Raw genomic sequence first — 115,343 nt, 5'->3', positions numbered from 1 at the left:
GCGTGAGTGGCGCTAGAGTCTTGAATTGGCAGCGGATAGAAATTCCCTTCAGTGACTTCTTGCCCCAATGTCGGGGTAAACCGATTTCCCGAGTGGCAATGGATTTAAGCCAAGTTTGTAGTCTAGGGTTAGTGATTGGTGCCCAGCAGAGTGGTGATTTTTCTTTGAAAATCAAAGGAATTGGCTACTATTAGCGTTTATAGTTGGTTTCTTATCATGAGTTTGTTGCCCCTAATTGCTTGTCTCTTATTACTTGCTATTGATGGTGTGGGCATCTCTAGGCTTCATTTAAGAAAAGGATAAGGCCGAGGCACTTATCCTTATGGTGAACCCATCAAAATGATGAGTTTGGCGAAAGCCGCTGCTTAAGCGCCGACAATCCCTAAGGGTTTGGCCGTTTGCCATGCGCCGCGGGTAAAATCTGGGAAGGTGACTGAATTACTGCGGTCATTGACTGAATGTTCACTTAAGATATTCACCACCGACCAAGACGCGCCATCGTACACATCCTGATCTAAGGCCTCGCCATTGCGCAGGCAATAAATCATGCGCCATAACATCACAAAATCCATGCCGCCGTGGCCGCCGTTAATCTCAGCTTCTTTGCCTATTCGTTGCCACAGAGGGTGATCATATTTGTCATACCACTTTTGCATGTCCATATCCCACTCGTGGTAACTTTGACCAAAGCCACCATTTTCGACGGCGATACGATTCGGGAAACCCGCAAACACGCCATTTGTCCCTTGGATTAAATTGTGGCGACTGTAAGGTCTTGGGCTCGTAGTGTCATGCTGCACCATGATGGTCCGGCCCTTAACGGTCTTAATCAGACTGGTATTGATATCCCCATTGATGTACTTGAGCTGATTACGCTCATGATCGGCGGGGAATTCACGTTTAGCATAGAGCGCACGGCCAAGAGCGGGCGAACTCATCGAGGTTAGATAATCAAATCTATCACCGCGGTTGATGTTCATATACTGGGAAACTGGTCCTAAACCGTGGGTCGGGTACAAGTTACCGTTGCGCTTGGTATGCCAATAAGTTCGCCATGAGCCCGTCTTATGGTCTATTTCCTTCATCTGCCAGCGTAGCTCGTGGATATAAGCGGCTTCACCGTGGAGCAACTCACCAAACACACCTTGGCGTACCATGTTGAGAACCATAAGTTCTTCACGGCCGTAGTTGACGTTTTCCATCATCATGCAGTTTTTCTGAGTGCGTTCAGCGGTATCCACAATTTGCCAGCATTCTTCTACTGTGAGTGCTAACGGTACTTCGACAAAGGCATGTTTACCGCTTTCCATCGTCTCTATCGCCATAGGTGCGTGCCATTCCCATGGAGTAGAAATGATCACAATATCAATATCATCGCGGCTCAAGAGATCGCGATAGCTCAGGTCATTACCTGTATAGACAGCCGGTTTTGGCCGATTCTGTTTAACGATATGATCCACGGCTCTGTCCAGCACCGCTGGGTGAGTATCACAAATAGCTTTAAGTTCAACGCCTTCTAAATGACAGAATTGCTCGACATGGCTAAAGCCACGCTCGCCAACACCGATAAAGCCAACTCGAACCACGTCCATCTTGGGTGCTATGAGTCCGATAACGGATTTACCCGTTTGTGGTTTAGGGGCGACACTACTGGCGTAGGCGTTGAGGGCAATATTGGCTGTGACGAGTCCGGCGGTAGCTGCACCCGCTGCCTTAAGAAAGTGACGACGATGAATGTTATGCATAGCGCTTCCTGCTTTATTTTTGTTTTGTAGGGATATTGAAATATCACTTGGTCTTACTTGTGCGGTAATTCACTTATGGGTTATATCAGAAACCCTATTAAAATTGGCAATAAAAGATGTAACAAGCTCCTATAAGTCCATTTGATATATGAAATGCGTACGTTATGGGGTTGTGTAAAAATTTTAAAAAAAACAATTTCTTGAGTTATTTTTATTACGAGTTCATCAATATGATCAAACCAAACTAAAAAACGAAAGTGGGCAATATATGGAGCATATTCATACCAAAGGATTGAGTTCTAGATTTGTAGAAATAACGCTACAGCCCCCTTGTGCTTAACTCTTCATCAAGAGTCGTAGAAACTGGAAGAGATACAATCGTATCTAAATTGCTTGTTTGTGAGTACTTTCTGTCAATACACGTGCGTGTTATCTCAAACATCTAAATCTAAAAATATTTAAAATTAAACACTTACAGGTTACCGTTTTAGGATAATTGGTCTGGAAAACGCGCATGCGTGTCTTTCTGATGGATTCTTGTATATGAAAAGCGGTAGAAAGCTGATAACTTCTAGTTAATACAAATAGTTAAGTGTGTGCGTTTTTATTTTGCTATGGACGCCAACGCTACGCTGCATTGGCGCTTTTTAGCTCAGCATTAGGGCCTTTTATGGGTGCATTTGAATATTCACAAGCCACTCTTCGGATCTTCGGGGATGATTTGATACCTGAAGACGTATCAAATTTACTTGGTGGTACAGCAACTAAAAGTAAAAAGAAAGGTGATGAAGATGTCAGCAAAACCAGTGGAAAAGTGCGGATTGCCAAAACGGGTAGCTGGCATTTTCAGGCTAAAAAGAGAGAGCCAGAAGACCTAAACGCGCAGATTGGAGCAATTTTATCCCAGCTAACAAGTGACTTAGCGATATGGGAAAAGCTTTACCAAAGCTACAAAGTTGACATGTTCTGCGGCTTGTTTATGGGCAACTGGAATGATGGTTTGAGCTTGTCACCTGAAATCATGCTGGCACTTGGTCAACGTAGAATTGTTTTAAGTTTAGATGTTTATAGTGGGTCGGACGATTAAGATGGTTGTCGCCCCTAAAAACAAATGTTAAAGCCAGCAAAATTGCTGGCTGCGACCTCAACCCGCAGCACGACTTTGCGTGCTAAATTTGGGCGCTAGGCACTAAAACCTTACTTGTTTTTCATTAATTAAAGGAATAATAAATGACCCACCTAATTACTAAAGTGATGTTAACTGGACTCATAGTGGCATCAACTCATCTTCACGCTGAAAACTATGACTTCAAACCGGGTTTATGGGAAACCACTTGGAAATCCGAAATAGTAGAAATAGACGCACCTCCTGAAATGGAGAAAATGATGCGGAGCATGGCCAAAAGGCCTGATTACACGGAAACTGAATGCATAAATGACATCGCCTCTGCATTTGATTTAGAGCCTGAAGAAAATGAAGGCGAAGAATGCCAAACCAACAGCAATTGGATCAGTGCTAACAAGATGGTGTTTGAAACATCATGCACTAGCCCTGATGGTGCATCTAAAACAGTGGGTGAAATGCGTTTCAATGGGAAAACGTTCACTTCTAAGCTTGAAGTGACAATCTCTGAAGAGTCAATGAAAATCAAGTCGAAACTCGTTGGCAATGGAAAATATATTGGCGCTTGTGACTAAGTGCCATACAAACTCTTCAACTTGACGCATAACGGTTAGCAAGGATGTTATGAGGGCAGTTAGTAATATAGAGGGGATTTATTGGACTTTTGCTGACATTGCCAGTTGGTCTGTTTGGCTGCCGTTCTCATTTTATCGACGTCTATACAGCGCGGTGTTTTTATTCAGCTCGCTAGATAAGTCTTTTAGCTGCCTTTACTTTAGCGATAAGTAAATAGTGATAAAGATCGCGTTTTTATTTTTAGATTGAGCTACACTGCCGATTAATTAGTCAAAGGAATTTATCTTTTATATTTTAAATATTTAGCAGATTTAAATTAACCAAAAAGTTACATTTGACGGGCGATTTGAAGTAATTTGCTGCTGTGGGGAGTAAAGAGTTAAATGGGTTCTATGCTTAATGTACTACCACAACTGACATTCACTTTAGGTGATTGGGTATTGCATAAGGATATCAGGATGTCTGGGATTGAAAAACGCCGTCGCCTTCATTGGCGGGAGACAGATATGCAAAATCGTGAAATTATAGGTCGTTGGTTAGATGGGCGTCCTTTATTGGGGGACAAAATTACCCTCTATAAAGAAGACGATAAATATTTTTTAGAAACTTGGTTTAGCGATGGCTGCCATAGTTTAGATGAAGTCTATATGACGCAAACTCCTGAGGGCCATAAGCTAGAGGATGTTGGCGGCAATTTCTTTGGTGAATTTTTTATCGTTACATCGTCGCAGCAATTACAATTTTGTAATGAGCAGGGCTGTTATTTCCAAGCAGAAAAATTAGCGGCTGATGTCGATTTTGGTCAAGGTATACGCGTCGCTTAAACGACGACAGTCGAATCAGTAAATAACTAAGGTCGCACGATAGCTAAGAGCTAAGTCGCGACCTTTTGCTTTTATGGAATTGTAGCGAGTGGCTTAAGTTATTCAGTAAATGGATGTTTGCTGCTAAAAAACAGCGGTTTACCCGAATAGGGATGGGTCAAACTTAAGTTTTGTGCATGTAAACATAAACGCGGTCTGGCCTTTATAACCTCGGCATCACCGTAAAACTCATCACCCAAAATCGCATGGCCTAGGGCAAGCATATGCACACGCAATTGATGGGTGCGGCCTGTTTCTGGCGAAAGCTCGACTAAGGTGCTGTTTTCTCGGCGCTCTAATACACAGTAGTGAGTGAGGGCGCTTTTGCCGCCAGTCTCTCCCGCCTGTAGCGTTTTTTGATAGGGCGGATGTTCAGTGTCTGGCACTATCGCGAGGTCAATAATCCCCTGTTCTTGCAGCACATGTCCCATCACTTCGGCAATATAGACTTTCTTACTCTGTCTATCTTGAAACTGTGTTTTTAAATGCGACTCTGCTTTTTTATTACGGGCGAACACCATAATGCCCGAGGTCGCACAGTCGAGCCTATGCACTAAAATTGTTTCTGGATAAAGGGCTTGTAAGCGGGTTAACGCGCAATCGAAGGTGTGAGCCGCTCGACCCGGATTAGACAATAATCCCGAAGGTTTGTTGATGATAATCAGATCTCTATCTTTATAGCGTATGTCTAGCCAAGGAACTGCTGGGGGCTGGTAATCAAATATCTGCATCTTGTCCTCATTTTTGCGCTGCAATACTAGCAAAATTTACGCTGGCACACAGCATAATCTCATGCTTGCTTATTCTTAGAGGGGTGAGGGCAAATATTCTACAGGCGTCTTACGGCTCCAAATACGGGTATAAGCCATCAGCTGCGGATAAAAAGTGCGGAACGCGGTTTCGATTTCTATCTGCATTTTATTGACGACTTTATGGGCATCTTTGAACAGTGCGGCTTGCGGATGCTGTTTGGCCACTTGTGCTAAGGCTTGTTGTAATCCTTTTTCGGTGGTGTAGCTGCCTAGCCAATCGGCGCTGCGCATTGTGGGCAAGAGTGTAAATAATGCCTCTGGATGGTATGGATCAACGCCTTGCGTGGCGAAAGCATCTAACGCGTCATAGGCCTTGCTGCTGAATTCATCCAAGGGTTGGTGGTGATATTCTTCCCAATAGTAAGCTAAATAGTGATCGAAACTCACCGCCATGAGTTCTGCTGCTATGCTTCTTAAGGGCGCAGGGAAAGCTTCCATTAATTCAATCGTCAATTCATGGCTGGCGCAAAGGGCATTAATCTCTTGGTTTAGCCATAAAGCTTGGCGTAACTCAATTGGAGCTTGTGCAATTGGCGCTTGAATATAGTTACCTGCTACGTTGGCAGCAAGGTGGGTTTTACTGATGTCGGCGAGATGTAAGTGTGTAAGAAAGTTCATTATTTGTGCTTGGTTAACCACGTCGGTTCACGGTATCATGCACAAGCGCGCTTAGGAAAGCGCCGAAGCTAAAAATGCAGTATTTTTTCACTTTTTATTGATAATGACATTTGATTCGCCGTGAATAATTATGGCTGACTTAAATGTTGACATAGTAATCGATAAGGGAAAGTGAAATAAAATCAATAACTTTTTTAGGATCATGGATGATGTGGAACTGGTTCACCAAAATGCTTGGTAAAGACGAGCAGCAGAAGCGCAAAAAAGTGCTAATAGAAATCCCCTTTGAACAACACCGTTTCAGCATGGATGACTTTAGTCGCTCGCGGCTAAAATTCGATGCCGATGACAATCAGCCCCAAGATGGCATTAATCCAGTGGAACCCGAGCAAGAAGTGGACATTGGCAATAAGTAATCTTGATCTTATTGGCCTCTAACCATAGACTAGCCGCCGTTCTAAGCTATCTAGAGGCCAATATGCGCGTTGCAGACTTTTCTTTCGATCTCCCCGATGAGCTGATCGCTCGTTATCCTATGGCGCAGCGTAATGCATCCCGTCTGTTAACCTTAGACGGCAACTCTGGTGCGTTAGGCGACAAGCAGTTTACCGATCTGCTGGGGATGATTAATTCCGGCGATTTAATGGTGTTCAACAATACCCGAGTGATCCCCGCGCGCATGTTTGGTCAAAAGGCCAGTGGTGGCAAGTTAGAAATTTTAGTTGAGCGTATGCTCGATGATAAGCGCATCCTCGCCCATGTTCGCAGCTCTAAATCCCCTAAAGTGGATTCGTTAATCCATCTCGACGGTGGCTATCAAATGAAGATGGTCGCCCGCCACGATACTTTGTTTGAACTTGAGTTGTTATCCGAGTTAACCATCTTAGAAGTGCTTGAAGCAGTAGGGCACATGCCTTTGCCTCCTTATATCGATAGACCCGATGAAGATGCCGACAAAGAGCGCTATCAAACCGTGTATAACCAAAATCCTGGCGCAGTTGCCGCGCCAACGGCGGGTTTGCATTTTGACGATGCCATGCTCGATGCATTAAAAGCCAAGGGCGTGAATGTCGCGTTTGTGACCTTGCATGTGGGCGCGGGAACATTTCAGCCAGTGCGTGTCGATACTATTCTTGAACACAAGATGCATTCCGAGTGGGCGAATGTGCCGCAGGATGTGGTTGATTTAATCGCGCAAACCAAAGCTGCGGGTAAACGTGTGGTGGCCGTGGGGACGACGTCAGTGCGCTCCTTAGAAAGTGCGGCACGCGCAAGCCTTGGCGAACTCAAAGCTTTTAGCGGCGATACCGATATCTTTATTTACCCAGGTTATGAATTCCAAGTGGTCGATGCTATGGTGACAAATTTTCATCTACCTGAATCAACTTTGATCATGTTAGTGAGTGCTTTTGCCGGTTTTGATCATGTTATGGCGGCGTATCAACATGCTATCACGCAAAAATATCGCTTCTTTAGCTATGGCGATGCGATGTTTGTGACGAAAAAAGCCCACTAGACCAAGATTTTGTTTTAAAATAGCCGCCCAAAGTGAGATTGTGCGGCAATTTTTTTCGTTAAAAGATTGAACCTTTTAAGGCTGTCCCCATCTCTATTGTTAATCAAAATGGCATTAGCCATTAAAAATGTAGTCAGACTGTTTATCTGGCGAGGTGAATTATGAAATTTGAATTAGACACTACCGACGGGCGTGCGCGCCGTGGTCGGTTAATTTTTGATCGTGGCACAGTAGAAACCCCCGCTTTTATGCCGGTAGGAACCTACGGCACAGTGAAAGGCATGACACCGGAAGAAGTACGTGCCACTGGCGCGGATATTTTGCTCGGTAACACTTTCCATTTATGGTTGCGCCCAGGCGAAGAAATCATGCGTAAGCACGGTGACTTGCATGACTTTATGAACTGGCAGCGTCCTATTTTAACGGACTCGGGCGGTTTCCAAGTGTTTAGTCTTGGCGATATCCGTAAGATCACCGAAGAAGGTGTGCATTTCCGTTCGCCCATTAATGGTGAAAAAATATTCTTAGATCCTGAAAAATCAATGCAAATTCAAGATGCATTGGGCAGTGATGTGGTGATGATTTTTGACGAATGTACCCCGTATCCTGCCACTGAAGATGAAGCGCGCAAGTCAATGCAGATGTCTTTGCGTTGGGCAAGACGTTCGCGTGATGAATTTGACCGTTTAGAGAACCCTAACTCACTCTTCGGTATTATTCAGGGCGGTGTGTATGAAGATTTACGCGACGAAAGCTTAAAAGGCTTAGTCGATATTGGTTTCGACGGTTATGCCGTCGGTGGTTTGGCCGTAGGAGAGCCTAAAGCAGATATGCATCGCATTCTTGAGCATATTTGCCCGCAAATTCCTGCAGACAAACCTCGCTATCTGATGGGGGTCGGTAAACCAGAAGATTTAGTTGAAGGTGTACGTCGTGGTGTTGACATGTTTGACTGTGTGATGCCAACCCGTAATGCCCGCAACGGTCATCTGTTTACGAGTGAAGGTGTGATCAAAATACGCAATGCGCGTCATAGAGATGACACGTCACCACTTGATACTAAGTGTGATTGTTATACCTGTAAAAATTATTCACGGGCGTATCTTTACCACTTAGATCGTTGTAATGAGATTCTGGGTGCGCGTTTAAACACCATTCACAACTTGAGATACTATCAAATGTTAATGGAAGGTTTGCGCGGTGCGATTGAGACGGGTACATTAGACGCCTTTGTGGCGGACTTCTATACCAGTCAAGGTCGCGAAGTACCAGAGTTAGTCGATTGATTTTTTGCTAATAAGAAGAGAAAAACTATGTTTATTTCAAATGCATATGCAAGCGCTGCCGGCGCACCACAAGGTGGCGGCACGATGGAACTGATTTTCATGCTGGCGATTTTCGGCCTGATTTTCTATTTCATGATTTTCCGTCCGCAATCAAAACGCGTTAAAGAGCACAAAAATCTGATGTCTTCATTAGGCAAAGGCGATGAAGTGTTAACCAGTGGTGGGATTTTAGGCAAGATTGCAAAAATCAGCGACGAAAGCGATTACGTGTTACTGAGCTTGAACGACACAACACAAATCACGATCAAAAAAGACTATATTGCAGCTGTATTGCCTAAGGGCTCTATCCAGTCGTTGTAAGCCAAGAGGGCTCAGGCGTGTTAAATAAATACCCAATGTGGAAAAACATTATGGTGATGCTCGTCATCGCCATAGGTTGTTTCTATGCCGTACCTAACCTTTTTGGTGAAGATCATGCGGTGCAAGTGGTGGCGACTCGAGGTGCTGAAGTAACTGCATCTACCCAAGCCAGTGTGAACGAGCTGTTAGCCAGTAAGAGCATTGCGGTAAAGCGCTCTGAGCTTGAAAAAGGTCAGTTGTTGGTCCGTTTGCAAAATGCGGATCAACAGCTACTGGCGAAAGAAATCATTGCTGACAGTTTAGGTGACAAGTTTACTGTGGCACTTAACTTAGCGCCTGCGACGCCTAAGTGGCTCGAGTCCATGGGCGGCAGCCCAATGAAGCTCGGTCTTGACCTTCGCGGTGGTGTGCATTTCCTCATGGAAGTGGACATGGGCGAAGCGATTCGTAAGATGGAAGAAGCTAAAGTTGCTGATTTCCGTTCACAATTACGTGAAGAAACCATTCGTTATGCTGGTATTCGTGTTAATGCTACTGGAATTGAAATCAAGTTCCGTGATGCTGAAAACTTAGCGACTGCCGAGCGTTTCCTTAAGACTCGCAATAAAGATATGGTGTTCACCGACGCTAGCCGTGGCGAAGATTTCGCGCTGCAAGCTGTGATGAGTGAAGCTTATCTAAAGCAGATTAAAGAAGAAGCACTGCAACAAAACATTACTACCATTCGTAACCGTGTTAACGAGTTAGGTGTGGCTGAGCCTGTAGTACAACGTCAAGGCGCCGAGCGCATTATCGTTGAGCTGCCAGGTGTGCAAGATACGGCTCGTGCTAAGGAAATCTTAGGTGCAACCGCATCAATTGAATTCCACATGGTGGATGACAAAGCCGATCCGAATGCTGCGCAATCAGGCCGTGTACCTGCGGGTTCTGAAGTGTATCAGCGCCGCGAAGGTGGCACTGTGATATTGAAGAAAGAAGTGATGTTGACGGGTGACCATATCACTGGCGCACAACCTAGCTTTGACCAGTACAGTCGTCCTCAGGTCAGTATCAACCTCGACGCTAAAGGCGGTACCATTTTTTCTGACGTGACCAAAGACAACATAGGCAAGCCTATGGCGACTTTGTTCATCGAATATAAAGACAGTGGTGATCGCAATGCCGATGGCAGCGTTAAGATGCAGAAAATCCAAGAAGTGATTTCTGTCGCGACCATTCAAGCCCGTTTAGGCCGTAACTTTGTGATCACTGGCTTAAGTCATGGTGAAGCACAAAACCTTGCGCTATTACTGCGTGCGGGTGCCTTGATTGCTCCTGTATCAATTGTTGAAGAACGTACCATTGGTCCAAGCTTAGGTGCTGAAAACATTCAAAGCGGTGTACAAGCTATGGTATGGGGTATGGCAGTTGTCTTACTCTTTATGTTGGTTTACTACCGTAGCTTTGGGCTTATTGCTAACCTGGCTTTAACCGCAAACTTAGTCATGGTTGTGGGCGTTATGTCTATGATCCCTGGCGCTGTGTTAACCCTACCCGGTATTGCCGGTATGGTGTTGACGGTCGGTATGGCGGTTGACGGCAACGTGCTGATTTATGAGCGTATTCGTGAAGAGCTTCGTGCAGGACGTAGCGTACAGCAGGCAATCCATGAAGGTTATGGTAATGCTTTCTCAACTATCGCCGATGCGAACATCACCACCTTCATCACTGCGCTCATTTTGTTTGCCGTAGGTACTGGTGCGATTAAAGGCTTCGCTGTGACCTTAATGATAGGTATTGCGACTTCTATGTTTACCGCCATCGTGGGTACTCGCTCAATCGTTAACGCGATTTGGGGTGGTAAGCGCGTGAAGACTCTGTCTATCTAAGGGGAAGTGACAATGATTGAAGTTTTATCCTTAAAACATACAGTAAACTTCCTCCGCCATGCACTGCCTATTAGCGTTATGTCGGCAGTGTTAGTGCTGGGCTCGCTGGTATCACTCGCGACTAACGGTATTAACTGGGGTCTTGATTTCACTGGCGGTACTGTTGTTGAAATGGAGTTTACTCAGCCGGTTGATTTGAATGCGCTGCGTGTGCAACTGACGACGCCAGATTCCGAAGGTGCGATCGTGCAAAACTTCGGTTCTAGCCGTGACGTACTTGTACGTTTACAGGTGAAAGAAGGCGTTAAGAGCGATGTGCAGGTTAAGTCTGTCATGGAAGCCGCGCAGAAAGTTGACCCACAAGTGCAGCAGAAGCGTGTTGAGTTTGTTGGCCCACAAGTGGGTAAAGAACTGGCAGAGCAAGGCGCATTGGCGGTATTAGTCGCGCTGATTTGTATCATGATCTATGTGTCGTTTCGTTTCGAATGGCGCTTAGCGTTTGGTTCTGTAGCGGCATTGGCGCACGATGTCATCGTGACCTTAGGGGTGTTTTCGTTATTTCAATTGGAATTTGACTTGACCGTATTGGCGGGCTTGTTGACGGTGGTGGGTTACTCACTTAACGATACTATCGTGGTATTTGACCGTATCCGTGAGAACTTCCTTAAGCTGCGTAAGAGCGATCCTGAAGAAATAGTTAACATTTCAATCACTCAAACTATGAGCCGTACCATTATTACAACGGGCACGACTTTGGTGACTGTTGTGGCCTTGTTCCTTAAGGGCGGCACTATGATCCATGGCTTTGCGACTGCATTGCTGTTGGGGATTTTTGTGGGTACTTATTCCTCTATCTATGTGGCGAGCTTCTTGGCCGTTAAACTGGGTATCAATCGTGAACACATGATGCCAGTTGAGATTGAGAAAGAAGGCGCAGACCAACCTCCTATGATGCCTTAAAGGTTAATTTGGAGTTAAAAAGCCACCGACGAGGTGGCTTTTTTTTGCATCGATTTTGAGGCGTATCTGACATTCTGCTAGCAAACTCACAAAGTTATAGTCAGTTATGCTGTAAAAAGTGAATGTTAATTTATTTAACAACTGATGTAAAAATCAGCGCTCGACAGCCTCGGCTATTTAGCAGTAGGATGTCGGCAACCCATATTCCAGAGAGTTGTAGCCGTAGGATGTCGCATGGAAGAACGTAAAGTGTTAGTTGCTGGTGGTAATTTATTGCAGGCCCACACATGGAAAGGTTTATTGGAGGCCTGTGGCATTCATGTTGAACTCAGAGGTGAAGCGTTATTAGGCGGCATTGGTGAACTCCCTACTGGGATGCAAAACGTCGAGTTATGGGTAGGTGAGTCCCAATACGCGTCAGCACAAGTTCAATTGAATGCGTTGGATGTTGAAAGTCCGCAATGGCAGTGTGTGCAATGCCATGAGACTAATGAAGGCAGTTTTGAGCTTTGCTGGCAATGTAGCTCAGAGCGCAGCGAAAGCCACAACTAGCCTTTTCACTGGCAACCTTCTCAGCTTTGCGGTGAGGCTGAAAGATTGCGTCTGCAGGATGAGAAGATTACACTTGGCTGATAAGCTGACATTCATTATGTCATTCAATATCTTATCTAGGAGTTAGTGATGCAGCATCCCAATGCATTTTCCGCCCTTGTTGACGCTATTCTGCCTAATATCACTGAAGTGACAATCGAAGCATATCAGGCCGATGACCGCTGGCACCTTGTTGATGTGCGTGAGGATCGTGAGTGGCTGCAAGATCATTGACCCCAAGCGAAACATTTAAGCTGGGGTATTTTAGAGCGTGATATCGAAGCGCGTTTCCCCGATAAAAATACACCCATATTACTCTACTGCGCGGGTGGTGCGCGTTCCGCCTTGGCTGCCCATAATCTGCAACTTATGGGTTACGCCCACGTTGCCTCTATGATTGGTGGCTATAAGGGCTGGGTACAGCGTCAACTGCCAGTGGTGCAGGACTAAGCGTTCAGGATCTCATCTAATGCAATATTTTCCCTTGTTTGTCGATACGGTTAATTTGAATGTTCTACTGGTGGGCGCGGGCGATGTGGCGAGCCGTAAGTTAGCACTGCTGACACGTACTGAAGCCAATATCCACGTGGTAGCGCCAGAGGTGAACCTTGAAGTGCAACGTTATGCAGATGCTGGCCGCATTTTGTTATCCCAGCGTGAAGTCGTCCATGCCGACATTCAAAATTATGATTTGGTGTATTTAGCTACGGCAAACGACAGTCTTAATGCCGAGTTAGCGACCTTAGCTACCGCGCGTGGTATCTGGGTTAATGCCGTTGATAATCCCGCCTTTTGCCGCTTTATCACTCCTTCTATTGTGGATCGAGGTCGTTTAGTGGTCGCGATCAGCACTGCGGGCGCAGCGCCGGTATTTGCACGCACGATTCGCTCGCGTTTAGAATCTAGCCTACCGCAGTCACTCAAACCGTTATTCGATTTTGTCGCCGATAGACGCGTCGAAGTACAAGATAAGCTCGATTCAACCTCGAAACGCCGCTTATTTTGGGAGCGATTTTTCGATACCAATGGCGACCGTTTTGATAGTCGTACCACTGAGCATTACCATAATGCGTTTAATAACTTAGTCAGCCGCGGCGAAATCCTTTTGTTGGATGATACAACCTCTGTGGACTTACTGCCGCTCGCCGCCATGCCGCTATTGCAGCGCCTCGATTGTATATACAGCCAAGGTGATTTAAGCGTTGAACTCGCTGAACTTGTTCGCCGCGACGCAGATCGCGGTTTTTTACCCGCTTTCAGTGAGTTGAGTCAACAGTATGAGCTGGGTACGCGCATGCTACTGGTAGCGGATACGCAAAAAATCAGCTTGTTGAAAGCCCATTTCCCCATGGCTAAACATCTGCGACCCGGTGCGATTTAACCTTCTGTTCGATTGCACGTTTTGTTCGATTTCATGGGCGTACCTTATTGTTCGTTTGAGCTAATGCCGAGTCTCAGGTAGACTCGGCAGCCTTATTTTAGGATTTCGCTGTTTCAGGATTTCACTCTGCATTTAGGATGACTATGGCCCTCAAGGCGACCGTGTTTAAAGTCAATTTACAGATAGCCGATATGGATCGGAATTATTACCAAGACCATCAATTGACGCTTGCACAGCATCCTTCCGAAACCGATGGCCGCATGATGGTGCGTTTACTCGCGTTTATTGTGAATGCCAGCGAAACCTTAAGTTTTAGTAAAGGTCTGTGCGTTGATGATGAGCCAGAGCTATGGGACAAAACCCTATCCGGTGAAATTGATCTGTGGGTTGAGTTTGGTCAGGCCGATGAAAAATGGCTGCGAAAGGCCAGCGGCCGTGCCAAAGTCGTGCAGCTCTTTACCTATGGTGGTCGCAGTGTACCGATTTGGTGGAAACAGAATCAGCAAGCGTTAGAGCGTTATCAGAATTTAAAAGTGTGGAATATTGCCGAAGAGTACGTCACGGCGATGGAAGCCTTTGTTGGGCGTAATATGGCATTGCAAGTTTCGATTAGTGAAGGCCAAATTTGGTTATCGGATAATGAAACCAGCGTGTTGATTGAACCTGAAATCCTCAAAGATATTGAATAACATGTTTTGTAAAAAAAGAGCCTGCAATTGCAGGCTCTTTCCGTTTATCACTTTTAAGTATCAGTAAGAGTATCGATTTTGATTTATTTGAAGCTCAGTTCCCAGCTATCGATATAACCAGCATCACCACGGCCACTGTCTACGGCTTTTAACTTCCATACGCCGTTCGAATTCGCACCTGTCATATCTGCGGTATAGCTCTTATTGATATTGTCTGCACCAAGACCTGTGTTGTTATGCAGGGTAACCGTTTTTCCTGAAGGGCTGATCAGCTGCACTTTTAAGTCACCAATGTAAGGGTGGACTATGTTCACGACTGCAGTCACAGTACCTGAATCACCTGTGCGAGTAACCGTGATTGGGCTAGTGATCCCCGCCGCTTTGTTATCAGGAATATTATAGTTATCAGTATTGCTATAGCTCGTTGGCGTACCGCCGCCATTAGACGCTGTGTAGCTCGCCGTTAACGACACACCAGTGAAAGCCGAATCGCCTTTCACCATGGCATAGTAAGTGCCTGATTGTACGTTGGTGATTGGACAAGACTCACTATTGCCACTTTTATACGGACGGCAATCGTAATTAGTGGTGGTTGGCGCTGCGCCATATTGCACATACAAGTCCGCATCACCTGTGCCACCGTTCATCACAAAGCCTAGGTTAGTTGCACCTGCTGGAACTTCAAATGAAAAATGTAATTCTTCACCTGTTGCGCCTGCTAAACCTGTTTTCGCCACACCGTTCACGAGAACACTATCACCCGGTTCGGTTGGATCGACAGGACCCGTTGGACCAGTACAAGATGCGTCTAGGAAGGCTTTTGCTGCAACTGCATTAACTAAACCATAGCCATAGTAGTTGTCACGACCCGCAGTACCAAGATCTTCGGCTGTCATTTTCAATGCGTTACGGACTTGCGCCGCACTACATTCTGGGTGGTAGCTCCACACTAAGGTCGCAACACCTGACACATGCGGTGTCGCCATAGATGTACCGTTGTAGTACTCGTAATCTTTATTGCCTTGGTTGCTGACAGTGACTGTGGCGCCCAGTTGATTGCGCAGTGCTAAGCCTGTTGCACGATCAACAGATACAGAAACCATATTGATTTCGTTGTTAGCATCCACAAGGAAGGGGTTTTGTAAGCCGGGTAATGCCGCGTTACTGTAAACAATCGTCGCACTGGCACCCGCATTCTTGCAGGCTTTAGCTGCGTTAATTTCAGGGTAGCTAGTGCCTTGATTACCAACACGTTCCACTAAACAAATCTTATTGGTCATGTTGCCGCAGTTGAAGCTTGTGCCGCTAACGGTACATTCTGCCAAAGTTGCAGTGCTGGTACCGTTAAATGGTGCGGGGACATAGCTGCCACCAGAGGATATCAGGCGATTGTGCGGCACGACACCTGAGTCAAAGTAAGACTGACTGCCGATAGTGATATCGGCTAAACGGCCTTCGCCACGGGTAACAGTCGATAGAACGGCTTCACCAGGGCCTGATATTTCCACTTGGTTAGTGTATTGGGAGAATGCTGAGTGGTCTTTATGGTTATCCACAGAGGCGACAGACATGACGCCATCGTAGGATGCTGGGTAGCTGTGAGTGCTATTCCCCGCGTTCCCCGCAGCAGCAATCAGGAGAACACCATTATTATAGTGGGCGGCCAGAGCGTTACGCTCAGTGGTACTAGAACCTGAACCACCTAAACTCATAGTGACAACATTGGCGCCGTTGGTGACGCAAGTGTCTACGGCAGCGACTAAGGATGAAGAGTAGCCCCAGCCAGATTCATTAAACACTTTGATCACATGAATATTGGCATTTTGATTTGGCATAACGCCGATCACGCCATCATTGTTGGCAATCGCCGCAATCGTCCCCGCAACGTGCGTACCGTGGGCGTTATTATTGCCCGGCTCAAACCAGTTACCCGTGCCTGAGTTATTGGTCCCTGTGACATTGTTGCCACCTAAGTCGCTGTGACTACGGTCGTAGCCTGAGTCGATAATACAAATAGTGCGGTTGCCAGCTTGGCTGTCGCTTAGCTGGGTTGCTCCTACAAAAGTTTGGCCCCAAGGCGTACTTTCACTTAGAAAGCGGCGTGGCATATCTTCTTCGACATATTCCACATCAGCACGGGTTTTTAAGGCATTGATCCCTTTGGCATCGAGTTTCACCGAGTAACTGTTACTGCGGCCGATACGCTTCATTTCCTTCGCTTGTACTTTATTTAATGCGGTATGTTGGGCACTGATTTCAGCCATTTGTGGCTGATAATTCATTGTGGTTGGTAGCGTATCTGTTGTCGCGTCATTGAGTGACTGCAGATCACTCGTTGATTGCACACTATTGGCTGACATGATGGCCGCGGCATCAGTGTTTTTAAACTTCACAATGTAACGCTTTGGCAGTGGGGAGGTTTGTGCTTGTAATGCTGCGGCAAAACCTGGGGCTTGTGGTGCTGCTTGTACACCGGCTGAGATCGCAATAGCTAAGCTTGAAAGGCTTAACGCTATTTTAGTGGTTCTGTTGATTGTCATGTTCTTCTTCCATGGTCAATTTAGTGTTAATCATTATTATTTTATGTTTCATAAGAATAACTACGACTCAGATGCTACTCGGTTAGTGAATTTATCTGCGACCACGTAATTTGTAAATCAATTGTTAACAGTATGGCGGTTGGTAAGTATTTAGATTTAATAGGCATTTATAGTGCATATAAATTCAAGCTGTAACGATTTGTAACCAAATTTTATTAAAATATTTGTTTTTTTATGTGATAAACGTGAATAAGTGAATACGAATTTACGACTTCATATGAGGGCTTTTGATTGATTTTACCGTTATCAATGCATTGAAATTTATATATATATTTTTTTGTAATTAAAAATAACAAAAACAAACTTTAAGTTTTCATCATAATGATAATATTTTCTCAAGTGATTGATTATGCGAAATTGTTGCAAAAGGCTGTCAATAGGGTGGCAGTTGCCAATTGATTGACTTTACTTAGGCTGTTTGGGAATACGGGTGTTACTTATTTTATAGAACTACTAAAAAATCCTGTGCTCTTTCGTCCACAATAAATCTGGTAAGAACCTATTAATCCACCCCTGCTTAATTTCGATATTTTATTTAGATAATAAAAAAGCGCCCTAGGGCGCTTTTAGCCGTTAAACTTTGAATGACTAGAGCGAGGTGAGAGTACTAAAGTGATTTATTCTTACTTCCCCACACTAGAGCCAATTTGATGGTTGTGAATTACTTAGCGGGCGTTTTTTGCGCTTCAACTAAGGTGGAATAGCCGCCACCATTATAGGTTTGGGTGTATCCGGCAGCGACTAAGGCTTCGGTCGCAATACTGCTACGACGGCCGCTGCGGCAATACAAGACGACGGGAGCATCTTTGGCGATGCCACGCTTAGCAAACTCCTCTGTCACTTGCTCAAAGGGAATATTGACCGCATTCGCTAAATGACCTTCGGCAAATTCTTCAGGCGTTCTAACATCGAGCACCATAGCGCCTGAGGCAATTTTATCCCATGCGATTGCAGGATCTTGGTCGGCTGCGCTGGCTATCATGGACATTAGCAGCAGTGGCATGAGAACCAGTGATTGCAGGCTTAATAGGGCTAAGCGCATTAGGCTTTGGCCACGGGTTACGAGGTTGTGGGTCACTTTATCTCTCCTTGACGGCTTTTTGGCACGCTTGTATTAACCAAGCGTGTACTTGCTCACCTATCTCTTATCTTAACTCTTAAGTAGTGACTTTATGTGGCTTAGCTTTGTTTAGCAATTTCAGCCTCTGATTTTACACCCAATTTTCGTAAAACCATGGCGGCAGGACAAAAACCGGTAAAAGCACTTTGGAATAGGTTAGCGCCAACAAATGCGGTTAACCACAGAAAGTTGTGGTGCACATAGGCGGTTAACACCAGTGACAGTAACACCATAAATCCGGCAAAAGCCATAATACTGCGTTCTAATGACATACCTTACTCCTTGAAGCCATCTTGGTGATGGCCTTTGTTGTGGTTAATTTTGTGTTTGTATCTGAACAGTATTCATACGGTTTTTCATGGCCGTGTAGTACAGCACAGGGATGACAACTAAGGTCAGTATGGTCGAGATAAAAATACCAAAGATCAGACTGATCGCTAAGCCATTGAAAATCGGATCATCAAGAATAAACAATGCCCCTATCATGGCTGCAAATGCAGTCAGCATGATAGGTTTAGCTCGCACGGCGCCAGAGTGGATCACTGCCCGCTCAAAGGGCACGCCGGATGCGGTTTCTTGATTAATAAAATCGACCAATAATATCGAGTTACGCACAATAATCCCCGCCAGCGCTATCATGCCTATCATGGACGTCGCGGTGAATTGTGCTCCGAGCAGGGCATGTCCAGGCATTACGCCAATCACAGTCAGTGGAATTGGCGCCATGATGATAAGCGGCACCAGATACGATCTAAACTGCGCGACCACCAATAAATAAATCGCAATCATACCGACCGCATAGGCGATACCCATGTCTCTAAAGGTTTCGTAGGTGATCTTCCATTCGCCATCCCAGAGCACGGCGACTGAGTCTAACCCTGTGGGTTGGTGAATATAATGCTGATCAAACCCTAAGCCATCGGCGCCATCGATTTTGCCCGCCATATCGAACATGCCGTAGAGCGGGCTGTCCAGTGGTCCCGACATATCGGCGACGACCATGATCATAGGGATCATATTCTTATGGATAATCGGTGCATCGATTTTGCCACGTTTGATGGTTACCAGCTCAGAGACAGGCACAGATTGCCCCGTTTGGCTCAGTAACTTCATATTCAGCACTTGCTCTAAATCGACTTTCGCGCCTTCGTTTAATTGCAGGCGGATAGGTATCGGTTGTTTTTGCTGGGCTTGATGTAAATAGCTCACATCTTTGCCGCCAACTGAGGTGGCAATCAAGTCGACAATATTGCTGTAGGGCACGGCCATCAGGCTGGCTTTACTGCGGTCGATCATTACTTGCCATTTTTGCTGGGCGGCGGGCAAGAAAATATCGATATCGACCACATCTTTGGTTTCATGGAACAGCGCCTGCATCTCATATGCGGCTTGCTCGCGAATAGCGGGACTTGGGCCATACACTTCTGCAACCAGCGGCGACCACACTGGTGGTCCAGGTGGCACTTCAACCACTTTGATATTGGCTTGATATTGCTCGCCAATTTGCTGCAGTTCGTCTCGCACCGATACCGCTATGCTGTGGCTGTCGCGCTTGCGGTGTTTCTTATCCACTAGATTCACTTGGATGTCGCCAAGTTCTTGGCTGTGACGCAGGAAATAGTGGCGCACTAAGCCGTTAAAGTTCATTGGCGCGTTAGTGCCCGCATACAATTGCAGATGCTCGACCTCAGGGACGGTTGTTAGGTAGCGACTCAAATCCTGCAATACTCTTTGTGTTTGCTCTACGGGAGTGCCTTCTGGCATGTCCACCATTACTTGAAACTCGGACTTATTATCGAAGGGCAGCATTTTAAGCACCACGAGCTGACCCACGGGGAGCGCGACGGCGATGCCGATTAACACAAATACGCCGGCAGCCAGTCCCACTCTTGCCTTACGGGCATTTTTACCCAGTAGGAAAGGGCCAATTAAGTGAGTAAAGAGGCGCACCATTTTCGTTTCAGCTTCATCCTCGTGCGAGGCTTGGGCAGTATCGTGTTGGTCATTATGTTTCAGCAGTTTACGACTGAGCCAAGGAGTGACCACAAATGCCACTACGAGGGAAATTAACATGCCCATACTGGCGTTGATGGGGATCGGGCTCATGTAAGGCCCCATTAAGCCCGATACAAAAGCCATCGGCAGCAAGGCTGCGATAACAGTAAATGTCGCCAGAATCGTCGGGCCACCGACTTCATCGACCGCCACAGGAATAAGCTCGCTGAAGGAATTTTTGCCGAGCGCCATATGCCGGTGGATGTTTTCTACTACGACTATGGCATCGTCGACCAAGATGCCGATGGAGAAAATCAAGGCGAACAAGGACACGCGGTTTAAGGTAAATCCCCACGCCCAAGAGGCGAAAAGGGTGATCGCTAGCGTGATAATAATGGCTACGCCCACGACTAAGGATTCGCGTGCGCCCATGGTTAAAAAGACCAGCACGACTACGGCGCTGGTGGCAAAAATCAGTTTTAAAATAAGGGTGTTAGATTTATCCGCCGCGGTTTCGCCATAGTTACGTGACACTGTGACTTCGACATTTGCCGGGATCAACACATTGTCGACTTTAGCTATCCGCTCAATCACACTGTCGGCGATATCGACGGCATTTTGGCCTGCTTGTTTACCAATTGCGATTGTGACGGCGGGATAAATGTCGGTTTTATCTGCGTGCCAAACGCTCTGTTTAGGGATATCACGTTTTAAGCTGATTTCGGCAATATCCGCCAAATAAATCGGAATAGTCTTGCCTTGTTTATCTTGATAGACACTGACGACTAATTGCTTGAGATCGTCGATGGATTGTAAAAACTGCCCAGCTTGGACCTTTATCTCTTGATTGCCTTGCACTAAGGATGCAGGCATAGAGACCATATTATTGTCATTCAGGCTTTGTCTTAACTTGTCGTAGGTCAGATTAAAGCTGTTCATCTTGGCGGGATCGATACGTATGTTGGCCACCATATCGTGCTGGCCAACGGTATCTATTTCGCGAGTGCCGGGAATACGCTTAATTTCGGTTTCTAATCCAAGGGCGACATGGGTTAGCTGCTCAGCAGACACTTGCCTGTCCTTAGACCACAAGGTCAAACTGACAATGGGCACATCATCGATGCCGCGGGGTTTAATTAGCGGATCGCCCACGCCAGCGCCCCTTGGCAATTTATCCATATTGGAATAAATCTGGTTGTATAGGCTGACGATGGCATCATTGCGCCCGACGCCGACCTTAAAGATGACGATGATCAGCGCGCCATCGGGTTGGGAGAACGAATACAGAGTATCTATGCCTTTGATTTCGGAGATCACTTGTTCCGCTGGCAGAGTGACTAAGTTTTCAACTTCCGTGGGTGTCGCGCCGGGAAAAGGGATAAACACATCGGCAAAGGTGACATCAATTTGTGGCTCTTCTTCTTTTGGCGTGACCAAAATGGCGAATAAGCCAAGTAAGAGCCCGAGAAGTGCTAATAGCGGCGTGATGGCGCTATTTTGAAAGGCAGCGGCAATTCGTCCGGAAATCCCAAGTGTGGTTTGTGGTACTGGAGCATGTTTCATAAAACAACCTCGACAAAGCTTAAGTCGCTAGGGAATTTATTGCTTCTTGCTGAGCAACACTTGGTAGGCATCAACGGCCACCTTGTCACCCGACTTAAGGCCCGCAAGCACTTCTACCTCGCCATCTAAGGGCTCAGTGACACGGACTTGGGTCAGCACAAAGGCTTCGCCTTGTTTAAGGTAAACACTGCTCAGTTCGTTCATTGTGAGCAGTGCAGAGGCGGGCAGTTGGATTTTTTCCCGAGCGCCATTTTTAAAGGAAGCTTTTGCCCAAGTACCGGGTTGAAGATTGGCTTCATTTTCTGGCAGATTAATTCGCACTTGATAACTGTGGCTGACAGGATCGGCGAAACTGAAAATCGTGAGGTCGGTTGAGGTGAACTCGCGCCCATCACTTAAACGGACGAGAAATTCGGGGGAATTTTTAAGTTGGTTAATGTAACGCTGTGGTACTTGGGTAATGGCGCGCATTTGACTCGTGGAAAACCCTGAAAGTAGTGCTTGTCCTGGGCTTACGGTTTCGCCAAGTTCGACAAAACGCTCAGTGACTATGCCACTAAAAGGCGCTGAAACGACAGTGTATTTTAAGGATTCGTTGGCTTTGATGACACGGGCTTGTGCTGCACTGACGGCTTGTTCTGTTGCTTTAGCATTGGCGGTGGCTTCATCCATCGCGCCCTTAGAAATCGCGCCTTGGGGAAATAGCTCTTTATAACGTTTGTATTGTGCCTGAGCTTCGACATTTAAAGCCTTCGCTTTGGCTAGATCAGCCTCAAAGCTTGCCAGTTCAGCGCCTTGCTCTTTACTGGTAATTTCAAGTAGGGCGGCTCCTTCGGGGACGACATCGTTAACATCGTAGTTGAGTTTGACAATACGACCAGAGGTTTGCGCCGATACCGTCGCTGCTTTTACTGCTTCAATGGTGGCGTCTAAGGTGACCCAATTCGGATAGGGTTTATTTAAGACTTCGATGGTTTCGACTGAGGCAGCCTGAGCTTGAGTATTGGAAAGTGCCAGCAGTAAGAAAAAAGCACGAGAAATTGATGTCATAACTTATATCACCCCAGATGTAATTTATGAGAAAATTCTAATGGAGTTGTTTTCAATAGGCAATCAATATTTATTAGAAAAATTTAATGTAGTGTTTTTACCTAATTTAGGAATAAGGAATAAGGAATAAGGCCTATAGCGCCTTATTCCTCGTGCTTCAGAGTTTCAAATTAAGCCTAAAATTTAGTCATTTAAATAATAGGTTAGTGTGGAAACGATGCGAATTTGTTTAATGTAAGGCGTGCTGCTGTCGCGGTCTGAAATAGTGAACTGGCCTTGACTCGCACTTTTAATTTTTCCGAGGCGAGAATCCGAATCCTTAGCAAATTTTTCAGCCACTTCGCGGGCATTTTGAGTCGCTTCTTGCACCATGATAGGTTTGACTGAGTTGAGATCGGTAAACAGAAACTCAGTGCGATTATCATAATCTTGGCTAGCGATCGCTATACCTTCTTTTACTAAGTTAATCATTTGCTTACGGGTGTTCAGCATGAGATCAATCTGTGGGGTATAAACCGATAGGTTCACTTTTGCCGAGTAACGGTATCTGACGTTGGGATCGACATAACCTTGGGCTTGGCGATCTTCAATTGAAGGCAAAGAGACAGTAATTTCGCTGTCGCTAAAGCCTTGTTCCTTTAAAAACGCTACAACACGATCGGTTTTTTGCTGAACCGTCTCGTAGAGTTTAGGCAGATTGTTATCGACCTCAGTGAAATTGATTGGCCAAATTGCCACATTGGCTTTAACTTCTTTTTCCGCTAAGCCCTTTACCGTGACAGTGCGTTCCATGGCTTTCATTTGCAATAGTGCTGAGCTTGCTGTCTGGCCTACATAAACAAGTCCAGCGCAAAGGAAACCACCTAACAGCAGGGCAGGAAGGATGTTACTTTTTTCCATAAAAAGAATCTCTTGATTAGATGAACTCAGTCTACGATACCGAATAAACCTCAGTTATGCACTGGGTTTATTCGGAATAGATGCCGCTTAAGGCAGAGGAGATTATGTTGAGAGATGAGTTTTGAAATATCTGTTTAAAGCATTTATTTTTCAGGAGGGATGGCGCTTGGCTGCCATAATTCGACTTTATTGCCATCAGGGTCAATAAACCAGCCAAAGCGGCCAAATTCTGAATCTTCAATATCACCAATCGGTTGACCGCCACCTTGCTCTACTTGTACGAGGGCTTGCTCTAAATCGTCAACGACAAAGTTGAACATAAACCCTTTATCTGAGGGGGCGAAATAGTCCGTGCTATGGGCGAAAGGGGTCCAAACATGGTAGCCAAGAGTTGATTTATCTGTGTGATAAAACGCGGCGCCGCCCCAGTTTTCAATGGGGACTTGAAGATGGGTTTTGTACCAAGTTGCCAAGGCAACGGGATCGACACTTTTAAAGAAAATTCCACCGAGTCCAATGACTTTAGCCATAGCCGTAGCTGCATTTACAGGAGTATGAATTAACTTTAGGCAATAAATGCTTAAGATACAAAAAAGCCGCAAAAAATGCGGCTTTTGGTGTTAGTAATTTATCTTAGAACTGGTAGCTGTATTGAACTGAGTAGTACATACCACTCGATTCAGTAATCGCATTAACAGGGCCTGCGATTGCGCTGTTTTCGATCAGGTGAACTTCTTCACCTTTAATATAAGCGATACCAAAGTCAACCGTGTTTTGTGGGTTGATGTGGTAGCTCATACCCGCTGTATACCAGTTACGGTCAGAGTCTGGGAATGAAATAGAGCTGATTTCGTCCACAACGCCTTGGTCATGCATATAACCCGCGCGCACGGTGAATTGTTCGTTGATTGTGTAAGTGCCACCTAGGCTGAATAACCATGAATCTTTCCATTGGTATTCTTTCAGAGCAACGTCGCCAGCTTGCAGTTGAGTACCTGCACCCGCTTGACCTGGAATAATAGTGGCTACGCCATCTTTAGCCGTGATTTGTTCAAAGTTGCTCCACTGGGTGTACTGCGCAGTGTAGTGCACTGCAAACTTAGGTGTGAGCTGATGGAAACCAGCAACTTGGAAAATATCCGCAAGGGGTACGTCTAAGCTGTCAAAGCTTGTCGCTAGTGCTGTTTTTGAACCTAAACCAACGGCAGATAGATCTTTAGTGCTGATCGTGTTGATATCACCTTTAACATTCACTGTTGGGCTGAAACGGTAGCTGATACCGAAACGATTGTCTTTATCTAACTCAATTGTGGCACCCACAATACCACCAAACGCCCAACCGTCAGCGTCGACGTCAACCAGAGGTGTCGCGCCCATGTTACGGGTTAAACGACCTTCACCGTAAATGGCATCAATACCAGCACCGATACTGAACATGTCATTAATACGGTATGAAAGGCTGGTGTTAAAGTTAACCGTTGTTACTTCTGTTTCGCCAAGCAGATCATAAGGTGCTTGTGAGCCTGCTGGTAAACTCTTTGAAAGTGAGCTGGCATCGGTACCGGTACCAAAGTTAGAGAAAGCGGCAAAACCTACGGCGAACTTATCGTCGATTGGGTGAATGTAGAAAATATTAGGGATAATTTTAGAGCTACCCGCGTCATCGATGCTGCCTAAGTCTACGCTACCGGCCTTAAAGTTAACGTCTTTAACATCAACAGTAATATCGGCATAAGTTAAGCCGAAGGAGATCGCATCTTTATCGAATAATGCCATAGCAGCAGGGTTACGTGATAACACAGAAGCGTTATCGGCAATAACCGCATCACCCGCAAATGCACGGCCCATACCAGTTGCTGATTGGCTGTTTAGTTGAAAACCTGAAGCTAAGGTTTGTGTGCTTGCTAATGCAACAGAAACGGCAATGAGTGTCTTGTTGAATGTTTTCATTATTATTCTCTCTATTTTTTATAAGTATTGGATTTTTATTCGGTCCTAGTCCGCCGAAAGTATTTAAATCCATTTATTAGTCTCCGGCATCTTATGGATTCAATGTACCCTCAACAAGTCCGACCAGAAGTGAAATATGTTAACTTTCAGTTAATTAAAAGTCTTTAAAACAAGAGTGATACTTTAGTATGCTTGAATGGTCTGGCCAGATGCTTGATATGAAGGGCTTTGGGTGCCGCTATGGGTTTCAATTGAAGTTAATGGTTTGTAATGGTGTGTAGGGTATTTAAAAGGATACAAAATGTAAAAAGCGCACACTTGTGCGCTTTTAAACATATGGAAGCATATCTAGATTAGAGTGCAGACTTAAATTGTTCGAACTCTGTCGTTACTTTTTCACTTGGAGCAGAGAATTTACTGACTAAAATACCCGCAATAGTCGCGAATATAAACCCAGGAAGGATTTCGTATACTTCAAAAATGCCACCAGTGAGTTGCTTCCAAATCACCACGGTTAATGCACCGACAATAATAGTGGCGATAGCGCCATTACGGCTATATTGCTTCCAAAACAGGGATAACAAGACTACGGGACCAAAGGCCGCACCAAAGCCTGCCCAAGCATAACTCACTAGGCTGAGCACGCTACTTTCAGGATTGAGTGCTATCACACCTGCAATCACAGCGATAGCGAGTACACCTAAACGACCTACCATCATTAGCTCGCGATCATCGGCCTTTGGGCGCAACCATTTACGGTAGAAATCCTCGGTGATGACACTTGAGCAGACTAAGAGTTGCGAGTCGATAGTACTCATGATTGCCGATAAAATAGCGGCGATTAATAGCCCACCAATCCATGGGTTAAACGCTGCTTGAGCTAAATGGATAAACACTGTTTCAGAATTGGCTAATGGCTCTTTGGCGAAATAGAGCGAGCCTGCGATACCTGTGGCTAACGCGCCAATGAGAGATAACACCATCCAGCTCATGGCTATACGGCGTGACAAGGGCAGGGCATCGGCACTGCCTATCGCCATAAAACGCGACAAAATATGTGGCTGACCAAAATAACCTAGGCCCCATGCGAGCAAAGATAACATGCCGATGGCAGTGGTTTTGTCATTGACCAATGCCAACATCGCGGGATCGATCGTTTCAATACCTGCATGGCTTTCGGGGTGAGCGAAAACGGCGAAAGGGACAATCAATAGGGCGATGAGCATTAAACTGCCTTGGAAAAAGTCAGTCCAACACACGGCAAAGAAACCGCCAATAAAGGTGTAACCGACTATGATGGCCGAGCCAATCACGAGGGCTGCGGTGTAATCAAGCCCAAAGACTTTCTCAAACAAAATCGCGCCACCGACCATGCCAGAGGAGGCATAGAAAGTAAAAAATACCAGAATAGTGATTGCGGAAACAAGTTTGAGATAGCCTTGGGTATCGTGGAAACGTTTCTCGAAAAAATCCGGTAAAGTGAGGGCGTTATCGGCGAGTTGGGTATAAATGCGCAGTCGTTTGGCAACAAATAACCAGTTTAGCCAAGCACCAATAATTAATCCTACGCCAATCCAGGCTGCACCTAAGCCGCTTAAGTAAACTGCGCCGGGTAACCCCAGTAACAGCCAACCTGACATGTCAGATGCACCCACGCTGAGTGCGGTCACTGCGGGGCCCATTTTGCGGCCACCTAAAATATAATCATCAACAGTATCGGTAGCACGGTAAGCCCAAAAACCTATGCCCATCATCAATACTAAGTAACCAACAAATGTGATTAAAATCGGGGTTTCAATCGTCATCTTGCCTTTTCCCATCTTTTTATTATTAAAAGTGGCAAGCATGCTACCAGATGTTTGAACGTGCGCCCATTAGCAGATGTAAGTGTGATTGAAATCTAACCTCCAATAACATAAAAATATCGGAGATTGATTTTTAAATGCAATTTATAACAATGGCTTAAATAAATATATTCTTGATTTCGTCTTTTATATAGCTAAGGTCAGCTTGATCCTCACCTATGAGCAAAATAAATGCATCGGGCGTTTCAAAGCCCATTCCTTGATATTTACCGTCGGCGAAGGTTTTATCCAACACCATACGTTTCTCGAGTGGCACGATAAAGAGTGTCACCTTACTTTGTTCGCCCTGAAGTACTAAGTGCAGGCTTTTTACCCCTTGAAAATCGCAATAAGAGGTGTAATACACTTTGCCCGGTTGTTGGGTAAATTTGGCATTGCCAAAGTCTTTTATCGACGCAAGCTGGGCATTGACTTGACTAAAATTGACATTTTGATCGACATGCAAGGCAATATCTTCATCGTAGACATGGGCCAGTGCATGTTCAGCCAAATCAATAGGCCCTAAGCGTAATAGGCTGAAGCTGATCCCTACCACAAACGCAACCGAGGCTGCCATGGCCACTAAAAAAAACGTTTGCCGGCGCTGTTTATGGTGCTGTTGTAACTGCTGACGCAAAATGAGTTTGTCGGCGAGATCCTCAGCCACATCTACTTTCAATGCGTTGCTCAGTTTGGCATAAAGGTTTTTAAGCTCATTGATTAGGGCTTGGTTTTCTGGCTTGGCATTGATCTGCGCCAGAAAGTCAGCATCTTGATTATGAGGATCTTCATAAGCTTGACGTCTAAATTTAAGCTCATCCATTGGATTGACCTCTCACATCATTCTTCTCAAGTAATTCTTTCAATTGGCTCCTCGCCCGAAATAAACGCGTCATTACGGTGTTGCGATTGAGCTCCATCAGCTCGGCGATTTCATCGCCGCTAAAGCCACCAATGAGCTGGAGTAAGAGTGGTTCGCGGTATTCGATATCCAGCTTGCCAATTTGTCGACGGATCAGATATTGCTCGGTCTGCTCTTCACTGCTATTGGAGATATTGTCTTCCAATGTATCTTGCTCAACGTCGGAATAATCGAACTGTTTACGCTCGAAACGCCGCGCATTTTCACGCCTAAGAATCGTGATCAGCCAAGCTTTCGCCGCTTTATCATCCTTGAGGGAATCCAAAGAGCGCCACGCCCGCAAGAAGGTTTCTTGGGTAATGTCTTCAGCCACGTGCTTATCGCCGCATAACCAATAGGCGTAGCGGAAAATGTCTGCATGTAGCGCCTTGACTAGGCTGTTGTATCGTCGTTGTTTGCTTAGCATGTCAGAAGAGACCGCGGGCTCGACGGATTTCTTGCGCCAGTTAGCAAACATTTTTTATCTTTGGGCTTTTTGGCGGAATATTTAGCATGGTAGCACTCGCTTCTTTGTCATTAACCCCATCATTTATTTAGGATTCAGTGGGCTTAATGGCGCTGATTTTGGGTTTGAATGTTTATGCTCACAGGCCTTAACCGCGTTAAGTAAGGCGGTACATTCGGCGCTTAAGTGGCTATTTGTATTGTTAGAATTCGCACTGCTCGTATTAGCACTGTCAGTATGGTGGCTCTTATCGGCCTTCGCACTGTAGGCTTTGATTTGCAGTTGCTGTATCGCTGCTGCCAGTTGTGGTGACTGCTCAGCAATCTTATCTAATGTCATAGGCGTTTGCTGTAACTCACTGAAATATCGCTGCAATTGCAACATAATTCGGCTTACATCGCCACTGGCGCAGGCTTGCTCTAATCCTTTCAAGCCGGAGGCAGTCACTGATTGTGCTGAACTGATTGAAGAGTTTACTGCAATTGGGGCGGCCGTTTGATTTTTTAAGGCGCGGCGCCAAGCGACTAAGGTGATAATCCAAGCGACTAGAGTGACCAGCCATAGCGCAGCAAAAACAGTGGTTAGCCAAGACCAGCCCTTATCGGCCGCGGAGTTGGTTTCCCATGTTGGTTGAGCTGGCGTATCACTGACAGCACCACCTTCAACGATTATGGTACGTGCGGGCAGCGTTGCAGTTTCTTGACGTTTAAGGCGCGGATTCCACCAAGGCACTTTGATTTCGGGCAAGGTAAAGGTGCCCGCTTTGCTGGGAACGATTGCCGAAGTAATACTGTACTGCGAAACAATTTGTGCATCGCGCACAAAGGTCTGCCGCTGGGGTTTTTCTGGGTATGACTTGAGTTCATCGGGCAGAGTTTGCACTATATCAGGCAGACTATTTTCATCGGCATTGGAAGCCAACAGCGTAATAGTGCGGGTGATAGGGCTACCGACGGTAAACTTTTTAATATCCTCAGGGAAGTTTTCTTTTAGCGCTACTAAATCGGCAACCAGCCATTGGCCTTGGAAGCTTGTTGGTGCGGGATTCACTTGAACTGTCAGTGAGGGAGCGCCTGCTTGCATTGGGCGGCTTTCATTAAAGCCAAACATGCCGCCGCGGCGTTGGGATTCTACCAGCACATCGCCAGCAAAGGTTGCACCTTTGATATTCACTTGGCCGGGCAAATCGGGAATGATGCCATAGGTGCGTTCAATCACGCGGTAACGTCGGCCATCGACTATCTCTGAACCATCCCTATCTTCACCGATTTGTTTGATCTGTGCGCCTTCTATCACAGGTGCACTCAATACGCCCCTTTGTAATTCTACCGCCAGATAGAGTTTCACCTTGTAGGTAATGAGCTGCCCAACATAGGCTTCGTCGGTCGAGACTTTGGCGTCAATGAACAGATTGTTCATTTGCGCGGGCTGGCTACCGGTTTCGACCACTTTGAGTGGAATAGGTGATGAGCTGACGCCGTCAATACTAAAGGCTGGAATGGTTAACTGGCCTTGTTGTTTTGGCGCGAGCAGTACTTGCCAGCGGGTTTCTTTGACTGCATCGAAGTTCATGATTTGCGTGCTGCGACTCACGCTAGTACGGCCGACAATAAAATCTTTCAGTAGGGCGGACGTGTCTAGCTTACCGGTATCGACTTCGTCATCGACACTGATGTTGAGCACAAAGTATTCGCCCTCCATCACAGGGTTGCGATCGACCGAGGCCTCAATTTTGCTAAGTGCAAAGGCGGGATGGGCCACTCCGATGGCAAGGAGTAGCAGGATAAAAAATTGTCTCGTCACCACTGTTCGTTATCCTTTGATATTTGGCCATTTTGACGGCGTTTTTGATATTCCAACTGCATCTTGTTGCGCAGTAACACTTGCGGGTCTTCACTCACGCCCCTCAGTGCTCGCTGCATTTCTGCGGGCAGTGGCTCGCTATTGGTTGGCGGTGCCTCGACCGATTCACTCATAGCAGCCTCTTGTTTATCTCGCGTATTTTGCTCTGGAGCTTCTTTGGCGGCAACGCTTTGCTTTTCCTGTTCTGCTGACTTTTGCTCTTCAGCATCGGCTTTAGCCTGCGCTTGCATCTTAGCTTCATTGTCTGCAGGCTCATTTTCCTGCGCATCCTGCTCGCCATTTTGCTGCTTGGCTTCATCCTGCTGATCCTGAGCATTGCCATTTTGCTTATCTTGCTCAGACTGTTGCTCATCCGTTTTTTGCTGTTCAGGGCTTTGATCCGCGTCGGCATCGTCCTGTTGATCCTGAGACTTTTGTCCCGCTTGATCTTGCTTATCTTTCTGAGCGCTATCTTGGTCAGATTGCTGTTTATCCTGCGATTTTTGGTCACCGGATTGTTGGTCGCCAGACTGTTGAACACCTGATTTGGGATCACCGGACTGCTGATCGCCTTGTTGATCTTGGTTCTTATCCTGTTGCTCGTTTTTACCTTGCTGTTGTTGCTGTTCCTGCAATAACTTTTCAGCAAGTTCAAGGTTGGCCTTCGCCGCAGGGAAATCAGCTTGTTTCTCAAGCGCGGCTTGATAGCGCTCCTTGGCCTTATCGGGTTTACCGAGTTGCATCAACGCATTGCCTTGATTGTAGAGGCCTTGGGCTGAGCTATCTTGCTCGAAGGTTTTTAGTGCTTGCGCAAAATCACCGGCTTTGTATTGGGCGCTGCCACGCCATTGGGGCGACTCAAACTGCTTAGCGGCGTTTGCGTAATCTTGGGATTGATAGGCCTGCATCGCTTGTTGATCTGTTGTTTTCCACACATTGTCCCACACACTGGCATGGGCTGGCTGAGGCACAGCCGCGAGCAGTAAGCTGCCAGCAAGAGTGACAAATCCAACACTGGCCACGATTCCTTGTCTAAAGCTGAAAAGGGCGGGTAGCAGTAATAATAAGGCGAGGTAAGGACCGAGATCCTGCCAAGTTTCACCATCAAGATCTGTGGCTTTCGCATCGCCAGCATCGCTTAACCATTGCTGTAATTGGGCGAGATCATTACCGTCGGTGCGATTCTGGATCAGAACGCCTTTGTTATTCACGGCCAGTTTTTGTAGCAGAGCGAAATCAGTGCTGGCCACAACGACTTCGTTGCTGCTGTCGCGTTGTAATTGTCCATCGGGTAGACGGATTGGCGCGCCTTGGCTGGTGCCAAAAGCGACGACAGCGAGGCGATATTGGGTGCCACTTAATGCCGAGTTAGCCTCATCAAACTGGGCAGCAGTTATGCCATCTGTCATCAGGATAATATCACCGCGAATATGCCCACCTTGAGCCAGTAGCGTTTTGGCTTGGGTCAAGCCTGCCGCTAAGTTTGAGCCACGAACGGGCATGATCTCAGGACTTAAGGTCGGCAGTAAATTGAGTAATGTGCCGGTATCACGGGTTAATGGGCTGATAGTAAAGGCATCGCCGGCAAAGGCGACTAAACCTGTTTCACCTTCTTTAAGATTACGTAGGAGATCCGTTGCCCTAAATTTGGCTTGGGTTAACCGATTCGGCGCAAGATCGGTGGCGAACATAGATACGGACATGTCCATCACCAGTACGCGGCCTTGCTCGGCGGCAAACACAGGTAAGGATTGTTTATTAACGGCAGGTCCGGCGAGTGCCAAGGTCGCAATCAACCAAGTTAAGGCTAATAAATGCAACGGACGGCGGGATTTCTTATTGCCTTGGGTGACCAATATCTTGGCTAAGTGCGGCGCAATATAACGATTCCAAGCGCTGTGGCTCTCGTGTTGCCGCCATAAACTCAACAAGGCTAAGGCTAGCGGCACTAGGGCGAGTAGCCATTCGGGACGAATAAAATGTAGGCTCATTATTTGATGTTCCCCTGTGAAGTGGTTGCGACAGAGGGTTTAACGCGGCGCGCTGCAAAGAGTGGCAATTGACCTAAGGCAATCCACAGACTCGTCAGTAATGTCAGTGCCAGCGGCCAATAGAACAGATCTGCCTGCGGACGATAGCTTAACTGGTCGCGACTCACAGGTTCGAGTTTATCGATTTCTTGGTAAATCTGGTCTAGCTCTTGGCTGTTACGGGCGCGAAAATAACGGCCGTGGGTGACGTCGGCGATATGCTTAAGTTGGTTTTCATCCAGATCCATTGAGGGATTAACCCGCTCGCGGCCAAAGAGTGTACGGCGCTCCATTACATCTGCGCCCACACCAACCGTATAAATAGTAACTTTACGATTAGCGGCAATTTGCGCTGCTTGCTCTGGTTCTATATTGCCCGCGTTGTTAGAGCCGTCGGTCAATAAAATCAATACTCTATTACTCTCGTCCATTTTATCGAAGCGTTTTACCGCTAGAGCGATAGCTTCACCTATGGCGGTTTGCTTACCGACTAAGCCAATTTGTGCTTCTTTTAAAAATTGCGCCACTGAACGTCTGTCTTGGGTCAGCGGCGCCTGTAAATAGGCGTGATCGGCAAAGAGGATCAAGCCGATACGATCACCCTTGCGGCGCTCGATAAAGTCACTGACGACGTGCTGAATTAAAGTGAAACGATCAACGGTTTTGCCATTCACCACCATGTCTTCAATCTGCATACTGCCGGATAAATCCACCGCCATCATCAAATCACGGCCTTGGCTTGGCAGTTCGATAGGTTCACCAAGCCATTGAGGACGAGCAATAGCGAGCACTAACAGGCACCACATCAGCCAGTAGCGTTTGCGGCTCTGACGCGTATTGGCCGTTAAGCTTTGTTTACCCGTTTGGCTTATTCCGGGTAATTGCAGCCGGCCACCATCCACTTGTACTGTGTGTTGGCGCCAAAAAATCAAAGGTAAAGGCAATAATATCAATAGCCAAGGCCATGCAATTGTTAACATTGTGCCTCCGGTTGTTTGGTGTCAGCTGGCTGGATTGGCGCTTGGCTTTTAGCTTGAGCGTCGCCACTAGCTTGAACGTAGCCCTTAGCTAAAACAAGAGTCGACTCAGGCGCACTCAGTTTTGCTTTCGATGCCAACCAAGCCTGTGTGAGTTGATGCAATTCATTGGCTTCAGCTAAGGTCAATGGCGTTGCCTGATGGCGTTTGGCTAATAAGGGGCCGATATGTTGGCGTTTATGCTCGGGTAAATAGCTGTCTAACCAAGCCGCCCAAGCTTCGCCATCTAAGGAGGCTATTGCTTCTCTGCTGAGGTAACTCATGGCGGTGCGCTTTAATAGGCTGTTGACGTCAGAGGCATAGGACGTCGCTTGTCTATCGAGCTGATTGAGTAACTGTTTAGCGGCTTTTTTCGGCGCAAAGTCACGGGCGCGTTTTCTTAGCCAGATAACTAAGAGTGTGATGAGGGCAATCACAAGTGCTAAAACCAGCCAATAACCGATTGCCCAAGGCCAAGCGCCGATCGGATCGGGATGAATAATATCCTGCAGTTGTGCAAGGGCTGGGTTTGACGCCGTAGAAGGCATAGGTACTGTTGCCTGTGGATTGGCTATTTCTGAATTCACTGTTGCTGGATCCATAGTTAACGCAATAATTCCAATTGATGGGCTAGGGGAGCACCCGCATCGATGAGCTGGGTACGTACGCGCAGTTGCTGCATCATGGCGATAAAGTTGTTTTGTTGACGCAGCTGAATGTCGAGCCAAGCCTGATAACTGTGGCGGGTAAGCACTAAGTCCTCATCCCCATCCCGTACCGGCAAATTAAAGTTGTGCGGTAACGGCAGAGTGCCTTGACGCAGAGGATCGGTAATAAGATAGGCGCCCACATCGCAATGACGCTTAAGCTCGGTGAGAGGCGCGATACATTGGGGACTAAAATGGCTGCCATCTGTCACGATCCAAACTAAGGAGCCGGGTTTGGCGATACGTTGTAATCGCTGACAGGCACGCAGGATATGGTCAGGATCGCGCTGGCCACTGCCAACATGATTGAGCTGATTTTCGTGTACACGGCGCAGGCCTGAGATCAATTGCAATATGCCTTGACGACGGCTGCGGGGTTTGAGCTCTAAATGCTCAGACTCGCAGGCGATCAAGGCGCCGAGCCGATCGCCATGGTTAATTGCATTCCAACCTAAGGTGGTCGCAAGGTGTCCTGCTTGCACTGATTGCAGCAATAAACTCGAACCAAAATAGAGGCTTTGGCTCAAGTCGATTAACAATAAAATAGGGCGCTCACGTTCTTCGACAAATAACTTAGTGTGAGTTGTGCCTGTACGAGCGGTAACGCGCCAATCAATGGTGCGCACATCGTCGCCCTGTTGGTAGTGGCGCACCTCGGCAAACTCCATACCGCGGCCTTTGATTAAGCTGCTGCGATGGCCCGCTAAATTAGCGCGGGCACGGCTATAACGCTCAGGCATAGCTCGGGCGATATTTTGGCACGCCAGCAGCTCTTGCTCGGTTAAATGCAAGCCATCGGCAAAAAGCGGCAAGCCATCGACCGAGGCTGAGAGTCGCGCTGTGTCACTCATCTTATTTCACCTTTATCTTCACCGTTAAGGTACTGCAACTTGACTTAAGATGTGGTTGATCACGTGATCGCGGCTGACACCTTCGGCCTGTGCTTGGTAGCTAAGTAGCAATCTGTGTCTTAACACGTTCGGTGCGACGGCTTGAATGTCTTCTGGTGAAACAAAGTCTCGCTCGTGCAGCCAAGCACGGGCGCGGGCGCAGCGTTCTAATGAAATAGTTGCGCGCGGGCTGACGCCGTACTCAAGCCACTTAGCTAAGTCTTCGCTGTAACGTAAAGGCTCACGGGTCGCCATCACGATTTCGACTATGTACTTTTCGAGCGGTTCGGCGAGATAGATTTCCATGGCTTCGTCACGGGCGGCAAACACATCTGCTTGTGCAATCGGCTCAGTGGTTGGCAATTCGTGGGTCAGCGCTTCTTTGCGGGATTGACGCAGAATTTCGATTTCAGTCTCGCCGCTCGGGTAATCAAGGTTTAAGTGCATCAGAAAACGGTCAAGCTGTGCTTCGGGCAGCGGATAAGTGCCTTCGTTCTCTAATGGGTTTTGGGTGGCCATTACTAAAAACAGCGGTGGAAGTTTATAGCTGTGCTTACCAACGGTAACTTGACCTTCGGCCATGGCTTCTAATAAGGCTGACTGAACTTTGGCTGGGGCGCGGTTAATTTCGTCCGCCAAGATTAAATTGTGGAAAATCGGTCCGGCTTCAAATTCGAAGGTGCCGGTTTGCGAGCGATAGATATCTGTGCCAGTTAAGTCGGCAGGTAGCAGATCTGGGGTAAATTGAATGCGGTGAAAATCGCCCTCAACCCCGTCACATAAGGCTTTCACTGCACGGGTCTTTGCCAGTCCCGGAGGTCCTTCAACTAATAAGTGGCCATTGGCAATTAAGGCAATGAGCAGATTTTCGGTCAATACTGGCTGCCCTAAAACAACCTTATTTAGGTAAGTGCGTAATGCGTGGAAGCGACTCAAAGGCATGATGCTACTCGTTTTATTATGTTGAAAATACGTGTGTGGGCTATAGACAACAGCTATGGTAAAGAATTCCCTTAGGGTTTGGCTAGTGTTAAAAAAACAAACAGGTGTTTAAAACTTGCTGACAAGAAGTTAGAATCAGATCACACTTTAATGGTCAGACCTGTTATTGGGCGTTTTTCGCCGTAAAACAATGGGTCAAACACGGAAATAGCTAGCGCCGCCTGAAATCTCTCAGCGATTGCGCACATAAAGAGGGTGACAAATGAGTGATAGACAACAGGTAACGAACGCCAAGGGTGAACGTATCGCCATTGTAGCGGGTTTAAGAACGCCCTTTGCAAAGCAAGCCACGGCATTCCACGGCGTATCGGCGCTCGATATGGGCAAAATGGTGGTCAATGAATTATTGGCGCGCTCAGAACTCGATCCTAAGCTGATTGAGCAATTAGTCTATGGACAAGTCGTGCAAATGCCGGCTGCACCTAACATTGCCCGTGAAATCGTACTCGGTACTGGCATGAATGTGTCGACCGATGCCTATAGTGTCACTCGCGCCTGTGCAACTAGCTTTCAATCTGCCGTCAACGTGGCCGAATCTATCATGACAGGCAATATCGAAATCGGTATTGCGGGCGGCGCCGACTCTTCCTCTGTATTGCCTATCGGTGTATCGAAAAAATTAGCCCATGCGTTAGTCGATTTGAATAAAGCCCGTAGCTTTGGGCAAAAGTTACAAATTTTCCGCCGTTTAGGTTTAAAGGATTTATTACCTGTGCCGCCTGCGGTGGCAGAGTACTCAACGGGCTTGTCTATGGGACAAACCGCCGAGCAGATGGCAAAAACCTACAATATTAGCCGTGCCGATCAAGATGCCTTAGCGCACCGCTCACATACCTTAGCGAGCGAAACTTGGGCTTCGGGCCATTTGCGTGACGAAGTTATGGTCGCGCATATACCGCCGTATAAGCAGTTTATCGATCGCGATAACAATATCCGCGAAAACTCAGTATTGGAGTCATATGCTAAGTTGCGCCCTGCATTCGACAAACAACACGGTACTGTGACGGCGGCCAATAGTACGCCACTGACGGACGGTGCCTCAGCGATTATCCTGATGAGTGAAGGTCGAGCCAAAGCCTTAGGTTATCAACCGATTGGTTACATTAAGAGTTACGCCTTTAGCGCCATTGATGTGTGGCAAGATATGCTGATGGGGCCATCCTACGCGACGCCACTGGCGTTAAAACGTGCTGGAATGGAATTAGAAGATCTTACCCTGATTGAAATGCACGAAGCCTTTGCGGCGCAGACATTAGCGAACATGCAGATGTTTGCTTCGAAAAAATTTGCCGAAGAAAAACTCGGCCGCAACCGCGCGATTGGCGAAATCGACATGAGCAAGTTTAACGTGCTCGGTGGCTCGCTCGCTTATGGTCATCCTTTTGCGGCAACGGGAACCCGTTTAATCACCCAAGTGTGTCGTGAGCTTAAGCGCCGTGGTGGTGGAACTGGCTTAACGACGGCCTGTGCGGCCGGTGGTTTGGGTGTGGCTATGATAGTGGAAGTGGAGTAATCGGCATGGAAAAGACCTTTAATTTAACCCGCCGCGACGACGGCATTGCCATTTTGACTATGGATGTTCCTGGCGAAACCATGAACACCCTAAAAGCACAGTTTGGCCCTGAAATCAGTGAGATTCTGGCTGAGATTAAAAGCGATCCTCATATTCGTGGACTCGTGCTGATCTCTGGCAAAAAAGATTCTTTCGTTGCGGGCGCAGATATTTCCATGCTCGATGCCTGTAAAACGGCGGCCGATGCCAAAGCCTTATCCCAGCAAGGGCATGTGGTTTTTAATGAGTTAGAAGCCTTAAAAATTCCTGTAGTGGCGGCAATCCATGGTGCCTGTTTAGGTGGTGGTTTAGAGTTAGCCTTAGCCTGTCATCAAAGGGTATGTAGCGACGATGGTAAAACCATGCTCGGCGTACCGGAAGTTCAACTTGGCTTATTACCTGGCGGCGGTGGGACTCAACGTTTGCCTCGTTTAGTCGGCATTACCACCGCCTTAGACATCATGTTGACCGGTAAACAAATCCGTCCTAAACAAGCCTTGAAAATGGGCTTAGTGAATGATGTTGTACCGCAGACCATTTTGCTGCAAACCGCAGTTGAGATGGCGCTTGCTGGTAAACGTGCACCGAAACCTGTTAAAAAGTCGCTCGTTAATCGAGTGCTTGAAGGCACGAGCTTTGGCCGTAACATTATTTTCGATCAAGCGACTAAACAAGTCGAAAAGAAAACCCAAGGTAATTATCCAGCACCGGCCAAGATTATTGACTGCGTGCGTCAAGGGATTGCGAAGGGGATGCAAAAAGGGCTAGAAGTCGAAGCGAGTCACTTTGCCGAATTAGTGGTATCAAAAGAATCTGAAGCGCTGCGCAGTATTTTCTTCGCTACCACAGAAATGAAGAAAGAAACCGGCGCTGAGGGGGCTACGCCGCGTAAAGTGAAGAAAGCGGTGATCTTAGGTGGTGGTTTAATGGGCGGAGGTATCGCCTCTGTGACTACCACTAAGGCTAAAATCCCTGTTCGCGTCAAAGACATCAGCGAAAAAGGTTTAAGCAATGCATTAGCCTACGCTTATAAGTTGTTGGATAAAGGGGTTAAGCGCCGCCATATGACGCCTGCTGCCCGTGACAATTTAATGGCGCTGATGACGACAACCACTGAGTATAAAGGCGTTAACGATGCCGATATCGTTGTGGAAGCGGTATTTGAAGATTTAGCACTTAAACATCAAATGGTGAAAGACATAGAGCGTGAGTGTGGTGATCACACTATTTTTGCGTCAAATACCTCATCTTTGCCTATTAGCCAAATCGCCGAAGCGGCAACGCGTCCCGAGAACGTGATTGGTCTGCATTATTTCTCGCCAGTAGAGAAAATGCCGCTGGTGGAAGTGATTGCCCATGCTAAAACGTCACCAGAAACCATTGCGACCACGGTCGCATTTGCCCGTAAGCAAGGTAAAACACCGATAGTGGTGCAGGATGGTGCGGGTTTCTACGTGAACCGTATTCTGGCGCTGTATATGAACGAGGCTGCGCAATTATTACTTGAAGGCCAAAGTGTTGAACATCTGGATAAAGCCTTAGTGAAGTTTGGTTTCCCTGTGGGACCGATTACTTTACTCGACGAAGTGGGTATCGACGTGGGCGCAAAAATTTCACCGATCCTTGAGAAAGAATTGGGTGAACGTTTTAAAGCGCCAGCGGCATTTGACAAGCTTTTAGGTGACGATCGTAAAGGCCGTAAAAATGGCAAAGGTTTCTATCAATACGGCGCATCGAGCAAGAAAGCTAAAGCTGTCGATGAAAGTGTTTATGGCGTGTTAGGCATTAAGCCTGGCACCAATAAAGACGCAAAAGCGGTTGCCGAGCGTTGTGTCGTACAAATGCTCAATGAAGCGGTGCGTTGTTTAGATGATGGTATTATTGCATCGCCAAGAGACGGTGATATTGGCGCCATTTTTGGTATTGGCTTCCCGCCATTCCTCGGTGGCCCATTCCATTATATTGACACTTTAGGCGCCGCGAACTTAGTGAAGATCCTTGAAGGTTTTCAAAGTCAATTCGGTAACAGATTCGAACCTTGTGAGCGCTTAAAAACCATGGCGCAAGAAAACGTGCACTTTTTCTAAGTTTCAGTGAATCTAAGTCATAGTTAATCTAGGTCTTAGTTAATCAAAATTGAACAAAAAAGCGGCAGTTTGTTGCCGCTTTTTTTATTGCCACAAGGCATGTTTTTGCCTAAAAAGTGTTCACATTGGGGATGTGGATTTTGTATAATCCGAGCCCTTTATCGAGAGTTCAGTGTTACGTGTTCTGTACTGAGAGCGCAGCGAGGAATGAGTATTGCTCGTTTATGCATAATGCGGAGAACCTTTTATTCTGGCGTTAAGATGGCGTATTTAACATGTGCATCAATCACCAAGACTACGCTAGTAGCATCCGCATTTTAATGAGGAATTAATTTCTCTACATTTATGATTTATTTAGTTGTTTTTAAAGAGGTGGTTTGTGGCTTTGCTGGTTATCTTTATCGCATTAATCTCGGCTTGGTACTTCGGCTTGGCTGCATTTACCGCAGACCTTTCTGTTACGTATTGGGCATTACTGGGTTTTGTGCTCGGGCCTCTGGCTTATCCACTCTTTACGACACACCGCCATTTAGCTTTGAGGAAAATCCGTTGTAGTGAGGAATGGATATTAAATAGCTGATTTATCAATCTGTTATGTATTTATCCATGACTACATGACTATTAGTTAGTACTTTTATATTCACTTAAAACTAAAGGGAGCCAATGCTCCCTTTATTGTTTCTAAGCTGCGCTAGCTTAATTAACTATCACTGTACATGAGTTAGAATCATGGCTACAGAACTTAAATTAGTTCCACCAACCTTTTGCAGAAATCACTTCAAGGTGATTCAAGCCTTCAGGCAACTTAACTTTTTTACGCGCTGGCTTGGATAAACCGAGTGCTTTTTTGATTGAATTTAGCATAGTCACTCTCCTTAACCTGATTAATGTTATGCAACTTGTTTTAGTTGTTTGAATTTCACATATGGAGAACCCGCAACTTCAAGGTATTTAAATTTCACATATGGAGAGCCTGCAACTTCAAGGAGTTTGAATTTCACATATGGAGAGCCTGCAACTTCAAGGGGTTTGAATTTCACATATGGAGAGCCCGCAACTTCAAGGGGTTTGAATTTCACATATGGAGAACCTTGAAGAGCAAGACTATTTGCTACAAAGCCAATTGAAGATAATAGAGTAACTGTTACTAGGATTCCTTTAATCATTCTAATTCTCTCAGGGTAGTTAATATTGATTTATTATTGACACTAATAGCGCTGATGCACTTGTTGTGCCAATGTTGTAAGTCGATATCAAATTGAGGGTTAAATGATTAGGTAATGTTGCTCTTAGTGTTTGGCTTTACTATGTCTTCTTGAAGTAGCAGAGTAAATTCGGTCTCTTTTATGGCCTTACTAAAAATATAGCCTTGAATTTCTTCACAGTTAAGTGCCCGTAAAATGTTCAATTGTGCTGCTTGTTCTACGCCTTCACCCACAACAGAAAGCCCCATGTTATGGGCGATGGTGATAATAGAATCGACCATTTTGAGATCGCGATCAGATTTATCTATATCGTCAACAAAGGCTTTGTCAATTTTTAAAGTATGAATAGGAAAGCGTTTTAAGTATGAAAGGGACGAGTACCCAGTGCCGAAATCATCGAGTGCTAAACTGACGCCCATTTTAGCCAATTGCTGCATGACAATAATTGCCGTTTCAGGCTGTTTAATGACGGTTCCCTCAGTTATTTCTAATTCAAGATGACATGCGGGGAGTTTAGTGAGTCTTAATATTGACTCTATTCGCTGTTGAATATCAGGCAGTGCAAATTGACGTGACGATAAATTGACGGCGACTCTGCCGCTGAATATGCCTTGTTCACGCCATTTTTGCGCTGCGAAACAGGCCTTGCGTAAGACAATTTCACCAATTTCAACAATCAAACCGTTTTCTTCAGCAAGTGGAATAAAGTCATTGGGGGGAATTAAACCATGTACTGGATGATTTAATCTGACTAAAGCCTCCATACCTGCAATTTTACCGCTTTTAAGATCAACCTTAGGTTGATAATAAACTTCAAATAGATCATCTTTTAAGCCTTCACGTATAAGATTTTCTATTTCTAATTGCCTAATTGCATGTTGGTTCAAGGACTCAGAATAAAACTGGTAGCAATTACCTCCCGCAGACTTAGCATGGTACATAGCAATGTCAGCCTTTCTCAGTAATGCTTGCTCGCTTTGCTCATCTTCTGGGAACAGCACTATACCAATACTTAATCCTAGGACTAGCTGTTCATTGCTAACGTTAAATGCAGGTTTTAGCCCTTCAATAATACGGTTAGCTATTGCTGCACTGGCGCTTATATCTGAACCCTTGTCTAATACAATGGCGAATTCATCTCCGCCTAGACGATAAATACTGGTATTTTTAGGAAGTAAGGACTTAATGCGGGTAGCAACGAGCTTTAATAATGTATCCCCAATTTGATGGCCTAGGGAATCATTAATACGTTTAAAATTATCAAGATCAAGCACCATAAGCGCATGAGCTATTTCTCGATTTACTAGGTTATTTAAGGTCACTTGTAAGTTGGAGCGATTTGGCAGTCCAGTTAAGAGATCGTTATTGGTTAGTTTTCTAAGCTCTTCTTCTTGCTGCTTACGTCTTGATATATCAGAAAAAACACCAACATAATGTGACAATTCGCCTAACTCATCATAGATAGCATCGATAGTGAGCTCCATATGGAAGTGACTGTTATCTCCTCTGGCGGCTTCGACTTCATTTGCCCAGCGACCTTGCTGTTTTAACATGGTTCTGATTTGGGTGGAGAAGGTTTCAGGGTATAAATCAAATGTGAGTAAGTTGTCAATAAAGTCATTTCGGTTACGTAATGAAATTTTACAGCAAGCTTCGTTGACTTCGACAAAACGGTATTCGTTGTCGAGGATAAACATGCCTTCCGAAATGTTTTCAATCGCTTTTTCAAAGAGTTTTAGCTGTTCTTCCTTTTGTTTAAATTGACTAATATTTTTAATCGTTCCAGTCATTCGCAGGGCATTATCTTTGTCATCACGCTCTACAATCTTGGCACGGTCTAAGATCCATACCCAATTGTTGTCTTTGCCTTTTACCCTATATGCAGCTTCAAAATGATCTGTTTCACCATAAAAATGCTTATTGAGTGCTTCACGAACACGTTCTTGATCCATAGGATGTATATTACTCTCTTCATCCGATTTACCTGAACGATGTCCATCACGGGGAAATTCAAGAGCTCCCCAGATATTGGAGCGAAAAATGTTGCCAGTTTCAATGTCCCAGTCCCACATTTCATCACCACTTCCCCAAAGGGAAAGTTTTAATCTTTCTTCGCTGAGCGCTATTTGGCGTTGAACCTCTCGTTTTCTTAAAATTGATTTTGTAATCCCTAGAAATATTATTACTATAATAATAAAATAGATTGACTTTGCTAATGTTGATAGCCACCAAGGTGGTGTAATTATAACTTTTAATTCTTTTATTGGACCATTCTTCTGCGTTAATGAATCAACTGCATAAACTTTGAATATGTACTCACCAGGTGATAAGCTCGTATAGGTTGCTGAGTTTATTTTATTTGATGCTATCCATTCATTTGATAGACCATCCATTTTATAGTAATAAGATGTAGTATAGGGTTCTGATGTTGGTGAGTTAAATGCTATGGTGAATGGATAATCAGAGTATTTTAGTTGTATACTTTTTGATTTACTTATTGAACCTGTGAAATACTCACCATCTCCAGCTATTATGGAATTGAAAACACGTAATCCAGAGATGAAGGTCTCTGGTGGCTGTGAGTTTCTAATATGATCTAAAATTATATCTTTAGATATCAAGCTTAAACCATCAATGCCCCCAAAAAAAATATTTTCATTATCAATGATAACGCTACTTCGAGTATTATACTCGTATTGACTTCCATTATTTGTTGAGAAAATATAATTACTATCACCATCAATTAAAATCATTTGCCCCAGGGATGATGCAAAAATGTAATTGTCCAAAGTTAAGATGGAGTAAATTTCTTTGTTGTCGGAGAAAATTTTATTTGATTTTTTGCTGATTGGGTTATACTTCATAATTGCAGTTGAAGTGCCGAATATAATTTCATTTCTAAATTTTGTAATGCTATATGTTAGTTCGTCTGCTATTTTATTAGTTTCACTATCAGTGTAATGATATAGTCCATTTTGGCTTGCTAAATAAATATCAGCATCTGAAATGTAAAGGATTTCAAAAACTGGATCTTTTTTGTTAGTTGTAATTTTTTTTGAAATTAGATTATCTTTTATGATTAAAGCTTTCCCTGAAGCGGTTCCAACTATAATATTTTCATTGTCATTGATTAAGTCAATAGTTGTTATCTGTTCACCTTCTATTATGTTACTTATATCGCCATTGTTATGTAAGAAAATTACACCTTTCTCATTTCCAATGTAAATTCCGTTTTTTGTCATTACGGAGTTTTTATAGCCGGTAATGTCGGTTTGATAAGTTTTTATTAAATTCAAATCTGTGTTGTAACATCGAAGAATACTATCATCAGATGATACTAATATTTTGCTATCAAATGTTTTACTAATGTGCCAAACATTATCCTTTATTAGATCTGTACTTAAAACAAGATTGTTTGACTTTCTTATTATTTCAAAACCTTGGTTGTTCATTCCTATAATGAGATAATCAGCCGTTGAAAATAGATATGTTTCCTTACTTTTTTCTTTCTCCTCTACCGTTTTTCCAATCAGATAGGACTCGTTATTCACCGAGTATATTTTGTTTTTATCTATTCCATAAATGTCACTGTTGGATCGACTTAATAAAGTATATTTGCTGTTTGATAATTTTAATACCCTTTTATCGCTATAGGTGTAAAGTCCATTTTCTGTTGATATATATAGGGTTTTATTTTCCTTTTCTATATCAAGTACGTTATCAATAATTTTTACTTTATTACTGCCATTTATTCTGTAAAGTATTCCATCATAACTTTTTATAAATATTTCATCACCAATGTTTAAACTTTTCTTTACTTCGAAATATTCTTTTTCTATGTACTCTGAGCTTAGAACTTTATTTTTTAAGTTGAGGCTAAGTATGCCCTTATTGGTTCCAACTAAAATCTCTTTAGTAAAGTCATTGTTGGATAAACTCCATATCTCACCATTCAAATATTCATTTTTCACATCGATAAATTTAAGTGATTCATCATTTCTATCATATATAGCAAGTCCTTTGTCAGTACCAACTAGTAGATCACCTTCTTCAGTGATTAGCAGGCTACGAATAAAAGAGCTGGGTAAACCAGAAGCGCTATTATCAGCATAAAAGTGTTTAAACTCTTTTCCGTCGAACCGATTTAGTCCGTTAAGCGTGCCAATCCAAATGTAGCCATCATTATCCGTAACGATAGACGTAACAGTGCTTTGGGAAAGTCCTTCTGGGACACCAAAAGATTGTGATTGGAGAATAATAGGAGATTTATCAGAAAAGGGAGATGCGTTTACGTCTTCGAATGCATGCAAGCTAAAAAAAGTGAGCAAGACGATTTTAAAGAGTGCTTTAGGCATAGTGTTTGTTCTTATTATCCGAGGATGCCATGAAACAATTGTGTTACATCACTTTTCCAGAAAGTGAGCGGTTTGTCAAAGTGGAGTCTGCAGAAAATCCTTTTAACAGCATGTAGATGCAGTAAAATTGTTCGGTGCTGAAGTGGTAGAACATGGGCTAGCCATGTTTTACATCAGGATTACGTCCAACACTGAAAGATACGACTATAGTTGGACTGATTTGTAGAGGTTCTGTTTGTTTACCTAACTTTGCTCACAAATGTGTGAGCAAAAGTGTTTTTTGTTTAGAAATTAAACTTTTCTGCCGTTTGCTTAAAAACTTTAAGATCCGTGATCATTTTGTCTGACATCAGCGCGGCTTGGGTTCTGTGTTGTTCACCTGTGCTAAATAACACTAAGCGATCGCTGTGCTTAGTACGCATTTTACGCATCATGAATTTGAGTAAATCAGTGCGGGTGAGCTTAGTGATTTCGTCTACGACGAGTTCTCTTTGGTTAAATTGATAATCTCTATTGCCGACACTGACCCAATAACGTTGACTGCGAGTTTTGAGGTTCGCATCGTGCTCCATGATCTGACTAATAAGACCGACCTTAGTGCTTTCCCATTCTTCGTTGGTGATTTGCATCACGGCGTAATTAAAGTCGGCAATAAACTCATCTATCGCCTCTAATAAATGCAGTGGTCCAGTCGTAGGTGACTGGATATAAAAAATGAGTCCTGGATGGCGATTGAGCGGCAGATAACCTGTGCCAACCATGTAGCCTAACTGTTTCTCGGTGCGCAGTTCATGGAAGAAGGTAGACGACATAGTGTGATTTAGTAAGCTAAACAGTGCCATTTTTTCTGGCGTTGCTACTGCGGATTGGTAATACACAATGATCGCGCTATCTTGATGATCTATCGCAAGTTCTCTAAGTAAGGTGCCTTGGCCCGTTAAATTGACTAACTCTCTTGTGGACTCTGCGCTTGGCGTCGAAACCAAGGATAGAATGTGCTCTAAGCGTTTACCGAGAGCTTGCGCTTCAGAGACTAACCAATCCCCATAAACTAATCCTTCAAGATAGATCTTCTCGTAAAAGGCGCGTACATGGTTATGCAAATCTTCAAGGCTTATGTCTTCGAGCATTTGAGCCATGCGGGCAGGCTCATAACTGCTTTTTTGTAGCGTGACAGTCAAACTAGTAAACAATTGCGAAATAGGTTTAGCCTGCGCTAGATTCTGCCAACTGCGCAGTAATTGAGATTTAATCAGGGCAAAACGTTCTTCAGTAAAATTACGCTCTCTGGCTTTGTGGATTAACAAGGCCAAAAGGGTTTCTTGATTACCGGTAAAGCCCGATAAATGCAGGGTAATGCCACCTTGATGCGGATAAATATTGTAACTTAAGCCCGCGACTTCGGCCTGATAGGTTGGTTCTGTCAGATAATCGAGCAGCATTTCAACATACAAGCGGGTGAGGGCGGCATGTTTTGGTGTTTTACTCGCCTGCTCTGAGTCCAGCGACAAATACATGTGGCCTTTGGGCACATTAAACTCATCGTCTTTCTTGTGCCAAATACGGTATCCCGTCGATTCTGCAACGATCACTGGTACCTCGACATCGCTCTTATCTGGTCGAGGAATGGAGTCGGCGACGATAAATGGGTTTGCTGCAGGTAATTGTAATTCTGGGCGAATACTGCTCACTTGCCAACGAACGAGGGACTGAGGTGCAATAAGGCGCACTTTATAGGGCGTGTGATACCAGTTGGCTTTACGATCCGTTTTAACCGATTGCGCGATAAGCTGCAGACGCATATTGTGGGGCGTCATTAGCTCGAGTAGGGCTATGGTTTCTGGAATATCTAGTCCATCCATTCGATAGTCACCAAAGACCAAATCTTCGACTTCATAATGATGCATATTGATGCTGAGATGGCTGGCTAAATCGAGTGATTTAACTTGCTCTTGGTAGCGAAATGCCATTTTGAGCAGGTTTGCGCGCTCTAAATAACGCCATTCATCTAAACCTTGGGTTTTGATGAGCTCAATATACTCAAAACAGCAGCTGATAATCTCATCAAGATTCGCCAGTCCCTTATCGGTTAACTGTAAACCGATACTGTAATCTTTGAAGTTATAACCATTTACGCCGCCGCCCGCGGACAAGTTATTCACCAGTCCCTGCTCTTTAAGATAGGACAAAAGGCTGCCATGGCTCTCATTGCCTAAAATATGGCTGATATAAGTCAAAGGCTTACGTTTGTAGTAGTGGTCAATGCCAGGGAAATTAAAGCTGATGCTTAAGCGTTTTTGCTCCTTAAGCGGCACGATATCAATTTGGGTTAACAGCTCATTTTCTGAAAACAGCGGCACTTGAGGATAGTTTTTCACTAAGTTCAAGTTTTGGATCCCGCTAAAATAATGGCAGGCTAAATCTTCTAATTCGTCGAGGGAAAGCGGCGCGACTAAGCACAAGGTCATTAAGTTGGCGCTGTAGTGGCTTTGATAGAAATCGAGTAATTCGCTACGTACCTGTGCTTGCTCTCCGCCTAAGGTGACTAAGTTACCGACTGAAAATTTTGAGAAAGGATGCAGTGGATTAACTGTCTCTTTGAGCACTTGATAGGTACGGCGGATATCGTCTTTCAGTTTTAAACTAAATTCAGATTCAATGGCTTGGCGCTCTCTGTCGACCAGTTCTAAGTCAAATTTAGGTGCAATAAAAAATTGGCTGAATCTGTCTAAGGAGTCGGCAAACACGTCTTCATTGATGGTGAAAAAGAAGTTGGTGTGCTCTGTGCCCGTCCAAGCGTTATTGCTGCCGCCATGTTGGTTGATAAAGGCGTGGTACTCGCCTGAGTCGGGAAATTTTTCGGTACCAAGAAAGAGCATATGCTCTAAAAAGTGCGCCATGCCGGGTCTATCTGCGGGATCATCAAAATGACCCACGCCTACAGCCATAGATGCGGCCGCTTGGCTGGCATCTTGATCTTCAACCAATAACACCCTAAGCGCGTTATCTAACACAAGATAACGATACTGACGGTGATCATTTGGACTTTTATAAATGGACTGAGAGGCTTGCAAAGAGACACTCCGATAACGATAGCTTGTTATATATTGATAGTCTTAATGGTTTTTAGCAAATATCTCTTGTGTTTATCGACTAAAGATTAAGTCTTACAAGGTTTGTTGAAATGGATTTTAGGGCTACAATTGGGATAAAACAAAAACAAGTTTGAGTCGCGAGAGAAGTATGCAGCTATTTTTGATGAGACATGGTGACGCCGGATTTAATGCTCAGTCTGATAGAGACAGAACACTGACCGATGTTGGAAGGCACCATACTGTGTTGATGAGCAACTGGTTGGCTCGCAGTGTGACTGATTTCGATCTTGTTTTGGTGAGTCCTTACTTACGTGCACAGCAAACTTGGCAGGAGCTGAGTCAGCATTTTCCTGAGCCGCGTAAGTGGTTAGTCGCTGATAATCTTGTTCCTTCTGGCGATCCCGCCAATGTAGCCGCGTTAGTTGTAGCCTACGCGGAGTTATACAAGGCGGATAAAGTGCTAGTGATTGCTCACATGCCGTTATTGGGCTATTTAGTCAGTGAGTTAGTGGCGGGTGTTGAGCCGCCGTTATTTGCCACCTCGGGCATTACGCTCATTGATAAACATGCCGAGCAAGCTTCAATCGTATGGCAGCACGCACCCCACAGCATTAGCTAGTCTTGATTTATATCCCTTTTACAAACAAACGGCCCACTGAATGTGGGCCGTTTCGTTTTCGGTAAACGTAGGAAACTCGCAAAATCACTAAATCGCCAAATCGCCAAATCGCCAAATCGCCAAATCGGAAACGTTAATGTTTAAAGCCGATAGCGAGTTAACGTCTATGCGGCTGCTCACCAATATCAATCAGCACTAATAACGCCGCATCGCCGCCCCATTCTTTAGGGGCCTGATGGAAAGCCTTCACCATAGGATGCTGCACTAACCACATGGGGACTTGTTGTTTCAATATGCCACTGCCGTAACCATGCATAATGCAGCAACACAGGCTTTGCTGTTTAACGCAGGCTTGGATCAGTGCCGCTAGCTCAAGTTTGGCTTCCGATTGGCGATAGCCGTGCAAATCCAGCAGCAAATCTGGCTGGTAATCCCCACGTCGCAGGCGTTTGAGTTCTAGGCTATCAACCCCTTCCTCTAACCAACGCATTGGCCCTTGAGCTGGCAGTAGCGGCTGATAAGTATCTGAGAAATAACTGTTAGCATGCAGTTGCTGCTCTTTCAGTTCTATTTCCTGTTTGGTTTTTAAGGGCGTGCGAAAGTGTCGCTTATTTTGCGTGATGGGTTTAATACCATCGATAAGCGCTGAGAACATCGCCAAGCCTTCTTTGTCGTCGTCTTTATTCATGGCGGGTATTCTATTGAATCCTATGGTTTCTGAATAGAGTTCAGTTACAATGTTCGCGAACAAACTAGCGGGAGCACGTTTTGGATAAGATCTTTGTAGATGAAGCTGTGACAGAATTACGCACTATTGGCGATATGTTACGTTGGGCCGTGAGCCGTTTTAACGACGCCAATGTGTATTATGGTCATGGTACTGATAACGCGTGGGATGAAGCCATCGCCTTAGTTTTCCATGCTTTACACTTACCCGAAGAAATCGGCCAGCAAGTGATTTTAAGCAACTTGACCAGCAGTGAAAAGCATAAAATTGTCGAGTTGATTATTCGCCGTGTCAGAGAGCGCCTACCTGTGCCTTATCTGACCAACAAAGCGCGTTTTGCTGGACTTGAATTTTACGTCGATGAGCGCGTGTTAGTGCCACGTTCACCGATTGCTGAAATGATCGCCAACCGTTTTAGCCCTTGGTTATACGGCAAACCGGTAACGCGTATTTTAGATTTATGTACTGGCAGCGCTTGTATCGCCATTGCTTGCGCCTACGAATTTGAAGACGCCGAAGTTGACGCGCTGGATATCAGTGAAGATGCCTTAGATGTGGCGCAAATCAATATCGAAACCTTAGGTGTGATGGACCGAGTATTCCCGATGCAATCGGATCTGTTCTCGGCCATCCCAGAAGGTCCACAGTATGATTTGATTGTTTCAAACCCACCTTATGTGGATGCTGAAGACATTGGCGACATGCCAGATGAATATCATCATGAGCCTGCCATTGGTTTAGCCTCAGGTCGCGACGGCTTAGATTTAACCAAACGTATACTCGCCAATGCCGCGCAATACCTCACGCCAACGGGTTTGCTCGTTGTCGAAGTCGGTAATTCTATGGTGCATTTGATTGAGCAGTTCCCAGAAGTGCCATTCACTTGGATTAACTTTGAAAATGGTGGCGATGGCGTATTCGTATTGACCCGCGATCAACTGGTTGAAAATCAGTCGGTATTTGGTATTTATCGCGACGCACAATAGCCTAAGATAGCAAATTAGGTTGAGACTTTTCCCGCTGCCAGTTAGGCTTGCAGCGGGAAAATAAATTGTCCAGTACTCGCTGGACACGGAGCGATGAAAAAATAACCTAAGGTGTACAAAGCGGATGTCTGGAAACAGTATTGGTCAAAATTTTGTAGTGACGACGTTTGGTGAGAGTCACGGTGTTGCACTGGGTTGCATTATTGATGGTTGCCCACCAGGGCTTGAATTAACCGAGGCCGATATGCAGCATGATCTTGACCGCCGTCGCCCAGGGACATCCCGATATACCACGGCCCGCCGTGAGCCAGACGAAGTGCGGATTTTATCCGGCGTTTTCGAAGGTAAAACCACGGGTACCTCAATTGGACTCTTGATCGAAAATACCGATCAACGCAGTCAAGATTACTCTAATATCAAAGATTTATTCCGCCCTGGACACGCCGATTATACCTACCAGCAAAAGTACGGTATGCGTGACTATCGTGGTGGTGGCCGCTCGTCTGCCCGTGAAACCGCGATGCGCGTTGCGGCAGGTGCGGTGGCTAAAAAGTATTTGAAGCAAGTTCATGGTATCGAGATCTATGGGTTTATGTCCCAGCTGGGTCCTATTTGTGCGCAGACTATTGATCTTGACCAAATTGAGCAAAATGCCTTTTTCTTCCCCGATGCCAGCAAGCTTGAAGCGCTTGATGAATACATGCGTGAGCTGAAAAAATCCGGTGACTCCATTGGCGCGAAAATCTCCGTTATCGCGACAGGCGTGCCAGTGGGTTTAGGTGAGCCTGTATTTGATCGATTGGATGCTGATATCGCCCACGCGCTAATGGGCATCAATGCCGTCAAAGGCGTTGAAATTGGTGATGGTTTTGGCGTAGTGACTCAAAAGGGCTCCGAAGGTCGTGACTTAATGTCGCCTCAAGGCTTTGAATCTAACCATGCGGGCGGTGTGCTCGGTGGAATTTCATCGGGCCAGCCGATCATTGCCCATATTGCCTTAAAACCCACATCAAGCATCAGTGTGCCGGGCCAAAGTATGACGGCGCAGGGTGAAATGGCCGAAGTTGTCACTAAAGGTCGTCACGATCCCTGTGTTGGGATCCGCGCAGTACCGATTGCCGAAGCTATGCTTGCTATTGTGTTGATGGATCACTTGCTAAGACACAGAGCGCAAAATCAGGATGTACGCAGTCACACGCCCGTGCTTGGTATGCGATAGGCGCATGAAATAGGGGTATGAGATAGGCGCATGTGATAGATGGTATGCGATAACGATACAACAAGTGGCATGAGATAAAGGGAATGCGTTAATGTCAACTTCTTCTAGCACAAGCCGGCAATTACGCTGGCTTTGTGCCTGCTATTTTTTCTTCTTTTCTATTCTCGGTACTATGGTCCCATATCTTGGGGTCTTCTTCGAAAATCGCGGTTTTAATCCTCAAGAAATTGGCTTTTTACTCGCCATCCTGATGGCGACGCGTATCGTTGCCCCGAATGTGTGGGCCAAAGTGGCTGACCGAACCGGGATGCGTTCCGAGCTGATAAAAATGGGCGCGGGAGCCGCCGCGCTGGCGTATTTGAGTTTCTTCTACCATGGCGGTTTTGTGTATATGGCGCTGAGTCTGGCCCTCTATACCTTCTTTTGGAACGCAATCCTTGCCCAGCTTGAAGTGATCACCTTAGAAACCTTAGGCGAGAATGCCAGCCGCTACGGTCAAATTCGCAGTTGGGGCAGTGTCGGTTATATCTGCCTGGTTGTCGGTGCGGGCTTTGCGATTGGCCAGTGGGGCACAGAAGTGCTGCCTTATATCGGTTTTTCATTGTTTATCGGCATGTTAGCCAGTGCGTTGCCATTACCAGCAAATCGTTTAGTGCGTGACACCAGTCAAGTGCGGCCGCCATTACAATGGAATAGGGCGATTATTTGGTTCTTACTCTCGGCGATGTTGCTGCAAATGAGCGCGGGACCTTTCTACGGCTTCTTCGTCTTATATTTAAAGCAAGCGGGTTACTCAGAATCTTCAGCGGGGATATTTGTCGCCCTTGGCGCTATGGCCGAAATCGTGATGTTTATGTTCGCGCCGCGTTTACTGGGCCGCTATGGTGTTAATACTTTATTGATTGTCAGTATCGGCATGACTTGCTTGCGTTGGTTGTTGGTCGCCTTTGGAGTGGATAGCGTGTTATGGCTTGGTTTTAGCCAGTTATTACATGCCTTTACCTTTGGCTTAACTCACGCGGCATCGATTCAATTTGTGCACAGGCATTTCGATGCGAGTCACAGAAGCCAAGGTCAAGCCCTATACGCCAGCTTAAGTTTTGGGGTTGGCGGCGCGCTCGGTACTTGGGTTTGCGGCTATATTTGGGGCGATGGTAGCGGGGCGGTTTGGTCTTGGGTATTTGCAGCCGGATGCGCCTTTGCCGCTATGCTGGCGGTATTCTTTATTCCTAGGGATAAACCTGGCGTTGCCTCCCATACGGCCTAGCAATGTCAATCTAGCAATATCAATCACGATTAAAAGCATCTATTAAGATACTAAAATATAAAGATAAAAATTCCAAGGTTGCGTTAAGTGAGGTAAAAAGTGATTCGGTTTCGTTTAGGGTTAGTGATCAATCCATTGGCTGGCTTAGGTGGCAGTGTTGGCCTTAAGGGCAGCGATGGCGTTGCCGAAGAGGCGCTTGCCTTAGGCGCCGAACCCAAAGCCGCTTTGCGTATGATGCAGGCACTTGAGGTTATCCGTGATTATGCCGATGACATCGAGGTTATTACCGCCTCAGGAATCATGGGTGAAGATGCGGCTAAAACACTCGGTTTTACCACGCGAGTGGTGTATCAAACCCCAGATAAAACGCAGGCGCTGGATACGCAGGCCGTTGTGCGTGCGCTGCTGGATGAACCTCTGGATTTACTGCTTTTTGCCGGTGGTGATGGCACGGCCCGCGACGTTTATTCCGTGTTTGAGCAAGCTACTATCGATGACAAATTACCCGTACTTGGCGTGCCCGCTGGCGTGAAAATTCATTCCGGCGTTTACGGTATTACGCCCCATGCCTCTGGCATGGTGGTCAAAATGTTGCTCGATGGTGAACTCGTTAGTTTGATGTCCGCCGATGTGATGGATATCGACGAAGTTGCCTTTCGCCAAGGCACAGTGCGTGCAAAACGATTTGGCGAGCTTTTAGTGCCCGCCGAGCCGCGTTATGTGCAAGCGGTGAAGATGGGCGGCAAGGAAGTCGATGAACTCGTGCTGGCCGATATCGCCGCCGATGTGATCAATCAAATGGAAGATGAGCTGTACATCATGGGCTCTGGCAGTACGGTTGCCTTTGTGATGGAAGAGTTAGCTCTGGACAATACCCTGCTAGGTGTTGATATCATTCAAGATAAAAACCTTGTCGGCAGTGACTTAACCGCGAATGAATTACTTGAACTGACCCAAGATAAGCCGACTAAGTTGGTGATTACTTTAATTGGCGGCCAAGGCCATATCTTAGGGCGCGGCAATCAACAGTTGTCGCCTGAGCTTATTCGGCGCATCGGAAAAGACAATATTATTATCCTCGCCACAAAAACTAAGCTAAAAGCACTTGATGGACGACCACTAATTGTGGATAGTGGCGACCCTAAATTAGATAGCGAGCTTGGCGGCTATTATAAAGTGACGACGGGCTACCATGATTACGTTATGTATCAGGTGGCCAATCCAGATTTATTGGTCGCAGCAGATGTGTCGGCCAATCCAGTATTAATGGAGAGTTAGACCCAATGTTAGAGCATTACGAAGACGCATTAGAACAGTGGATCGCCAGTGTAGTCAGCCATGGTGATGACGATGCTTTGTTTGCCTGTGGCTATTTACAGGGCCATGTCGCCGTTGTGTTATCGCAACTTGAAGCGCAGGGTGCAACCGACCTCGATGCCCTTATGTTGAAAATGACCGACTGTTTAGCGCTCGCGCGCCAAGAATTAAATGATGCCGATTATGCCTTGGTTGAACAGGCATGGGCACATCTGCATGCATGGATTGCAGGCGAATTTGATGTTGCCTAGCGTTATGCCTATGACTGACAACGAGCAAGTGACTAATACTGCAGTGACTAGTACCGAAGTAACGAGTACAGAAATGCCGAGTGCTGAATTTGCCTGTGAGCAAACGCTCGATGCCAGCGCAGTATTTATCGGTTTAGTGAATCCTAAAACGCCCGTTAATGTCGGCGGCATAATGCGCGCATCGGGTTGTTATGGTGTCGATGGCGTATTTTATACCGGCAGGCGCTACGAGTTAGCCGCGCGTTCGGGTGCAGTGCAATACCATGTCGATACTAAGGATGCTGGAGAGCGCATTCCGCTCACGGGCGTGACTTCATTACTCGCCTCGATTCCGGCGGACACTAAGCTTATCTGTGTGGATTTGGTAGTTGGCGCGACGCCGCTGCCGGATTTTGTCCATCCCGCGAAAGCCTTTTATGTGTTTGGTCCTGAAGATGGCACTATTGGCCAAGAGATTATCGATAAAGCCGATGCCGTAGTGTATGTGCCTACGGTAGGGTGTATGAATCTTGCTGCGTCGGTCAATGTGTTGTTATACGACAGATTGGCGAAATCTCACCGTGAGGCTGCAAGCCTGACATCGAGCCTAGTACCTAGTCTTAGCGGCGATGCGCTGATCCGCCAGAGTCGCGATAACAACAATCGTACTCGGGTAAAAGTGCCCAGAGCGCCGCGAAAACCTCGATATGCTGAAGCTAGCAGTCTTGAGTCTAGCAGCAGTGATAACACGATAGTCATCACTGCTGCTTAAGTGGTTTACAGAAAACATTTAAAAAAGGGATTAAGCCATGGCTTAATCCCTTTTTTATAGTGCTCAAAAACGTTATTTTTCTAGCGATTGATTGCCTAGAGCGCTTTACCCTTGAGCAATTTTCGCAGCCACATGCGATTGGGGTTGAGTTTACACAGGGTGGCTTTATCGAGCGGTATTGGTTCGACGCAAAGCTGCGCCGCGAGACATTCGGCGGCCAGAGGCCCTGAACTTAACCCCCGTGAGCCCAACCCGCCAAGAATATACAGTCCTTGATGCACCGGCGCTGGCGTGGTTTGCCAGTAGTGACGACTCTCTTTAGTGAGTTGATGTTGCTCATAATCCTCAAGGATTTTCGCCACATCGGGCGCGCAGCCCATCATAGGGAAATGATCCCGCGTCACCATACGCACGCCAACACGGGCATTGTTGCCACTCATGTCGATATCTTTAAGCCAGCTTTGCATCGGATAACTCTCGTGCATTTTGGCGAGGTTTTCCTGTTGCTCCTGCGGGCAAAAATTTAAATGCCTAGGTTCTTTAACGTAACTCGCGCCAAGACAGTGGAGCCCTTGGTGACTCGGGGTTAAATAACCGTTGGCGCACAGCACAGTTGCGAGCTGACTCAATTGAAATTGTGCGGGCACATGGCTGACTTGGCCGCGAAAGGGGCTAATTTGTAATTTGTTGCTGACATCAAATTGTGTCAATTCTGCGCCATTGGCGAGTACAAGTTGCGTAAAGGGGCCAAAGCGATGCTTAGCGGTGATTAAATACCAACCTTCACTTTGATACTCAATTTCAAGGATTTCAGTCTCCATATGGAGTTTAACCTCAGTAAGCTGCTGCGCTTTTTGTATCGCAGCTTCGGCATATTCAAATGGACAAACCCAGCCACCTAAGGGATAGACAAAACCTGATTTGTCGATATTAATGTTCGCAAGAGAATTGGCTTGCTGCGCATCGACTCGATAGGCAATTTCACTTGGCCAAGATTGGCCTTGAATGATTTTATCGAGTCGTAATTGGCTGCGTTCATCGTGAGCAGTTTGCAATACGCCGCAAAAATCATGGGAAATCGGCGTTTGATTTGGTGCGGGCGCAGACGTCAGCGCCTGCACTCGACGTCGACTAAATAAAAATGCCTGTTGGAAGAAGCGGCTAAGCTCGTCATTTTCCGGTGTCAGCAGTGGATAAATCGCCCCTTGACGATTGCCCGAGGCGCCTTGGCCAAGCTTGGCATCTTTACAAAAGAGCTGCGTACTTTGGCCGCGTTCCGCCAAAGACAGCGCCAAATGCGCCGAGGCTAACCCGCCGCCTATGATGGCAATCGAGCTGGGCGCGTCCGAGGGTAAGATTGCAGCCATAGGATTAAAGGCATAGGCTTTGGCATCTTGCTGGCGTAAGACGTGGCGCTCGTGTAACAAAATGGCATCAGGCTGATGGTTTGTCTGTATTTCAGTGCAGGTAAAATCCCTCACCTCAAAGCCACAGGCTTGGAAACGATTGATTGTTGTTTCGTTTAATCCGCTTGATTCGCTTGATTCAATAGTGGCAATAGTGGCAATAGTGGCAATAGTGGCAATAGTGGCAATAGTGGCAATGGTCGCGCTATCGTCACTGAGTTTTGCCATCTGCCAATGGATCTGCTGATTTAACCCATTTTGTAGATGGGGCAATACCAGCCAGTGCTGAACGGGGTGAAGCGGAGAATGGATGAGCGAACTGAGCTGGGATTGAATATCACCAAAGTGCAGGTCGATTGTGGTACGACCGTCATCAAAAATTAATCTCTGGCAACCTATAATAGCCGCGGGCTCTGCATTAAGTAAGCGTTGGGCAAGTGGCTCAAATTCAGGCTCTTTGGTTAAACAGGCGGATTGATCCCAAAGTAATTTAAGTTCGTAAGCATTAATCGGATTGGGTTCGAACACTTTTAAAAGTAAACGTTGGCTAAGGTGCGAATGAGCGCGCCACCAAGCTAAGAGTTCAAGCCCGTTGCTTAGACCAATTTGGCCTAATACTAAGAGTTTTTGCTGTGAATGAGCCTCAAATATCCGCTGCTGATAAATGCTCAACTTGCTGAGATAGTGTGCATCAGTGTGAGCTGTTGCGGGATAAAGGTTGATTAATTGCGGGTAATCGCGCTTAATTTGGCAAGGTTTATTGGGCTCTGCAGTCAAAGAAATTTACTCTCGGTCTCATAATTGGCATTATTTTACTCGCCTTTATGGAAAGCTGACCACTTAATTGAGTCAAAACAGATACTATTGGCTCAGCGAAAAGTAGGTACTGACATGTACACAATGGATAGCAATAAAATGAAAAGAGTCGTGATCACCGGAATGGGTGTTGTTTCAAGTATCGGTAATAACAAGCAAGAAGTGACCGAGTCACTGAAAGCGGGCCGCAGTGGTATTACGCATTCAGCTCAGTTTGAAGAGATGCAATTACGTAGCCATGTATGGGGTGACATCAAGTTAAACCCTGCTGAGCATATCGATCGTAAGGCATTGCGTTTTATGGGTGATGCGGCAGCTTATGCCTACATTGCTATGCAAGAAGCGGTTGCCGATGCCAATTTAACTGAAGAACAGTATTCAGATCCGCGCGTAGGTTTGATTGTGGGTACAGGCGGCGCATCATCGTCTAACCAAGTACAATCTGCCGATACATTGCGTGAAAAAGGCGTTAAACGCGTAGGTCCGTATATTGTGCCTCGCATCATGTCGAGCACGGCCAGCGCTTGTTTAGCCACGCCATTTAAAATTAAAGGCATGAATTATTCTATCAGTTCAGCCTGTGCAACTAGCGCCCACTGTATTGGTCATGCCGTTGAACTTATCCAAATGGGTAAGCAAGACATGGTGTTTGCCGGCGGTGCTGAAGAAGTGGATTGGACACTGACCATGGGCTTCGACGCTATGGGCGCACTGTCAACCAAGTACAATGCCACACCCGAAAAAGCCTCTCGTACCTATGATGCAGACCGTGATGGTTTTGTGATTTCTGGCGGCGGCGGTATTTTAGTGGTTGAAGAGTTAGAGCATGCTCTGGCTCGCGGCGCAAAAATTTACGCTGAAGTGATTGGTTATGGCGCGTCTTCAGACGGTTATGACATGGTGGCGCCATCGGGTGAAGGTGCTGTGCGTTGTATGCAAATGGCGATGATGGATGTCGATACCCCAATCGATTACATCAATACTCACGGCACTTCAACGCCAGTGGGCGACGTGCGTGAATTAGAAGCGCTACGTGAAGTTTTCAAAGACAAGTGCCCACCGATTGCATCGACTAAGTCTATGACAGGTCATGCATTAGGCGCCGCAGGCGTACATGAAGCGATTTACAGCTTAATCATGATGGAAAACAGCTTTATTGCCCCAAGCATCAATATCGAAAATCTGGACGAAGCGGCGAAAGATATGCCTATCGTGCGTGAGTATCGTGATGCTGAGCTGACTACAGTCATGAGTAACAGCTTTGGTTTTGGTGGTACAAACGCCACGCTAGTGATGCGTAAATTCAAATAAGTTTGTTTATCAAACGCGATAGAAGGGAAGCTTAGGCTTCCCTTTTTTATGGGCGTTTTTTGTAAACCTGTTGCATCGACAAGGATTTATCCCATTAGTCTTGTTAGAATACCGAGCATCTTGATGCCTTCCATTCCCACTTTTTTAGATCAGGTGCCCATGAAGATTTTAGTCGATGAAAATATGCCCTATGTTGAACCGCTATTTGGCGATCTCGGGGAAATTATTCCTGTTAATGGCCGCACGTTAACCGCAGCGCAAGTGCGCGATGCCGATGTGTTATTAGTGCGCTCAGTCACCAAAGTGAATGCCGAGTTGCTCTCGGACAATCATCAACTGAAGTTTGTCGGCAGTGCCACTATAGGCACAGATCATGTGGATTTAGCCTACCTTGCCGAGCGTAATATCCCCTTCTCTAATGCGCCAGGTTGCAATGCGACTGCGGTTGGGGAATTTGCTTTTATCGCTATGCTGGAGCTAGCACAGCGGTTTGATTCGCCGCTTAAGGGCAAGGTCGTCGGCATAGTGGGCGCGGGCAATACCGGTACTGCAACAGCAAAATGTTTGCAAGCCTACGGTATTAGCGTGTTGCTTAATGATCCCATCAAAGAGAAACAGGGCGATCCGCGCAGTTTTGTGAGCTTAGAAACCATCATGGCGCAGGCCGATATCATCAGTTTGCATGTGCCCATCACGCGAACAGGCGAGCATAAAACCAAACATTTATTCGATGAGGCGCGCTTAAAGGCGCTCAAACCCAATACATGGTTAGTGAATTGCTGCCGCGGTGATGTGATAGATAACAAAGCACTTGTCAGAGTTAAACGCCAGCGTGATGATCTCAAACTTGTACTCGATGTGTGGGAAGGCGAGCCAACACCGATGCCTGAACTGGTGCCACTGGCTGAATTTGCCACGCCGCATATTGCAGGTTACAGCTTAGAAGGTAAGGCGCGCGGCACTTTTATGCTCTATCAAAAGCTGTGTCAGTTACTTAATATTGCTGCCGATAAAAGTCTGCTGGATCTCTTGCCAAGCTTTAACATTAAGGCGGTCGAACTTGCGACCGCGCCGAATGAAAAAGCGTTATTACAGCTCGCGCGTTTTGTCTATGATTTGCGCGATGATGACAAGATGTTCAGAAATACATTCTTAAATGAGAATGGCTTCGACACTATGAGAAAAAATCACCAACATAGACGCGAATTTAGTGCATTGGCGCTGGCTTATGACGGTCAATCTGAGGTAGATTGGTTGTCCAATTTAGGTTTTTCAGGAGTCGGTCAGTAGCTATGTCACAGGAATTTAATGTTGTCGTTTTAGGTGCATCGGGCGCAGTGGGTCAAACTATGATAGAGATCCTCGAAGAGCGTAATTTCCCGGTTGCCAATTTGTACCCTTTAGCCAGTAGCCGCAGCGCCGGTGAAACGGTCAGCTTTCATGGCAAACAAATTACCATTCTCGACGTAGAAACCTTCGATTGGACCCAAGCTCAAATTGGTTTCTTCTCTGCAGGTGGTGATGTTTCCGCCAAATGGGCACCGATTGCTGCTGAAGCAGGCTGTGTTGTGATTGATAACACCTCTCACTTTAGATACGACATCGATATTCCTTTGGTTGTACCTGAAGTGAATCCGCATGCTATCGCTGATTTCCGCAATCGCAATATCATTGCTAACCCAAATTGCTCAACCATTCAAATGCTGGTGGCACTTAAGCCTATTTATGATGCCTATGGTATCAGCCGCATTAATGTGGCAACGTACCAGTCAGTATCGGGCACAGGTAAAAAAGCCATTGAAGAATTAGCGCATCAGTGCACTAAATTACTGCAAGGTTTACCTGCTGACGCTGAAGTCTATCCAAAACAAATTGCTTTTAACGTATTGCCACAAATCGATAAATTTATGGATAACGGCTATACCAAAGAAGAAATGAAAATGGTCTGGGAAACCCAGAAGATTTTCGGTGACGATGAGATTTTAGTGAATGCGACTGCCGTACGTGTGCCTGTGTTTTATGGTCACTCGGAAGCCATTAATATCGAAACTCGTCAGCCTGTTGATGCCGAAGACGTTAAAGCTTTACTGCGTAATGCCGAAGGAGTGGTATTGTTTGAATCCGATGATGATTATCCAACAGCAGTGACAGATGCCGCAGGAACCGATCCGGTTTATGTGGGTCGCATTCGTAAGGATATTTCTCATTCTCACGGGATTAACTTGTGGGTCGTGTCAGACAATATTCGTAAAGGCGCAGCCTTGAACAGTGTGCAAATTGCCGAGATCTTAGTGAGAGATTATTACTAAGCATTAGATTGCATTTGATGCCCATTGAAAAGCCTGCTGTCAGCAGGCTTTTTTTGTTTTACAATTGTGAACAGTAGCAGGGCGGGGATTTCTGGTTTATAGTAATCTCAATAAATACAATTGCCTAAAGCCTGTTATCAGTGAGATAACTTTATAGCGCTTCAAAGGGAAGGATTGATGAAATTTCGCACTTCGTATCTTGTGGGTCTAATGGCCACTGTTTTAGCTGTTTCTTCTACCGCTTATTTTATTGATCCCGCCGTTGCTGCAGATACACCAAGATTAAAACCCTTAAAAATCATGGGGCCAGACGGACAGATCCGTCAAGTTAACCATCAATATGGTCCAACGACATCGAAAGATACTTTTTGGAGCATAGCGCAAAAAGTCCGTCCTGATGCCAGTGTAAGCGTCTATCAGGTGATGGCCGCCTTATACGATGCTAACCCTCATGCGTTTAACTCTGCCAGTTATAACAGTTTAGAACGCGGTATGATCCTGCTCATTCCGTCTAAAGAAGTCATGCTGTCGATCCCCAATCGTATGGCGATAGCCAGAGCAGAGCAAAGTGATAGACAATCTCGGGCTCCGGCGAAAGCAACGTCTAAACCGCCAGCTAAGGTGACGACAGCTAAAGCGCCAGTCACGGCTCCTGCGGTGATTGTTGAAACGAAAGTGACACCACCTAAAGCGGTTGCTGAAACACCTGTTCCAGAAAAGCCCAAGATGCTGAGTTCAGATGTGACGGCGCGGTTAGAAGCGGCAGAAAGCAAAAATCTGTCATTAACCGATGAATTAGCCCGCACGCAAGATCAACTCTCAGTGCGCACTTCAGATGTTGAAGCGCTAAAAGTTAAAGTTGAAGAATTAAATCAACGGATTGCTGTGCTGGAAGAAACGCTTCAAGCCAGTAAACTACAAAACCAAGCCTTGAAAGCTGAGGTTGAAGCTGCGCAAGTACCAGAGACGACAGCTGTTGAAGCTGAAGTAGAGGCAGAGGCACCTATTGAGCCCGATGACTTGTGGCGCAATATCCTTAACAGTCCTGTGTTATTGATTGCCGCGGCTGTGATTCCTGCCTTGTTCTTACTGCTTGCTGTGTTCTGGTTCCTGCGCCGTAAACGCAATAAAGAACGTCGTGAAATGCAGACACAAGAAGCGGTTATGGCCGCCGGTGCCGCTGGGATCGCGGGTACCGCCATCATGGACATGGATGATGACGATTTAGACGATATGGCGGTACATTTAGATTCTGACCATGCGGACTCCATCGATAGTCTTCTTGATATGGGCAGTGTCGATTTACAACCTGAGCAAGATTTGACTGACTCCCACGATCAGATGGATATGGCTTCTGAAATGTTTGTCGATCCGGGGATCTCTGCCGAGCCTGAGGTTGAAGACGAAGGGCAATCTCTTGATGATCTGTGGGCAGAAGCGATGGGCGATCAGGAAGAGGATATTGTTGAGGAGAAACCTAAATCTGGCAATATTCTTGAGGAAGCTGATCTTGATGCACTATTAGCGGGCCTAGGTTCTGACGACAGCACTTCTGAAGACAGCACCGAAGCCGAAGAGGATTTAAGTGAATTAGAGCGTAACTTTGCGAGCGATTTAGCTCAAGAAGATGACAGTAATGATATTACTTCTAAGCTGAATGATGTTGAAGTCGCAGACACTAAACCTGCCGACGAAGCCATCGCGGATGACGATGATCTTGATGCATTACTTGCCGAGTTTAGTGTTCCTGCTGAAGATATTGAGACTGCACAAGCGCCTGCCCCAGACGTTGTTGCGTCTGATGATGAAGATCTCAGTGCTGCCATCGCGGCAGAACTCGGTGATGAGCTAGATGATGAACTTAGCGGAGAAGACGTTGATGATATCGATGCCTTATTAGCTGATTTCGATAAACCAACGCCAGCCGCTGAACCTGAAGTCGAGCCTGATCTTGGCGCTGAAATTGCTGCTGAACTAGATGCGGAGCTTAATGAACTGGGTGTAGAAGACACCGATGACATCGATGCCCTGTTAGCCGATTTCGATAAACCAGCAGAACCTGAAGTTGAACCTGATCTCGGCGCTGAAATTGCCGCAGAGCTAGACGCTGAGCTTAATGAACTGGGCGTAGAAGATACCGACGACATTGATGCCCTGTTAGCCGATTTCGATAAACCAGCAGAACCTGAAGTTGAACCCGACCTCGGCGCTGAAATTGCCGCAGAGTTAGACGCTGAGCTTGATGAGTTGGGTGTGGAAGATACCGACGATATTGATGCTCTGTTAGCGGATTTTGATAAACCGACGCCAGCGGCTGAACCTGAAGTCGAGCCCGATATTCGTGCTGAAATTGCCGCTGAGTTAGACGATGAGCTTAATGAATTAGGCGTAGAAGAATCCGATGATATTGATTCGCTACTGGCGAGTTTTGATGCTGAGCCTGAACTCAAAGTCGATGCCGAAGATGATGATATCAGTGCAGAAATCGCCGCAGAATTAGAAGCTTCGTTACCGGAAGACATAAAAGGTGAAGCGTCAGGTGATGATGATTTAGATGCACTCTTAGCTGAGTTTGATGTGCCGAAGCAATTGGATGCCGATGAAGATGAATTCGACTTCGATATGGAAACGGCGCAACTCGATTCAGAAGACAATTCAGTTGACGAAGATAATTTACTTAAAGGCATTGGTGCGGCTCACTCTATCGACGGCACCGATGATACTTTTGCATTAGTCGAGGAACTGAGTGACGATAACGACGCTGATGTATTAGCAACGGCCGCAGTCACTTTGGCCGCTGCTGCAGCCGCGGCCAGTGTTAAAGAAAAAGAATCTTCTTTCTTTAATGATTTAAAAGCCAATAAGAGCAAAGATCCCCATGTGCTCGATTGGGACTCAGAGCTAGATTTTGCGCCTAAGGCTAAGCCTGCGGCAACGCAAGCAGATGTAACGGCTAATGATGTTGAGCCTAACAAAGATGCCACAGCGCTCGATTATGCATCTCAAGAGAAGCCCATTAATGCTACGCGTAACGATATTGATTTTAGTGAAGATTTTAAACTTGATATCAAAGAAGACGCGGATGATTTGGACCTTGAGCAAGGGCTAGACTTAAGTGACGATAACGTGCTCGCCGCTTTTACAGCCAATACAGATTATGACGATGAAGATGTGTTGACGTCGGAAGACAGTTTCTCACTCGTCGATGATCATAATCTTACCGTCGATGAAGCCTTGGCTGCACTCGATGCCCAGGAGTCGCGAAAAGCGCAGAAAAAGTTTGTTCCTGACCATGATTTAACCAGTTTTCAAAATGAAAACGGTTTTATCGACATCGACAAGTTGCTGAATGATGCCGATGAAGAGGGCGCAGATACCGATTTGTATTCGGAAGTTGACGTTGAGATGAGTGATGTCGGTGCCTTAATCGGTGATGCCGCGATGATCGATGTTGATGATGAAGAAAACTCAGTCAACGCTAAGCTGGATTTAGCGCGTGCTTATATCGAAATTGACGACAGCGACAGTGCGAAAGCCCTGCTCAAAGAAGTGCAAATTGACGGTAACGAGCGCCAGCAGGATGAAGCTGGACGTTTGCTCAAAGAGATTAGTTAATCCCGGTTGAGAGTGTTTCAATCTAACGGCGCCTTCAGCGCCGTTTTTTTTATGGGCTGCTGTGATAAAATGCGCCGCTAAATCAATTGTGAGGATAAGTGGATGCGGATTGCATTAGGTATTGAATATGACGGTAATGGTTATTTTGGCTGGCAACGTCAGGCCGAAGTCGATTCAGTACAAGGGCAATTAGAACGAGCGTTATCGATAGTGGCTAATGAGCCTATCGGCGTCTTCTGCGCTGGCCGTACCGATGCGGGCGTGCATGCCACTGGCCAAGTGGTTCATTTTGAAACCAATGCCATTCGTAATGAAGGCGCATGGACCTTAGGGGTGAATGCTAATTTGCCCGACAATATTGCCGTACGTTGGGTCAAAGAAGTCGACGACAGTTTCCATGCGCGCTTTTCGGCGACCGCCAGACGCTACCGCTATGTGATTTATAATCACACTTTTCGCCCTGGGATTTTACGCCATGGTGTAAGCCATTATCACGGCAATATCGATGCTGACAAAATGCACCAAGCGGCACAGGCACTCTTGGGTGAGCAGGATTTTACCAGCTTTCGCGCTGTCCAGTGTCAGTCGAAAACACCGTTTCGTAATGTGCATTGCGTTAATGTCACGCGCCAAGGTATGTATGTGATTGTTGATATCGCTGCGAATGCTTTCTTGCATCACATGGTGCGCAATATTGTCGGTTCATTGTTAGAAATCGGTCTAGGTAATCAGCCACTGACTTGGATGGGCGATTTGCTCGCGTTAAAAGACAGAAACCAAGCCGCAGCAACGGCTAAACCCCATGGACTCTATTTAGTTGATGTGACTTATCCAGAACAATATCAATTACCTAAGCTCGCCCTTGGGCCATTATTCATGTTGGATTGAAAAGATCTTATTTGAGAGATAATCGAATACGAGGATATACGGACATGCTTACAGTACCAGCGTCAAATGCAGCATTGGAACAGTGGTTGGATTATTTGCTATCTATACATCCAACCGAAATCGATATGGGGTTAACCCGTGTCTCTAAGGTCGCGCAAACCCTTGGTCTTTTGGATTTAGGTCCAACCAAAATAGTGACAGTGGCGGGGACGAACGGCAAAGGCACCACCTGCGCCATGCTCGAAAATATTCTGCGCCTATCGGGTTTGACGGTGGGCGTATACAGTTCGCCACACATGCTGAAGTACAACGAGCGAGTGCGTATCAATGGTAGCGATGTCAGTGATAGCGATTTTGTTACGGCATTTGAGCAAATTGAAGCCGCGCGCGGTGATATTTCTCTGACCTTTTTTGAGTACGCTACGCTCGCAGGCTTGATACTCTTTAAAACCGCTCAGCTTGATGTGGTTATCTTAGAAGTCGGTTTAGGTGGACGGTTAGATGCTACCAATATTATCGATGCCGACATTAGCGTACTGACGTCGGTCGATTTAGACCATGAAAGTTATCTCGGTAATACCCGTGAGCTTGTGGGCCGTGAAAAGGCGGGCATTTTCCGCAGTGGTAAACCTGCCATTGTGGGTGAACCCAACTTGCCACACACTGTCAATGATGTCGCCAATGAGGTTGGCGCCATCTTGTATCGCGTCGGTAACGAATTCAGTTATCAAGTCCATGGCAATCTGTGGGATTTTCAAGGTCAAGTGCTCAAACTGCACGATTTAGCGTTACCAACTTTGCCATTACCTAATGCGGTGACTGTATTGGCAGTGATTGAACAGGGCTGGCCGGATATCACGCCTTCAATTATTGCTGAGGGTATTAGCACTGCTCGGTTAACGGGTCGATTAGAGCGGGTGAGTGAGCAGCCGTTAGTGTTACTCGATGTTGCCCATAATCCCCATGCGGCGCGGTTTTTGGTACAACAGTTAGCGCCAATCGTTGTGGGTAAGCGCGTGTTCGCCCTTTGCGGCATGTTGAAGGATAAAGATATCGCAGGTGTGTTGCCTGTGATCAATCCACTGATCGACACTTGGTATTTGGTCAGTCTGCACGGTGAGCGTGGCGCGAGTTCGGCCATGCTACGCAAAACATTAGCCACTGAGGCTGTTGCATTTGAGTTTGAGGACATATCTGAGGCTTGGTCTGCATTAAAAGCGCAAATTAACCCAGATGATGTGGTAATTGTGTTTGGCTCCTTTTACACTGTGGCAGGTTTTAAGTCTCAATTTATGCAGGAAGTCAGTTTTGTCTAGCCAGTTTCATAATCGTTTAGTCGGCACTGTAGTGCTGGTTGCGCTTGGGGTAATTTTTTTGCCGGATATTTTGGATGGCAAAAAAGATCGCCAAGAAGAGCAGTTTTCCGAAATTCCTTTGCGCCCGACCGTGATTGAGCAGCAAAAAGCCGACGATGATATGTTTGAAGTCTTGTCGGCCGAGGATGCTGCCGCGCTGAATGGGACTGAGGTCGCCTTAGCCGAAATGCCAGTTAATGCTGACAATGAAAAGTCTGCCGTTGCGCCAGTAATCGAAGTCGCAAAGCAAGATGTTAAGAAAGACGTTAAGCCTGATGTTAAAAAAGCAGAACCTAAGCCTGAAACGAAACCTGAAGCTAAAAAAGAGCCGCCTAAAGCCACTGTAAAAACTGAGCCGGCTAAAAAAGCGGACGCTAAAGCGACCACTGTGGCTAAGGCTGAAAAGCCGAAAGCAGAAACGCCTAAAGCCAGTGCTGCCAAAGAGGATGCCGTTAAAGTGGTCAGCCGTGACAGCTTGAAAAGTGGCTTTACCTTGCAGCTTGGCAGTTTTAACAACGCAACGAATGTTAAAGCTTTGGTTGCACAGCTGCGTAAGAGTGGTTTTAAAGCGTACACTATTCCTGAAAACCCTAAAGATGGCGTATTAACTAAAGTGTTTGTCGGACCAGATGTGTCAGAGGCAAAGCTTAAGAAAATACAAGTTGAGGTGGAAAACCTTACGCGTCTTAAGGGCTGGATTGTTCCTTTTAATCCCTTAGAATCTTAATGGTGATATAAGATCAGCGACTGAAAATGATTTATTTACCTCTCTAGGGGTGAGAATCGTTTCAGTCTCTGGTAGAATCGCGCCGTCTTAAAGCCCATGTCGGAAAGCCATCTCAATGGTTTGGATTGATTACGCTATCATATTCGTCATCGGATTATCGACTCTCATCAGTCTGATCCGTGGATTTGCCAAAGAAGCCATGTCCTTAGTGGTATGGTTTGCGGCTTTCTTTGTTGCCAGCCAATTTTACCAAGATCTTGCCGTTCACTTAACACAAATGAACGATGAGATGCTGCGTAATGGCGTTTCTATTGCCATCCTCTTTATTACCACTTTGGTACTCGGTGCCTTAGTTAACTATATTCTCGGACAACTTGTTGTCAAAACCGGATTATCTGGCACTGACAGGCTTTTGGGCTTGTGCTTCGGTGCTATTCGAGGCGCGCTTATTGTGAGCGCCTTGTTGTTTTTCATGGATGCTTTTACAGGCTCTCCCAACTCCCAATGGTGGAAAGATTCTGTGCTAGTGCCCGAATTTGGCGTTGTTATCCAATGGTTTTTTGACTATTTGGAAAACACCTCCAGCTTTGTACCCAAACTATAAGAAAGAAAATAAAATAATCCTAAGTGATAGAACATCTTACAATGAGGAAGCTTACCCATGTGTGGTATCGTCGGAATAGTTGGCCAATCATCGGTTAATCAGACCATTTATGATGCACTGACAGTGTTGCAGCACAGAGGTCAGGATGCGGCAGGTATTGTGACCATTGATCGTGGTGCTTTCAGACTACGTAAAGCCAATGGTTTGGTTAAAGACGTTTTTGAAGTCAAACATATGCAACGCCTACAAGGTAATGCGGGTATTGGCCATGTGCGTTATCCAACTGCGGGCAGTTCAAGCGCATCTGAAGCGCAGCCTTTCTATGTTAACTCGCCATTTGGGATCTCATTAGCCCATAACGGTAACTTAACCAACACAGTCGAATTAGCCGAAGGGCTGATCAAAAAACGTCGTCATGTGAACACCACTTCGGATTCTGAAGTCTTGTTAAACCTATTGGCCGACGAACTGCAAAAAACCACGAGTTTGACCCTGACGTCGGAAGAAGTGTTCGATGCGGTCGCTAACGTACACCAACAAGCTCGTGGCGCCTACGCGGTTGTTGCCATGATTATTGGTCAAGGCTTAGTTGCATTCCGTGACCCATTTGGTATTCGTCCTTTAGTATTAGGTAAGCACGAAACCGCCACTGGCACTGAATACATGGTGGCTTCTGAAAGCGTGGCACTTGATGCCGTTGGCTTTGAAGTGATGCGTGATGTGGCACCGGGTGAAGCGATTTATGTTTCAATTGACGGCCAGCTGTATACCCGTCAATGTGCAGCCGAGCCTAGCTATGCACCTTGTATCTTCGAATTTGTTTATTTTGCCCGTCCAGATTCGACGATCGACAAAGTGTCTGTATATGCAAGTCGCGTCAACATGGGCGCTAAGCTTGGCGAGAAGATTAAGAAGGAATGGTACGATCACGATATCGACGTGGTTATTCCTATTCCTGAAACCTCTTGTGATATCGCGCTGGAAATTGCCCGTTGCATGGACTTACCGTACCGCCAAGGTTTTGTGAAAAACCGTTATATTGGCCGTACCTTCATCATGCCTGGTCAACAGGAGCGCAAGAAGTCAGTGCGTCGCAAGTTGAATGCGATTAACACTGAATTCAAAGGCAAAAATGTCCTGTTGGTGGATGACTCTATCGTTCGCGGTACGACCTCTGAGCAAATCATCGAAATGGCCCGTGAAGCAGGTGCTAAGAAAGTGTACTTTGCCTCTGCCGCACCAGAAATTCGTTTCCCGAACGTGTACGGTATTGATATGCCAACGTCGAATGAGCTTATTGCACACGGTCGTGATGCCGATGAAATCGCCAAGTTAATTGGTGCTGATGGCATTATTTTCCAAGACTTACCCGATTTAATTGAAGCGGTAAGAATGGAGAATCCTGCGATTAAACGTTTCGAAACGTCCGTATTTGATGGTCACTACATCACGAACGACGTTGACCAAGCGTATTTAGATCACTTGACGCAACTGCGAAATGACGATGCTAAAGCCGATCGAAATAAAGATATCGGCACTAACTTAGAGCTGCATAACGTCTGTCACCCATAAGGATTGTGGGTAATTTAGTATCGTAAAGTTTGTGGCCTTTTTGTTCTAAACTATACAAAAAAGCCAGTGAGAAATCACTGGCTTTTTAATGGCTTATATTTGCTTAACGGAGCATAGTGGTAACGTCTACGTATTTATACGTTGCGCTGTTTCAGTCATTACATTTTCTTCAGCGTGTTTGCGTTCAACCCAGTAATCCGCATTTTTAATCCCCAGTTTTACCGGGTCAAAAAGTGGCTCTATGCCGAGTGCTTGTTGTGATTCATAATCTTTAAGGCAAGTGAATGCGGTTTTCCTTAATAGAATAATAGCAATAATATTGAGCCATGCCATGAGTCCGACACCAATGTCACCCATTCCCCAAGCCATATCAGCCGTTTTAACTGTGCCGTATACGGTTGAGCCAATGATCACGACTTTGAGAACGACCATGAACCAAGGGTGATTTACTTTACGGTTAATATAGGCAATGTTGGTCTCGGCAATGTAGTAATAAGCCACTATGGTCGTAAAGGCGAAGAAGAACAGTGCGATAGCCACAAAGATATTGCCAAATCCTGGCATCATACTTTCCATTGCCGTTTGTACGTAGCCTGGTCCTGCAGCGACTCCGGCAATGCCGGTATAGAGCGCCGCACCGTCTGGGCCCTGAACATTATACAGTCCCGTAATGAGCAGCATGAAACCTGTTGCAGAGCAAACGAATAAGGTGTCGATATACACAGAAAAAGCTTGAACTAACCCTTGTTTGGCTGGATGGCTTACCGCCGCTGCAGATGAGGCATGTGGCGCTGTACCTTGACCCGCTTCGTTGGAGTAAATACCCCGCTTTACCCCCCACATGATGGCTAAGCCTAAAATGGCACCAAAACCCGCATCAAAGCCAAAGGCACTTTTGATAATTAACCATAAAATACCCGGTAGCTGGCCAATATTTAGCGCTATGATGACACAAGCCACTATGATGTAACCCAGTGCCATAAAGGGGACGACGGCACTGGCAAAGTGAGCGATACGTTTTACACCGCCAAAAATGATAAAGCCAAGAAGCATAGCCAGTATGGCTGCAGTCACATTAGGATCTATGTTGAAAGCGGTTTTTAAACTTGAACCAATCGAGTTAGCTTGTACGCCCGGCAGCAGGATCCCGCAAGCAAATATGGTCGCAATTGCAAATACCCATGCATACCATTTCATGCCTAAGCCTTTTTCAATATAAAAAGCAGGTCCACCGCGATACTCACCATTGATTTTTTCTTTATAGACTTGACCTAAGGTAGATTCAACGAAGGCGGAGCTGGCGCCGAGAAAGGCAACCATCCACATCCAAAATAAAGCGCCAGGACCACCAAAGGTGATTGCTGTGGCAACCCCTGCAATGTTACCTGTACCGACTCGGCCCGCTAATGTCATTGCGAGTGCTTGAAAAGACGACACTCCCGCATCAGTACTCTTACCATCAAACATCAGGCGGATCATTTCTGGCAGATGGCGCAGCTGTAAAAATCGAGTGCGAAGGGAGAAATAGAGCCCGACACCTAGGCAAAGAAAAATAAGTGCAGGGCTCCAAATTACACTATTGATCGCGTTGACAATCTCATTCATAGACTCCGATTCCTTTATTGTGTTGTTTTAGCAGAGTTTTTAGGTTTACGGTTATTCAACAGATGTTGAGTTAGGACATTCACTTTTGATTAAGACATTTTTTGTAAATATCCAAGATACTCAACATAACTATTTTTTAGGGAGCTTCATAGTTAAAGTGTTAAATATTTGAAACCAATGTGTTTTGAAATTGAGTTTTAGCATGGATAAATAGAGCGGAGGGGCGAGTTAACTCGAAATACGGTAGTGATTTATTATGAATGTCAGTTATCCCATTACCCAAAGTAGCATCCACACGCCGAATAAACTGCTTAAGCTATGGCGCGTGATTTGATGGCTGAGTAATAGAGATAAACTCACAGCAATAGGAATGACGAGAATGAATCCCCATGCTAACGGCATATCGATGATTTTCATTTGTCCCAGCCAGGTACTGGTGAGCATGCTTATTGCGAGTAACATTAAGCTATGGAATATCAATAACTGATTGAATCTTAATATTAATACTGGAGTTATTGTCATAGCCTGTCGCGCATTTATTGCAAACTGTCTCATAGTCACTCCTTAGTTATTTAGTGTATCTTATGCCTTGTTGAGAATCATTCGCAATTGAATTTACACTTAAGCTTTTACATTTAAGCTCGGTTTACTACAGAAATTTGCACTCAACTGGCGTTTGGGCTAAATTGTACTGTAATTATATCCAGTGCTTGGTGTTTGTATGATTCTCTATATCGCAGAAAAACCTAGCCTAGGGCGGGCCATTGCCGATGTATTGCCTAAACCCCATAAAAAAGGCGATGGATTTATCGAAGCCGCCAATGGCGATTGTGTGTCTTGGTGCGTTGGTCACTTGCTCGAGCAAGCAGAACCTGATGCCTATAATCCCGAATTTAAGTCTTGGAAATTCGAGCATTTGCCAATAGTGCCAGACAAGTGGCAACTAAAACCTAAGGCTGCGACCCGCAGCCAACTCACAGTGCTAAAACGATTAGTCAAACAAGCTAACACGCTGGTTAACGCGGGCGATCCCGACCGCGAAGGGCAGTTACTCGTGGATGAAGTGATTGCCTATCTTGGCGTGACGGGGGACAAGCTACATCAAACCCAGCGTTTACTGATCAGTGACTTAAACCCACAAGCTGTAAAACGGGCTCTAACGCAGCTACGCAGCAATCGCGAGTTTATTCCTTTATCCACATCGGCCTTAGCTCGCAGTCGTGCCGATTGGCTCTATGGCATGAATATGACGCGTGCGTACACCATCCAAGGTAAAAAGGTCGGTTATCAAGGCGTGTTATCCGTCGGCCGAGTACAAACGCCATTGCTTGGGCTAGTGGTGCGCCGTGATGAAGAGATTGCTCACTTTCAATCTAAACCTTTTTATGAAGTACTGGCGCATTTGGCGACCGAGAAGCAAGAAACCTTCAGCGCCAAGTGGCAACCTAGCGAAGCTTGTCAGCCTTATATGGATGAAGAAGGACGAGTGTTAACGAGAGGGCTAGCGCAAAATGTGGTGAGTCGCATCAGTGATAAACCAGCCTTAGTCACTCAATTAGTGGCTAAGGACAAGAAACAGAATCCACCATTGCCCTACAGCTTATCCGCGTTACAGATTGATGCGGCTAAACGGTTTGGTATGAGTGCTAAGGATGTGCTCGATACCTGCCAAAGTTTGTATGAACGCCATAAACTCATTACTTACCCACGCTCCGATAGTCGTTATTTACCCGTTGAGCAACATAACCTTGCGCCTTCGGTTCTTAAGGCGATAAGTGACGGCGCTGCTGAGTTATTGCAAGGTGCTGATGCACCCGATCCCCGTCTTAAATCTAAAGCATGGGATGATAAAAAAGTGGACGCCCATCACGCAATCGTCCCCACAGAGAAGACGGCTAACTTATCTAGCTTGAGTCAGCGTGAGAGGCAGTTATATCTTCATGTTGCTCGCCAGTACATAGCACAGTTTTATCCGGCTTATTGTTACAGTGAAACCACAGTGCAAGTGACAATCGAGGGTGGCTTATTTAATACTAAGGCGCGTCAGGATAAATCCCTCGGCTGGAAGCAACTCTTTGCCCGCCAAGAGCCAAATGGCAGTAAGGCGAGTGGCAACAAGTCGACGGAAGAAAGCACAGGTAAGGACGATGAGGAGAATGACGAGTTTATCGGCCAATTACCGCCTTTGAAATTGGGACAGGCTTTGCATTGTACTCGAGGCGAATTGTTGGAGAAAAATACTCAACCACCAAAGGCCTTTACCGATGCCACTTTACTCGGTGCTATGACGGGTATTAGCCGTTATGTGACCGATCCTGAGATCCGTAAAATTCTTAAAGAAACCGACGGATTAGGTACAGAGGCTACCCGTGCAGGTATTATCGAATTGCTGTTCAAACGCGGTTTTTTACAACGCTTAGGTAAATCTATTGTCTCGACAGACGTGGGGAAAGGATTGATTAACAGCTTGCCCGCGAGTGCGACTACGCCGGATATGACAGCGCTTTGGGAAGCGAGTCTGAATGGCATTTGCCATAAAGAAACCTCTTATCAAGCCTTTATGCAGCCACTGCTCGGCACCTTATCCACGCTTATCCAGAATGCAGGCGCACAACTGCCAACCGCGCTTAATGGTTTACAAGGCCAAGGTTATCGTAAAACGGCAAGTAATAAATCCGGTTATCGTAAGTCGCTTTACCGCAAAGCCTCGAGCTCGGCAAAACGGGCAGGCACTGCAAGTACAGCTAAAAGCAGTGTGAAGAAGTCAGTGGCTAGTGCTGGCGCAAGGAGTCGAACACGCAAAATGGCTACAGAGGTTTAATCATCACGAGTGCGTTGTGATTCTGTTGTAGGGGATATTCGACCTTAAGCTATAACGCTTTCATAGCACTGAATTTGGGCAAAAAAAAGAGTAAACCAAAACGGTTTACTCATACGGAAATGGGTCGTTAAAGCTTGCCAAAATCACTCAACTGATGAGGAGCAGGCATATAATCTCAGCATTAACTTAATTAGCCCTTAAAGCTCACATTTATCTTAAGGTGTCGCCTCGGTTTAAGCTGATGAGCTTATCCAGTATGCGTTCTCCATCCATGCGGATGCCGTTGTGCTCATATTCTGATGTTAACCAATACTTTAGCCTGCCAACTTGTTTTGTGGTTTCTAAACTGTATTGCATCTCTACAAACATATCTTCACTGTAAATGGCCGCTGCAACAGGGACTCGGTTTTGTGCCAGTTGCTCTAGATTGTAAAGTGTTGGCCAATCTGATTTATGGGCAAGGATTTCTGCCGCGGCTTTAAGCGGCACTAAGTGACTAAACTGGTCAAACATCCATGGGTATATCATCTCACCTGTGAATAAAAACGGTTTACCTTGTTGATAGTTAAAGGCGGGGAATTGCTGTCTAACCCTGTGTGCAGACCATTGTGAAGCTGAGTGTTGGCAGTAAATGGCCTCATGCAACAGGGCAAAAATTGGGTTAGTGTTGTAATCGAGCATTTGACCGAAATGATTTAAAAATAACGGATTGACTACTGCCCCTGAAGCCGTGTTGATCAAGGCTTGTTCAAGCAAATAATAAACCGATTCAGGCCCTTGCTCCATTCCAATATTAATACCTAGCAGTTGCAACATTTCAACCGTGAGGCGTTCACCCGTTGCCAAATACACTTCATTTTCAAGCAAATGTTTCGCTAAGCGAGTGACGAGATGTTGAGCATCGTGGAAGCGTTGGAAAAATTGTTTATTCTTCGCCAGTACGCGTTGATAAGTCGCAAGATAGACGTCGTCGCTGCTACGGGTTAATGATGGTATGCCACCCGTGATATAGGCTTCGCTGACGCCTTGAGGGGCGGCGCTTAAATAATGTAACACGCAAAATCCCCCGAAACTTTGGCCGAGAATCGCCCACTTATCGGCGGGACAAAGCTGGGCACGAATCGTTTCGGCATCACGAATAATATTGTCAGCCCTGAAATGGCTCAGATAATCCGCTTGAGCTGCGGGATCTAAGTGTTGCAGGCTTTGGTAATTAATCGGTGTTGATAAGCCTGTACCACGTTGATCGAGTAATAACACTCGATATTCTTTTAATGCGCGGCGGATCCAGCCGCTGTTGCTGGCGGGACGCATGGCCGCAAATCCAGGGCCGCCTTGAAAAAATACGATATAAGGTAGTTTTTTATCTTTGTTTTCTGGGCTACAGAGTTCTCTGGCAAACACTTGGATTTGCTCTGCAATTGGATTTTGATAGTTGAGGGGCAAGGTAAAAGTGTGTTTCTTCGCCAGCACTCCGGCGAGAATAATATCGGGTTTCATCAAACAACCTTAATGGCAGAGGATCATGTTATTGTGATTGGCAGATTGTATACCCAAATAAGCTGAAGATGCAGTAACCTAGGCTACCTGAAACGCGTATCTTCAGCTAACTTGGGTATAGACAAAATAGTTTATGTCGTAAGTTAGGATTATTTGATTAGCTTTTGGTGAAGATCAATTTTTTGGATACAAATTTGAGCCATGATGAGTTTCTTAGCGTAATCTATCGCTTATGGATAACACGAGATTGAAGCTATGAAGTATCAGATTATTCCAGTGACACCTTTTCAGCAAAATTGCAGCTTGATCTGGTGTGAAAAAACCAAGCGTGCTGCGGTTGTGGATCCCGGCGGGAATATTGACAGGATCCAAAACGAAGTGGCGAAACTTGGACTCGTCCTCGAAAAAATCCTCCTTACCCATGGGCATATCGATCATGTCGGTGGTGCAAAAGCCTTAGCGAAAGCCGCCAATGTGCCGATTATTGGCCCGCATATTGCCGATAAATTCTGGATTGATAACTTACCTAAGCAAAGCCAAAATTTTGGTTTTCCCCATTGCGATGCCTTTGAACCGGATCAATATCTGCAGGATGGCGATATTGTTAAAGTGGGCGAGCAAAGTTTATCTGTGCTGCATTGCCCTGGGCATACGCCGGGACACATTGCACTTTTCTCTGCCCAATCTAAGTTGGCGTGGGTGGGGGATATTTTGTTTCGAAGTTCTATCGGCCGCACCGATTTCCCCCAATCAAATCATCAGGATTTAATTCACTCGATCACCGAAAAACTGTGGCCCTTAGGTGCCGAGGTTGAATTCATTCCTGGGCATGGTCCTATGTCGACTTTTGGTGAAGAGCGCGAGCATAACCCCTTTGTCGCGGACCAACTTTTACTGTAATTGAGACGCCATTCAGCATTGCTTGATTTGTGAGCGATAATCACTCGCAAATCAAATGATTATTTCAACTAATAAACCAACCTTTTTTATGTTTTCTGTTTTTCCTTCTAGACTTAAAGCAGTTCTTCCGTCTACTGGGGTAAGTATGAAAACAAAAACAATGATGAGCGTGGTCTTTTCGACCATAGTCGCGAGTGCCGTGATTTCTGCGGTATTGAGCTTCAATGTTAAGTCTAAAATCGATCTCTTTAATGATGCGGCTAGCGTGCGATATCAGTCCTATCAAGTTGCCGATGAGTTAAGACAAAGTTCCGATGACCTAACGCGTCTCGCTCGAACTTACGCTGTTACGGGTGATGAAAAATACGAAAAAATGTATATGGATATTTTGGCTATCCGTAATGGTGAGAAGTCTAGACCTGAAAAATATCACCAGATTTACTGGGATTTGGTGCTGAGCTATGGCGATAAGCCAAAACCCGACGGTGCTAGCATTGCGATAAACACGCAAATGAAGTCCCTCGGTTTTTCTGATGAAGAATTCCGTTACCTTGAACAAGCTCAGCAAAACTCAGATGCGTTAGTCGCCCTCGAAGTGAAAGCCATGAATGCCGTTAAAGGTATTTTTATGGACCCCAACACCCAAACCTACACGATCAAAGGTGAGCCTAACTTAACCATGGCGAGGGAGTTATTACATAGCGACCAATACCACAGAGAAAAAGCTAAGATCATGCAGCCGATTGATGAGTTTTTTACAGCATTGGATAAACGTACCGATGGTGATGTGAATAACCGACTCGACTCCCTGCATGCGGCATTAAACTGGTCCCAACTGGTGTTATTTATCGTGATTTTAGCCGCCGTTGGCGGATTTATTATCGTTAAGAGCAGGATTGTGACTCCCTTAGTGCAGACTTGTGTTGAATTGCTCGATATTCAGCGTTCTAAAAATCTTGCGCGACGGATCTCTGTTACGACTCAGGGGGAAATTGGCGAAATCGTTAATCAAATCAACTTGTTTATCTCTTCCCTTGCCAGTTCATTATCGACGACGGATGGCATTGCAAAAGAGGTGGCTGATTTAGCTAAGCAAACTAAAGCATCAATTCAAATTTCGCGTGAAAGCTCAAATCGGGTGGCGAGAGAACTGGATGCCAGCGCCAGTGCGATGGAAGAAATGACCACGACCTTAGTGCATGTGAGTGAGAGCACTTCGAATGCTGAAAGCCGCGCCGCCGAAAATGAAACGCATGTCACTGTAGGTAAACAGACAGTATCGGAAGCGTTGAAAGCCATGTCGGTATTAGAAACTGAGTTTAGGAATACTCAGGACTCTATGTCACACCTAGTGAACGAAAGTACCCAAGTCAGCAATGTGTTGAGTGTGATTAAGGCGATTGCTGAGCAGACGAATTTGCTGGCACTGAATGCCGCGATTGAAGCCGCACGGGCCGGTGAGCAAGGACGAGGCTTCGCTGTGGTAGCTGATGAGGTTCGATCATTAGCCCAGCGCACTCAAGATTCCACCAAGGAAATCGATGATATTGTCGCAAGCCTTCAAAGCCGTACGAATCAAGTGGGTACATCTGTGACTCAAGCGGCGACGCTAATGCAAAAGGCAGGGGTAGAACTGCAACGTATCGTGGCAGTATTTGAGGATATTCGCCATAGTACGGAAGCGATTCATGGGATCAATACTCAGGTTGCCGCTTCAACCGAAGAACAATCTTTGGTTTCTAAAGAAATCGCTTCGAGCATGATGGTGATCCGCGATAATTCCCGTGAAGTATCACAGATTATCGAACAGATTGAATCGACATCCATTAGTCTAGACAACCAATCCCAGATACTGCGCACTAAGGCGGGCGAATACCAGTTTTAGATGAAATGTGGTTGATTTGCGAACAAACGCCACTCAGACATGGACGTCAATTCTTCCTCTTTAACTTCCCCTGAACATATTTTATGCTTCAACACTTTTTGAAATCTATTACTCCTTTCAATACGCACACGCCTTTGCTAACTTGGTTGTCCATATGTTTAATGCGAGCGTTTGACTAAGCGGTTTTATTTGCTGATAAAACTTGCGTCAAGTTTTGATGACAAATAGACGTCGATAGCTGCGTTATTAACGGTTGATAGTTTCAATAGCGATAAGCGCATTAAATTTTTTAAATCTCCCTAACCCAATGGAGTCCTTGCGGATGGATCACCAAATCGAAGATTTACTAGAGCATTGGCTACCACTGGCGGATGACGCTTGGGTACTTGCGGTGATCACCCAAATTCAAGGTTCGGCTTATCGTAAACCCGGTGCCATGATGTTGTTCCATGAGTTTGGTCAAGGCGTAGGTATGTTAAGTGGCGGCTGTTTAGAAGCCGATTTACGCCGTCATGCTCAAAATGCCATGCAGACTAAGCAAGTCATGTGCGTCACCTATGATGCAAGCGATGAGTCCGATGCCAGCTATCGACTTGGTTGTGGTGGCATAGTAGATATCATGTTGATCCCTCTGCTAAAAGAGAATCATGATCTTGGCTTAGTTGAGCTAGTGCAGGCATTTCGCCACGGTCGGTCGGGTTTTTACCAATTGCCTTTAGTCAAAGCGGGGACGGATGCACGCCAGTATCACGCTGCGTTTTATTCTGAGGAGTTGACGCCATTCCCCGCCAGCGATTTTGTACGCACGGGCGTTTTCACCCAAGACGCGGGAGAATCACTGATTATTCCCTTGAGACCAAGATTCCATCTTGGGATCTTTGGCGGTGGTATCGATGCTAAGCCCGTTGCCGCCATGGCCCACACTTTAGGTTGGCAAGTGACTGTTTTCGATGGTCGTACCGCCTATGCCAGAGCGGCGGATTTCCCCCATGCCCATATAGTGAAACTGACCGCGGGGGAATTAACCGCGAATCATATCGCTCAATTGGATTGCGCCGTGGTGATGAACCATAACTTGGGCTTAGATGCTGCGGCATTAAAGGTTATTCAAGCGCATCCGCTAGCCTATATCGCCTTGCTTGGTCCCGCCCATCGACGGGATAAAGTGCTTGGAATGGCAGGGCTCAGTGCTGAATCTTTTTATGGGGTGTTTTCTGCCCCCGCAGGGCTTGCCCTTGGCGGCGAGTTACCGAGTGCCGTGGCGTTAAGTATTTTGGCCCAGTGCCACGGCGTGCTCCATGGCGCGACCTTAAAACATCTCGATGAGATAATGCGTTGATGACATTGCCGCCAGTGCAAAAGTCCACTGCGCTAACGTCGACACTGCCCGGTTCGAGACAGCCCAGTTCAGCAGTGCTAAAGTCGGCAGCGCAGGCGCCATGCTCATCCAAACGGTTGTTGATTGTGGTACTCGCGGCAGGTGGGAGTAAGCGCTTTGATGGGGTTAAGTTAGCGCAACTTCTACCATCACATAGTGCTACGGAAATTCGCGAACAAACCATCATTAACACTCATGTTGAGCGTTTACAGCAGCTTAGTTGCCAAGATTTAGGTGTGGATCGCCAAGACATTCATTCGCTCCAGCATACGCCTTTGTTAATCATACTCGGTGCTCATCAGCACATATTGCAGCCATTATTAGTCGAGCTTCATTCCCGCCAACCCTTTGATATTTTAGTTAATCCACAGTGGCAAACAGGCTTGGCATCCTCAGTGAGTTTGGCGGCAAGCTATGCCAAGGAGCAGGGCTTTGATGCCATGCTGCTGACATTGGCAGACCAAGTGGCCTTGAGTGCAGACGATTATCGACAACTGATTTTGACATGGCATGAAACCGGTAAAGACGTTGCCGCCCATTATTTGGATGATTTAGGTGTACCTGCTATTTTTAATGCCTCTACATTACCGCAGTTCACTCACTTGAGTGGTGATCGCGGGGCGAAATCGATTCTAAAACAACAAGCACAGCGGGGAGCGTTAGTCGCTATAACACTACCCCGCGCCGCAATTGATATTGATACCCAAGCCGATCTTGCGTCGTGGTTGGCACTTAAGGAGTGAGTTATGGCAGAAGTATTATCAACCACTGCAGTTATCAAGGAAGCCAGTACCGCCGCTTCCACCCAAACACTTTTCATCAACGGTAAATCATTTACCTTAGATGCCGATCCTAAGATGCCAATCCTGTGGGCGTTACGGGATATTTTAGGGCTCACGGGCACTAAATATGGTTGTGGTGCAGGGTTATGCGGTGCTTGCACTGTGCATTTAGACGGCCATCCCGTACGCGCCTGTTTAACCAGTTTGGGGCAGGCACAAGGAAAACGTCTGACAACAATTGAAGGGCTGGATAATCAAAAGCTTAAAAATGCATGGGCCGAACATAACGTGCCCCAGTGCGGCTATTGCCAAGCGGGACAATTGATGTCGGCTGCGGCGTTAGTGGCGCAGCATCCGAAACCTTCTGAAGCACAAATCAACTCGGCCATGTCGGGGAATATCTGCCGCTGCGGCACATATCCGCGGATTAAAGCGGCACTGCAAAACTATGCCAAACAGGAGGGCTAATATGAGTACTTTTACTGCCGTAGAAAATATCAGCCGCCGCGACGTGCTAAAACTGTTTGGCGCAGTAGGGGGCGGATTAGCATTAGGGGCGAGCGGACTAACATGGAGCCCCATGGCGCTGGCGCAGGATAAAGAAGCGCGGCTGAATCTGTTTATTGCCATTGGTGAAGACGACAAAGTGTACCTCACTTGCCATCGCTCCGAGATGGGACAGGGGATCAGAACCGGCATTCTGCAAGTCTTAGCCGAAGAGTTAGAAGCGGATTGGGATAAAATCGTCCCTATTCAAGGCTTAGCCGATAAACGTTATGCCAGCCAGAATACCGATGGTAGTCGCAGTATTCGTGAAAATTACGACCGTATGCGCCAGATGGGGGCGATGGCAAGAACCATGCTAGAGCAGGCTGCCGCCGCACGTTGGAAAGTCCCCGTGAGCGAGGTGCATACCGCCGACCATAAAGTGTTGCATGCTAAAACGGGCCGTTCGGCCAAGTTTGGCGAGTTAGCGTTAGCCGCATCAAAGCAGCCCGTACCTGCCGTTGAGTCGTTAACCTTTAAAGAGGTTAAAGATTTCAAGCAGATTGGTGCATCACGCCAAATCGTTGATATGGATGCTATGTTAAGCGGCAGCGCGATTTATGGTTACGATATCAAACTCGAGGGTATGCTCTACGCCAGCATAATACGCCCGCCGGTGCTCGGGAGCGATGTGGCAAGCTTGGACGATACCGCAGCGCGCAAAGTGGCTGGTGTCGTGGATGTGTATCGTTTGCCCGCCGCTAAGGGCGCTCCCGCGTTTCAGGCTTTGGGCGGCGTAGCTGTTATCGCCACAAACACTTGGAGTGCCCTCGAAGGCCGCAAAGCCTTAAAAGTCACTTGGACTCAGACCGACAACAGTCAGCATGATTCAAGTCTCTATTTGAAAGAGTTGGTCGAGCGAGTACAGCAAAGCGGTAATGTTGTGCGTCAAGTTGGCGATGAGGTCAAAAACTGGCCCGAAGCGAATACGTTAAAGGCCGTTTATACCGTGCCTTATTTGATTCATTCTTCTATCGAGCCGCCCGTTGCAACTGCCCATGTGACTGAAAAGGGTTGTGAAATCTGGGCATCGACCCAAACGCCGCAAAGTACACAGCAAAATGTGGCCGCTGCGCTGGGTATGGAAGAAGATGTGATTAAAGTGAATGTCACCCTATTGGGTGGTGGTTTTGGGCGTAAATCTAAACCTGATTTTAGTGTTGAAGCCGCGCTGTTATCGAAGCAATTCAAGCGTCCAATTAAGGTGAGTTGGAGCCGCGAAGATGAAATTCAAAACGGTTATTACCATGCTATCAGCGCCCAGTCCTATCAGGCACTGTTTGATGCCAGCAACAAACCGACCGCGCTTTTAGCCCGTACGGGATTCCCATCGATCAGTTCAACCTTTGCCGAAGGGGTGGAATATCCCTCTGGCGGTGAGTTGGATTTAGGCTTTGTGGATGTGCCCTTTGCTTTGCCGAATTTAAGATACGAAGCGGTAAAAGCGCAGGCGCATAGCCGTATTGGTTGGATGCGTTCTGTGTGTAACATTCAGCACGGTTTTAGTGTCGGCAGTTTTGTCGATGAAATGGCTCATCGTTCTCAGGTTTCTTGCCCTGCAATGTGGCGTAGCCTGTTAGGTGAAGCAAGGCGTGAGACCTTTACCGACCAACAGTTTAAATATGGCAACTATGGCGAAGATCTTGATCGTCATCCCGTGGACGTCAGTCGCTATTTTGGGGTAATCGACGCGGTCGAAAAAGCCCAAGCTAAAGCGCCCAAGGCGGGTAAAAATCAGGGCTGGGGTTTTGCTGTACACCGCAGTTTTGTGAGTTACGTCGCTGTGGCTATGTTGGTGGAAGTGAGTGAGGATAAACAGCTTAAAGTGCTTAATGCCATCGCAGCCATAGATGCGGGCACGATAGTTAACCCTGATAGGGTAAAAGCACAGACAGAAGGTGCGATTGTATTTGGCCTGAGTTTAGCCTTGATGGGTGAAATCACTTACAAAGAGGGTAAAGTGCAGCAATCGAATTTCCACGATTATCCTTTGCTGCGACTTCCCCAAACCCCTGATATGGAGATCATCATTATTGCATCCGATGCGCCGCCCGCAGGCGTGGGTGAGCCGGGTGTGCCGCCCGTTGCCCCGAGTTTAACCAATGCGATTTTTGCGGCGACGGGGCAGAGGATCCGCGATCTTCCCGTGAATAAACTATTGCGAGTGTAGGGCACTGCAGAAGGGTTAACTGAAAGCTGTTTGAACAAAAAAGCGCCTAATAAGCGCTTTTTTCGTTTTTTTACCACAAAAAATTTGCTTGTTAGCGATTTTACGGGCATTAATGCCGAAAATTAGCAATAGATCAGGTTTTTGTTACCAAAATAGAGGTAATTTAACCAATATGTTTACCCAAGCTACCTCAAAATACACATTTTAGAGCGCCCAAGGGTATTAAACTTCCGTGAATAGAATTACTAAAGGGGTCATCCATGGAAAATCGTTGGCAAGTCGCTATTTCTGCCGGCCTATTGGCGGCTATTTGGTGTGGCGTCGCAGATGCTTTTCATCTGGTCACTTGGATCGGCTTTTTAGGTTGTAGCACTTTTTTTGCTCAACCTAAGGCTGGCTTTCAGGGCGTGATGATGGCGTGGTGCACAAACCTGTCCGGTGTATTTTGGGCTTGGCTCATTATCTCGGGTAGCAGCTTTTTTATTTCGCCCGTATTTGGGTATATTTTTACCGGCATAGCCACTTCGGCCATGTGTTTACAGGCAAGTTATCAAAAGCTTAGCTTTATTCCCGGCGCATTTATTGGCTGTTGCACTACCTTTGCTATGGCGGGTGATGTGGCCAATGTCGTGCCGTCGTTGATCATTGGTGGCTTATTAGGTTTTAGCATGAGCCTGTTAACAGGGCAGTTGGTTACTCTGACACAAAAGTGGTCTGCCGCCACACGTAACCAAGTTGCTAGCGCGGATTAGCATAATACCTGCTCAGATCTTATGACTGACATAGTTGTCGTGGCGATCTGAGCTATACTGCTGATTTAGTGCCAAATAGCATTTTGTTCTTAGGAATTATCAAGATGAAACAAATCCAGTTTCGTACCATTGATGCCATATTGATCAAGTTCAGTCTCAACGGAAAGTTTTGGGTAGTGTGTTCTATGGTGGCGCTGATCACGGCCGCCGTGGCGCTTGTCAACTATCAACATGCGCACCGTAACCTTGAGCAGGCCTCTATCGCTCGGGTTCAAGCTAGCGTCGATACCTTAGCGCAAGTTGCAATGGCGCAAAAGCTAGAAGCTGACGCCTTATCTCAATTTGCCAGTCAATACGGGTTAACTGTAACTTCAAGGCAAAGTGACGCGCAGCGTCAAGGGGATAAAGTGACGGCCAGCGCCAGTGTGTCAGGTCAAGCCTTACAACTGACACAGAATGTCCATGAGTGGGAAGCCGATGCGCGTAGCGATGCTAACTTTATGTTCTGGTTAGCATTAGTGGGCTTGTTGCCTTTATTCCAACTGAGTTACTGGATTTCGACTTCACTCGGTGGTGGATTATGGGACATGTACTTAGCCATCAAACGCTTAGCCGATGGTGATTTGAGCTTTAGATTAAACTTCTTTGGTACTGACGATTTCAGTTTGATTGCCCGCGAAATCGATCGCTGCGCCGACAATATGAGTGAAATGGTGTCAGCCATTGGCAAAAATGCACAGACCTTATCATTGGCATCCGATGAATTTAATCAACAGGCGGCCACCAGTGATAAACTGATTGGGTTCCAACATCAATTCCTCGATTCCGTTGCCGTGGCGATGGCGCAAATGACTTCAGCGATTGAAGAAGTCTCTGTTAATGCGAGTAATACTTCGTTGCAAACCAAGGAAAATTCAAGCCAAATGTTGGCCAGTCGTGGGCGTATTAGCCATACAGTGGAAAGCATTGGTTTACTCTCAACTAAGATTGGCGCGGCGTTTTCATCGGTGGAACAATTGTCTAAGGATGCGGCGAGTATTGATGCCGTGGTCACAACCATTAACAGTATTTCCCAGCAAACCAATTTATTAGCCTTAAATGCGGCCATTGAAGCGGCCCGTGCCGGTGAGCAAGGTCGTGGCTTTGCTGTGGTAGCCGATGAAGTGCGTACCTTAGCGGGTCGAACTCAACAGGCCACGGTAGAAATTCAGGCCATGATTGAAGGCTTACAATCTGGCACGAGTCGTTTATCTAGCATTACCATGGAAATAGTCGATCAGGCCGATGAAGGTCGCAGTGCGATTATCGCCGTCGGTGATGATGTTCAAGGCATGGCGCAATCGGTCAATGCGGTATTTGATATGAGCAGCCAAATTGCCGCCTCGGCGGAAGAGCAGAGTGTCGCCGCTCGCGACATTGCCGGACAATTGAATGAAATCCGCCATCAGTCGGAAACTATCAAACAAACGGCCCAGCGCAGTGTGACCTTAGCCAATGATCTGCACCATGCATCGGTCGAGTTAGATGGTATTTTAAAGCAGTACCGCACGAGCTAATGTGTCACCTTCAAAGTGGAACGTTCGTATTGGTCGCAGAGGCATAAAGTCCGATACTGAGTCTCACATTGAGTATTAACCTATCATCTGAAAATGGCGGAAATCTTAGATTTCCGCCATTTCATTCTCGATATACCTCAAAAGCTAGATATATATTGCCAGTTGCGCAGCATTAATTGCCATTTTTCTCAGTGACTCACTATCAATTTTTTAAAGAAGTATTCTTGAGCTCATTAGGTGTAGTGTACATGGTTTTATGCTCAATACGATTGCGGGACTCATCGCCTATCAATTGAAAGATAATAAGCCACAATTGAACATCACTAACACGAAGTTTAACGGAGTTTAATGCTATTGCAGTTATGGCTTGTTAAACCGATCTCAGGTTAATTAGGATTTTCGATGTTACATTGTAATCATTGTTGTTAATATTTGTTGATACTTAACGAATCATGTGCTTTCATTGTTATCGAGTTGTTTGCTTTTGGTGAGGGCAACTCGAAAATAAGAATAACTAGCACATCGGGAGATTGACAATGCATAAAAACAGCTTTCTAGCTAACTCTATACGCTTAGCTTTTTTGGGTAGTGCCGCATCTATTGCGGCATTTTCCGTTCCAGTCGTTAATGCAGCAGACCAACAGGTTGCTGAAAAAGTTGAAAGAATTGAGGTAACAGGTTCACGTATTAAGCGCACTGACTTGGAAACAGCTAGCCCTATTTCAGTCTTTTCTTCTGAAGATATTGCTGCTTCAGGGGCCGTGACATTAGAAGATTTTGTACAAAATATTCCAGCTATAAACGGAGGTGCTGAAGGTTCTTCTGTTAACAACGGTAGTCGTGGTTATGCTACGGCTTCATTACGTGGTCTGGGTTCTGGTCGTACATTAGTATTGATCAACGGACGCAGATTCGCATCTGGTGACTTGAACTCAATTCCAACCGCGTATGTTGAACGAATCGAAGTTCTCAGAGATGGTGCTTCAACCGTTTATGGTTCTGATGCCATTGCTGGCGTAATTAACTTTATTACAAAGAAAAGTTTTGAAGGCGTTGAGTTTAATGCCCAGTATGATGTTACTGGTGAAGGCGATGGTGATAAGACATTATTTTCAGTAACAACTGGTACCTCTTCTGAACGTGGTAACGTCGTGCTATCACTTCAGTATACAGATCGTCAAGCTATTGGGCAGGGCGACCGCGATTTTTCAGCATGTCCAATTTCAGAAAATGCTAATGGTAAATATTGTGGTGGCTCAGGAACGATTCCGCAAGGTCAGTTTTATTATGCCGATGGCACGCCAAGTAGTAGCGGATATGTGAAAGATAAAACTACTGGTCAGGTTCGTTTGTTTGATCCTACAAAAGATGCGTATAACTTTGCACCTGCAAGTTATATGGTTACCCCTCAAGAAGTATTTAGCATTAACAGCGCTGGTCGTTACGATATTACAGATACTTTATCGACGTTTATTGAAGGAGGCTTTACTAATCGCCAATCTGACCAGTTAATGGCTCCTGAAGGTACATTCTGGGGGCCATTAATGCCCGCATCGAACCCTTATAACGTAGCTGGTGAAGATATTTATGTAGTACGCCGCTTATCTGAAACAGGTGGTCGTGGTTTCTCTCAAGATTTTTCAGACTACCGTATGGTATTTGGATTTGAAGGTTCATTAGGTAATTATGACTGGGATTTATCTTACAACTTCGCACGTTATATCGATACACGTTTAGATACTGGACGTGTAAACCCTACTCGTGTCGATACTATGCTTGATCCTGCATTGTGTGCCGCTGATTCTGATTGTCCAGGTGTTTGGAATATTTTAGAAGAAAATACCCTAACAAGTGAAATGTTGTCCTATATGTTAGTTCCTAATTCGCCTGTAGTTCGAGGTGAGACACGTCAGTTACAAGGTAACGTGTCCGGTGGTTTAGGATTTGACTTACCAGGCGGTGAAGTAATGTTTGCTGCTGGCTTTGAAAGACGTTGGGAAGAATACTCAAATACTCCAGACGGTGCTGCGTCTATTGGACAAATCTACTCCGTTACAGGGGAACCTACTTCGGGTCAATACTCTGTTGATGAGTTATACACAGAACTTGATTTACCTTTATTAGAAGGCCTTCCATTTGTAGAGTCTTTACGGGCAACAGCTGCAGTACGTTACTCCGATTTTGATTTCTTAAATGATAGTTCAACTAATACCAAATTTGGACTAGAGTGGGTTCCTATTGATGGGCTGTTACTTCGTACCACAGTCGCTTCAGGTTTCCGAGCTCCTGGGATAGGCGAGCTTTTTGCTCCTCAGAGCGAGACTAATCTGGCATATACAGAGCCTTGTAAGCAATATGCAACTGGTGCTCAATCGGCTACAGTGAAAGCTAACTGTGCTGCTGAGGGGTTACCTGGTAACTTTACTCTTTCTTCAAATCAGTCTAGTACAGTTGTTGGTGGTAATCCTGATTTAAAACCTGAAGAGTCTGATAGCTTTACCGCAGGTTTTGTATATAGTCATGATATCGGTATAACGATGAGCCTTGATTATTTCGATATTGAGATCACCAATGGTATCGGAACAGCAGGTACTGATAACGTTATTAACGCATGTTGGAATTCAGAGAACTTTTCCAGCCCTTTATGTCAATTTGTTGAAGGTCCCAGTTTAACTGGTGATGCACCACACGCAACTTCACCATATCGCTCTGCGCTAGGAACAGTTGCTGGTGTCTTATTAACTAATGCAAACTTATCGGCATTTGAAACTGCTGGTTATGATTTCGATTTAACATATAAGACAGATATAATGGGAGGAGATTTTGCAGCAACTTTAAATGGTACATACCTTGAAAAGTATGATTATACTCCATTTGATGGTGCTGATAAAATTGAAGCAGCAGGTAAAGTTGCTGCAGACCAGTGGGAAACTACACTAGCTGTATTTTCTAAATTACGTACAAACTTAAACTTAACTTACTCAATGGATAATTGGTCTGTTGGTTGGCAAACTCGCTATCAATCAGAGGGTGAAGATTTGTATGCGAGTGCTAGTAACTTAGATAACATTGCTGATGCTGTATGGTATCATGATCTTCAAGGTACTTATTTTGTCTTTGAAAATACCGCACTAACAATTGGTGTTCGTAATCTGTTTGATGAAAAGGTGCCTTATATCACTAATAACCAAGATATGAACACTATTCCAGTTTCATATGATACAGCTGGTCAGTACTTGTATGCTAAAGTAAACGTAAAATTCTAATTTCTAGTCTGTTTTATGTAAAAATAAAGCCAGCCGTAAGGTTGGCTTTATTTTCGATATAAGGAGAGTTGCTAGTGAATGTTGTGCTACATAAAAAAAATTAGAACAAGGGATTACTTATTATAGAGAAAAGCGATATGACCAAGCTATTCAGTTGTTATTTCCTTATGTTAATTTCAGTTCGAATGCGAACCTACTTTATGTCGTTGCTCAATCATTTCGTCAGATAAAAAAATTCCCCCAAAGTCTAGAAGTTTATGGTCGACTAATTTCATTGCATAGGCATCCTGCTTTTTATTGCGGTTATGCAGGCTTGTTGGTTGATATTGGGGAAGTAGAAAAGTCATTTTTTTTCTTTGATTTAGCAATTAAAATTGATAGGCGTTACTTCGATGCGCACTACAATAAGGCAATTGCACTTTATAAAAATAATCGAATAGAGGATGCTCTTGTTAATTACTTGCAATCACATCGAATAATTAAGGAGCACGAGGGGGCAATTTTAGGTGTAGGTCAATGTTATGCTGAGCTAGGGCAACTAGATAAAACGATGGCAACTTTTGAAGACTTTATAAAGAATAATAATCAATGTATAAAAATAAAGTATCAGTTGGGTAAATTTTACTTAGATATTCATTCTTTTGAAAAGGCAGAGTTGCTTTTGAAAGAATGTTCAATACTAAATCCTGACAATCGTATTTATACACTTACTTATGTGTCGGTTCTTGAATCACTGTCTTTGCAAGAGGAAGCGTTGAAACAAACTTTAAAGCTATTGAAGTATTATCCTTTTGATTGTGAAATTCATAATAGAGTATTTGAATTTTTGTGGAATAGTAACTCAGTTGACTATTTTGTCGAATATAGAAAAGCATATCAAGCTAACTCCAGTGATCCACTTATGATTGATTATGCCCGAAAGCTTATTAAGCTAAATGATTTGGTAATGGCAAAAAAAGTGTTAAAGGATTATATTGGCCATGCCAATGACGATGAGATACCTTTTATAATGTTAGCGCATGTTCTGCGAGAAAGTGGGGAGTTTAAACAGGCGTTGTTGGTTCTTGATAAAGTTCCTATTGGCTGCAATATTAATGAATATACTGTATTTGAGCGTGTGGTTACATTACTGTGTCTTGGCGAATATCAAAAAGCGTTACTTTATGCAGAAATGATATATTTTAAATCTAATCCGACACAAGGGACTATTGCGCTATACTCTAGTGTTTTACGTATATGCAATCGCCAGTCTGAATATAGTAAAATTTTTAACTTTAATGAGTTAATTAGAGTTTACGATTTTTTGGATGAAGTAGGTGAGGGTTTACATAATGAATTAATCAGAGATGTATTAGCCATGCATGGTTCTGACAGACATCCAGTAGAACAATCTTTACGCTCAGGGTCTCAAACCAAAGGGGAATTGTTTAATCAGAATATTCCTAGTATTTCAAAGCTGAAAGGAAAAATAACTTCCATTATTGAAGCGCATATAAAATCAAGTTCTTCTGAATTAAGAGAGTTTTTTTGCTTATCTAATACAGATTTTTTTAAATTTAGTGGTTCTTGGTCTATAAACTTAAGGGATAATGGATTTCATGTTAATCATTATCACAATGCTGGAATTTTTAGTGGTTGTTATTACCTTGTCACCTCAGGTGTCTCTAACGGAGGAGAGGGGTGGTTGAAATTTGGCCAGCCAGAATTAAGTCGTTGGTTGGAATTTGATGCTGAATACTTAGTAAGGCCAGAAGTTGGTCGGTTAGTAATTTTTCCATCATACATGTGGCATGGTACTACACCTATGTCCGTTTCTGGTCAGAGACTGACTATTGCATTTGATATAGTGCCAATTTGATTATTAGAAGTAATCTTGGATGTTTTTTAAAATTTTACTCTTTAATTTAGTTGTTGTAAAGTGGTTTTATAAAATAATTCTATGCAGCCTCGTTTGAACTTAGGTTTTTATATGTGCTCTATTATTTTATCAGGTAATTATTTGGGTTTTACATACTGTCGAATTGTTTTGGTGTTTATTTTTTATGCTGGTTTTTAATTAAAGTTGTTAATTGTCACTGTTATCAGCAGATAAATGGGTATTTTATTAACTATATGCGTACTACTTAGCTTATATCTTGGTTTCTACAAGGACTTCATGAAGTTTACTAAGTATTTGTAAGGTTTTTCAGACAGTGCGGTAAGAAGTTTTTAATCGTATCCAATAAAAATAATAGCAACAATATCTAACCATGAATTTTTTGTTAACCATGCTCGCATTGAAAGAGTATTTCCTTTAATAAAGCTATGAGTCGTATTTACAAAAAACTTCAGGTCTAATTCTGTCATACAAGCCGCAAAGGTGATGATCGTGGGGAAATCAATCATGGATAAATGGGTGGGCAACTAAAGCTTGAACGCCAGAGTGGCTCTCCCAAAGTCTCGCCCACTACCCTGAAAAAATTGAAATCCGTGTGAAATTTAAATGCAAATTGCCTATTTTTAGGAGCACTACTTGTCCTAAAAAAGGCAATAGCTCTTTGATGTAAGACTCTATGGGCAATGTACGCTAATCAGCGAACTAAAGCAGGGTTATTTTATTGTCATCCCAAAACCACCGCCTCTGGCGGTGGTGATTGTTCCTTGAGGCTATAGCCTGAATTACGCCCATGCTAAAAGAGACTTCTTATTCACCACAAGTAAGAGGAAACGAAAAGCATGGGCGATTATAGAAGTTCATCACATGTTTATTGGCGTTGCAAATATCATATTGTTTGGACTCCGAAGTACCGTTTTAAAATATTAAAAGGAAACCTTGGTAAGGAGTTATACAGGTCAATTTATATCCTTTGCAATATGAAGGGTTGTGAGGTTTTAGAATTAAACGTTCAGATAGACCACGTTCACTTGGTAGTCATAATCCCGCCGAAGCTGTCAGTATCAACGCTGATGGGAGTATTGAAAGGAAGAAGTGCGATAAGGCTATTCAATAAATTCCCTCATGTACGTAAAAAGCTATGGGGCAATAGCTTTTGGACCAGAGGTTATTTTGTAGATACAGTAGGTGTTAATGAAGAAATCATTAGACGATATGTGCGCCATCAAGATAAACAAGATCAGGAAGATGAGGCTCAATTGTCGTTGCAGATGATGTAGGTTCTTGGAATAGCCCCTTCCAGGGGCAAGTCAAAGTCGCCTTCTAAGAAGGCGGATTCTTTACTATCTAATCGGCCATGGTTTTGCGACTCAACTTGATACACTATTGCTGGAACATGTACTTTTATCGATACAGCGGCAAGCCATATTGATACTTGCTGGTGATGATTTGGCTGAGCCGTGACGCGGTCGCAATGCCATTGGTAATAGGGCTTGCCGGCACTGGAGCTATTTTTATTTTTGACTTCAGTGCTTTACTTGTCGCAGTTACGACAGCTGTATTTTAACCTAACGTGTTCGATGACTTTAATGGGTGTTCAATAAATCCTGCTTGTGATACTAGGTGATAAGTCATGAGAGTGATAGCAGAGTGCTGGATGTGCATGGGGTTGTGTTAGTGGAAGACTAGCGATGTACAAGTCGAGTTGCTGAGGTGTAATACGCAAGCTCAGCTGCTTGTCATCGATACCTAGCCATTTAAAGATGTTCTGTTCGAGTCGATTGTAATGTAGTTAGAATCCATTGCTGGCCCACTGCTATATCTTCAACTTATTACGATGGCGGTGCAGAAGACAAACAGGTGTTCATTAAAAGGCTCTTGACGCAGGCTATAAGTAACAATGTTGCTCAAAATCTTTATCGACTTGCGTATATCAGTGATGCCACAAATTAAAGTGATATCGAGTAGGGTGCTGCTACCAAATAAATTGTTTTCCTATAAATCAAAAGAACGATCATCGTGGTTGATGGCTAATTTATGAAGGTGTGGTTTAGAGGACGCTTACGTTTAAAGAGATGTTACAGAAATTCGAACTTCGGTTGTATCTATCTTCAAGTTGCTTTGATTAATGAGTCTGCACCCAACGTACTCTTCAAAATTCTCTATGCCAAAGTCTAGATGCAAGTAAAGATTATAAGTTTGAGTTAGTTTCATATTATAAGATGTTAATTGGCAAAACTTTAGAACAAAAAATAATCTAATTTAAATTGTTGATTTATTTGGTTTTTTTTGGTTGTTAATTTGAGTTCCTTAATTGTATTAACTTTTTTGGTGATATTTTGTCTAAAAAAACACCTTTCGTAAAAAATTTCATTATTAACGCTTCTTTACACTAGTTTTTAGTCGTCTGAAATGTTGACACAGGTCAACATTTTGTGAAATGATGCCAGCGGGTCTATGCCTGTAAGGGCGTAGGAAAGGGAAGAAAAAACTAAGAATCACAAGAGAAAGACGAACTTACAGAAATTTTTTCGGCAAGTATTTATCCCTTGTCGTTATGTTGCTGGTAAGTTAAACCTTTTTATTCACTTCAAATTGGTTGGGAACTATGTCCAAGGTAAGCAATAGAACAAAAATCGCTACTGCACTTGTTGGCGTGCTGGCATTAGCGAGCAGCAACTTAGTAGTTGCAGATCCTCTTACCGACGTGCAGAAAGCGGATAGTATGATCCATGCTGATGCTGCTGCGTCGCAAAAGAACGTTGATAAGTATTTCGATCAAGCACAAGACATGCTTTTTGAGTATGGTTCTGTCGCAGATGAGCGTGAATCACTGAAATCATATAACGATTACGTTGCAAGCTTAGTCGCTGATCAACAAAAGACAATGGATTCAGTGCAGGGTGACATCAATGGTGTTGATAAACTTCGCCAAGGTGTTGTGCCATTAATGTTTAAAATGGTTGAGTCATTAGAACAGTTTGTTCAATTAGATTTACCTTTTAATTCTGAAATACGCACTAATCGTGTTAATGAACTGAAAAAACTTCTTAATACTGCCGAAGTCACACTAGCAGAAAAATATCGTCTAATTCTTGATGCTTATAGTATTGAGCGTGAATACGGTAGTGCTGTTGCCGTTAACCAAGGTAAGTTAAACCTAGATGGTAAAGAAGTGTTGGTTGACTTCTTTAACTTAGGTCGTGTTGCTCTTTATGCACAGAGTTTAGATCAAAAGACTGGCTGGATGTACAACCCAGAATCTAAGGGTTGGGATAAGTTAGATGACAGCTATTTGCGTGAACTGACCAAAGGTATCCGCATTGCCCGTAAACAAGGCGCTCTAGATCTATTCGCGTTACCAATTCCTGCTGCGGAGACTGCACAATAATGAAGAAGTTAATTACTACAGCTGTGTTGGCTGCAAGTTTCTCTTTAACTGCTGGTATGGCGAGCGCTGCTGATGCGCCTAAGTCAATTGACCAATTATTGCAACAAGTTAAAGTTGAACGCGCTGCAGAAGGTAAAGTCAACAGCAAGCGTGAGCAAGAGTTCCAAGCAGAGCGTGGCGATAAGGCCGCTTTACTGCAAAAAGAAAAAAATGCGTTAGCTGCTGAAAAGCAACGTGGTAAAGATTTAAACCAAGCGTTCTTAGATAACGAGCGTAAAATTGCTCAGTTAGAAGAAGATCTAAAAACGGCTCAAGGTGACTTGGGTGAAATGTTTGGTGTAGTTAAAGGTGAAGCCGGTGATTTCGCTGGTAAACTGGCAAGCTCAAACATCAGTGCTCAATTCCCAAATCGCGATAAGTTTATCGCTGATTTAGGTGCCCGTAAGCAATTGCCAAAAATTGAAGAGTTAGAACAATTTTGGCAAGAGCAGCTATTTGAAATGGCGCAATCTGGCAAAGTGGTTAAATTTGAAGGTTCTGTTACCGAAATTGATGGTAACGTGAAAACGACGACTATTCATCGTGTTGGTGCCTATAACTTAACGGCTGACGGTAAATACGTTGTATATAACCCTGAATTAGGTTTAATTCAGCAGTTATCTCAACAACCTGAAGGCTATCAAGTTAGCGCTGTTGCTAAATGGGAAGAAACGGCCTCTGGTACAGCACCTTTCTATATTGACCCTGCACGTGGCGTACTGTTAAACATCTTTACGAACAAAGCTAGCATGGAAGATCGTATCGAGTCAGGCGGTACCATTGGTTATATTATTCTAATATTACTTGCTATTGGTTTATTAATTGCGGTTGAGCGTTTCATTGTGCTGGCAGCTATCGGTGCAAAAGTTAAACGCCAAGCTAAGAATGTTGATAACCCAGGTAACAATGCCCTTGGTCGTATCCTGAAGGTTTACCATGAAAACAAAGATGTTGATGTTGAAACATTAGAGTTGAAGCTGGATGAAGCTATTCTGAAAGAAACGCCTGCATTAGAAGCTCGAATTTCAATTTTGAAAGTCATTGCAGCTATCGGCCCAATGTTAGGTCTGCTAGGTACAGTAACTGGTATGATTGCGACCTTCCAAAGTATCCAACTGTTCGGTACTGGCGATCCTAAACTGATGGCGGGTGGTATCTCTATGGCTCTGGTTACTACAGTACAAGGTCTGGTTGCAGCTCTGCCACTGATGTTACTACATGCAATACTCGTTGCGCGTAGCAAATCAATCACCCAAATTTTGGAAGAGCAAAGTGCGGGCATTATCGCAGCACATGCTGAGAAGAGGGCTAACTAATGATGCTATACCTGATGGACATATGGGATTCCGTCAGGGGCTTCATGGCCGCTGGAGGAAACGTCCTTTGGTTGGTTGCGTTTGTATTGTTCTTCATGTGGGTATTGATGCTTGAGCGTTATTGGTATCTTAATTGGATATCACCAAAGCAACATAAAGCTATCATATCTGCGTGGGATGCTAGAGAGGAAACAACCTCTTGGTACGCACACCGTATCCGTGAAGCTTGGCTGTCCCAAGCGAAGCAAGATTTGAATGCACGTATGCTGATGATTAAAACCTTAGTAGCAATTTGTCCTATGATAGGTTTGTTAGGTACCGTAACCGGTATGATTTCAGTGTTTGATGTGATGGCAGTTCAGGGGACGAGTAATGCTCGTTTAATGGCGGCTGGTATTTCAATGGCGACTATGCCCACGATGGCGGGGATGGTTGCAGCATTATCGGGAGTATTCTTTAGTACTCGTCTGGATGTAAAAATGAAAATCAGTTTAGAAAAGCTAAAAGACAGCATGCCGCACCACTAGAGAGAGATTGAACATGGCACGTAAAAAGCATTCCAGTGTAGACGAGGAAGCGCAAATTGATATGACACCGATGCTCGACATCGTGTTTATCATGTTGATCTTCTTCATTGTAACAACGTCATTTGTGAAACCTTCTGGTTTGGATTATAACAAACCAAAAGCTTCGCAAGCGACTTCAAAGCCTTCGGCTAACATCTTTATCGGTGTCAGTAAAACAGGCGTGATCATGATGGAAAACCGTCAGGTTGATATCGAACGTGTAACGGCAAACGTTGAGCGCATGCTGGCTGAAGCTCCTGAAGCTGCGGTATTGATTCAGGCTGATAAAGACGCAATGCACGGCTTAGTTGTTAAAGTTCTAGACCAAGTCAAAGCGGCTGGTATAGATAAAATTTCGGTATCTGCGGGGAACGATTAATATGCTAAGAGCACTAGTATCGATCATTATTGGTGCTGCTGTGACTTTTGGTCTGTTCGCTTTTATGGCGTTCTTGGTCGGTGGCGGCGCACAGCGCGGCGAAACATCGGCCGAGACCCCTGTAATTGAAATCACTATGGATAGACAGGATTCAAAAGCACAGAATAAGCCAAGGGTAGTGCCTAAGCCGCCACCACCGCCAGAACAGCCACAGAAGCCTGAGGCAACGCCGCCAGAATCTTCGAGCAATATTGACACAGCAATGTCGTTCAATATGGGTGGTGTAGAAGCTGGAGGTCCAAGTACCGGTTTTAAATTAGGCAATATGATGACTCGCGATGGTGATGCTACACCTATCGTTCGTATCGAACCTCAGTATCCAATTGCTGCGGCGCGTGATGGTAAAGAAGGTTGGGTACAACTTCGTTTTACCATTAACGAACTCGGTGGTATCGACGACGTTGAAGTTATTCAAGCAGAACCAAAACGCTTATTTGATAAAGAAGCTATTCGTGCACTGAAGAAGTGGAAGTACAAGCCTAAGATTGTTGATGGCAAGCCATTGAAACAACCTGGTATGACAGTACAACTAGACTTCACCTTAGATAAAGGAGGCAACCAATAATGCGTAATGTTAATAAAATCGCAGTTCTATTATTGCTTTCTGTTTGTGGAGGTTCATTAACTCTTTCATCTGCAGTCGCAGAAGAAAAGTGTGCTATCGACAAACGTCAATCTAAAGCCGTGGGCGAAGGTGCGGCGAAGAAAGTTCAGAAGTCATTTGAAGCTTATACCAATGGTCAGGTCGATGAAGCTATTGCTATTTTGCTAGAGGCAAATGCCAAGAACGACTTCGATAAAGCCTATGTTGCACGTATGTTGGGTAACTTTTATGCCGAGAAAGGCAAAATGGATACCGCGATCAAGTACCTAAAACAAGCTGTTGAAGCTGATATTTTAGGTGGTACAGATCATGCTGCAACTATGCGTCTTTATGCTGATTTGCTATTACAAGAGAAAAAGTTTAAGGAAGCGATTCCTTATTATTACAAGTGGATGGAATTTACTTGTAAATCCGATTCTCAAATGTATCGCCGTATTGGTATTGCGCATTCAGAACTTAAGCAGTGGGATAAAGTGATTGAAGTGGCCGACAAAGGTCTTTCATTAGCTGAAGCTCCTGACAAAGGTCTGTATCAAATGAAACTGACTGCTTACTTCAATCAGAAGAAGTACAAGAAAGCTGTTGGTGTGTTAGAAGTCATGGTGCCTTTATTCCCGGATGATGGCAGATTGTGGGTTCAATTAGCACAGTTTTATTTGATGGTTGAAGACTATGACAAGTCTCTTGCAACTTACGATCTGGCTTATAGAAATGGTTTCTTAGATAGCGCGGGCAACATTACGCGTTTAGCGCAGTTAATGGCACAAAAAGGTGCTCCTTATCAAGCCGCTAAAATTTATCAGAAACATATGAAATCAGGCATGATCGCTGAGGACGCTAAGTCTTTAGAGATTTTGGCGGGTTTCTATCAAAATGCGAAAGAGTTTAAGCAAGCTGCTGAGTATTACGGTAAAGCTGCAGCCATCACCAATGATGGCAAGACTTACTTAAAACAAGGTCGCTTATTAAACTTGAATGAACAATATACAGCTGCGATCCCTGTGCTTGAAAAAGCCATATCAATGGGTATTGATCATCCTGGTGAAGCAAACTTTGAATTAGCTTTGGCTCATTTAAGTTTGAAACAGTATAAGTCGGCTTATAACCGTGCAGTGTTAGCTGCTAATGATAAGAAGACACAGAAGAGTGCAAATAGCTATATCTCTTATATTAAAGAGAAAGCACGTATGCATAATGTCACGCTGTAATTACTTCGCAGTTTAGTGTTTGAATCGAAAAGCCCCGCAAGGGGCTTTTTCTTTGGTATCAATAAACCTATTTACTGTAAGCGGATTAAAGCTTTGGATTGATCATGATTTTTTTCAAGCTGTTGTGAAAGTTGGCTGACATTACTGAAGAGTGACTCTATTTTACTTTCCTGTGTAGGTAGGCAAATACAGGCAGCCAGTTTATAGTCGATTGTCAGTTTATGATGTTTACCAAAATCTTGGTTAAAGTCAGATATTTGCTGTTCTATTCGCTTTAACACTACTTCCGTTCCCACCTCATCTATATTGAACAAACCCAACGCAAAGTGATTGTGATCTAACCTAGCAATCATATCTGTTGCTCTTAATAGCGCTTCTTGCACTTGTTTAGTAAAGAATTCGAGTAAATGGGGTTGTTTGACGGTTTCATGAATGTGAGGGCACAGATACAATAGTGCCAAGCTTTGGTGGTCTCTCATGTGACGATGCCATTCTCGGTTGAATACTTCCATGAAATAGGTTTGGTTATAGACTCCAGTTTCAGGATCCCTGAAACCTGAGTTGCGGAACGAGTAGATCATAGATTAACTCCGATAGCAGACCTTGAACTAAGTATAGAAACAGTTCTGCAATAGCGGGCCAAAAAGGAGAAATATTAAAATGAAATTGGGTTTATTGGCAGGTTCGATAGCGTTAATCTTCACCCTTCAAGGTTGTTCTAAGCCTGAAGCCACTGCAGTTCAACAAAATAGCTCGGCTAATATGACAGCAGTGCAGGGCGAAACTCAAACGGCAGAGCAGCGTTACTTAGCGCTTGTGGATGCGTATTTTAAAGATTACCTAAAGCTTGAGCCCATCTACGCTACTTTTGTCGGCGTAAATGACTATAACGCCGATTTCGGTGGGGATTTAACTGAGGATTACCTTAAGGCCCGTCATGATCTTAACACTCACTATTTAGCTCAGGTGCGTGCGATAGATCCAAAGCAACTGCCTGCGGATCTACAGTTAAGTTATGACCTGTTCGTCTATGACCGTGATATGGCGTTAGTGGACGAAACTTTCCCTTCACGCTTTATGCCGATAAGCCAGTTCTATAGCACTGTCATTACTATGGTGCAGCTGGGAAGTGGCGAAAGTGCACAACCTTTTAAGACTGTCCAAGATTATCGTAATTGGGAACAGAGAGTCGATGGTTTCATCAAGTGGGTCGCACTTGCTGAAAATCGTATGAATCAAGGCATAGAAAGTAAAGTGGTACTACCTCGAGTGTTGGTAGAGCGCATTATTCCTCAGTTAGATACTATGTTAACGACGGATGCAACTCAGAGCATTTTCTACTCGCCAATCCAGCATTTCCCCGAGAGTTTTTCAGAGCAAGATAAAGCGGAATTGACCACCCGTTATCAAGCCATGATAGCCGAGCGTATCGTGCCAGCGTTAACGAACTTACGCGATTACTTTAAGCAAACCTATTTACCTAAATCGCGGGCGACTGATGGTTGGGCAGGGTTGCCTAACGGTAAAGCTTGGTATCAGCATCTGGCGAACTTACATACGACCACCACTATGTCTGTGGATGAAATTCATCAAATTGGTTTAAGTGAAGTGACGCGAATTTTATCTGAGATGGATAAGGTGCGTGAGCAGGTTGGTTTTAAGGGTGATTTGAAGGCGTTTTTTGCGTCTTTATCTTCAGAGCCGCAGTATTTCTATAGCGATCGCCAAGGCTTGATTGATGGCTATATGGTATTAAAAGATAAAATCAATCATGTATTGCCTAACTACTTTAATGTGATGCCAAAGGCTGATTACGTGGTTAAGCCGGTTGAAAGTTTTAGAGAACAATCGGCAGCGGGTGCCTCTTATGAAGCGCCTGCGGTGGATGGCAGCCGTCCAGGGGTGTTTTATATCAACACTTATAACCTCAAGGCGCAGCCAAAGTGGGGAATGACGACCTTATCTTTACACGAGGCCGCTCCTGGGCATCACTTCCAAATCGCGATCAAACAAGAGCTGACTGGTGTGCCAGAGTTCCAGCGTTTTAGCGGTTATACCGCTTTCGAGGAAGGTTGGGCACTTTATGCTGAATACTTAGGTATTGAGATGGGGCTATTTACCGATCCTTACCAGTATTTTGGTAAGCTTTCCGATGAAATGCTGCGTGCAATGCGCTTAGTGGTTGATACAGGCCTTCATTCTAAAGGTTGGAGTCGTGAACAGGCGATTCAGTACATGAAAGACAACTCGCCTATGGCTGAGAGTGACATAGTCGCTGAAGTGGAGCGCTATATGGCGATCCCTGGTCAAGCTTTGTCTTACAAGGTCGGTCAGTTGAAGATTTTGGCACTGCGTGCCCGCGCAGAAAAAGCCTTGGGTGATAAATTTGATCTTAAAGCGTTCCACGATCAAATCCTCACCTCAGGTTCATTACCCATGGCGGTCATGGAAAACAAGATCGATCGTTGGATTGCGTCGAAACAAGCTTAGCCGTGTAAGATGCCGTTAATTGACTTTGTTGTCAGTGACGGCATTTTAAGACTTTTTTATTCAACAGAAAGTTTTTATACTGTTGATTCAAAACCTGTTAAAACGAATGTTTTAGTGGGAACTCAATGATATTTGGGGCAAATGTCTCATGATCCTTACAGGAGTTTTACTATGGTCCAGGCAACAGCAAGACATTTGTTAGTCAGCAGTGAAGAGCAGTGTCAAGCGCTGAAACAGCAAATAATGGAAGGCGCAGATTTTGCTCAAATTGCTCGCGCGCACTCTTCTTGCCCATCAGGTGCCCAAGGCGGCGAATTGGGGTCATTTGGTCCTGGCATGATGGTCAGAGAGTTTGATGAAGTGGTTTTTAGTGCACCATTAAACGAAGTACAAGGCCCCGTGAAAACGCAATTTGGCTTTCATTTACTTGAAGTGACCAGCCGCGCGTAAGTTTTACCGCTTATCTAATACAGCTTGTTTGATACGGCAGCGTTTGCTGCCGTTTTGTTTTATATGCTCATCACGGAGTCACTATGCTGGAACTCTACACTGATAGATTGAAACTCAGGAGCTTACAAGATAGTGATTGGGAACATTTTTATGCACTGCATAACGATCCTGAGATTAATCGTTTTGTACGCGTTCCAGAGTCGCAAGAGGTGATCCGCAGTAAGTTTCAGCAGCGTTCTGATACTTGGTTCTACGGTTCTGGCGATTGGCTGACCTTAGTGATTGAGACCGTTGATACTGGGCAGTTTATCGGTTTAACGGGCCTTTATTGTCAAAGTTTCGAGGAACAGCGTGCCGAAGTGAGTTATTTACTGGCGGCCGAAGGGCACGGTAAAGGTTATGCGACTGAGAGCTTAATGGCGGTCATTGATTGGGCCTGTTTAAGTTTTAATGTACATAAATTTGTTGGGCATTGTGCTAAAGATAATCACGCATCGGCACGAGTACTCGAAAAGTGTGGTTTTCGGCTTGAAGGTTTACTCAGGCAGCAATTCAAAATAGGTGAAAACTGGCTCGATGAATCAGCCTTTGGCCTACTCGCCGATGAAAGACGTCTCTAGCCAAATTATCTTCAGCGAATTTTGTACTGTGCTGGTATAATGCCGCAGGTTTATTTTTAGAAGGCGTGTATTAAGTGGCGCAAATTAATCAATTGGCTTTGCATTCTGGCGAAGATTTCATTGAATTGTACAAAGTATTAAAAGTGCAAGGCATGAGCAATGCGGGTGGTGAAGCCAAACATTTTATCGACGAAGGTCAAGTCACTGTGAATGGTGAAGTTGAAACTCGTAAACGTAAAAAAATTATCGCGGGCGACATCGTCAGCTTTAATGGTGAATCAGTTCAAATCATTGCGGCAGAATAAGCCTGAAACAGTGGAGCAAGAAATGCAATTTCCAGATGATGACAATGGTAAAATGCTGGCCGCAATGGCTGAAGCGGGAATCGATTTAACTAAAGAGTTAGATGTTGATTTCTTTTTGGTTTTTGATGACCAACGCGATGCCGAAACTGCGTTAGAAGAATTAACAAATTCTGACTTGGAAGGCGAGCTTGAGCTGAATCTGAATGATGAGCTTGGTAAGTGGGAAATCATTGTTTGTCTCAATATGGTGCCTGAGTACGATACATTGGTTGAACAAGAAGTCATGCTAAATGATTTTGCTGCCGAATTCGGCGGCATGACCGACGGTTGGGGCGTAATGCAACATCAAGACGGTGACGATGAGTTTATGGACGATGATGACCATGTTCACGGTGAGCATTGCAATCACTAATTCTGATGCGCTTTAAGTCTTGAATCTAATAAACCACCTTTTGGGTGGTTTTTTATTGATGTTTTTCTGCGCTCCGTTAGTGTTCTCAATAGCCTCGTTTGGCACTTATAGCGTTATTGTGCCTCGCTTGAACTGAGATACGCTTAATCCAGATTAATGACGATAGGGCGCAAAAATCTCTAATAACCATTCGATAAAAGCTTGAGCTTTTAACGGCAGGCTTGGGGATTTTGGGGTGAGTAAATAATATCGATAGGGACTGGTAAAGGGGGCGTCGAAGGGGATGACTAAGCTGCCATTTGCCAGTTGTTCTTCGATGAAGAATCGCGGAATAAGTGCTGCGCCCATGCCACTCGCAGCCGCTTGACTCAACATATAAAAATGCTCGACACCAAAGGTTTGTGCTTGGGTGAGTGTTAAACCCACCTTTTCCGCCCAATACTCCCAAAGTTCTGGTCTGGTGGTGTGTTTCAGTAACGTGACGTGATTAATGTCCTCGATATTTTGCAGCTTAGGCGCTAGCGAAGGCGCGCAAACTAAGCATAAATCCTCATCCATCAGCTTGATATAATTCGCGCCCTTAGGGATAACTGTGCTACTACGGATCGCAATATCATAACGACCTTGGCTAAAATCCACGGCAAAGTCGCCAATGGATAAGTCGACATACAAGTGTGGATGGCGGGATTTAAACTGCTCCATTCTTGGAATGAGCCAATTGATGGTTAAGCTTGGAAGCACATTAATAGCTAAGGTTTGCGGCTTAGTGGGCTGACGGCGCAAGTCACTGGTAGCACTAGATAGTGTTTGCAGAGCGGCTTGAACATGGGGTAAATAGCGTTTGGCTTCATCGGTTAAACCGACTTTTTTGTGTAAGCGTACAAAGAGCGCAAAACCTAAATAATCCTCCAATACTCTGATTTGTTTGCTGACTGCGCCATGGGTGACATGCAACTCCTTGCTGGCTAATGTCATGCTCTGTAAACGTGCTGCGGCTTCGAAGGCACGGAGAGAATTGAGGGGTGGTAGTTCGGCAAACATTTTATTTCCTACTGCTGGAAAATCAGAACAGGACTCGGGATTTTGTGTGAGTTTATCTCACGCTGTGCCGACAATAACTCCTTTGCGTTTATTTGGCAAACGCAGTCTAATGTTCGGCAATCACTCTCTTTTTTATCAGAAGAATAATAAATCATCATGGAATTTGAACTGACTCTACAAATCGCAGCGATACTTTTTGCCGTCGCTATGGTGGCTGGTTTTATTGACTCAATCGCCGGTGGCGGAGGCTTGCTGACCATTCCTGCACTTATGTGGGCAGGCTTGCCGCCTGCGGTTGCCTTAGGGACAAATAAGCTGCAGGCCTGTGGCGGCAGTTTTTTTGCGAGTTTGTACTTTGTCCGTAAAGGGCTGGTTGATCTTAAATCCGTTAAGTTAGCCTTGATTTGTGCATTTATCGGTGCGGCATTGGGTACAATTCTAGTTCAACTTGTCGATACTGAAGTGCTGGAGTTGATGTTACCTTTTTTGATTTTGGCTATTGGTTGTTACTTTTTATTTTCGAAAAAGATTTCAGAAGATGATAAACATCAAGTGCTGACACCTACCGCATTTGCCTTTACTGCAGCATTGGGCGTGGGATTATACGATGGCTTTTTTGGCCCTGGTACTGGGAGCTTTTTTGCGCTGGCCTTTGTATCGCTAGCGGGGTTTGGTTTGGCGAAGGCAACTGCCCACGCAAAACTACTTAATTTCTCCACTAACATTGCTTCGCTGATCTTCTTTGCCTTGGGCGGAAAAGTGATTTGGTTATTAGGATTAGTCATGCTGGCAGGGCAAGCGATTGGTGCAACCTTGGGTTCTCGTCTCGTGGTCACTAAAGGTACAAAGATTATCAAGCCATTGGTGGTGACTATGTCCCTTGCTATGAGTTTTAAACTTTTGGCCAGCCAATATAATTTATTTTCGTAAACTCTTTGATATTAAGCATTTTATAAAACTCACTCATCAATAGAAGCTCTTTAAGCTGCGCATGAGTGTATCTTCGCGGCGTCCATCTTGGCTCAAAAGTTAAGCTGAGGTGGATATCACCCAAAAGATCCGCCAAATGACGACTTAAAACGTCTCATCCTACTTTGAGTTAGGTGTACTCTTTCAAGTTTTTTGAATAGTATTACCTGTCATTTTTAATACACTTTTTAGGCTTCCTATTGTTTTGGCGTGTATTTTAAATATTGTGTACATATTTAATCCGATTGATATAAGTGCAGTATCTATCTTGCTAGTCTTATCTGCATCGACGGGCGGCATGTGCGCTCGGGTTTAGCGCCACCACTTCTTTAAAAGAGCGATTATGAAATTTATCCACACCTCGGACTGGCACATAGGTCGTCAATTACACAATCAATCACTACTGGATGATCAAGCCTTTGTGCTCGAGCAAATTATTGCTCTAGCGGATGAACACAAGGTGGATGCCGTGATTGTGGCGGGGGATATTTATGACAGATCGATTCCGCCTGCGAATGCGGTCGCGCTGTTAGATGATGTGCTTAACCGCTTAGTACATGATTTAGGCCTGCAAGTCATTATGATTGCGGGTAACCACGATGGTCACGAGCGCTTAGGTTTTGCAGCAAAACAAATGGCGGCAAGTGGGTTACATATTATTGGGCCTTTGAGTGCTGACATTCATCCCATTACTTTATTGAGTTCAAGCGGTGATGTGGTGTTTTATCCCTTGCCCTATGCCGAACCTGCCACAGTGCGCCAAGTTTTTGAGTGTGAGGCTACAAGCCATGAGGCCGCAATGACGCTATTGCTTGAACAAGTACGCCAGCATGATAGCCAAGGTTTGCCGAAAGTGGTGATAAGCCATTGTTTTTTGGATGGTGGCAGTGAGTCAGAATCTGAGCGACCACTGAGCATTGGTGGCGCCGATAAAATATCGCCAACGCTATTTACTGAGTTTGATTATGTCGCTCTTGGGCATTTGCACGGACCGCAATACAAAGGTGCAGAGCATGTGCGCTACTCAGGATCGATTTTGAAGTATTCCTTTAGCGAACAACATCAACATAAGTCGGTGACCTTAGTCGAACTTAGCGCGCAAACGCCGATTAAAATTAGTTTATTGCCATTAACGTCGATACGCGATGTCCGTATCTTAGAAGGGGAGTTAGCCACATTACTCGCCCAAGGTAAAACGGATATCAAGCGTGAGGACTACCTTATGGTCAGACTCCTTGATAAACATGCCATTTTAGATGCTATGGGAAAATTGAGAGCAGTTTACCCTAATGTGCTGCATTTAGAGCGGACTGGTCTGATGGCGGGGCAGCAACAAGTCACCTTGAGCCGAGATCATATCAAAAAAGGCGAGATGGACATGTTCCGTGACTTTTTCTCTCAAGTGTCCGGCGAGTCATTAACACAAGCACAGCAAGCTGTGATGGATGAACTCCTGACTAAGCTACACAATGAGGAGCGCCAAGCATGAGACCACTTAGCCTTTCCATGTCAGCCTTTGGCCCCTTTGCATCGACGCAACAACTTGATTTTACGGCCTTAGGGACTAATCCGTTATTTTTGATTAATGGACCCACTGGTGCGGGTAAGACGACCTTGCTCGATGGTATTTGCTTTGCCCTCTATGGCAAAACCACAGGTAATGAGCGTGAAGGCAGCCAGATGCGCTGCGATATGGCCGATGATAGTCTGCTAACAGAAGTCACTTTTAGTTTTCAGTTGGGTAATAGCAGTTATCGTATTCGCCGTGTGCCAGAGCAAGACAGGGTTAAAAAAAGCGGTGACGGCTCAACGGTGCAGAAGCCCGAAGCTCAGTTATATAAGATAGACGCCGCGGGTAATGAAAGTTTGCTTGTAGTGAGCAAAGTCTCTGAGGCAACTGCTGAGATTGAAGCCTTAACTGGCCTCGATGTGGAGCAGTTTCGCCAAGTGATGGTGTTGCCACAGGGAAAATTTCGCGAATTGTTAATGGCAGACTCTAAAGCCAGAGAACTGATATTTAGTCAGCTATTTCAAACGCATATATACCGACGTATTGAAGATTCCTTAAAAAGTAAGGCTGCAGATATCCGCGCCTTAGTGAAAGATCAACGCAGTCGCCGTGATGGCATTTTACAAAGTGCGGGTTTGGCATCCGATGACGAGCTTAGCTGTGAATTAGCCAAGCTCACGCCAGAACTTGAAACTGCCCAAAGTGCGAAAGAACAAGCATTACAGCAGCAACAATGGGTGATAAAAACCAGCGATGCCGCCCAGCATTTATTGGCCGAATTTGCGCAGTTTGATGCCTTAACTCAAACGGTTGCTGCGCTTGATGCACAGCAAGAAAACATGGCTGCGCAAACCTATAAACTGAATTTGGCTAAACAGGCGCAGCACTTGGCACCCATGCTTGAGGTGTTTGTGGCCCGTGAGCAGGAAGCCAAGGCGGCAAGTCTTGCCCTTGAACATGCGAAAACAGCATTAATCCATGCTAAAAAAGCCTTCGATAACGCAGAGCTTAAGGCCGCTGATTTACCCGTGTTGGAAGCGTCGTTACTCGAACAGGAACAGGTTAAACAGCAACTGAATGCCTTAGGGCCGCAGCTCAGGGAATTGGATAGGCTTAATAAAACCCTTGAACAAGAGCAAACGCAACTCATTAGCGCGAAAACACAACTTCAGAACAGCAAACATGAGTTAGCCACTGTAGTCCAAAAACGCCGTGAATTGGAATCCGCTCTGCCGCAACTACAGGCCAATAGCGAAACTCGCCTCTCATTGCAACAAGCGCACCAGCAGCAACAGCAGTTATTGTCTACCTATCAGCAATGGCAACAAGTGGCGGCAAGGGTATCGTCCACACAGGCAAAACTTGTTGAGGCTAAAGTCAAAGGGCGACAACTCAGTGCTCAGCATCAGCAAGCACAGGTTACATATAAAGCCTTATTGTTGACTTGGCATCAAGGACAGGCCGCTATTTTAGCGCGGCAATTACAGCAAGATGAACCTTGCCCTGTTTGTGGAAGCCAAACACATCCACAGCCAGCACAAAGCCAAGAGCCACTCCCAAGTGATGAAGCGCTGCAATTAGCACTTGAGGCTGAAACGAATGCTCAAGAAATCCTGAGCAAAGCCAGAGCGGAATATCGTGGGCTACAAACGCAGTTAGAAACCTTGCAACAGCAAGCACAAGATCTCGCGGTCCAATTGGGCACTACGGTTGATATTCCTTTAGACGAACATACACATACCTTGTCGCAATACGCTTTTTCACTCACTCAAGCGGAGCAAGCCCATCAGCAGTTACAGCTGTTACAGCAAGAGATTGCATTGTTGCACGCACAGGAAACGCATCTACAACAAAAGCTAGAGCAAGGACAAATACACGACAGTGCACTGCAATCTAAAGTGGATATATTGCAGGGGCAGTTAGCGCAAATGCAGCAAAGTGTTCCATCTGCGCTTGCAACGCTTGAGGCCTTAACTGCAGCAATCGCGCAAAATCAGCAAAGTATCAGCCAAATTAAGCAACAGATTGCTAGTGTTAGGGATCTCCAACAACAGACTGGCCAATCTTTTGTTGCGGCTAAAGCGGCACTTAATGGTGCTGAAAATGCTGCTGAGGCGGCATTAGCCCAGCAAACGCGTGCACAGCAGCAACTCAATCAGCAATTAGTCGCAGCAGGTTTTGCCGATCAACAGGCCTTATTTGAGGCCATGATCGATGAAGAACAACAGCGTGCATTAGCCAGCGAGATTGAGGCTTACCAGCAGCGCAGTGCTTTGACTAAGGCACAGTGCGAGCAGTTAGCGCTTAGGCTTAAGGATAAAGTGCCACCTGATAGCATTAAGCTGGCTGCTGAGCTTGAGTTCGCGCAGCAAGCATTACACGCTGCCGAGCATGCATGGCAGTTGCTTCACACTCGCACAGTATTACTGATGCAAACTCAAACCCAGCTGAGTATTGCCGATGCAAAAGCTAAGGTTTTGGAAGATGAATATGCGGTTATCGGCACCCTTGCAGATGTCGCTAATGGAAATACAGGTAATAAGATCAGTCTGCAACGGTTTGTGTTAAGCGTACTGCTTGACGATGTGTTGTTAGAGGCAAGCCACAGGCTACACCTAATGAGCAAAGGGCGTTATCGTTTACTACGTAAGGAAGATAGGGCAAAGGGTAACAAAGCTTCTGGGCTCGAATTGGAAGTAGAAGATGCTTATACCTCCAAAGTGCGTCCTGTGGCCACCTTAAGCGGTGGTGAAAGTTTTATGGCAGCATTATCTATGGCGCTAGGCCTATCTGATGTAGTGCAAGCCTATGCAGGTGGTATTAAACTCGATACTTTATTTATCGATGAAGGCTTTGGCAGTTTAGATCAAGATTCTTTAGAACTGGCCATTCGGACCCTGATGGATTTGCAATCCTCTGGCCGCATGATAGGGGTGATCTCGCACGTGTCGGAAATGAAAGAGCAGATAAATACCCGCATCGACATCAATAAAACCTCACATGGGAGCGAAATGACGATAGTTTTGCCTTAGTTGCTCATTCTCACAGAGTGCGATAAATAACAAATTGTTTTATAAGTGTTATTTATTGTATCTCCTGTGTGTTTAACATTCGGATAATACACACAAAGTGAGTTGGAAATGCCAACTAGCGCATGTTTTTCATTAATGGTACAACAAAAGAGTGAAATAGCGTTTGTCATAATCGGTTTTTTGATATAAGTTGGAAAAAATTCGGGCTTCCCTCAAAGGGACTGGTCAAAAATAGAACGCAAAGTTAACGAAAGGTGAAAAGCGTTGCAAACAGGCAAACCCAACTTTATCAACTTATCGCAAACCCGTTTGCAGAACTTATCATCGACCCAAAAGAACATTCTATTAATGGGTAGTTTGTTGATGGGTGCTGCGATGTTGATGCCGAATAATAACCATGTTACGCCAACTGCTCAGCGTATCCCTGTTGTTCTCGATATTGAAAATATTCTCCCTCAAGTTTCTGAACTTGAAGTCCTAGATCAAGCTGCACTCATTAATAATGCTCCCCAGTTTGAGCGAATTATCGTTTCCGGTGATACCTTAAGTGGTTTATTTTCCAAGGCGGGTGTTGATCAGCAAACTATGTATAAGGTTTTAGAAGCTGATTTAAACATTTTGGCACTTGATACCCTGTTACCTGGTAACAGAATGCAATTTTGGCTTGATAGTGAAGGCCAGTTACAAAAATTAGAACTTTATTTTAACGCTGCCCGCCAAGTGGTTTTTACACGTTATGAAGACGGTAGTTTTAATGTTGAAGAAGTGAACGTTGAAGGTGTTTGGCAAAATCGAATTTTGACTGGTGATATTAAAGGTTCTTTCTACGTTTCAGCCCAAAAAATGGGTTTAGCCGCTGCAGATATTCAGCGAATTGAAGATTTACTCAAAGAAAAATTGAATTTTGCCCGTGATTTACGAGCTGGCGACAAATTCTCAGTTTTGGTAAATGATCAATATGTTGAAGGTGAACCGACGGGAAGTAGCCAAATTTTAGGCGTCAGTATTAAAAGTGGCCGTTCTGAAATTAGTGCATATCAATATTCTGATGGCAGTTATTATGATGCTAAAGGTCAGAGTTTAGTTCGGGCATTCCAACGTTATCCGTTAGCTAAACAACCGCGTATGAGTTCACGTTTTAACAGCCATCGCAAACACCCAATCACTGGGCGTATTTCTCCCCATAATGGAACAGACTTTTCTGTGCCGATCGGGACTAAAGTTATTGCACCTGGTGATGGAATTGTCAGTTTAGTTACGGACCATCAGTTTGCTGGTAAGTATATTGTGATTGAACATGGTGGTAAGTACCGTACCCGTTACCTACATTTGTCTAAGGCGTTAGTGCGTAAAGGCCAACGTGTAACTCGCGGTCAAGTGATTGCTTTATCTGGTAATACAGGTCGTTCGACTGGTCCACATTTGCATTATGAATTCCATATCAATGGTAAACCTGTTGATCCGTTGAAAGCCGATATTCCTATGTCGAGCAAGTTAGCGAATCAAGATTTACGCACATTCACTAATATGGTGAAGAGTCGTGAAGCTATAATGAACTTAGGTTAGCTAAACCTAAGCTAATAGAATTTATAGTATCAAAGTTTGAATAAACAATAGCACTGACTTTCTAGAAGAATTTATCAATGCCGATGGAATGAAAATTTCATCGGCATTTTTGTTTCCACAATACTTATTATGGTAGACATTTTCCTGCTATCACGAGTACTGTTCAAGTTGTATAAAAGCTTAAAATTTGTTCGATTCGAAGTCGTGGCGATAAAACATAAGGGATAAAATAGGTAGGATCTTCAGTTATAAGTGTTATAGCGAGTCATTCAAAAGGTTGTGAAGAGGAAAATTGTGCGGCTGAAGAGCTTATAACGTTTTTTATTAAGGACTGAACAGAGAACCAAATATGCAGTGCTAAATAGTGCCTATCAGCTTGCGTGGCGCCTTTGCATCACTTTTAATGCGCACTTGCACAATTTACCTTTTAATGCGGGACAGCCACCGCAGGGGGATTTTTTAAAGGGGCGTAATGCAAAGCTGTGTTCTGTGGGTAAAGGAGAAAGTCGAGTAATAATAGTCGATGAAAATGTCGCATCATTTGCGGCAATAAACTTAGCTTTTGCGAGTTTTAATTGTTTTTTGAGTGTTGATTTATTGCTAAGGGCAAATTCTTGCTGAGCAATATGCTTAGAGAGTAATTGGGTGAGGTGCTTTCGTTGAGCCTTTTTATTCTTCAAAGATTTATCAGTCTGCGCGCGTAGATGTGATGAGGATGTAATAGTGTTCCCTGTGTTTGAAACAGATTTAACCTGTGTTTTGAGTAGCTTTTTAGCTTGCTTTTTACACCACTTGCTTAAGAGTTTGTCGATATTCTGTTTCGTCATTGTCATTACAGTATTCTGCAGCGCTAGATACTATGACATTCTAAATGAAAACTATTATCAGTCAAGTTTTGGGTGAAAAATATACGAAGGTTAGGTGTCGATTTTATCTGTAGAATAAGGGGATATGTTAGCGTCGATGCAAGTCAATAATAAGCGCAAATCAAATTCAAACTGGTGATAATCCGGCTCCATATGAGTACACAAATTGTAGAAAGCTTTGTTGTGATCTTTTTCTTTTAAATGGGCTAATTCGTGTACGACAACCATACGCAACAAAGGTTCTGGCACACGCTTTAAACGCGAAGAAATGCGAATTTCGTTCTTCGCTTTGATTTTATTGCCTTGAACTCGTGCTACATAGGAATGCAAGCCAAGTGCATGATGACTAATATTAATTTTGTCATCAAATATCACTTTTGAGAGTGGTGAGGACTGGCGTAAAAATTGATTTTTAATCGTCTGAGTATAGTCGTACAGCGCTTTATCGCTACGAACGCTATGTATGACAGGATGACGTTTCAGCAATAGCTTGGGTAATGTGCCAGCATCGAGATGTTGCTGTACCTGCTGTTGAATATCAAGGCTGTAACCGTTTAAGTACTTTAATGGATTCATAGAGGATTTAGCTCCGAATGACTTCGGAGCCTGAGTTCATCACATTACTTAGACTTTGCCAAAAATTCGGCGATTTTGATGGGCATAAGCGGCTTCGAAAGCTAACTGCTGTACTTTTTTAAGATCTAAACTATCGAAATCAACTTGGGGGGGATTGCGCTTGTTTTGCTCTTTGATAGTGACAGGAGACAATAGACTGACAGGTAATTCCCCTAATTGAATTGCTGCTTCAAGTTTAAAGCTTGTCGCTGAACCCGCGAGTTTACCTTTTTGCTCACGTTCTATGATGACAACTTCATCAACGCGATAATCTTGCATAAGCTTATGAAAAGCGAAGTGAAACTCACGAATAGCTTCTGTGGTAGCAGATTGGGAAACGGTGAAAGACACCTTACGGCATTCTGGCACATTGAAGGTTTCACCTTCATAACTCAATAAACTGATAATGGCTTCGCCACCTTTTAATTCAACACCACAAACTCTCATGTTACACCTTCAAAATATCGATAATAGCGCTATTGTAGCTGGAAATGACCTGAGGATCAGCGTTTACCATGCGCTTTTGATTCGCTTGGCGACAGACTGATAATTTTAGTATATCAATTTCCAGTATTAGATCATGCCTATGTGATTTGTATCAGAGATAATATCTGATGTTAAATCCATCGGCATTTATGCATAAATTAGTTTTAAACTTCTTCAGTATCACTGTCTTGCAGTAATTGCGCCGCAGCAGGTTTTCTACGCATAGGAGCATCGCCGACATCCACGCCCGTGATGAAACGCTTATCCCGCGACGGTGCTGGTGTGGTTGCTTTGGTTCTTTTGCTCTTACCTTTAGCAAGCTCCGCTTTAGCAACACGTTTTACTGGCGTTTGTTTAGCTTTGCTTTTTAGACCACTAAATTTAGCTTCTAGGCCTGGAATTGTGCTGATCTCAAAGGTTTTTCTGAGGAAGACTTGGACTTTCTTAAAGTTGTCCCAATCTTTTGGCCCGACGAGCGATATCGCATCACCTTTTGCGCCTGCACGACCAGTACGGCCGATACGATGCACGTATTCTTCGGCAAATTTAGGCATGTCGAAGTTAACGACCAAAGACACATTGAGCAAATCCAGACCACGAGAGGCGACATCGGTCGTCACTAGGACTTGTTGTTGGCCACGGGCAAATTGGTCCATGATTTGGTTTCGTGCGGCCTGCTTTAAATCACCGCTTAGTGCGGCGGTTGCAAAACCTTGCGCGGTTAATTTAGCTGCTAAGCGCTCAGTATCTGGACGCGTCGCAGTAAAGATGATCACTTGTTTATGGGTTTCATCTTTGAGCAAACGGGCTAATAACGCTTCTTTATGGTCTAAGTGGTCACATAAAAAGATACGTTGATGAATATCGTTATGCTCAGAGTGAGCCGCGCCAATCGCCACATGTGCTGGATTTTTTAGTAATGTTGCTGCGATATCATTGATTTCGTCGTGATCTAACGTGGCAGAAAACATCAGCGTTTGACGGCGTTTATGATCTGCTGCATCGTTGATCGCTTTTAGTTGCGGTGCAAAGCCTAAATCTAACATGCGGTCGGCTTCATCGAGGACTAATAACTCTAAGCCATTGAGAAAAAGATGCTTCTGTTCTAAATGATCGGCGATACGGCCTGGAGTCGCGACAATAAAATGCGGTTCTTTCGCTAAGGCTTTGGCTTGGTCATTAAAGTTTTCACCGCCCAGTACGCTGATGGCCTTGTATTGGGTGTTGGCGACAAGCAGGCGAAGCTGACTATAAACCTGATGTGCTAGTTCGCGAGTCGGTAATAAAATCAAGACTCTAGGATCACGTTTCGACAGTGAGCGGGTAGAAATGACTCTTTGCAATGCGGGTAACAAAAACGCTAAGGTTTTACCTGAGCCCGTTTTTGATGACGCCATTAAATCTTTACCTGCCAATGCGATAGGCAGTGCTTGTTCCTGGATGGCGGTGGGTTCTGTGATCCCCATATGTTTTATGCTTTGAAGCAGACGCTGGTCCAGAGAAAAATCGGTAAATTGCAAAGGTATATCCCCTAAATCTTAGTAAGGGCAGATTATAGCCTTAATCGCCCTTGCTCAGCTATCCACATCGGTGATTATCTCTGCTTCATGCACGGATTGATGTAGAAAGTGTGCCATTTATGCTCTGTTGATTGTATTTATTTACATTGGTATTACAACCTCTTAATTGTGTCGTTTTTACCTATTGACAGTGGATATGGCAGGATTTTACGTTATCGTGTACTGCATTGAGTTACAGGAGAAATGATTTATGGCTAACGGAACAACCCCTTCGGTAGGTATTGCCTTGGGTAGTGGGGCGGCGAAAGGTTGGGCACATATATACCCGTGATCAATGAAGATGCTTGATTTTCAGTGAAATGAGGATCAAGCTAACGATTATGAAACTACTCCTTACTCCTGAACAAAAACAAGTCCTAGAGACCCAGCATGCTCAAACGCGTGACGGGCGTATTCGTGACCGCATCAAAGCAGTACTGCTTGCATCCGAAGGCTGGACCCCGGCAATGATTTCTCAAGCATTACGCATTCATGAAAGCACTGTACGTAATCACCTTGCCGATTAC

At 45.0% G+C, this 115,343-nt stretch carries 95 protein-coding genes and 3 pseudogenes (1 of these 98 running past the window's edge); 62 read left to right on the top strand and 36 right to left on the bottom strand.

Annotation, left to right across the window (positions count from 1 at the left end; all coding sequences use genetic code 11):
• On the top strand, positions 1 to 194 hold the 3' portion of the coding sequence (locus L5M38_RS00480; RefSeq protein ID WP_263177993.1) for a CIA30 family protein. Its footprint begins 331 nt before the window's first position; 194 of the gene's 525 nt are visible here — the last part of the coding sequence; the start codon falls outside the window, past its left edge; it ends in the stop codon at positions 192 to 194.
• 171 nt (positions 195 to 365) lie between these two features.
• On the opposite strand, the gene L5M38_RS00475 is transcribed toward L5M38_RS00480, so the two are convergent.
• Positions 366 to 1,745: a Gfo/Idh/MocA family oxidoreductase gene (locus tag L5M38_RS00475; RefSeq protein ID WP_263177992.1), complete on the bottom strand. Its 1,380-nt coding sequence runs from the start codon at positions 1,743 to 1,745 to the stop codon at positions 366 to 368.
• Between the two features lie 670 nt (positions 1,746 to 2,415).
• Between L5M38_RS00475 and L5M38_RS00470 the strand changes: the two genes are divergently transcribed.
• From L5M38_RS00470 to L5M38_RS00460, 3 genes are all read left to right on the top strand, one after another.
• A complete protein-coding gene (locus L5M38_RS00470) occupies positions 2,416 to 2,832 on the top strand; it encodes a DUF4279 domain-containing protein (RefSeq protein WP_263177990.1) in 417 nt (138 codons plus the stop codon).
• 143 nt (positions 2,833 to 2,975) lie between these two features.
• Positions 2,976 to 3,443 (top strand): DUF3617 domain-containing protein, encoded by a 468-nt coding sequence (locus L5M38_RS00465; protein WP_263146161.1) that lies wholly within the window; start codon positions 2,976 to 2,978, stop codon positions 3,441 to 3,443.
• A 384-nt stretch (positions 3,444 to 3,827) separates the two neighbouring features.
• Positions 3,828 to 4,268 carry a hypothetical protein gene (locus L5M38_RS00460; protein WP_131523165.1) on the top strand — a complete coding sequence of 147 codons (441 nt, stop codon included), beginning with the start codon at positions 3,828 to 3,830 and terminating at the stop codon, positions 4,266 to 4,268.
• A 98-nt stretch (positions 4,269 to 4,366) separates the two neighbouring features.
• On the opposite strand, the gene L5M38_RS00455 is transcribed toward L5M38_RS00460, so the two are convergent.
• Together L5M38_RS00455 and L5M38_RS00450 are read right to left on the bottom strand one after the other, a co-directional pair.
• Positions 4,367 to 5,038: an RluA family pseudouridine synthase gene (locus L5M38_RS00455; protein ID WP_263177988.1), complete on the bottom strand. Its 672-nt coding sequence runs from the start codon at positions 5,036 to 5,038 to the stop codon at positions 4,367 to 4,369.
• Between the two features lie 75 nt (positions 5,039 to 5,113).
• Positions 5,114 to 5,737 carry an acyl carrier protein phosphodiesterase gene (locus L5M38_RS00450; RefSeq protein WP_263177987.1) on the bottom strand — a complete coding sequence of 208 codons (624 nt, stop codon included), beginning with the start codon at positions 5,735 to 5,737 and terminating at the stop codon, positions 5,114 to 5,116.
• Between the two features lie 206 nt (positions 5,738 to 5,943).
• Between L5M38_RS00450 and L5M38_RS00445 the strand changes: the two genes are divergently transcribed.
• The 10 genes and pseudogenes from L5M38_RS00445 (at position 5,944) to L5M38_RS00400 (ending at position 14,388) form a co-directional block, all read left to right on the top strand.
• Positions 5,944 to 6,153 (top strand): hypothetical protein, encoded by a 210-nt coding sequence (locus L5M38_RS00445; protein ID WP_263177985.1) that lies wholly within the window; start codon positions 5,944 to 5,946, stop codon positions 6,151 to 6,153.
• Positions 6,154 to 6,215: 62 nt separating this feature from the next.
• Positions 6,216 to 7,253, top strand: coding sequence for a tRNA preQ1(34) S-adenosylmethionine ribosyltransferase-isomerase QueA (gene queA, locus L5M38_RS00440; protein WP_263177984.1), 1,038 nt, complete (start codon positions 6,216 to 6,218; stop codon positions 7,251 to 7,253).
• 161 nt (positions 7,254 to 7,414) lie between these two features.
• On the top strand, positions 7,415 to 8,539 hold the full coding sequence (gene tgt / locus L5M38_RS00435) for a tRNA guanosine(34) transglycosylase Tgt (protein WP_006082277.1): 1,125 nt from the start codon (positions 7,415 to 7,417) through the stop codon (positions 8,537 to 8,539).
• A 27-nt stretch (positions 8,540 to 8,566) separates the two neighbouring features.
• A complete protein-coding gene (yajC, locus tag L5M38_RS00430) occupies positions 8,567 to 8,899 on the top strand; it encodes a preprotein translocase subunit YajC (RefSeq protein ID WP_007649452.1) in 333 nt (110 codons plus the stop codon).
• 17 nt (positions 8,900 to 8,916) lie between these two features.
• The gene (secD, locus tag L5M38_RS00425; RefSeq protein WP_113941670.1) at positions 8,917 to 10,767 is read left to right on the top strand and encodes a protein translocase subunit SecD; all 1,851 of its coding nucleotides are present in this window, start codon (positions 8,917 to 8,919) and stop codon (positions 10,765 to 10,767) included.
• Between the two features lie 12 nt (positions 10,768 to 10,779).
• Positions 10,780 to 11,727 (top strand): protein translocase subunit SecF, encoded by a 948-nt coding sequence (secF, locus tag L5M38_RS00420; RefSeq protein ID WP_113941669.1) that lies wholly within the window; start codon positions 10,780 to 10,782, stop codon positions 11,725 to 11,727.
• Between the two features lie 234 nt (positions 11,728 to 11,961).
• Positions 11,962 to 12,279, top strand: coding sequence for a DUF2007 domain-containing protein (locus L5M38_RS00415; protein WP_028761071.1), 318 nt, complete (start codon positions 11,962 to 11,964; stop codon positions 12,277 to 12,279).
• Between the two features lie 129 nt (positions 12,280 to 12,408).
• Positions 12,409 to 12,768, top strand: a pseudogene (locus tag L5M38_RS00410) (rhodanese-like domain-containing protein).
• 19 nt (positions 12,769 to 12,787) lie between these two features.
• The gene (locus tag L5M38_RS00405; protein WP_263166681.1) at positions 12,788 to 13,699 is read left to right on the top strand and encodes a bifunctional precorrin-2 dehydrogenase/sirohydrochlorin ferrochelatase; all 912 of its coding nucleotides are present in this window, start codon (positions 12,788 to 12,790) and stop codon (positions 13,697 to 13,699) included.
• Between the two features lie 143 nt (positions 13,700 to 13,842).
• Complete coding sequence (locus L5M38_RS00400; protein WP_263177980.1) at positions 13,843 to 14,388, top strand: YaeQ family protein; 546 nt, start codon at positions 13,843 to 13,845, stop codon at positions 14,386 to 14,388.
• An 83-nt stretch (positions 14,389 to 14,471) separates the two neighbouring features.
• Here L5M38_RS00400 and L5M38_RS00395 read toward each other — a convergent pair whose 3' ends face one another.
• The 17 genes from L5M38_RS00395 to L5M38_RS00315 form a co-directional block, all read right to left on the bottom strand.
• Positions 14,472 to 16,928: a S8 family serine peptidase gene (locus L5M38_RS00395; RefSeq protein WP_263177978.1), complete on the bottom strand. Its 2,457-nt coding sequence runs from the start codon at positions 16,926 to 16,928 to the stop codon at positions 14,472 to 14,474.
• Positions 16,929 to 17,649: 721 nt separating this feature from the next.
• A complete protein-coding gene (locus L5M38_RS00390; protein WP_263177976.1) occupies positions 17,650 to 18,066 on the bottom strand; it encodes a rhodanese-like domain-containing protein in 417 nt (138 codons plus the stop codon).
• Between the two features lie 101 nt (positions 18,067 to 18,167).
• Positions 18,168 to 18,380 (bottom strand): DUF2892 domain-containing protein, encoded by a 213-nt coding sequence (locus L5M38_RS00385; protein ID WP_006082265.1) that lies wholly within the window; start codon positions 18,378 to 18,380, stop codon positions 18,168 to 18,170.
• Between the two features lie 43 nt (positions 18,381 to 18,423).
• Positions 18,424 to 21,666 carry an efflux RND transporter permease subunit gene (locus tag L5M38_RS00380; RefSeq protein WP_263177975.1) on the bottom strand — a complete coding sequence of 1,081 codons (3,243 nt, stop codon included), beginning with the start codon at positions 21,664 to 21,666 and terminating at the stop codon, positions 18,424 to 18,426.
• Positions 21,667 to 21,702: 36 nt separating this feature from the next.
• Entirely contained in the window at positions 21,703 to 22,716 is a 1,014-nt protein-coding gene (locus L5M38_RS00375) for an efflux RND transporter periplasmic adaptor subunit (RefSeq protein ID WP_263177973.1), read from the bottom strand.
• Positions 22,717 to 22,899: 183 nt separating this feature from the next.
• Positions 22,900 to 23,616: an SIMPL domain-containing protein gene (locus L5M38_RS00370; RefSeq protein WP_028761062.1), complete on the bottom strand. Its 717-nt coding sequence runs from the start codon at positions 23,614 to 23,616 to the stop codon at positions 22,900 to 22,902.
• A 143-nt stretch (positions 23,617 to 23,759) separates the two neighbouring features.
• Positions 23,760 to 24,146 carry a VOC family protein gene (locus L5M38_RS00365; protein ID WP_263166691.1) on the bottom strand — a complete coding sequence of 129 codons (387 nt, stop codon included), beginning with the start codon at positions 24,144 to 24,146 and terminating at the stop codon, positions 23,760 to 23,762.
• 103 nt (positions 24,147 to 24,249) lie between these two features.
• On the bottom strand, positions 24,250 to 25,566 hold the full coding sequence (locus L5M38_RS00360) for an OmpP1/FadL family transporter (protein WP_263177972.1): 1,317 nt from the start codon (positions 25,564 to 25,566) through the stop codon (positions 24,250 to 24,252).
• A 353-nt stretch (positions 25,567 to 25,919) separates the two neighbouring features.
• A complete protein-coding gene (putP, locus tag L5M38_RS00355; protein WP_105253092.1) occupies positions 25,920 to 27,371 on the bottom strand; it encodes a sodium/proline symporter PutP in 1,452 nt (483 codons plus the stop codon).
• Positions 27,372 to 27,528: 157 nt separating this feature from the next.
• The gene (locus L5M38_RS00350; RefSeq protein WP_263177970.1) at positions 27,529 to 28,233 is read right to left on the bottom strand and encodes a DUF3379 domain-containing protein; all 705 of its coding nucleotides are present in this window, start codon (positions 28,231 to 28,233) and stop codon (positions 27,529 to 27,531) included.
• Positions 28,226 to 28,789 carry a sigma-70 family RNA polymerase sigma factor gene (locus tag L5M38_RS00345; RefSeq protein WP_006085483.1) on the bottom strand — a complete coding sequence of 188 codons (564 nt, stop codon included), beginning with the start codon at positions 28,787 to 28,789 and terminating at the stop codon, positions 28,226 to 28,228. The genes L5M38_RS00350 and L5M38_RS00345 overlap by 8 nt, the downstream gene beginning before the upstream one ends.
• Positions 28,790 to 28,861: 72 nt before the next feature.
• Positions 28,862 to 30,583 (bottom strand): BatD family protein, encoded by a 1,722-nt coding sequence (locus L5M38_RS00340; protein WP_263173807.1) that lies wholly within the window; start codon positions 30,581 to 30,583, stop codon positions 28,862 to 28,864.
• Positions 30,577 to 32,610, bottom strand: coding sequence for a VWA domain-containing protein (locus L5M38_RS00335; RefSeq protein ID WP_263177968.1), 2,034 nt, complete (start codon positions 32,608 to 32,610; stop codon positions 30,577 to 30,579). The genes L5M38_RS00340 and L5M38_RS00335 overlap by 7 nt, the downstream gene beginning before the upstream one ends.
• Positions 32,610 to 33,629: a vWA domain-containing protein gene (locus tag L5M38_RS00330; protein WP_263177966.1), complete on the bottom strand. Its 1,020-nt coding sequence runs from the start codon at positions 33,627 to 33,629 to the stop codon at positions 32,610 to 32,612. The genes L5M38_RS00335 and L5M38_RS00330 overlap by 1 nt, the downstream gene beginning before the upstream one ends.
• Complete coding sequence (locus L5M38_RS00325; protein WP_263177964.1) at positions 33,623 to 34,267, bottom strand: DUF4381 domain-containing protein; 645 nt, start codon at positions 34,265 to 34,267, stop codon at positions 33,623 to 33,625. Before L5M38_RS00325 ends, L5M38_RS00330 begins: the two co-directional genes overlap by 7 nt.
• A gap of 2 nt (positions 34,268 to 34,269) precedes the next feature.
• Positions 34,270 to 35,223, bottom strand: a complete 954-nt coding sequence (locus tag L5M38_RS00320) for a DUF58 domain-containing protein (RefSeq protein ID WP_173244025.1) — start codon at positions 35,221 to 35,223, stop codon at positions 34,270 to 34,272.
• Between the two features lie 24 nt (positions 35,224 to 35,247).
• Positions 35,248 to 36,204, bottom strand: a complete 957-nt coding sequence (locus L5M38_RS00315; RefSeq protein WP_028761051.1) for an AAA family ATPase — start codon at positions 36,202 to 36,204, stop codon at positions 35,248 to 35,250.
• Positions 36,205 to 36,466: 262 nt separating this feature from the next.
• On the opposite strand from L5M38_RS00315, the gene fadI reads away from it, so the two are divergent.
• From fadI to L5M38_RS00300, 3 genes are all read left to right on the top strand, one after another.
• Positions 36,467 to 37,777: an acetyl-CoA C-acyltransferase FadI gene (fadI, locus tag L5M38_RS00310; protein ID WP_014610833.1), complete on the top strand. Its 1,311-nt coding sequence runs from the start codon at positions 36,467 to 36,469 to the stop codon at positions 37,775 to 37,777.
• A 5-nt stretch (positions 37,778 to 37,782) separates the two neighbouring features.
• Entirely contained in the window at positions 37,783 to 39,903 is a 2,121-nt protein-coding gene (fadJ, locus tag L5M38_RS00305) for a fatty acid oxidation complex subunit alpha FadJ (protein WP_263177962.1), read from the top strand.
• Positions 39,904 to 40,282: 379 nt separating this feature from the next.
• Positions 40,283 to 40,483 carry a hypothetical protein gene (locus tag L5M38_RS00300; protein ID WP_263166705.1) on the top strand — a complete coding sequence of 67 codons (201 nt, stop codon included), beginning with the start codon at positions 40,283 to 40,285 and terminating at the stop codon, positions 40,481 to 40,483.
• A 310-nt stretch (positions 40,484 to 40,793) separates the two neighbouring features.
• Here the strand turns inward: L5M38_RS00300 and L5M38_RS00295 are convergent, their stop codons facing one another.
• From L5M38_RS00295 to L5M38_RS00285, 3 genes are all read right to left on the bottom strand, one after another.
• Positions 40,794 to 41,069: a hypothetical protein gene (locus L5M38_RS00295; protein ID WP_258547651.1), complete on the bottom strand. Its 276-nt coding sequence runs from the start codon at positions 41,067 to 41,069 to the stop codon at positions 40,794 to 40,796.
• A gap of 107 nt (positions 41,070 to 41,176) precedes the next feature.
• Positions 41,177 to 45,463: an EAL domain-containing protein gene (locus L5M38_RS00290; RefSeq protein WP_263177961.1), complete on the bottom strand. Its 4,287-nt coding sequence runs from the start codon at positions 45,461 to 45,463 to the stop codon at positions 41,177 to 41,179.
• 284 nt (positions 45,464 to 45,747) lie between these two features.
• Complete coding sequence (locus L5M38_RS00285) at positions 45,748 to 48,537, bottom strand: insulinase family protein (RefSeq protein ID WP_263177960.1); 2,790 nt, start codon at positions 48,535 to 48,537, stop codon at positions 45,748 to 45,750.
• Between the two features lie 169 nt (positions 48,538 to 48,706).
• Here L5M38_RS00285 and sixA point away from each other — a divergent pair, with 169 nt between their 5' ends.
• A complete protein-coding gene (gene sixA, locus L5M38_RS00280) occupies positions 48,707 to 49,177 on the top strand; it encodes a phosphohistidine phosphatase SixA (protein WP_263177959.1) in 471 nt (156 codons plus the stop codon).
• 157 nt (positions 49,178 to 49,334) lie between these two features.
• Here the strand turns inward: sixA and smrB are convergent, their stop codons facing one another.
• Positions 49,335 to 49,865 (bottom strand): endonuclease SmrB, encoded by a 531-nt coding sequence (smrB, locus tag L5M38_RS00275; protein WP_263177958.1) that lies wholly within the window; start codon positions 49,863 to 49,865, stop codon positions 49,335 to 49,337.
• Positions 49,866 to 49,945: 80 nt separating this feature from the next.
• Between smrB and prmB the strand changes: the two genes are divergently transcribed.
• From prmB to L5M38_RS00245, 6 genes are all read left to right on the top strand, one after another.
• Entirely contained in the window at positions 49,946 to 50,890 is a 945-nt protein-coding gene (gene prmB, locus L5M38_RS00270; RefSeq protein ID WP_106650942.1) for a 50S ribosomal protein L3 N(5)-glutamine methyltransferase, read from the top strand.
• Between the two features lie 124 nt (positions 50,891 to 51,014).
• Positions 51,015 to 52,109, top strand: a complete 1,095-nt coding sequence (aroC, locus tag L5M38_RS00265) for a chorismate synthase (RefSeq protein ID WP_006082233.1) — start codon at positions 51,015 to 51,017, stop codon at positions 52,107 to 52,109.
• 91 nt (positions 52,110 to 52,200) lie between these two features.
• Entirely contained in the window at positions 52,201 to 53,376 is a 1,176-nt protein-coding gene (locus tag L5M38_RS00260; protein WP_263177956.1) for an MFS transporter, read from the top strand.
• Positions 53,377 to 53,475: 99 nt separating this feature from the next.
• Positions 53,476 to 54,654, top strand: a complete 1,179-nt coding sequence (locus L5M38_RS00255) for an ATP-NAD kinase family protein (protein ID WP_263177955.1) — start codon at positions 53,476 to 53,478, stop codon at positions 54,652 to 54,654.
• A gap of 5 nt (positions 54,655 to 54,659) precedes the next feature.
• Positions 54,660 to 54,944: a YfcL family protein gene (locus L5M38_RS00250; protein WP_263177954.1), complete on the top strand. Its 285-nt coding sequence runs from the start codon at positions 54,660 to 54,662 to the stop codon at positions 54,942 to 54,944.
• Complete coding sequence (locus L5M38_RS00245; protein ID WP_263177953.1) at positions 54,934 to 55,695, top strand: RNA methyltransferase; 762 nt, start codon at positions 54,934 to 54,936, stop codon at positions 55,693 to 55,695. Before L5M38_RS00250 ends, L5M38_RS00245 begins: the two co-directional genes overlap by 11 nt.
• A 95-nt stretch (positions 55,696 to 55,790) precedes the next feature.
• Here L5M38_RS00245 and mnmC read toward each other — a convergent pair whose 3' ends face one another.
• Complete coding sequence (gene mnmC / locus L5M38_RS00240; protein WP_263177952.1) at positions 55,791 to 57,878, bottom strand: FAD-dependent 5-carboxymethylaminomethyl-2-thiouridine(34) oxidoreductase MnmC; 2,088 nt, start codon at positions 57,876 to 57,878, stop codon at positions 55,791 to 55,793.
• A gap of 138 nt (positions 57,879 to 58,016) precedes the next feature.
• On the opposite strand from mnmC, the gene fabB reads away from it, so the two are divergent.
• The 9 genes from fabB to purF all read left to right on the top strand — a co-directional run bounded on the left by fabB (position 58,017) and on the right by purF (position 70,298).
• A complete protein-coding gene (gene fabB / locus L5M38_RS00235; protein ID WP_168824238.1) occupies positions 58,017 to 59,228 on the top strand; it encodes a beta-ketoacyl-ACP synthase I in 1,212 nt (403 codons plus the stop codon).
• A gap of 159 nt (positions 59,229 to 59,387) precedes the next feature.
• The gene (locus L5M38_RS00230) at positions 59,388 to 60,518 is read left to right on the top strand and encodes a 4-phosphoerythronate dehydrogenase (protein WP_263177951.1); all 1,131 of its coding nucleotides are present in this window, start codon (positions 59,388 to 59,390) and stop codon (positions 60,516 to 60,518) included.
• Positions 60,519 to 60,520: 2 nt separating this feature from the next.
• Positions 60,521 to 61,537, top strand: a complete 1,017-nt coding sequence (locus L5M38_RS00225; protein WP_131523510.1) for an aspartate-semialdehyde dehydrogenase — start codon at positions 60,521 to 60,523, stop codon at positions 61,535 to 61,537.
• A 177-nt stretch (positions 61,538 to 61,714) separates the two neighbouring features.
• Positions 61,715 to 65,152, top strand: a complete 3,438-nt coding sequence (locus L5M38_RS00220) for a FimV/HubP family polar landmark protein (RefSeq protein WP_263177950.1) — start codon at positions 61,715 to 61,717, stop codon at positions 65,150 to 65,152.
• A gap of 102 nt (positions 65,153 to 65,254) precedes the next feature.
• On the top strand, positions 65,255 to 66,040 hold the full coding sequence (gene truA / locus L5M38_RS00215; protein WP_028761033.1) for a tRNA pseudouridine(38-40) synthase TruA: 786 nt from the start codon (positions 65,255 to 65,257) through the stop codon (positions 66,038 to 66,040).
• Positions 66,041 to 66,084: 44 nt separating this feature from the next.
• Entirely contained in the window at positions 66,085 to 67,356 is a 1,272-nt protein-coding gene (gene folC / locus L5M38_RS00210; RefSeq protein ID WP_263177949.1) for a bifunctional tetrahydrofolate synthase/dihydrofolate synthase, read from the top strand.
• The gene (locus L5M38_RS00205) at positions 67,349 to 68,122 is read left to right on the top strand and encodes an SPOR domain-containing protein (RefSeq protein ID WP_263166733.1); all 774 of its coding nucleotides are present in this window, start codon (positions 67,349 to 67,351) and stop codon (positions 68,120 to 68,122) included. Before folC ends, L5M38_RS00205 begins: the two co-directional genes overlap by 8 nt.
• A 115-nt stretch (positions 68,123 to 68,237) precedes the next feature.
• Positions 68,238 to 68,726: a CvpA family protein gene (locus L5M38_RS00200; RefSeq protein WP_028761030.1), complete on the top strand. Its 489-nt coding sequence runs from the start codon at positions 68,238 to 68,240 to the stop codon at positions 68,724 to 68,726.
• A 57-nt stretch (positions 68,727 to 68,783) separates the two neighbouring features.
• Positions 68,784 to 70,298: an amidophosphoribosyltransferase gene (purF, locus tag L5M38_RS00195; RefSeq protein ID WP_028761029.1), complete on the top strand. Its 1,515-nt coding sequence runs from the start codon at positions 68,784 to 68,786 to the stop codon at positions 70,296 to 70,298.
• Between the two features lie 126 nt (positions 70,299 to 70,424).
• On the opposite strand, the gene L5M38_RS00190 is transcribed toward purF, so the two are convergent.
• Together L5M38_RS00190 and L5M38_RS00185 are read right to left on the bottom strand one after the other, a co-directional pair.
• The gene (locus tag L5M38_RS00190; protein ID WP_105252099.1) at positions 70,425 to 71,903 is read right to left on the bottom strand and encodes an alanine/glycine:cation symporter family protein; all 1,479 of its coding nucleotides are present in this window, start codon (positions 71,901 to 71,903) and stop codon (positions 70,425 to 70,427) included.
• A 267-nt stretch (positions 71,904 to 72,170) separates the two neighbouring features.
• Positions 72,171 to 72,458 carry a hypothetical protein gene (locus L5M38_RS00185; RefSeq protein WP_263146234.1) on the bottom strand — a complete coding sequence of 96 codons (288 nt, stop codon included), beginning with the start codon at positions 72,456 to 72,458 and terminating at the stop codon, positions 72,171 to 72,173.
• A gap of 166 nt (positions 72,459 to 72,624) precedes the next feature.
• Between L5M38_RS00185 and L5M38_RS00180 the strand changes: the two genes are divergently transcribed.
• A complete protein-coding gene (locus tag L5M38_RS00180; protein WP_263177948.1) occupies positions 72,625 to 74,724 on the top strand; it encodes a DNA topoisomerase III in 2,100 nt (699 codons plus the stop codon).
• 210 nt (positions 74,725 to 74,934) lie between these two features.
• On the opposite strand, the gene L5M38_RS00175 is transcribed toward L5M38_RS00180, so the two are convergent.
• On the bottom strand, positions 74,935 to 76,224 hold the full coding sequence (locus L5M38_RS00175; protein ID WP_263173827.1) for an alpha/beta hydrolase: 1,290 nt from the start codon (positions 76,222 to 76,224) through the stop codon (positions 74,935 to 74,937).
• 255 nt (positions 76,225 to 76,479) lie between these two features.
• Between L5M38_RS00175 and L5M38_RS00170 the strand changes: the two genes are divergently transcribed.
• From L5M38_RS00170 to tnpA, 12 genes and pseudogenes are all read left to right on the top strand, one after another.
• On the top strand, positions 76,480 to 77,124 hold the full coding sequence (locus tag L5M38_RS00170) for an MBL fold metallo-hydrolase (protein ID WP_131523516.1): 645 nt from the start codon (positions 76,480 to 76,482) through the stop codon (positions 77,122 to 77,124).
• Between the two features lie 145 nt (positions 77,125 to 77,269).
• Positions 77,270 to 79,009 (top strand): methyl-accepting chemotaxis protein, encoded by a 1,740-nt coding sequence (locus L5M38_RS00165; protein ID WP_028761018.1) that lies wholly within the window; start codon positions 77,270 to 77,272, stop codon positions 79,007 to 79,009.
• Positions 79,010 to 79,331: 322 nt separating this feature from the next.
• Entirely contained in the window at positions 79,332 to 80,348 is a 1,017-nt protein-coding gene (locus tag L5M38_RS00160) for an XdhC family protein (RefSeq protein WP_263177947.1), read from the top strand.
• On the top strand, positions 80,348 to 81,130 hold the full coding sequence (locus tag L5M38_RS00155) for a nucleotidyltransferase family protein (RefSeq protein WP_258547652.1): 783 nt from the start codon (positions 80,348 to 80,350) through the stop codon (positions 81,128 to 81,130). The genes L5M38_RS00160 and L5M38_RS00155 overlap by 1 nt, the downstream gene beginning before the upstream one ends.
• A 3-nt stretch (positions 81,131 to 81,133) precedes the next feature.
• On the top strand, positions 81,134 to 81,637 hold the full coding sequence (locus tag L5M38_RS00150) for a (2Fe-2S)-binding protein (RefSeq protein ID WP_113940726.1): 504 nt from the start codon (positions 81,134 to 81,136) through the stop codon (positions 81,635 to 81,637).
• Between the two features lies 1 nt (position 81,638).
• Positions 81,639 to 83,885, top strand: a complete 2,247-nt coding sequence (locus L5M38_RS00145) for a xanthine dehydrogenase family protein molybdopterin-binding subunit (protein WP_263177946.1) — start codon at positions 81,639 to 81,641, stop codon at positions 83,883 to 83,885.
• Between the two features lie 260 nt (positions 83,886 to 84,145).
• Positions 84,146 to 84,637: a DUF1097 domain-containing protein gene (locus L5M38_RS00140; RefSeq protein ID WP_028761013.1), complete on the top strand. Its 492-nt coding sequence runs from the start codon at positions 84,146 to 84,148 to the stop codon at positions 84,635 to 84,637.
• Between the two features lie 104 nt (positions 84,638 to 84,741).
• Positions 84,742 to 86,193: a methyl-accepting chemotaxis protein gene (locus L5M38_RS00135; RefSeq protein ID WP_263177945.1), complete on the top strand. Its 1,452-nt coding sequence runs from the start codon at positions 84,742 to 84,744 to the stop codon at positions 86,191 to 86,193.
• A gap of 241 nt (positions 86,194 to 86,434) precedes the next feature.
• Positions 86,435 to 86,567 (top strand): annotated as a pseudogene (locus tag L5M38_RS24550) (IS982 family transposase); the annotation flags it as partial.
• A gap of 162 nt (positions 86,568 to 86,729) precedes the next feature.
• Positions 86,730 to 89,459: a TonB-dependent receptor plug domain-containing protein gene (locus tag L5M38_RS00130; RefSeq protein WP_263166754.1), complete on the top strand. Its 2,730-nt coding sequence runs from the start codon at positions 86,730 to 86,732 to the stop codon at positions 89,457 to 89,459.
• A 154-nt stretch (positions 89,460 to 89,613) separates the two neighbouring features.
• Complete coding sequence (locus L5M38_RS00125) at positions 89,614 to 91,317, top strand: 2OG-Fe(II) oxygenase family protein (protein WP_263177944.1); 1,704 nt, start codon at positions 89,614 to 89,616, stop codon at positions 91,315 to 91,317.
• An 857-nt stretch (positions 91,318 to 92,174) separates the two neighbouring features.
• Positions 92,175 to 92,612, top strand: coding sequence for an IS200/IS605 family transposase (gene tnpA / locus L5M38_RS00120; RefSeq protein WP_263166761.1), 438 nt, complete (start codon positions 92,175 to 92,177; stop codon positions 92,610 to 92,612).
• A 127-nt stretch (positions 92,613 to 92,739) separates the two neighbouring features.
• Here the strand turns inward: tnpA and L5M38_RS00115 are convergent.
• Positions 92,740 to 92,923, bottom strand: a pseudogene (locus tag L5M38_RS00115) (IS66 family transposase); the annotation flags it as partial.
• 233 nt (positions 92,924 to 93,156) lie between these two features.
• Positions 93,157 to 93,282 (bottom strand): IS66 family insertion sequence element accessory protein TnpB, encoded by a 126-nt coding sequence (gene tnpB, locus L5M38_RS24545; RefSeq protein ID WP_411569295.1) that lies wholly within the window; start codon positions 93,280 to 93,282, stop codon positions 93,157 to 93,159.
• A 658-nt stretch (positions 93,283 to 93,940) separates the two neighbouring features.
• On the opposite strand from tnpB, the gene L5M38_RS00110 reads away from it, so the two are divergent.
• Genes L5M38_RS00110 through L5M38_RS00085 form a run of 6 tightly spaced genes read left to right on the top strand, consistent with a single transcriptional unit; the run spans position 93,941 to position 98,895 of the window.
• Complete coding sequence (locus L5M38_RS00110; RefSeq protein ID WP_113938838.1) at positions 93,941 to 94,723, top strand: DUF3450 domain-containing protein; 783 nt, start codon at positions 93,941 to 93,943, stop codon at positions 94,721 to 94,723.
• Positions 94,723 to 96,078 (top strand): MotA/TolQ/ExbB proton channel family protein, encoded by a 1,356-nt coding sequence (locus L5M38_RS00105; RefSeq protein WP_263166763.1) that lies wholly within the window; start codon positions 94,723 to 94,725, stop codon positions 96,076 to 96,078. Before L5M38_RS00110 ends, L5M38_RS00105 begins: the two co-directional genes overlap by 1 nt.
• Positions 96,078 to 96,605: a MotA/TolQ/ExbB proton channel family protein gene (locus tag L5M38_RS00100; RefSeq protein WP_113938836.1), complete on the top strand. Its 528-nt coding sequence runs from the start codon at positions 96,078 to 96,080 to the stop codon at positions 96,603 to 96,605. Before L5M38_RS00105 ends, L5M38_RS00100 begins: the two co-directional genes overlap by 1 nt.
• Positions 96,606 to 96,618: 13 nt before the next feature.
• Positions 96,619 to 97,023 carry an ExbD/TolR family protein gene (locus L5M38_RS00095; protein WP_037428129.1) on the top strand — a complete coding sequence of 135 codons (405 nt, stop codon included), beginning with the start codon at positions 96,619 to 96,621 and terminating at the stop codon, positions 97,021 to 97,023.
• Between the two features lies 1 nt (position 97,024).
• Positions 97,025 to 97,648, top strand: coding sequence for an energy transducer TonB (locus L5M38_RS00090; protein ID WP_131524316.1), 624 nt, complete (start codon positions 97,025 to 97,027; stop codon positions 97,646 to 97,648).
• Positions 97,648 to 98,895 carry a tetratricopeptide repeat protein gene (locus tag L5M38_RS00085; protein ID WP_131524317.1) on the top strand — a complete coding sequence of 416 codons (1,248 nt, stop codon included), beginning with the start codon at positions 97,648 to 97,650 and terminating at the stop codon, positions 98,893 to 98,895. The genes L5M38_RS00090 and L5M38_RS00085 overlap by 1 nt, the downstream gene beginning before the upstream one ends.
• A gap of 71 nt (positions 98,896 to 98,966) precedes the next feature.
• On the opposite strand, the gene L5M38_RS00080 is transcribed toward L5M38_RS00085, so the two are convergent.
• Complete coding sequence (locus L5M38_RS00080) at positions 98,967 to 99,476, bottom strand: diguanylate cyclase domain-containing protein (protein WP_263166765.1); 510 nt, start codon at positions 99,474 to 99,476, stop codon at positions 98,967 to 98,969.
• 79 nt (positions 99,477 to 99,555) lie between these two features.
• Between L5M38_RS00080 and L5M38_RS00075 the strand changes: the two genes are divergently transcribed.
• The 5 genes from L5M38_RS00075 to L5M38_RS00055 all read left to right on the top strand — a co-directional run bounded on the left by L5M38_RS00075 (position 99,556) and on the right by L5M38_RS00055 (position 103,172).
• Positions 99,556 to 101,385, top strand: coding sequence for a DUF885 domain-containing protein (locus tag L5M38_RS00075; RefSeq protein ID WP_263166767.1), 1,830 nt, complete (start codon positions 99,556 to 99,558; stop codon positions 101,383 to 101,385).
• 171 nt (positions 101,386 to 101,556) lie between these two features.
• Positions 101,557 to 101,835: a peptidylprolyl isomerase gene (locus L5M38_RS00070; RefSeq protein WP_028760433.1), complete on the top strand. Its 279-nt coding sequence runs from the start codon at positions 101,557 to 101,559 to the stop codon at positions 101,833 to 101,835.
• Between the two features lie 83 nt (positions 101,836 to 101,918).
• A complete protein-coding gene (locus tag L5M38_RS00065) occupies positions 101,919 to 102,455 on the top strand; it encodes a GNAT family N-acetyltransferase (RefSeq protein ID WP_263177943.1) in 537 nt (178 codons plus the stop codon).
• 74 nt (positions 102,456 to 102,529) lie between these two features.
• Complete coding sequence (locus tag L5M38_RS00060) at positions 102,530 to 102,760, top strand: RNA-binding S4 domain-containing protein (protein WP_028760431.1); 231 nt, start codon at positions 102,530 to 102,532, stop codon at positions 102,758 to 102,760.
• 22 nt (positions 102,761 to 102,782) lie between these two features.
• Positions 102,783 to 103,172 (top strand): ribonuclease E inhibitor RraB, encoded by a 390-nt coding sequence (locus L5M38_RS00055; protein ID WP_113938831.1) that lies wholly within the window; start codon positions 102,783 to 102,785, stop codon positions 103,170 to 103,172.
• A gap of 153 nt (positions 103,173 to 103,325) precedes the next feature.
• Here the strand turns inward: L5M38_RS00055 and L5M38_RS00050 are convergent, their stop codons facing one another.
• Positions 103,326 to 104,213 carry a LysR family transcriptional regulator gene (locus L5M38_RS00050; RefSeq protein ID WP_263166768.1) on the bottom strand — a complete coding sequence of 296 codons (888 nt, stop codon included), beginning with the start codon at positions 104,211 to 104,213 and terminating at the stop codon, positions 103,326 to 103,328.
• Between the two features lie 156 nt (positions 104,214 to 104,369).
• Between L5M38_RS00050 and L5M38_RS00045 the strand changes: the two genes are divergently transcribed.
• The 4 genes from L5M38_RS00045 (at position 104,370) to L5M38_RS00030 (ending at position 111,290) form a co-directional block, all read left to right on the top strand.
• The gene (locus L5M38_RS00045; RefSeq protein WP_028760428.1) at positions 104,370 to 105,143 is read left to right on the top strand and encodes a TSUP family transporter; all 774 of its coding nucleotides are present in this window, start codon (positions 104,370 to 104,372) and stop codon (positions 105,141 to 105,143) included.
• Between the two features lie 382 nt (positions 105,144 to 105,525).
• Entirely contained in the window at positions 105,526 to 106,671 is a 1,146-nt protein-coding gene (locus L5M38_RS00040) for an exonuclease SbcCD subunit D (RefSeq protein ID WP_263166769.1), read from the top strand.
• On the top strand, positions 106,668 to 109,724 hold the full coding sequence (locus tag L5M38_RS00035) for an AAA family ATPase (protein ID WP_263166770.1): 3,057 nt from the start codon (positions 106,668 to 106,670) through the stop codon (positions 109,722 to 109,724). Before L5M38_RS00040 ends, L5M38_RS00035 begins: the two co-directional genes overlap by 4 nt.
• A 264-nt stretch (positions 109,725 to 109,988) precedes the next feature.
• The gene (locus tag L5M38_RS00030; RefSeq protein WP_263166771.1) at positions 109,989 to 111,290 is read left to right on the top strand and encodes a peptidoglycan DD-metalloendopeptidase family protein; all 1,302 of its coding nucleotides are present in this window, start codon (positions 109,989 to 109,991) and stop codon (positions 111,288 to 111,290) included.
• A gap of 371 nt (positions 111,291 to 111,661) precedes the next feature.
• Here the strand turns inward: L5M38_RS00030 and L5M38_RS00025 are convergent, their stop codons facing one another.
• The 4 genes from L5M38_RS00025 to L5M38_RS00010 all read right to left on the bottom strand — a co-directional run bounded on the left by L5M38_RS00025 (position 111,662) and on the right by L5M38_RS00010 (position 114,777).
• Positions 111,662 to 112,117: a hypothetical protein gene (locus L5M38_RS00025; protein ID WP_168824106.1), complete on the bottom strand. Its 456-nt coding sequence runs from the start codon at positions 112,115 to 112,117 to the stop codon at positions 111,662 to 111,664.
• Positions 112,118 to 112,207: 90 nt separating this feature from the next.
• Positions 112,208 to 112,732, bottom strand: coding sequence for a M48 family metallopeptidase (locus tag L5M38_RS00020; protein ID WP_263166774.1), 525 nt, complete (start codon positions 112,730 to 112,732; stop codon positions 112,208 to 112,210).
• A 48-nt stretch (positions 112,733 to 112,780) separates the two neighbouring features.
• Positions 112,781 to 113,218: a DUF3010 family protein gene (locus L5M38_RS00015; RefSeq protein ID WP_028760422.1), complete on the bottom strand. Its 438-nt coding sequence runs from the start codon at positions 113,216 to 113,218 to the stop codon at positions 112,781 to 112,783.
• Positions 113,219 to 113,421: 203 nt separating this feature from the next.
• The gene (locus L5M38_RS00010) at positions 113,422 to 114,777 is read right to left on the bottom strand and encodes a DEAD/DEAH box helicase (protein WP_263166775.1); all 1,356 of its coding nucleotides are present in this window, start codon (positions 114,775 to 114,777) and stop codon (positions 113,422 to 113,424) included.
• 380 nt (positions 114,778 to 115,157) lie between these two features.
• On the opposite strand from L5M38_RS00010, the gene L5M38_RS00005 reads away from it, so the two are divergent.
• A partial coding sequence (locus L5M38_RS00005) for a helix-turn-helix domain-containing protein (RefSeq protein ID WP_263177942.1) occupies positions 115,158 to 115,343 on the top strand: 186 nt, incomplete at its 3' end.

Origin of the sequence: Shewanella sp. SM101 (genome assembly GCF_025654465.1) — a bacterium.
Classification (GTDB): domain Bacteria; phylum Pseudomonadota; class Gammaproteobacteria; order Enterobacterales; family Shewanellaceae; genus Shewanella; species Shewanella oncorhynchi.
This window is presented reverse-complemented; position numbering and strand designations above follow the sequence as displayed.

Bases quoted from the DNA above. Each gene is read 5' to 3' on its own strand.
- L5M38_RS00470 (WP_263177990.1), top strand. From the start codon at position 2,416: ATGGGTGCATTTGAATATTCACAAGCCACTCTTCGGATCTTCGGGGAT.
- L5M38_RS00020 (WP_263166774.1), bottom strand. From the start codon at position 112,732: ATGAATCCATTAAAGTACTTAAACGGTTACAGCCTTGATATTCAACAG.
- L5M38_RS00460 (WP_131523165.1), top strand. From the start codon at position 3,828: ATGGGTTCTATGCTTAATGTACTACCACAACTGACATTCACTTTAGGT.
- L5M38_RS00130 (WP_263166754.1), top strand. From the start codon at position 86,730: ATGCATAAAAACAGCTTTCTAGCTAACTCTATACGCTTAGCTTTTTTG.
- L5M38_RS00045 (WP_028760428.1), top strand. From the start codon at position 104,370: ATGGAATTTGAACTGACTCTACAAATCGCAGCGATACTTTTTGCCGTC.
- L5M38_RS00055 (WP_113938831.1), top strand. From the start codon at position 102,783: ATGCAATTTCCAGATGATGACAATGGTAAAATGCTGGCCGCAATGGCT.
- L5M38_RS00200 (WP_028761030.1), top strand. From the start codon at position 68,238: ATGGTTTGGATTGATTACGCTATCATATTCGTCATCGGATTATCGACT.
- L5M38_RS00070 (WP_028760433.1), top strand. From the start codon at position 101,557: ATGGTCCAGGCAACAGCAAGACATTTGTTAGTCAGCAGTGAAGAGCAG.
- tgt (WP_006082277.1), top strand. From the start codon at position 7,415: ATGAAATTTGAATTAGACACTACCGACGGGCGTGCGCGCCGTGGTCGG.
- L5M38_RS00315 (WP_028761051.1), bottom strand. From the start codon at position 36,204: ATGCCTTTGAGTCGCTTCCACGCATTACGCACTTACCTAAATAAGGTT.
- L5M38_RS00230 (WP_263177951.1), top strand. From the start codon at position 59,388: ATGAAGATTTTAGTCGATGAAAATATGCCCTATGTTGAACCGCTATTT.
- L5M38_RS00260 (WP_263177956.1), top strand. From the start codon at position 52,201: ATGTCAACTTCTTCTAGCACAAGCCGGCAATTACGCTGGCTTTGTGCC.
- L5M38_RS00075 (WP_263166767.1), top strand. From the start codon at position 99,556: ATGAAATTGGGTTTATTGGCAGGTTCGATAGCGTTAATCTTCACCCTT.
- L5M38_RS00450 (WP_263177987.1), bottom strand. From the start codon at position 5,737: ATGAACTTTCTTACACACTTACATCTCGCCGACATCAGTAAAACCCAC.
- L5M38_RS00095 (WP_037428129.1), top strand. From the start codon at position 96,619: ATGGCACGTAAAAAGCATTCCAGTGTAGACGAGGAAGCGCAAATTGAT.
- L5M38_RS00110 (WP_113938838.1), top strand. From the start codon at position 93,941: ATGTCCAAGGTAAGCAATAGAACAAAAATCGCTACTGCACTTGTTGGC.
- L5M38_RS00220 (WP_263177950.1), top strand. From the start codon at position 61,715: ATGAAATTTCGCACTTCGTATCTTGTGGGTCTAATGGCCACTGTTTTA.
- fadJ (WP_263177962.1), top strand. From the start codon at position 37,783: ATGGAAAAGACCTTTAATTTAACCCGCCGCGACGACGGCATTGCCATT.
- aroC (WP_006082233.1), top strand. From the start codon at position 51,015: ATGTCTGGAAACAGTATTGGTCAAAATTTTGTAGTGACGACGTTTGGT.
- L5M38_RS00150 (WP_113940726.1), top strand. From the start codon at position 81,134: ATGGCAGAAGTATTATCAACCACTGCAGTTATCAAGGAAGCCAGTACC.
- sixA (WP_263177959.1), top strand. From the start codon at position 48,707: ATGCAGCTATTTTTGATGAGACATGGTGACGCCGGATTTAATGCTCAG.
- L5M38_RS00090 (WP_131524316.1), top strand. From the start codon at position 97,025: ATGCTAAGAGCACTAGTATCGATCATTATTGGTGCTGCTGTGACTTTT.
- L5M38_RS00250 (WP_263177954.1), top strand. From the start codon at position 54,660: ATGTTAGAGCATTACGAAGACGCATTAGAACAGTGGATCGCCAGTGTA.
- L5M38_RS00015 (WP_028760422.1), bottom strand. From the start codon at position 113,218: ATGAGAGTTTGTGGTGTTGAATTAAAAGGTGGCGAAGCCATTATCAGT.
- L5M38_RS00380 (WP_263177975.1), bottom strand. From the start codon at position 21,666: ATGAAACATGCTCCAGTACCACAAACCACACTTGGGATTTCCGGACGA.
- L5M38_RS00325 (WP_263177964.1), bottom strand. From the start codon at position 34,267: ATGGATCCAGCAACAGTGAATTCAGAAATAGCCAATCCACAGGCAACA.
- L5M38_RS00080 (WP_263166765.1), bottom strand. From the start codon at position 99,476: ATGATCTACTCGTTCCGCAACTCAGGTTTCAGGGATCCTGAAACTGGA.
- L5M38_RS00065 (WP_263177943.1), top strand. From the start codon at position 101,919: ATGCTGGAACTCTACACTGATAGATTGAAACTCAGGAGCTTACAAGAT.
- L5M38_RS00140 (WP_028761013.1), top strand. From the start codon at position 84,146: ATGGAAAATCGTTGGCAAGTCGCTATTTCTGCCGGCCTATTGGCGGCT.
- L5M38_RS00190 (WP_105252099.1), bottom strand. From the start codon at position 71,903: ATGAATGAGATTGTCAACGCGATCAATAGTGTAATTTGGAGCCCTGCA.
- L5M38_RS00345 (WP_006085483.1), bottom strand. From the start codon at position 28,789: ATGTTTGCTAACTGGCGCAAGAAATCCGTCGAGCCCGCGGTCTCTTCT.
- L5M38_RS00465 (WP_263146161.1), top strand. From the start codon at position 2,976: ATGACCCACCTAATTACTAAAGTGATGTTAACTGGACTCATAGTGGCA.
- L5M38_RS00035 (WP_263166770.1), top strand. From the start codon at position 106,668: ATGAGACCACTTAGCCTTTCCATGTCAGCCTTTGGCCCCTTTGCATCG.
- L5M38_RS00225 (WP_131523510.1), top strand. From the start codon at position 60,521: ATGTCACAGGAATTTAATGTTGTCGTTTTAGGTGCATCGGGCGCAGTG.
- L5M38_RS00445 (WP_263177985.1), top strand. From the start codon at position 5,944: ATGATGTGGAACTGGTTCACCAAAATGCTTGGTAAAGACGAGCAGCAG.
- L5M38_RS00185 (WP_263146234.1), bottom strand. From the start codon at position 72,458: ATGAGACAGTTTGCAATAAATGCGCGACAGGCTATGACAATAACTCCA.
- tnpA (WP_263166761.1), top strand. From the start codon at position 92,175: ATGGGCGATTATAGAAGTTCATCACATGTTTATTGGCGTTGCAAATAT.
- L5M38_RS00145 (WP_263177946.1), top strand. From the start codon at position 81,639: ATGAGTACTTTTACTGCCGTAGAAAATATCAGCCGCCGCGACGTGCTA.
- L5M38_RS00350 (WP_263177970.1), bottom strand. From the start codon at position 28,233: ATGGATGAGCTTAAATTTAGACGTCAAGCTTATGAAGATCCTCATAAT.
- L5M38_RS00335 (WP_263177968.1), bottom strand. From the start codon at position 32,610: ATGAGCCTACATTTTATTCGTCCCGAATGGCTACTCGCCCTAGTGCCG.
- L5M38_RS00295 (WP_258547651.1), bottom strand. From the start codon at position 41,069: ATGATTAAAGGAATCCTAGTAACAGTTACTCTATTATCTTCAATTGGC.
- L5M38_RS00400 (WP_263177980.1), top strand. From the start codon at position 13,843: ATGGCCCTCAAGGCGACCGTGTTTAAAGTCAATTTACAGATAGCCGAT.
- L5M38_RS00385 (WP_006082265.1), bottom strand. From the start codon at position 18,380: ATGTCATTAGAACGCAGTATTATGGCTTTTGCCGGATTTATGGTGTTA.
- L5M38_RS00365 (WP_263166691.1), bottom strand. From the start codon at position 24,146: ATGGCTAAAGTCATTGGACTCGGTGGAATTTTCTTTAAAAGTGTCGAT.
- L5M38_RS00395 (WP_263177978.1), bottom strand. From the start codon at position 16,928: ATGACAATCAACAGAACCACTAAAATAGCGTTAAGCCTTTCAAGCTTA.
- L5M38_RS00025 (WP_168824106.1), bottom strand. From the start codon at position 112,117: ATGACGAAACAGAATATCGACAAACTCTTAAGCAAGTGGTGTAAAAAG.
- L5M38_RS00330 (WP_263177966.1), bottom strand. From the start codon at position 33,629: ATGTTAACAATTGCATGGCCTTGGCTATTGATATTATTGCCTTTACCT.
- putP (WP_105253092.1), bottom strand. From the start codon at position 27,371: ATGACGATTGAAACCCCGATTTTAATCACATTTGTTGGTTACTTAGTA.
- L5M38_RS00050 (WP_263166768.1), bottom strand. From the start codon at position 104,213: ATGTTTGCCGAACTACCACCCCTCAATTCTCTCCGTGCCTTCGAAGCC.
- secF (WP_113941669.1), top strand. From the start codon at position 10,780: ATGATTGAAGTTTTATCCTTAAAACATACAGTAAACTTCCTCCGCCAT.
- purF (WP_028761029.1), top strand. From the start codon at position 68,784: ATGTGTGGTATCGTCGGAATAGTTGGCCAATCATCGGTTAATCAGACC.
- L5M38_RS00370 (WP_028761062.1), bottom strand. From the start codon at position 23,616: ATGGAAAAAAGTAACATCCTTCCTGCCCTGCTGTTAGGTGGTTTCCTT.
- L5M38_RS00180 (WP_263177948.1), top strand. From the start codon at position 72,625: ATGATTCTCTATATCGCAGAAAAACCTAGCCTAGGGCGGGCCATTGCC.
- L5M38_RS00360 (WP_263177972.1), bottom strand. From the start codon at position 25,566: ATGAAAACATTCAACAAGACACTCATTGCCGTTTCTGTTGCATTAGCA.
- L5M38_RS00165 (WP_028761018.1), top strand. From the start codon at position 77,270: ATGAAAACAAAAACAATGATGAGCGTGGTCTTTTCGACCATAGTCGCG.
- L5M38_RS00290 (WP_263177961.1), bottom strand. From the start codon at position 45,463: ATGCCTAAAGCACTCTTTAAAATCGTCTTGCTCACTTTTTTTAGCTTG.
- L5M38_RS00170 (WP_131523516.1), top strand. From the start codon at position 76,480: ATGAAGTATCAGATTATTCCAGTGACACCTTTTCAGCAAAATTGCAGC.
- L5M38_RS00155 (WP_258547652.1), top strand. From the start codon at position 80,348: ATGACATTGCCGCCAGTGCAAAAGTCCACTGCGCTAACGTCGACACTG.
- L5M38_RS00455 (WP_263177988.1), bottom strand. From the start codon at position 5,038: ATGCAGATATTTGATTACCAGCCCCCAGCAGTTCCTTGGCTAGACATA.
- yajC (WP_007649452.1), top strand. From the start codon at position 8,567: ATGTTTATTTCAAATGCATATGCAAGCGCTGCCGGCGCACCACAAGGT.
- folC (WP_263177949.1), top strand. From the start codon at position 66,085: ATGCTTACAGTACCAGCGTCAAATGCAGCATTGGAACAGTGGTTGGAT.
- L5M38_RS00105 (WP_263166763.1), top strand. From the start codon at position 94,723: ATGAAGAAGTTAATTACTACAGCTGTGTTGGCTGCAAGTTTCTCTTTA.
- smrB (WP_263177958.1), bottom strand. From the start codon at position 49,865: ATGAATAAAGACGACGACAAAGAAGGCTTGGCGATGTTCTCAGCGCTT.
- L5M38_RS00320 (WP_173244025.1), bottom strand. From the start codon at position 35,223: ATGAGTGACACAGCGCGACTCTCAGCCTCGGTCGATGGCTTGCCGCTT.
- L5M38_RS00415 (WP_028761071.1), top strand. From the start codon at position 11,962: ATGGAAGAACGTAAAGTGTTAGTTGCTGGTGGTAATTTATTGCAGGCC.
- fabB (WP_168824238.1), top strand. From the start codon at position 58,017: ATGAAAAGAGTCGTGATCACCGGAATGGGTGTTGTTTCAAGTATCGGT.
- fadI (WP_014610833.1), top strand. From the start codon at position 36,467: ATGAGTGATAGACAACAGGTAACGAACGCCAAGGGTGAACGTATCGCC.
- truA (WP_028761033.1), top strand. From the start codon at position 65,255: ATGCGGATTGCATTAGGTATTGAATATGACGGTAATGGTTATTTTGGC.
- queA (WP_263177984.1), top strand. From the start codon at position 6,216: ATGCGCGTTGCAGACTTTTCTTTCGATCTCCCCGATGAGCTGATCGCT.
- L5M38_RS00040 (WP_263166769.1), top strand. From the start codon at position 105,526: ATGAAATTTATCCACACCTCGGACTGGCACATAGGTCGTCAATTACAC.
- L5M38_RS00135 (WP_263177945.1), top strand. From the start codon at position 84,742: ATGAAACAAATCCAGTTTCGTACCATTGATGCCATATTGATCAAGTTC.
- L5M38_RS00160 (WP_263177947.1), top strand. From the start codon at position 79,332: ATGGATCACCAAATCGAAGATTTACTAGAGCATTGGCTACCACTGGCG.
- L5M38_RS00175 (WP_263173827.1), bottom strand. From the start codon at position 76,224: ATGAAACCCGATATTATTCTCGCCGGAGTGCTGGCGAAGAAACACACT.
- L5M38_RS00375 (WP_263177973.1), bottom strand. From the start codon at position 22,716: ATGACATCAATTTCTCGTGCTTTTTTCTTACTGCTGGCACTTTCCAAT.
- L5M38_RS00085 (WP_131524317.1), top strand. From the start codon at position 97,648: ATGCGTAATGTTAATAAAATCGCAGTTCTATTATTGCTTTCTGTTTGT.
- L5M38_RS00405 (WP_263166681.1), top strand. From the start codon at position 12,788: ATGCAATATTTTCCCTTGTTTGTCGATACGGTTAATTTGAATGTTCTA.
- L5M38_RS00245 (WP_263177953.1), top strand. From the start codon at position 54,934: ATGTTGCCTAGCGTTATGCCTATGACTGACAACGAGCAAGTGACTAAT.
- L5M38_RS00475 (WP_263177992.1), bottom strand. From the start codon at position 1,745: ATGCATAACATTCATCGTCGTCACTTTCTTAAGGCAGCGGGTGCAGCT.
- L5M38_RS00100 (WP_113938836.1), top strand. From the start codon at position 96,078: ATGATGCTATACCTGATGGACATATGGGATTCCGTCAGGGGCTTCATG.